The following is a 115,343-nucleotide window of genomic DNA, read 5'->3' as shown; positions in this document are numbered from 1 at the left end:
CATGTCGGTGGGGAACACCCGGCCCGAGGTGCCGACGAAGGTTTCGATGCCCAAACCATGAATCCACTGGCGCAACGCGTCCGCATCGAAGTCGCGTAGCAGGGCCTCGATTTCGCCTTGGCGTTCGGCATAGCGTGCCACGAACGCCGGGTAGGGCTCGGAATGGGTGATGTTCATGCCGCCGACACCCGCCAGCAGGAACTTGCGGCCCACTGAAGGCATGGCATCGAACACCTCGACCGCCAGGCCTGCCTTGGCCAGTGCTTCGGCAGCCATCAGGCCGGCGGGGCCGCCACCGATGACGACAGCGGGGGGAGGGGATGCGGGGGTCAGATCGGGCATGGTGGGCAGCAGGCTGTGGAAAAGAGGCGCATTCTACCGCAGCGCTGCCCATGGAAGCACTGGTCAAAAAATAGCCAGTGTCATGCAGGCCTTGCCAGTAAAGGGCTACAGCGCCTTTCGCGCAGGTTATCCACAAGCGGTTCCACAGTCATTGTGAACAACCTATGACACGTGCCGCGCTGTGGTGAAGGATGCCGTGGCGTCTGGCCAAGGCTGTGCGGTCCTTGCTGTAGCCTCCGCCGATCACGCCCATCACCGGGATATCGCGGCCCAGGCAGTGGCGCAGCACGGCTTCGTCACGGGCGGCAACGCCTGCGTCGGTCAGCTGCAGGTAGCCCAGGGCGTCGTCCTTGTGCACATCGACACCGGCGTCATACAGCACCAGGTCGGGTTGATAAAGCGGCAGCAGGTAGTTGAGGGCGTCGTCCACCACCTTCAGGTAGGCAGTGTCGCCCATGCCTCGGGGCAGGGGAATGTCCCAGTCGCTTTGTGCCTTGCGGGCGGGGAAGTTCTGCTCGCAGTGCAGCGACACGGTGATGGCCTCGGGCGTGTCGTGCAGGATGCGCGCGGTGCCGTCACCCTGGTGCACATCGCAGTCGAAGATCAGCACCCGGTGTACCCGGCCTGCTTCCAGCAGGTAGCGGCTGATGACCGCCAGGTCGTTGAAAATGCAGAAGCCGGCGGGGTGGTCGTAATGGGCGTGGTGGGTGCCACCGGCGAGGTGGCAGGCGATGCCGTGCTGCAGCGCCATCTCGGCAGTCAGCAGTGAGCCACCGACAGCGCGCACGGTACGCCGGGCCAGGGCCTCGCTCCAGGGCAGGCCGAGGCGGCGCTGGTCCTCGCGCGACAGCTCGCCGTTCATGTAGCGCTCGATGTAGCTGCGGTCATGGGCCAGGGCGAGGATGTCGTTGGGGCAGATGTCCGGGCGCAGCAGGGCCTGGTCGGTGGTCAGCCCGCTGCCGACCAGGTGGTCGTGCAGCAGGCGGAACTTGTCCATCGGGAAGCGGTGTTCAGCGGGGAACTCCGGGCTGTAATCTTCGTGGTAGATCAGCGGCAACGGCATGGATGGGGTCGCAATCAGGGCCAGTGCTGATCTTGCCATGACGGGTGACTGCAATGGGAGTACCTGTTTCTTGCGCCGGTACCGCTCCCACAGAGGCTATTTTCCTGTGCTGGCCAATACGCGTTGCCAGTCAGGTTCGTTCAGTCGCCCGAGGATGCGTGCCTTGCCATTGCCATCCACCGACACGAACAGGGCGCTGGCATAGTTGCTTTGACGTTCGCCGCCGGCAACGTGCTGCTGGCGGGCAAAGTGGTCGATGCAGCCGTTGTGAGTCACCAGCACCAGGTTGTGGCCCGCGCGTTTGTGTGCAAGCGCTTCGTTGGCGAACTGGCTGTCGCAGCTTTCGAGCCAGTCCTCGCTGGCCACCGCCTGACCCAGTATGAAGTGTGCGGTTTGCCGGGTGCGTAGTTTCGGGCTGCTGAGCAGGTCGGCTTTGTTCAGGCCCAGCTGGTGCAGCCCTTGGCCAACGCGGGCAGCGGCCTGGCTGCCGCTCAGGGTGATCCCCGTGGGGTCGTCCAGGCAGGGGCCGGGGGCGCTGTCGCAGCGTTCGGCGTGGCGGATCATCACGATCACCGCACCGTCGGCCCAGTCCTGCAGCAGGCCGCTGTCACTCAGTTGTTGCTCGTTGCCAAGGTCCACGATATGCGTCCTCGTCGCCAGCCAGGTGGTCAACGCCGCCACGACCATGCACAGGCCCAGGGCGGCTCCGACGGCTTTGCGAGTCAGGCGTCGCTTGCGCCGGGCATGAATGGCGGGGTGCCCCAGGGTGTTGCTCGATAGCATGCGTTGCTCCGTTGGCAGTACCGCGGCTGGTGCGGCGGTGGATGGCAGGCATCCTGCCAAGCGGCCTGTCGGGGGCCGGTGAAGGGCGTGTGAAAATTGCATTTGGCGGCTCCCGGCTGGGTGAAACCCGCGCCCGCGCCTACGCTGTAAACTGCAAGGCGGTAAACCGGAGCAGGCCCGATGACCCCCATCCTCGAACTGGAAAGCGCACGGTTGGTGCTGCGCCAATGGCATGACGATGACTTGCGCGAGTTTGCCGCACTGTGCGCCGACCCGCAGGTGATGCGCTACTTTCCGGCGCCGCTGACGCGCGTTGAGGCGGCTGCGTTGATCGGCCGCGTGCGTGGGCATTTCAATGAGTACGGTTTTGGTTTGTGGGCCCTGGAGCGCAAGGACAGTGGCGCGTTCATCGGCATGACCGGGTTGCTCAATGTCAACTTCGACGCGCCTTTTGCCCCGGCGGTGGAGATCGGCTGGCGTCTGGCACGCCGTCACTGGGGCCTGGGCTTTGCCAGCGAAGCGGCGTGGACCTGCCTGCGTTGTGCTTTCGCCCAATTGCGCCTGGAGGAGGTCGTGTCGTTCACCAGCGAATGCAACCTGCCTTCGCAAAAGGTGATGCAAGCCATCGGCATGCAGCAGGACCTGCACGGCAGCTTCGAGCACCCCCGCCTGCCCATCGGCCACCCGCTGCGCCCGCATGTGCTGTACCGCATTGACCGCGCGCACTGGGAGCGCACCCTGCGCGCCTGAATGCACAGCCATGCCCGGTGCGAATGACAAACGCTGTATCATTTGCCTACTTGGAAGGCGCTTGCCCGTAACACGTTCAGCGCCTGTGAAATCGAGCGCCGCTCGGGCGGCGCATCGCGAGCTAGGCTCGCTCCTACGGAGAACCGCCGATGAGTCATGTGTTGGACGACCTGGTCGACCTGTTGAGCCTCGAATCCATCGAGGAGAACCTGTTCCGTGGACGTAGCCAGGACCTGGGCTTCCGCCAGCTTTACGGTGGCCAAGTGCTGGGCCAGTCGTTGTCGGCCGCCAGTCAGACAGTCGAGGACGCGCGCCATGTGCATTCGTTGCACGGCTACTTCCTGCGCCCGGGCGATGCCAGCCTTCCAGTGGTGTACTCGGTAGACCGCGTGCGCGATGGCGGCAGCTTCAGTACACGGCGGGTGACGGCGATCCAGAAGGGCCAGACCATCTTCACCTGCAGCGCGTCGTTCCAGTACGACGAGGAAGGCTTCGAGCACCAGGCGCAGATGCCTGACGTGGTCGGCCCGGAAAACCTGCCTACCGAAGTCGAACTGGCCCATGCCATGGCCGACCAGTTGCCCGAGCGCATCCGCGACAAGGTGCTGTGCGCCAAGCCGATCGAGATCCGCCCGGTCACCGAGCGCGACCCGTTCAACCCCAAGCCGGGCGACCCGGTGAAGTACGCCTGGTTCCGCGCCGACGGCAACCTGCCTGACGTGCCTGCCCTGCACAAGTACATGCTGGCCTACGCCTCGGACTTCGGCCTGCTGACCACGGCGTTGCTGCCCCATGGCAAATCGGTGTGGCAGCGCGACATGCAGATCGCCAGCCTCGACCATTCGCTGTGGTTTCACGGCAACCTGCGCGCCGACCAGTGGCTACTGTACGCCACCGATAGCCCCTGGGCCGGCAATTCCCGTGGCTTCTGCCGCGGCAGCATTTTCAACCAGGCCGGGCAACTGGTGGCATCGTCGAGCCAGGAAGGCCTGATTCGCCATCGCAAGGACTGGGCATGAGCCTGGGCGAGGTGCGCAACTGGGTGTTCGACATGGACGGCACCCTGACCGTGGCCGTGCACGACTTCGCCGCCATTCGGGTGGCGCTGGACATCCCGGCCGAACACGACATCCTCACCCACCTGGCGGCCTTGCCGGCAGAGGAAGCGGCGGCCAAGCATGCCTGGTTGCTGGAGCACGAAAGGGACCTGGCAACGGCCTCCACGGCGGCCACCGGGGCGGTGGAACTGGTGCGAGAGTTGGCCGGGCGCGGGTGCCGGCTGGGTATTCTGACCCGCAATGCGCGTGAGCTGGCGCATGTAACGCTGGAGGCCATCGGCCTGGCGGACTGCTTCCCGGTGGAACACATTCTCGGGCGTGACGAGGCTGCACCCAAGCCGAGCCCGGATGGGCTGCTGAAGATTGCCAGCGCCTGGGGCGTGACGCCGAGCGAACTGGTGATGGTGGGGGATTACCGCTTTGACCTGGACTGCGGGCGGGCGGCGGGGGCGCGCACGGTGCTGGTGAACCTGCCGGACAACCCCTGGCCAGAGCTGGTGGATTGGCATGCGGCGGATTGCCGGGCGTTGAAGGTGATGCTGGGCTGACGCGTGTGTTGGCAATGCGGGCCTCTTCGCGGGCATGCCCGCTTCCACAGGTATTGCGCACGTCTCGGGGCCTGTGGTGCCCCTGTGGGGGCGGGCGTGCCCGCGAAAGGGCCGGATCTGTCTATGCTCAACCCCATTCTTTGCTCTGATACGGAGACCCACCCATGAGCAGCAAGGCCATCTACGTACAACCCGGCGGCGGCTACGACAAGGTCGAGGTCGGCACCTGCGAGGCCCAGGCCCCCCAGGCCGGCGAGATTACCGTGCGCCTGCACGCCAGTTCCCTCAACTACCACGATTTCGCCGTGGTCAGCGGCATGTGGGGCCCGAGCGAGCGACGCATCCCAATGGCCGATGGCGCCGGCGAGGTGGTTGCGGTGGGGGCTGGCGTCACTGAGTTCCAGGTCGGCGACAATGTGGTCAGCACCTTCTTCCCCGACTGGCTCGATGGCCAGGCCAATGTCGAGGGCTTCGCCAGGGTGCCCGGCGACGGCATCGATGGCTACGCCCGTGAGCAAGTGACTGCCCGCGCCACCGCCTTCACCCTGGCACCCCAGGGTTTCAGCCATGCCGAGGCTGCCACCCTGACCACCGCCGGCCTTACCGCCTGGCGCGCGCTGATGAGCGACGATCACCTCAAGCCCGGCGACACGGTGCTGGTGCAGGGTACCGGCGGTGTGTCGATTTTCGCCCTGCAGTTCGCCAAGCTGGCGGGCGCGACCGTGATCGCCACCTCGTCCAGCGATGCCAAGCTGGAGCGCCTGAAGGCCCTGGGTGCCGACCACCTGATCAACTACAAGAGCACCCCGGCCTGGGGTGAGAAGGTGCGCGAGCTGACTGGCAACCGTGGTGTCGATCATGTGATTGAAGTGGGCGGCCCGGCGACGCTGGAGCAGTCGATGATTGCTGCGCGCATTGGCGGGCATGTTTCGCTGATCGGCATCCTTACCGGGGTGGCCGGGCAGTTGCCGCTGGTGCAGGCGCTGGTGCGGCAGATTCGGCTGCAAGGGGTGCTGGTTGGCAGCCGAGCGCAGCAGCAGGCGATGGTACGGGCGATCGATGCCAACGGCCTGCGGCCGGTGGTGGACAAGCATTTCGAACTGGAACAGATCGTCGAGGCGTTCCGTTACCAGGAGAGCAACCGGCATTTCGGCAAGATCTGCCTGACCTGGTGAAGTGAGGGCAGGGTAGCTGGATGTAACGGCCACCCTGCACGCCAATATACTCGTCTTACACTGCCTGACAGTCAGTCCGGCAGTAGCCGGTCTCGGCTGTTGGACAGGTGCAGGCACACTGCCGCCCGCGCGGCATCCGGGTCTTGTCGGCGGATGGCATTGAGGATCGCCTCATGCTCCAGGTTGGCCAGGTACGCTTGCCGCGCCAGCTTGGCCCCCGCGCGCTCGGCCTGGGCCATGCGGTTGCGCGGGATCAGGCCGTTACCCAGTTGCAGCAGCATCTCGGTGAAATACAGATTGCCGGTGGCCTCGGCAATCAGCAGGTGAAAGCGCCGGTCGGCTTCGATGCAGCTGTCGCCGGCAGCGGCCAGGTCCTGATAGTCATCCAGCGCCTGGCGCATGCGCGCCAGATGCCCCTCGTCACGACGCAGTGCGGCCAGCGCGGCAGCCTGGCCCTCAAGGCCAATACGCAGCTCCAGCAGATCGCGCACATTCGCCGCGCTCTCCGCCGCAACGCGCAGGCCGGCCTGGGCCTGGCGTTCCATCACGAACGTACCGATCCCGTGGCGCGGCTCCACCAGCCCAGAGGCCTGCAGCTTCGACAAGGCTTCGCGAACCACCGTGCGGCTGACCCCGTGCTCGCGCACCAAGGTGTTTTCCGAAGGCAGTTTGTCGCCTGGTTTGAAGGTGCCCAGTAAAATCTGCTGGGTCAGGCTGGAAACCAGGTCGTGGGCACGGCTGTGGCCGCGTTTGCGCGCGTGTTCGGGTTCCATGTGTGATCCGCTTCTTGATTTACTTGTACGACAAGTTAATCGATAGAAAAATTTTTTGCCGATTTTTCGCGCATCCAATTCAGCATGTAATTGATCTGTTTTTGCGCGTTCGGATCAAATTAGCTTTTTGACAGCTTGTATTTTGCTATTTTGCCGACGTTAATGATCTTGTCGTACAACTTCACTGCGAATAAGCTCCTCCCCACTGCCATGTCAGACAACCCGACCCGCACAAAAACAATTAGTGGGAGATCCGCAAGTGAACGACACCCTCGCTCCGTCTGCCCGGCATGAAGGCGACGCGTTGGCCAGTGCCGTGGCCAAGGTCAAGCGCCACGTCCTGCCGCTGTTCGTCATCATGTTCATCGTCAACTACCTCGACCGCGTCAACATTGGCTTCGTCCGCCCGCACCTGGAAAGCGACCTGGGCATCAGCGCTGCGGCCTATGGCTTCGGTGCCGGGCTGTTCTTCATCGGTTACGCGCTGTTCGAAGTACCTTCGAACATGCTGCTGCAAAAGGTCGGTGCCCGGCTGTGGCTGACCCGTATCATGTTCACCTGGGGGCTGGTGGCCACGGCCATGGCCTTTGTGCAGAACGAAACCCAGTTCTACGTGCTGCGTTTTCTGCTCGGGGTGGCCGAAGCAGGCTTCTTTCCTGGCGTGATCTACTATTTCACCCGTTGGCTACCGGCGGCAGAGCGCGGCAAGGCGATTGCCATCTTCCTCAGTGGCTCGGCGCTGGCTTCGTTGATTTCCGGGCCGCTGGCCGGGGCGTTGATGCAGATCCAGGGCCTGGGCCTGCATGGCTGGCAGTGGATGCTGTTCATTGAAGGCATGGCCTCGGTGGCGCTGTGCTTCTTTGTGTTCTTCTGGCTCGACTCGAAGCCGCAGGACGCCAAGTGGCTGAGTAAGGCCGAGCAGGACGCGCTGGTCGCCACCATCGACCGCGAGCAGCAAGCGCGTGAGGCCATCGGCGCGGTCAGGCCGTCGGCCTGGAACCTGCTCAAGGACCGCCAGATCGTGCTGTTCTGCCTGATCTACTTCTGCATCCAGCTGACCATCTATGCCGCCACCTTCTGGCTGCCCAGCATCATCAAGCGTATGGGCGACCTCAGTGACATGCAGGTCGGTTTCTTCAACTCGATCCCTTGGCTGATCTCGATCCTGGCCATGTACGCCTTCGCCGCCGGTTCCGCTCGCTGGAAGTTCCAGCAGGCCTGGGTGGCCGGCGCCCTGCTGGTCGCTGCCACGGGCATGTTCATGTCCACCACGGGTGGGCCGGTGTTTGCCTTCGTCGCCGTGTGCTTCGCCGCGATCGGCTTCAAGTCAGCGTCGTCACTGTTCTGGCCAATCCCCCAGGGCTATCTGGACGCCCGCATCGCTGCGGCGGTGATTGCCCTGATCAACTCGGTCGGCAACCTCGGCGGTTTCGTTGCCCCCACCACCTTCGGCTTGCTGGAGCAGCAGACTGGCTCGATCCAGGGCGGGCTGTACGGCCTGGCGGTGACCTCGGTGCTGGCGGCGATTGCCATCTTCTTCGTACGCACTCGCCCCAAGGGCGCCCCTTCCGATGACCTCAAGGCCCCTTCGGCCCTGGGCCAGACCCACTGATGACTGCGAGACAACCCTTATGAATATGCAGACCCTTCACACCAGCACCCCGGTGGTCACCGACCTGCGCGTGGTCCCCGTGGCCGGCCATGACAGCATGCTGCTCAACCTCAGTGGCGCCCATGGTCCGTTCTTCACCCGCAACGTGGTGGTGCTGCGCGACAGCGCCGGCAATACCGGCCTGGGCGAAGTGCCCGGCGGCGAGAAGATTCGCCAGACCCTGGAGGACGCCCGCAGCCTGGTGGTCGGCCAGCCGATCGGCCATTACCAGCGCGTGCTCAATGCCATGCGCCAGACCTTCGCCAACCGCGACTCGGCGGGTCGCGGCCTGCAGACCTTCGACCTGCGCATTACCGTACATGCGGTAACGGCCATCGAGTCGGCGTTGCTCGACCTGCTCGGCCAGCACCTGAATGTGCCGATGGCAGCATTGCTGGGCGAGGGCCAGCAACGCGATGCGGTGAAGATGCTCGGCTATCTGTTCTACATCGGCGACCGCCAGCAGACCGACCTGGCCTACCGCAACGAAGCCGACAGCGATGACGACTGGTTTCGCCTGCGCCACGAAAAGGCCCTGACCCCGGAAGCAGTGGTGCGGCTGGCCGAGGCCGCCAAGGCGCGCTATGGCTTCAGCGACTTCAAGCTCAAGGGCGGCGTGCTGCGTGGTGAAGAAGAGATGGAGGCCGTGACAGCGCTGGCCGAACGCTTCCCCGAAGCGCGCATCACGCTCGACCCCAATGGCGCGTGGTCGCTGAAGGAGGCCATCGCCCTGTGCCGTGACAAGCACAATGTGCTGGCCTACGCCGAAGACCCCTGCGGCGCCGAGAACGGTTACTCGGGCCGCGAGGTGATGGCCGAGTTCCGCCGCGCCACCGGGCTGCCCACCGCGACCAACATGATCGCTACCGACTGGCGACAGATGGGCCATGCCATTCAGTTACAGTCGGTGGACATTCCGCTGGCCGACCCTCACTTCTGGACCTTGCAGGGTTCGGTTCGGGTGGCGCAGATGTGCAACGACTGGGGGCTGACCTGGGGTTCTCATTCCAATAACCACTTCGACATTTCGCTGGCGATGTTCACCCAGGTGGCGGCTGCGGCGCCGGGTGAAATCACTGCGATCGATACCCACTGGATCTGGCAGGATGGCCAGCGCCTGACCCGTGAGCCGCTGCGCATTGTCGACGGGCATGTGCGAGTGCCGGCGCGGCCGGGTTTGGGCGTGGAACTGGATGAAGATCAGCTGGCCAAGGCCCATGAGTGCTACCGCAACATGGGGCTGGGTGCGCGGGATGACAGCGTGGCGATGCAGTTCCTGATTCCGGGTTGGAGCTTCGATAACAAACGGCCTTGCCTGGTGCGTTGAGGCTGCGGGCCTCTTCGCGGGCAAGCCCGCTCCTACATCAACCGGTGGTGTCGCCCCGCACCGTCGTAGGAGCGGGTTCACCCGCGAATAGGCCGACCCTGCCGCCCAATCCCCCCAGTCATTCACCGCCGCACCCGCCACCGCATCCACCAATCGGCACCGTCGCAGCCGTTACCGCATTCATCAATCGGTACCGTCGCCCCGCACCCTTGTAGGAGCGGGTTCACCCGCGAAAGGGCCGGCACAGGCAACACACATTCAAATGAAAAACAAAAGCTCCATTTGGGCCTGTGGCGCGATCGGATATGCCATTCGCGACATCTGGCGTTGATGGAAATGCCCTGTCGTGATCGAACAGTTCCGTGGCGTTCTCGTGTAATTCCCCACAGCCATGCGGGGATTAAATGAACCCCGAACCGCACTGACACCTTGCTCTGTGACGCGTGCCAAATATCAACAACAGCGCGCGAACAACGTGTCGACTTATTGATTTCAAAGGAGATATTTTTCGCCTACGCCTGCCCGTCCTTCCTTGTGTCAGCAAAAAGAGAACAACATCAATGAACACCGTGGGATCTGATGGCAACCTTGCACAAGGTTTCAAGCCACGTCACGTAACGATGCTGTCCATCGCCGGCATCATCGGCGCCGGACTTTTCGTCGGCTCTGGCCATGCCATCGCGGCAGCCGGCCCAGCAACCATAATTTCCTATTTCGTGGCCGGTACCCTGGTGGTACTGGTCATGCGCATGCTCGGCGAAATGGCCGTGGCGCACCCCGACACCGGATCGTTTTCCACCTATGCCGACCAGGCCATTGGCCGCTGGGCCGGCTATACCATCGGCTGGTTGTACTGGTGGTTCTGGGTACTGGTCATTCCTATCGAAGCATTGGCCGCCGGGCATGTGCTGAACGCCTGGTTCCCGCAGGTGGACAGCTGGATCTTCGCCCTGGCTTCGGTGTTGCTGCTGGCCGGTACCAACCTGTTCAGCGTGGCCAAGTACGGCGAGTTCGAGTTCTGGTTTGCCATCCTCAAGGTCACCGCCATCCTGGGCTTCATCGGCCTGGGCTTCGCCGCGCTGATGGACTGGCTGCCCAACCGCGAGGTCAGTGGGCTGAGCGGGCTGATGGCCGAATACGGCGGTTTTGCGCCGAAAGGCTGGTCGGCAGTGGTGGGTGCGTTCATCACTGTGATGTTCAGCTTCATCGGCACCGAGGCAGTGACCATCGCCGCGTCCGAGTCCAGCGACCCGTCGCGCAACATCGCCAAGGCCACCCGCTCGGTGATCTGGCGTATCAGCACCTTCTACATCCTGTCGATCTTCGTGATCATTTCGGTGGTGCCGTGGAACGACCCGCAGCTGGCGGTGGTGGGTTCGTACCAGCGTGCGCTGGAAATCATGAACATCCCCAACGCCGCGTTCATGGTCGACCTGGTGGTGCTGGTAGCCGTTACCAGCTGCATGAACTCGTCCATCTACATCGCTTCGCGGATGATGTTTTCGCTGGCCAAGCGCGGTGACGCCCCGGCCTTCCTCAACAAGACCTCCAAGGTCGGTGTACCGCGTGCTGCAGTGTTCGGTAGCACCCTGATCGGTGCGGCCATCGCAGTCCTCAACTACTTTGCACCGAAGGGCGTGTTCGAGTTCCTGCTGGCCAGCTCTGGCGCCATAGCCCTGTTGGTGTACATGGTTATCGCCATCTCCCAGCTGCGCATGCGCCGCCGACTGGAGCGCGAGAACACCGAACTGAAGTTCCGCATGTGGCTGTTCCCGTACCTGACCTGGGCGGTGATCATCTTCATTGCCGGGGCGCTGGCGGTGATGATGTACACGCCTGAGCATCGGGCGGAAGTGAGCTCGACATTGGGCCTGGCGATCGTGATTTCCTTCCTGGGGATCGTGACGTCGAGGGGTCATGCGCAACCGGTGGCAGCGCGATCGATGGGGTGATTCAGTTCACCTGGCTGTAAGGCAAAGGGCGCCCGAGGATGGGTGCCCTTTGTTTTTTGGTTTGAGAGAGCGTTTGGATTAACAGGTGCTCGCAGGTACCCGCCCCGCTAGCGCAATTCATTGAAAATAAATGAGGTGTTTTCTCATTCTCGTTCGGCATGTAGAGAAGGCCGGATTACAGGCCAGCCCGCCGACCCCCGACACGGAGCGAGAGAATGAGTTTTACCCCGGTTCCACAGCGCCACCCCTTGAGTCGTGCCCTGCATGCTGCACTGTTGGGCCTGGCAGTCAGCACCTACGCACTGCCGTCGCTTGCACAGCCTTTGAACGCTGATCACAACAACCCGCTCAAGCAGTGGAGCATTCCCGCGGGCCCGCTGGCGCCGGCACTGGACCGCTTTGCGCGCGAGGCGGGTATCAGCCTTTCGTTCGATGCGCAGAACGTGGCCAACCGCAATACCAACGGGGTGCAAGGCGCGCTGGATACACGGTCGGCACTGTCGTCGCTGCTGCGCGGAACCGAGTTGCAGATTGAGCCGCAGGGCCCCAATGCGTACCTGGTGATTCCACAACCAAAGCCTGCCGGCCCGCTGGAGCTGGGCGTGACCGAGGACTACCGCCTGGCACCTGTCATCATCAATGCCAAGGTCAAGGCCAGCGCCGACGATGACGCCAACTCGGTGGTTGCCAAGGAGCTGTGGGTAGGGGGCAAGGTGGCGACCAGCATCCTCAACACGCCCGCGTCCGTGTCGGTGGTGACCAACAAGGAAATGCAGCAGCGCAGCGTCAGCACCACCGAAGAGGCGCTGCAGTACACCCCCGGCGTGGTCAGCGACTACTACGGTTCGGACGACCGCAACGACTACTTCCTGATCCGCGGCTTCCAGGCCACCACCTACCGAGACGGCCTGACCCTCAGCTCGATGCGCGGTGTGCGCGAAGACCCTTACGCCTACGAGCGTATCGAAATTCTGCGGGGTGCCAACTCCACCCTGTTCGGCCCGGCAGACCCGGGTGGGTCGGTCAACTTCGTGACCAAGCAACCGCGCTTCGAGAAGTTTGGCCAAGGCTACGTGACCTACGGCTCCTATGACCATGCCGAAACCGGGATTGATGTAGGCGATGCGCTGAACGACGAACAAACCCTGGCCGGCCGCTTCACGGCCAAGATGCAGAACAGCGACCGCGAGTACGACCATTCGCAGGACGATAACCGCTTCGTGATGGGCGGCCTGACCTGGGCGCCGACCGACTTCACCTCGGCCACGGTGGTGCTGGATTACCTGAAGACCAACAGCTCGCCGAACAGCGGTGGCTACCCGCTGGACAAGGGGTACGACCGCAGCGACTTCTACGGCGAGCCCGGCTACAACTTCCACGATGTCGAGCGCACCAGCCTGAGCGGCAACATTACCCACGACTTCGACAACGGCTTCACCCTGCGCAGCAACCTGCGCTACAGCGAGCTGACCGATGACTTCGGCTATGTCTACCTGAGCGACAACGCCTCGCGTGTTGGCACCACCATTCCACGCTACGTCTTCGGCACCGACAGCGATGCCGACCAGCTCAATGGCAACTTGATGCTGCAGTACGATGCGCAGTTCGAGCACATCGACAGCAGCACGTTGGTGGGCGTCGAGTACCTCGACTCGACGACCAAACAGAGCTCGGTCTACAGCCTGGCGCCCTCCATCGACATCGCCAACCCGGTATTCACTGGCGTGCCCGGCGGCATCACGCCCTATACCCGCAAAAAGAATGACGCCACCACCAAGGCGGTTTTCCTGCAGCAGAACCTGTCGTTCTTTGACCGCGTCATCGCGACCGCAGGCGTGCGTAACGACTCGATGGACCTGTCGAGCAAGGAATACATCGGTGGCGAGCAGACGGAAAAGGACAACTTCTCCGAAACCTCCTACCGCGCGGCACTGACCTATATCGTCAACGATGAAGTGTCGACCTACGTGAGCATGGTGGAGTCCGTCTCGCCGCCGCAAGTGGGCGTTACCCCGCAGACCGGCAAGCAATACGAAGTGGGCATCAAGTATTCGCCCATGGGCATGGACGCACTCTTCTCCGCCGCTGTTTACGACCTGACCCAAGAGAACGTCACCATTGCCGTGGTGTTGCCAAGCGGCATCATCGAGCAGCAGACGGTGGGCGAGTCACGCGTGCGTGGCCTTGACCTGGAAGCCAAGGCACAAGTCACGCAAGACATCAGCGTGATTGGTGCTTACTCCTACATGGAGTCCGAGGTGCTGCGCGGGTCGCTGTATGACGGCTCTTCCTTGAAGGGTAATGAGTTCACCACTGCGCCCAAACACACCGCATCGCTGTGGAGCTACTACGACATACCTGGCACTGACGTGAGCGTCGGCCTGGGCGCGCGGTATGTGGGGGCGTACTACATGGATGCTGCCAATACCAAGAAGAGCGATGGGACCACGTTGTTTGATGCGGCGCTGAACTACAAGATCGCCAAAGGGACCGACCTGGCGCTGAATGTGAGCAACCTGTTTGACGAGCAGCATGTGGTGGGGTCGGGGACGGCGAATTACTACAACCCGGGGCGGGAGGTGACGGCGAAGGTGAGTTATAGCTGGTAAGGCAGCCAGGGGATGGCACGGGTTGCGCCCCTGTTCGCGGGTAAACCCGTGCCCACAGGTGCGCAAGATCCTGAAACTTGCAATGAACCCCCCGTATCTTCAAAGAGACTGACTTTTGAGCCGGTGTTTTTAGACCTTCAAATCGGCGCCGCTAAAACCGTTGCGCTGATAAAAGCGCTCCAGCTCACGGGCTTCCGGTTCCCTGCCGGTGAATATCTTCAGGTACTCGGGGATGTAGCGCATGCGCTGGGCCAGGGGCTCCCGGGTTTTCATGCTGATGTAGCCGATTTGCGTCAGGTAGATGGAGCGGGCGCGGGTAATCGCAGCATCGTGTTCAAAGCCGAAACGGTCGAACATCTGCCGCAATGCCTCGACGCGTTGCGCGTCTGCCTGGCCGATTTCCTGCGCCACCTCCGGCGACTGCAGCGCCCAACTGCGCATGGCGAACTCGAATTGCGAGTCGAACAATTCGCTGTTCAGCCAGCAGTCGAAGACGTTGAGAATCGCCTCGGTGATGGACTCGGCATAGGCCTGGGATTTGGTCACCAGGTTGAAGGTGTTCTTGTTTTTCCATTGCTCGATCAAGGCCACGAGCAAGGCATCGCGGTCTTCGAAAAACCAGTAGAAGCTGGTGCGCGACAAATTCAGTTTTTTGGCCAGCGGCATCACTCGCACGGCATCCACACCTGACTCGGTCAGGCTTTCATAGGCCGCATTAAGCCAGCCTTCCAGTGAGCCTCGGCCTGCTGCTTCCGCCTTTGAGGTGGTTTCTTTCATGGGCATTTCTTCCCTTTTCAATGTGCGCTTCGTGGCAACTGTACACCATCGTCAAGAGTATTGACACCTGTGTACACAGGGGCATATTGTCGGCGTGCCTGATGACCTGTTTGCGAGACCGATATGAAAAACGATCCGCTACTTCAGCCTTATCGCCTCAAGCATTTGACCCTGCGCAACCGCATCATCACCACGTCCCACGAACCGGCCTACCCGGAAGACGGGATGCCGAAAAAGCTCTACCGTGCCTACCACGTTGAACGTGCCAAAGCCGGCGTAGCCATGACCATGACCGCAGGCTCCGCCGCGATCTCCCGTGACAGCCCACCTGTGTTCAACAACATTCTGGCCTACAAGGACGAAGTGGTCGGCTGGATGAAAGACCTGACCGACGAGTGCCACGAACATGGTGCAGCGGTGATGATCCAGCTCACTCACCTGGGCCGGCGTACCCGCTGGGACAAAGGCGACTGGCTACCGGTGGTGTCGCCCTCCCACAATCAGGAACCCGCACACCGCGCCTTCCCCAAGCAGCTTGAACAGTGGGACATCGACCGCATCATTCGCGATTATGCCGATGCCGCCGAACGCATGAAGGCCGCCGGCCTGGATGGCATCGAGCTGCAAGCCTACGGCCACTTGATGGACCAGTTCTGGTCGCCACTGACCAACGAACTGGAAGGGCCGTACGGCGGCTCGCTGCAAAACCGCCTGCGCTTCACCTTCGATGTGCTCACGGCCATTCGCAAGCGCGTGGGCCCGGAATTTATTGTCGGCATTCGCTACACCGGGGACGAAGTGCTCGCCGGTGGCCTGCAAAAAGAGGAGGGCTTGCAGATCTCTCAACTGTTGAAAGACAGTGGCATGATCGACTTCCTCAATGTGATTCGCGGCAACATCGCCACCGACGCCGGGCTGACCGACATCATCCCGATCCAGGGTATGCGCAATGCCCCGCACCTGGACTTTGCCGGCGAAATAAAGACGCTGACCGGCTTCCCGACCTTCCATGCAGCAAAAATTCCCGACGTGGCCACGGCGCGTCATGCCATTGCCTCGGGGTTGGTGGACATGGTCGGCATGACCCGCGCGCACATGACCGACCCGCACATCGTGCGCAAGATCATCGAAGGCCGTGAAGACGATATCCGCCCTTGCGTAGGCGCCAACTATTGCCTGGACCGCATTTACAACGCAGGCGCGGCCTACTGCATCCACAACGCCGCGACCGGGCGTGAAACCACCATGCCTCATGAAATACCCAAGGCTGTGCAAAAGCGCAAAGTGGTGATTATCGGCGCCGGCCCTGGTGGCCTGGAGGCGGCACGTGTGGCAGGCGAGCGCGGCCACGAGGTGGTGGTGTACGAGCTGGCGGACAAACCCGGCGGGCAGATTCGCCTGACCGCACAGTCCGAGCGGCGCAAGGAAATGATCAGCATCATCGACTGGCGCATGGCGCAATGCGAGCGCCTTGGCGTGAGGTTCCACTTCAACACCTGGGCAGACACCGCGATTGTGCTCGATGAAAATGCCGACGTGGTGATCGTGGCGACTGGGGGCATGCCGCACACCGAAGTGCTGGAGCACGGCAATCAGTTTCTGGTTTCAAGCTGGGACATCATTTCTGGCGACGTGAAGCCTGGGCGCAATGTGCTGGTGTACGACGATGCGGGCGACCACGCCGGCCTGCAAGCCGCAGAATTCATAGCCCGCAGTGGCGCCAAGACGGAAATCATGACCCCCGACCGCTCGTTCGCGCCAGAAGTCATGGGCATGAACCTGGTGCCCTACATGCGCGCGTTACAGCACCTGGACACCACCTTTACCGTCACCTACCGGCTCAAGGCCGTGGAGAAACAAGGCGACCAATTGCTGGCCACGATCGGCACCGATTACAGCGACCTGACCAAAACGCGCCTGGTGGATCAGGTGGTGGTCAACCACGGCACCCGGCCGCTGGACGAACTGTATTTCGACCTCAAACCCCTGGCCAGCAACGAAGGTGCCTTGGAGTACATGGACCTGATTGTCGGCAAGCCGCAAACCGTTGTCAGCAACCCCGAAGGGCGCTTCCAGCTGTTCCGCATTGGTGATGCAGTGGCGTCGCGCAATACCCATGCGGCCATCTACGATGCCCTGCGGCTGGTCAAGGACCTCTAGCCGCCCTGCGTCGCCCACAACAATAAAGACAGCCGTCACCAGATTTAGAAACCTTTTAGTTACTGCCCCGAAAGTTGGTCTGACTCAGCGGAGGTTGTTGCATGCAAACGGGTTCTGATTCCATTGAGCTGCTCACGGCGTTAACCGAACGCGACCTGCGCTTTCGCAGCGATGCCAAGGTCACTGAACATGCCATCGCGCCGGTCGACACGGCGTTACTCGAGGCGTATGCCGCCATCGATCGCAAAGCCTTGCGCCATTACCGCCTGGAGCGCATTCGCGAGCAACTGCGCGCCCAGGATTACGCCGGCATTCTGTTGGCCGATCCGATCAATATTCGCTATGCCACCGACACCAATAACCTTGGTTTGTGGGTGATGCACTCGCCCAGCCGCTATGTGTTCGTCGCCACCGACGGCCCGGTGGTGCTGTTCGAGTTCACCAGCAGCCAGCACAACAGCGAGCACGTTGAAACCATCGATGAAATTCGCCCGGCGATTCCCTGGCTGTATTTCCTCGCCGGCCCCCGCGTGCAGGAAAAAGCCGAGCGCTGGGCACAGGAGGTGGCGGACCTGATGGCCCGTCACGGTGGCGGCAATCGCCGCTTGGCGGTCGACCGCTGCGACCCTTGGGGCGCGCAGCGCCTGACACACCAAGGCATTGAGCTGTTCGATGCGCAGCCATTGATGGAGCAGGCACGCTTGATCAAATCGGCTGAAGAAGTGGCCAGCCACCGGGTGTCCATGGGCGTGTGCGACCTGGCCATTGCCCGGATGCGCACAAGCCTGGTGCCGGGGGTTACTGAAAACCAGCTGTGGAGCATCATGCACGGCACCAACGTCGCGCACGGCGGAGAGTGGGCCGAAAGCCGCCTGCTCAGCTCCGGGCCGCGCACCAATCCGTGGTTTCAGGACGCCACCGACAAGGTCATCAAGGCCGGTGAAATGGTCTGTTTCGACACCGACATGGTCGGGCCCGGCGGTTACCTTTCAGACATCTCGCGCAGCTTCATCTGCCCCGGCAAGGCACCGACCATGGCCCAACGCGACTTGCTGGACATCGCCTCGCAGCAGATCAACCACAACGTCGAACTGCTGCGCCCGGGCCTGTCCTTTCGTGAGTTCGCCGAGCGCTGTTGGCCGGTGCCCCAGCGCTTCGAGCACAACCGCTACATGATGATGCTGCACGGCGTCGGGCTGGTGGACGAGTACCCCAGCGTCGCCTACGCGGTGGATTTTGCCGAGTGGGGGTACGACGGCCTGTTCCAGGAAAACATGGTGGTGTCGGTGGAAAGTTACATCGGTGAGCAAGGCGGTGGGGAAGGGGTGAAGCTCGAAGAACAGGTGCTGATCAGCGCCAACGGGCCGATCAAACTCTCGCGCACACCCTTGGTCGACGGCGATCGATAGCTGGAGCAAAACCATGAGCAGCATGACTGTGATCGAAACCGCACCCACCTTGGCGCCGCGCCCGGTGGCCAGCGCCGAACCGTTCTTGCGCCTGGAAGGCATTCATAAACAGTTTGGCCCTTACCCCGTCTTGCACGACGTGTGTTTTGAAATGAACAAGGGCGAGGTGGTGGCCATTATCGGCCCCAGTGGGTCGGGCAAAAGTACCTTGCTGCGCTGCATCAACCAACTGGAGCCGCCGACCAAGGGGCGGGTCAGCATGGATGGCGTGCACATCGAAGCTGGCAAGGCGTTGCCCCGTACAGAACTGCTGAAGTTGCGCCGGCGCATTGGTATGGTGTTCCAGTCGTTCAACCTGTTCCCGCACCTGACGGTGCTGCGCAACGTCAGCCTGGCGCAAATCCGCACCTTGGGCCGCAGCGCCAAAGAAGCCGACGCCCGCTCCTTGCAACTGCTCGAACGCGTTGGGCTGGCTGACAAGGCCCAGCATTATCCGGCGCGCTGCTCTGGTGGCCAGCAGCAACGTATCGCCATCGCCCGCGCCCTGGCACTGGACCCTGAGCTGATGCTGTTCGATGAGCCGATCTCGGCGCTGGACCCCGAGCTGGGCCTGGAGGTGCTGGCGGTGATGAAAGAGCTGGCCGGCGAAGGTATGTCGATGATTGTCGTGACTCACGAGATGCACTTCGCCGAAACCGTGTCCGACCGGGTGGTGGTCATGGCTGACGGGCGCATCATCGAACACGGGCCGAGCCAGCGAGTGATGCGCGAGCCCGAGCATGAACGGGTGATCCAGTTCCTTCAGGCAGTGAGGAATCGCTGATGAAAGACATCCTGATGATGCTGTTGAACGGCATACCCTGGACCATTGCCGTTACCGTGCTCGCATTCTGTGTCGGCGTAGTGCTGGGGTTTCCCATCTGTGCCCTGCGCATGTCCAGGGTCAAGGTGCTGAGCATTCTGGCTGCCATGCTGGTGCTGACCCTGCGCTCAATCCCCCCGATTGTCTGGCTGTTTTTCATCTTCTTCGGCATCGGTGGCGGCTATATCAGCCTGTCGCCGTTTACCGCAGCGGTGGTTGGCCTGGGGCTGATCACGGCGGCGCATATGTCCGAGGTGTACCGCGGTGCGTTCGCGGCCATTCCCGCCGGCCAGTTCGAAGCCGCCTATGTGCTTAACCTGTCGGCGCCGCAACGGTTTTTCGATGTGGTGTTGCCGCAATTGGTGCGTATCGCCATTCCCACCTCAGCCACCTACGCCATTGGCCTGCTCAAGGACTCGGCCGTGGCCTCGACGATTGGCGTTGGTGAAATCAGCTTTCAGGCTTACCAGGTTTCACAGCAAACCTTTCAGGGCCTGAGCGTCTACACCGCGGCGGCGGTGGTGTACCTGGTGCTCAGCGTGCCAGTGGCCTTGTTCTCTCGTTGGCTGTCGGCCACGTTGAAACAGAGGATTGCCCGATGAGCGAACTGCTGACGATGTGGATGCAATGGTTGCCGGAGTTGTGGAAGGGCTTTGTGCTGTCGATGCAGGTCACGGCGGTCAGCCTGGGCCTGGGCGTTGTGCTGGGGCTGTTGCTGGCACTGGGCGTTTCGTCGCCGAGCCGCTGGTTGCGTTACCCCTCCCTGGTGGTGGTGGAACTGGGGCGTGGCGCACCGGCGTTGATCCTGCTGCAGTATTTCTACTTTGGCCTGCCCAGCGTCAACCTCACCCTGACCTCGTTCTGGGCTGCTGCGCTGGCCATGGCGTACTGCACGGCCGCCTACACCAGTGAAATCATTCGCGGTGGCATCGAGTCGGTGGCCGCGGGGCAAACCGAGGCCGCCGAAGTGATCGGCCTCAACCGGTTCGACGCGCTGCGCTTTGTGATCCTGCCTCAGGCCTTGCGGGTGGCGCTGCCATCGCTGCTGGGGTTCTCGATCATGATGTTCCAGGCCTCGTCGCTGTGTTTCACCATCGCCCTGCCAGAAATTGTCAGCCGGGCGTCCTCCATTGGCTCTTCCACGTTCGAGTACATGCCGGTGCTGATACTGGCCGGTTTGATGTATGCCGCTGTCTGCGCCCCGGCGACCCTGGGTGTGGCAGCGCTGGAAAAAAGACTGGCCCCCAGCCAGCCATAACAACAAATCCACTCGCGCCGATTTCGGCTGCTGCTCTCTTATTGCAAAGGTGACGTCATGACTCGCTCATTCAAGCGTTTTACCCGTTGGATGTTCTTGTGCTCGACCTTGGCCGGCGCCCCGTACGCCTTGGCCGAATGCACCCCCGCGAACCAGTTTGAAACCATCACCCCGGGTGTGCTGACCGTGGCGGCGTATGTGTTCCCGCCTTACTCGATACCGGGGCCGAACAACCAGTTGAGCGGTGTGGATGGCGAGATCATCAAGCGCATCGCCGAGCGCGAATGCCTGAAAGTCAAAACCATGGTGGTGGACACGGCAGCCGTCGTCCAGGCAGTGGTGGCAAAGCGCGCCGATGTCGGCATCGGTGATTGGTATCGCACGGCAGAGCGCAGCAAGGCGTTGGGCTTGTCGGCACCCTTGTACCTGGACGTGATGGGCATCATTTCGGATGAGGGTTACACGAAGATTTCCGAACTGGATGGCAAGCGTATCGGCACCGTGCAGGGCTACCTGTGGGTGGACGATTTGAAGAAAGCCTTTGGTGATAACCTGGTGCTCTACCCGAACCCCGTGGCCATGGCCCAGGACCTGACGTCCAGGCGCATCCAGGTTGGCGCGGACAGCTTCGCGGTGGCCGTTTCTTCGCAGCAGAAGGGCGGCTACCCCGGCAAGAGCATCAAGGTGTCCGAGCCCGATCAACGGGTCAAGGCCACGCTTGAGCCCGGGCAGAGCGCCTTCCCGTACACCAAGGCCAACGCCGCCCTGGGCGAGGCACTGGGCAAGAATATCCAGGCCTTGCACGCCTCGGGCGAAATCGCAGAAATCCTCGCCTCGTTTGGCCTGGACCGCGAGGCTGCAAAAGTGGGGGAGCCGAGGATGATTCAGTAAAGACAATCAAATCCCGTAGGCGCGGCTTTAGCCGCGAATGAACGCACCGCGAGCTTTCAGGAATGAGGCGTTATCGTTCATTCGCGGCTACCGCCTCCCTTGCAGGTTCGCTGGCTGCGGCACACCTTCAACCCGAGAGCACCGAAGCCCCCATGGACGACGACAAACCCGAAAAGCGCCTGTCGCTGGCCGATGCCACCACCTTCGCGCGCCAGCTCTGCCTGGCCCACGGCACCAGCTACGCCGTGGCCACGGCGCTTGCAACCGCCACCGTATCAGCCCAGGCCCATGGCCAACACGAAGTTGGTTTCGGCCATTTGCCTGACTACCTCAGCGGCTTTGCCACTGGCCGAATCGCCACGGCTGCCGAGCCCATCGTGACCCAGGTCGCGCCGGCCATGATCCGCTGCGACGCGGCCCGAGGCATCGCGCAACTGGGGTTCGATCGCGCCTTCCCAGCGCTGTGCAGCAATGCGCATCAACTGGGTATCGCCCTGTTTGCGCAGTTCAACGCGTTCACCTGCGGCGAGTTGGGCTATTACACCCGTCGCCTGGCGCGCGAGGGGCTGGTCGCGTTGGCGTTCACCAATGGCTCACCGCTGCTCACCGTGGCTGGCCAGAGCCGACCGCTGTAAGGGATCCATCATCCCCACATTCCAACCGTCCACCTGATTCCCGATGCTGTGCTCCCGATTTCTTTCTGGAGCCAGCCCGCCATGATGCGCCCCGACAGCAAAGTCGAAAAAGTCTACCTCTACCCCAAGCCCGTGGACTTTCGAAAGTCCATCGACGGCCTCACTGCCCTGGTCGAACTGGACATCAAGGTCGCCGTGTTCGACCCGGTACTTTTCGTCTTCCTCAATAAAGCCCGTAACCGCATCAAGGTGTTGTATTGGGAGCGCAACGGCTTCTGCCTTTGGCTCAAGCGCCTCGAAGCCGAGCGTTTCAAAACTTCACCCGACGCGACCGACGAAGCTATCGTACTGACCGTCCAGGAACTGAATTGGCTACTCGACGGTTTCGATCTCTGGCGCAACCGTCCGCATCAGGTTTTGACTCCTCGTTTCGTCGCCTGACCGGGTATAATCCGGGCCATGATTTCAGTGCCCGATAACCTTCCTGACGACCCTGCCGCGCTCAAACTACTGCTTGCGCAGTTGTTGGCCGAGCGCACGGTCGACAAAGGTCAGATCGTCGACCTTAAAGAACAGGTCAAGCTGCTGCGTGACCGATTATTCAATCGCAAGTCCGAGCAAACCGTCGAGTCCAACACGCCCCAACTGGCGTTGTTCAATGAACCCGAAAGTCAGTGGGTACCTACCGCTGATGATGCCGACGAAGAAGTTGTTGCGCCAAGCAAGCAGCGCGGCAAACGCAAGCCACTGTCGGCTGACCTGCCACGCATTGAAGTCATTCATGACTTGCCCGAGCACGAACTGACTTGCGCCTGTGGTTGCCGCAAACACGTGGTTGGCGAGCAAACCAGCGAACAACTCGACATCGTGCCGATGCAGATCCGTGTGCTTAAACACGTACGCAAAATCTATGGCTGCCGTGGCTGCGAAACCGCGCCGGTCACCGCTGACAAGCCGGCCCAATTGATTGAAAAGAGCATGGCCAGTCCCAGCGTGCTGGCGATGTTGCTAACCACCAAGTACGTCGATGGCCTGCCGCTGCACCGCTTCGAAACGGTGCTGAACCGACATGGTATCGAGATCCCCCGGCAAACCCTGGCCCGCTGGGTCATCCAGTGCAGCGAACACTTTCAGCCACTGCTGAACCTGATGCGTGACCGCCTGCTGGAAAGCCCGGTGATCCATTGCGATGAAACTCGCGTGCAGGTGCTCAAAGAGCCGGATCGTGATCCGACCAGTCAATCCTGGATGTGGGTGCAGGCCAGTGGCCCGCCTGATCGACAAGTCGTGCTGTTCGATTACACCACCAGCCGCGCGCAGGAGGTGCCGCTGCGCCTGCTGGAGGGCTATCGCGGTTACGTGATGACCGATGATTACGCCGGTTACAACGCGTTGGCGCTACAGCCGGGCGTTGAACGACTGGCGTGCATGGCGCATGTCCGGCGTAAATTCGTCGAAGCGCAGAAGGTGCAGCCTAAGGGCAAGAGCGGTCGCGCCGATGTTGCGCTGACGATGATCAACAAACTGTATGGCATCGAACGCGACCTCAAGGATGCCAGCGATGAACAGCGATTCATCGGTCGTCAGGAACGAAGCCTGCCGATCCTTGAGCAGTTGAAAAGTTGGCTCGACAAGACGCACTCACAGGTGACACCGCAAAGCGTACTGGGCAAGGCGGTGCTTTACCTGGCAAACAACTGGAACCGCCTGGAGCGGTATGTCGAGGCGGGCCACCTGCCGATCGACAACAACCTGGCAGAGCGGGCCATAAAGCCGTTTGTGATCGGGCGCAAAGCTTGGCTGTTCAGTGACACGCCCAAGGGAGCCACGGCTAGCGCGCAGATCTACAGCTTGGTCGAAACCGCCAAGGTCAACGGCTAAGAGCCCTATACGTGGCTGCGCCACGTCCTGGAGCGACTGCCGCACGCCTCATCGGTAGCAGACTACGAAGCGCTGCTGCCATGGAACTGTTCGCCAGAGATGCCACGGTAACTTTGGCTTCCACCTTGTGGTAGGTGGGGTTCATGGATCGGTTACCGACCGCTGTACTCCACCAACCCCATTGCATTTGCCGCCGCCAGTGACACGGGGCGGTTACTGGCGATTGACCAAGCTAGCAGCGCCACGGCTTACGTGAACCTGCTGCGGGCCGCTGAAGCGGGAGAGGCGATACCGGCAGGCTGGGCGGTTGATGCACAAGGGAATGAAACGCGCAGCGCGCGAGAGGCATTGCATGGGACGTTGCTGGCGTTTGGGGGCGGTCGGGGGGCTAATATTGCGTTGATGGTTGAGGTGCTTGCGGCGGGGGTGACGGGGGCCAATTGGTCGCTGGATGCAGCGGATTTCCGTGCTGGTAGTGAATCGCCTGGGGCTGGGATGCTAGTGGTTGGTATTGCTCCCAGGTTGCTGGATGAGTGCTTTGCTTTAAGGTTGGGCGAGCAGATGGCTCGGCTTGAAGCCTTGGGGGTTTACTTGCCGGGGAAGGGTAGGGAAGTGTCAGATTTTTTGTGTGCGGGCCGGTAACGGCCTGCCGTCAGGCAGGCCCTGACTTTCACCAGGTCGGCCTGATGAACCGATCTCCGTACAAAATCGCGAATTGATTCATCGCACTTTTCCAATCATGCGCCGCTGAGCCCCAGTTTGCCGTGATGTTTCGCAGCCCCAGCCAGATCAGCTTGGTAGCTGCGTCATCGTTCGGGAAATGGCCTCGGGTCTTGATGATCTTGCGCAGCTGGGCATTGATACTCTCGATGGCGTTGGTGGTGTAGATCACTTTCCGGATGGCTGGTGGGAAGACAAAGAAGGGAATCACTCGATCCCAGGCGCGTCTCCAGGCCGCAACGACCGTTGGATACTGCTTGCCCCAGGGCCCGTTTTCAAACTCATCGAGTGCCTGCTCAGCCGCTTCGGCGTTGATGGCCTGGTAGATCGGCTTGAGCGCCTTGGCCAGTGCCCGCCGCTTGTCCCAGGCTGCAAAGTCCAGGCTGTTGCGGATCAGGTGCACGATGCACGTCTGCAGAGTCGTCTCTGGAAACACGGCGCTGAGAGCCTCTGGCATGCCTTTGAGGCCATCGGTCACGGCAATCAGCACATCCTCGACACCACGTGTCTTGAGATCGTTAAAGACCTTCATCCAGAACTTCGCACCCTCGGTGTTCTCGATCCAGATGCCCAAGATATCGCGCGTCCCGTCGGGTAGAACGCCCAGCGCCAAGTAAATGGCCTTGTTGCGCACCAAGCCTTCTTCGCGGATCTTCACCCGCAGTGCATCGAAGAAAATGACCGGGTACATGGGCTCTAGTGGCCGCTGCTGCCACGCGCCAATTTCTTCCATGACCTCGTCTGTCACAGAGCTGATGAAGTCGGGTGAGACCTCTGTTCCATACTGCTCGGACAGAAAGGCTCGGATCTCTCTGACCGTCATGCCACGGGCGTACATGGCGATGATCTTGTCATCGAAACCGGTGTACCGCCGCTCATGCTTGGGGATGAGAATGGGCGCAAAACTGCCGTCTCGGTCACGAGGAATTTCCAGCCGCAGCGGGCCATCGCCGGTCAAAACCGTCTTGCCACTCTTGCCGTTACGCTGGTTGGTTTCATCCTCTGGGCGCTGCGCGCCCGGCGGATAACCCAGGTGGTGGCCAAGTTCGGCGTGCAGAGCGCGTTCGATCAAGGCCTTCTTGAACGCCGCAGAGGCATCCTCGATAGCCTCTGCGGTCATCAGGCCCTCACCGAACTGCTCCAGCAGCTCTTTGGGGATTTTGGGCAGGTCACGCAAGGGTTTCTTTTTGGTTGGCATACATGCACCTCTTACTCATGTTATGCCCGAACACAAAATTTCTGACACCCTCAAGGGTAGTAAGGGATCCATCATCCCCACATTCCAACCGTCCACCTGATTCCCGATGCTGTGCTCCCGATTTCTTTCTGGAGCCAGCCCGCCATGATGCGCCCCGACAGCAAAGTCGAAAAAGTCTACCTCTACCCCAAGCCCGTGGACTTTCGAAAGTCCATCGACGGCCTCACTGCCCTGGTCGAACTGGACATCAAGGTCGCCGTGTTCGACCCGGTACTTTTCGTCTTCCTCAATAAAGCCCGTAACCGCATCAAGGTGTTGTATTGGGAGCGCAACGGCTTCTGCCTTTGGCTCAAGCGCCTCGAAGCCGAGCGTTTCAAAACTTCACCCGACGCGACCGACGAAGCTATCGTACTGACCGTCCAGGAACTGAATTGGCTACTCGACGGTTTCGATCTCTGGCGCAACCGTCCGCATCAGGTTTTGACTCCTCGTTTCGTCGCCTGACCGGGTATAATCCGGGCCATGATTTCAGTGCCCGATAACCTTCCTGACGACCCTGCCGCGCTCAAACTACTGCTTGCGCAGTTGTTGGCCGAGCGCACGGTCGACAAAGGTCAGATCGTCGACCTTAAAGAACAGGTCAAGCTGCTGCGTGACCGATTATTCAATCGCAAGTCCGAGCAAACCGTCGAGTCCAACACGCCCCAACTGGCGTTGTTCAATGAACCCGAAAGTCAGTGGGTACCTACCGCTGATGATGCCGACGAAGAAGTTGTTGCGCCAAGCAAGCAGCGCGGCAAACGCAAGCCACTGTCGGCTGACCTGCCACGCATTGAAGTCATTCATGACTTGCCCGAGCACGAACTGACTTGCGCCTGTGGTTGCCGCAAACACGTGGTTGGCGAGCAAACCAGCGAACAACTCGACATCGTGCCGATGCAGATCCGTGTGCTTAAACACGTACGCAAAATCTATGGCTGCCGTGGCTGCGAAACCGCGCCGGTCACCGCTGACAAGCCGGCCCAATTGATTGAAAAGAGCATGGCCAGTCCCAGCGTGCTGGCGATGTTGCTAACCACCAAGTACGTCGATGGCCTGCCGCTGCACCGCTTCGAAACGGTGCTGAACCGACATGGTATCGAGATCCCCCGGCAAACCCTGGCCCGCTGGGTCATCCAGTGCAGCGAACACTTTCAGCCACTGCTGAACCTGATGCGTGACCGCCTGCTGGAAAGCCCGGTGATCCATTGCGATGAAACTCGCGTGCAGGTGCTCAAAGAGCCGGATCGTGATCCGACCAGTCAATCCTGGATGTGGGTGCAGGCCAGTGGCCCGCCTGATCGACAAGTCGTGCTGTTCGATTACACCACCAGCCGCGCGCAGGAGGTGCCGCTGCGCCTGCTGGAGGGCTATCGCGGTTACGTGATGACCGATGATTACGCCGGTTACAACGCGTTGGCGCTACAGCCGGGCGTTGAACGACTGGCGTGCATGGCGCATGTCCGGCGTAAATTCGTCGAAGCGCAGAAGGTGCAGCCTAAGGGCAAGAGCGGTCGCGCCGATGTTGCGCTGACGATGATCAACAAACTGTATGGCATCGAACGCGACCTCAAGGATGCCAGCGATGAACAGCGATTCATCGGTCGTCAGGAACGAAGCCTGCCGATCCTTGAGCAGTTGAAAAGTTGGCTCGACAAGACGCACTCACAGGTGACACCGCAAAGCGTACTGGGCAAGGCGGTGCTTTACCTGGCAAACAACTGGAACCGCCTGGAGCGGTATGTCGAGGCGGGCCACCTGCCGATCGACAACAACCTGGCAGAGCGGGCCATAAAGCCGTTTGTGATCGGGCGCAAAGCTTGGCTGTTCAGTGACACGCCCAAGGGAGCCACGGCTAGCGCGCAGATCTACAGCTTGGTCGAAACCGCCAAGGTCAACGGCCAAGAGCCCTATACGTGGCTGCGCCACGTCCTGGAGCGACTGCCGCACGCCTCATCGGTAGCAGACTACGAAGCGCTGCTGCCATGGAACTGTTCGCCAGAGATGCCACGGTAACTTTGGCTTCCACCTTGTGGTAGGTGGGGTTCATGGATCGGTTACGAAGGGTAAAGAGCAATCTTATGCTCGTGCGGTTCGTGAGGGGATCAGCTTGCCGGTAGCGGCGTACGATGCGTTTAGGGGGGCGGGTGGGGTAGTTACACACTTTGCTCATGGCGGCCGTGCCAGAAAACGCTAAGCGCAGCGGTTACGTTGGAAGAGTCTTTGATGCCTAGCAGGTCGGCATGTTCGGACTGGCCGGGGTAATCTGAATAGATTAGATATTATATTGATGTGATTGGGTTTTTTAAGTTTGATTAAATTTTGGAGTACTAATTGGAATACCATTCAGTAAGAAGCGGAACATGATTGATTCTCTATGGCCCTCGGTAGCACCGATCGTAGGCTGTCCATCTTGGCAGGGCGGGGCCTGGAGCAATCTATCCGCGCTCAATGCTAAGCTAGGATACTCGCAGAACCCCGGTGTGGTCTGTGTATAGCGTATCTCGGTCTTGTAGGGTTTTGGCTGAGCTTAATTCCATCTTCAGGCTGATGTATGTCTGTCCCTTCAGTAATTAGTGTTTAGGCGGATTTTTTCCGAAACCAAGTCAGTGTGGTTTCAATGCCTCAGGTTTCTGTTCTGGTCTGCGCTCAAGAATGCATCGTACGAGATGAGCAGGGTTAATTACTACTGCGTCAGCGTCGTGGCTTTTATTGTAAAGTATTAAAATGCTGTCTGCGTCTAGCATTTTGACTGGATGAACTCAAACACTAGCTTTAATGGCTCAAAGCATGTGGCTTCTAGTGTGGGTACAAAGTTTTTGGCAAAAGATACCTTGTCGCCGATAAACTCGATTATCTCACCACCACCGGGCGTGGCTTTCTTCTGGAACCACTGGCCAAGAAATTCGTCCTTGTAAAAAAGCAACTCAATAGGCAGGTGAGATTGCGCGCCTTTACCCCACGGTTTCCCTTCGGGGTTTAGCACTTGGTGCTTCAATGCCTGTATGTCGGGGACTGGTAGCAGCATTGCATAATGATGTTTACACTTGAGTTGTTTTGATAAACCCTTGTAGGGGTCTGTTTCTGAGTCACTTTCTTTTTTGAGACCATTCCAATCATCATATGCCTCATCAAAATCGAAAAGAGCGAACATGATTCGATCGGGGAAGTTTTTTTCAAGCTCTTCACGTGAGAAAAGGTTTCTCAGAAAAATCCTGTCGAAAGCATTCTGGATTGCAAAGCTGCGTTTCTGAGCTGGGAATATTTTCGTCCATGCAGTTTCCAGAATCATTTCATCAGTTATGCCTTCAGTAAACAATACGGCGCCTGTCGTGTTTTTCAGAGCATGATGGATATTCAGGTGGGCCTCACTTTCAGAAAAAGAAATAAGACCGGCGGAGAGTGATTTTATGATGTCTGCTTTATTGACTTTATTGACTACAATCTTGTCGTCTTGGAGCTCGAATAAGTTGATGAGGTTTTCGTTTGCAGTCGTGATGGTCGAAGCACTATGGCTACTCATTAGTATGTGGTTGCTTTTAGCCGCTGCATCAGTGATCTCTAGTACTTGCTTCGGGAATTCAAACTGCCATTCGGGATGTAGGAATGAATCCGGCTCGTCTAGCAAAGTTAGACAATTTCGGTCTTTGAATAACTCGACGATGGAATAGATGTAGACCGACTGGAACTGACCATCACTAAAATTAGTAATGCTAGCGTCTAATCCATTGCAGAGTTGGAGTGGTATTGCGATGTCCGCCAACATTCCAAGTGTTTTTAGATTGTCGAATTGGCGGAAAAATTCCTGAGCGTTAAGGTCGACAAATTCCTGTTGAATTTTGGAAATGTCGAAATACAAGGTGTAGCGATCCTCCAAGGAAAAATAGCCCTCTGCTAACGCCATGTTACCAGCTTCTTGGCTGACGCAATTTGTTAGGCGGTCAAGGAATATTTTAGTAATGCCCGCTGGTTTCCAGTAGCGGTCAGTCTCATCATTGTTAATGATGTTGTAGTTGTTTCCCTTTGCGTACAATGGGCGCTTAAGTTCAAGTTTTACAACGGGTTGAGTTAGTCCTCTTCCTCCTGGCTTAGTTATTCCGAGATTATTTATGCCTAGCTTTTTGCAGATGAATTGTTTGGCTTTATTGTCTGGCTTTTGCATCAGCAGAATAGCCATTAAGAGGGCCTTGTATTCGGGGCCGATACCTATGAAGTGGCGGCTTTCATCAAGGTCAGCATTTTTTATGCGTTTTCTGAAAGTTTCTTCGTAATCGCTTACCAAGTTTTTAATGATTTCATTATGCCCAGAATAGTATATTAATACGTTATCGGGAAGCAGTGTTTCACCAATGGTTGAGCGCTCCCGGCCGTTGATGGTCAGCTGGCCTGCCTCCCAAATAATCTCTGTGGCTACATCGTTGATATCATAAATAATAGTGTAGTCGAATTTAGGCTCTATATTTTCCCTGTCGTACTCGTAGAGATGGCGAAATATTTCTACCAGCGCCTCAAAAAGATTTGATTTGCCACTTCCGTTTTTACCGACAAATAGATCGACGAAGCTTTCACCATCAAACTCTAAGTTGAAATTCTTAAGGTTTTTGTAGTGGCTGATTGAGAGCAACTTCAGGCGCATAACGAATTTCCTACACCTGAGCCATAAGGGTATCTAATAGCTCTGTTTGCTTGCTGCGAGCTACATTTATCTGTTGCTTTAGCGTATCGCATAGTTTCATAAGCTGATCGACCTTTGTGACAATGCGGTGTTGCTCGCGGAGCGGTGCTAACGGGATCGGAGCCAATCTCAGCTTTTCTTGCGAGATATTGACCTGACTTGCAGCCATGCCGGACTTGGCCTGTTCGAGATATTTGGCAGTTTCTCCAGCGTTCAAGCAAAGAGCGACAAACCTTCCATAAACACCCAGCTCAACAGGATGAAACCTGATGATCTTGTCGGAAATCATTAATTTCGGGCGCGTACTTTCAACGAGGCAAGAAATTCCCACGCGGTTCATAGGGCCAGCCCGAGTGAATAGTATATCACCGACCTTAGTCTCTGCCTCAGGGCGAGGTTCAAGGTGGCTAGGTAGCTCTTTATTTTCGTGTTGTAGATAGCTCATTACCTGAACTGCTGTTGTTTTGAGGACCCCCCACACATCATCAGAAGGCGAACTATTACCAAGACATGCAGGGCTCCATCCAGAATCCATACCCGTTGTTATGTCTAAAAGAGGTACCCATTTCCACGAAGAAGGCAGTGCGGGTTTGATTTGCCCGCTTGTACTTTCCACCAATGGCTTTTGTTTTTTCATCAATCCTTCGTTCACCAACCGCTGTTTTTCTCCCTCGATGCGTTTTAACAGTTCGCTGGCGGATTCGTCAGTAACGTCTTGCGGGACAAGCTTTCCCATCACGGCAAGTTGCAAGAGGGTTTTCTTGAGGGCGTCGATGGCAAACTCGTTTGTGAACAGGGTGTGAAAGTGCTCGGCTAGGCGCTGCCAACTGGTCGCGAAGTCGGCGGCGTCGATGGCTTGGGTCAGGCTGTCGAGCATCGCCTGCACCAGTTGGACGTGGGCGGACTCGGCGTCGGCCTGCTGGGCTTCCAAGCGGTCGCATAGGGCCATTAGTTCTTCGACTTTGGCAACGATGCGGTGTTGTTCGGCGAGGGGAGGCAGAGGTGCCGCGGCACTACGAATCAGGCCAACATTTAATGTTGGCTGGGCGAGGGTTCGAGTATCTCCCAAGAACTGCTTTCGCATAAGGTCACTTTGTAGCAACCAAATTATGTAGTCCTTCGAGACATGCACACTGGGGACTACACGGCAAATAGCTCTGGCAATGTTGGCGCCGGCCCAGCTTTCAGGAGCAATACCCAGTTTCCCGATGCTGCCAACTACCCCCATAAGAATTTCGCCGCCGCGAATGCGAGTCCGTTCATATTGGCGGTCAACTTCTGGGCTTATTGACTTTTCGGGCTTATGTGGCGGTGCCACCAAATCAAGATCAGCAATTCGAACAAAAGGAACTCCATCTGCTACATCAGGCCCCGGTACAAGGACCCCATAAGCGATTGGGTATTCTGGATTTATTAGATCATCGAACGATGTCCATATCCAAGTTGTGGGTAGTTCAGCGCTGTCTAGACCTTGCGCTACTACGCCAGCTTTAACATTTCCTTTCTTTGCCTTACCCCCCGCCACTAGCTGTGCACTCTCTAAGGCAATTCGCGCTAGCAACTCACTGGCCGGCTCATCATTAGGCTCTTGCGGTACCAACTTACCGCGCACCGCCAGTTCCAGAATCAGCTCGCGCAACTTTCTGATGCCATTGGGTGCACCGGCCAGCAGCGGCAGGTTGTCGATGAGTAGCGCCGTCATACCTTGCGCCTCAGGGCTTCGGCCAATACCGCTTTAAGCTGATCGCGTAGATCGCTGATTTCGTCTTGCACGCTGGCGTAGTTGCGCAGTAGTTCGTCCGGGTCGTGGCTGACCTGCTCGCCGGTATGCGGGTTTTTGCAGTCCAGGTTCCAGTTGCGCGCTTGCAGCTCTTCGACGCTGACTTGCCAGGCAAATGCGTTCTCCGCGCGAGCAGCAAAGCCATCGGCCTCGCTGCCCCACCAGGCTTCTTCCACGGCAAACTCTTCGATGCGCATGGGGCGGGTTTTCGAGTAGTTTTTAACGCCTGCCGGGTATTGGTGCTCGTAGAACCACACCTGTTTGGTCGGTGTGCCTTTGGTGAAGAACAGCAGGTTGGTCTTGATGCCGGTGTAGGGGTTGAACACGCCATTGGGCAAGCGAACGATGGTGTGCAGGTTACACTCGGTGAGCAGCTTTTCCTTGATGCGGCTTTTGATGCCTTCGCCAAAAAGGAAGCCATCGGGCAGTACCACTGCGGCGCGGCCACCATCTTTGAGCAGCTGCATAATCAATACCAAGAACAAATCGGCGGTTTCCCGGGTGCGGAAAGCGGCAGGAAAATTTGTTTCGATACCGTCTTCTTCCATGCCGCCGAACGGCGGGTTGGCGACGATACAATGCACGCGCTCGCTTGGGCCCCAGCTGATCAGCGGTTTGCTCAGGGTGTTGTCGTGACGGATCTGGCTGGGCACTTCGATGCCATGCAGGATCATGTTGGTGGTGGCCAGCAGGTGCGGCAGCGGTTTTTTCTCCACGCCAAAAATGCTGGCCTGCAAGGTGCGTTCGTCTTCGGCGGTTTTTACATAGCGTCTGCGCTTGTGCTCGATGGCGCAGGTGAGAAAGCCGCCGGTGCCGCAGGCCGGGTCCATGACCTTTTCAGCCAGCTTGGGATCAACCATGCGCACCATAAATTCGGTGACTGGTCGAGGTGTGTAGAACTCACCGGCGTTGCCGGCGTTCTGCAGGTCGCGCAGCAATTGTTCATAGAGGTTGCCGAACTCGTGGCGTTCCTGGGCCCTGTTGAAGTCCACGCCTTCCTGAATCTTGTTGATCACCTGGCGCAGCAGCTGGCCGGATTTCATGTAGTTGTAGGCGTCTTCAAACACGCTGCGCACCACAAAGGCCGAGGGTGTGTTGCTGTATTCGTGCAGGTTCTGCAGCTGCGGGAACAGGTTGTTGTCGATAAAGTCCTTCAGCGCATCGCCGGTCATGCCTTCCGGGTCGGCCGCCCAGGTGCGCCAGCGGCAGCTGTCGGGGATGGGCGACTTGTAGTTGTCGTCCATCAGTTCCCATTCCAGCTCGCGGTCATCGAAGATCTTGAGGAACAGCAGCCAGACCAGCTGGCCAATGCGCTGGGCGTCGCCATCGACGCCGACGTCTTTGCGCATGATGTCCTGGATGGACTTGATGGTGGAGCTGATGGACATAACGAATTCTCAATCGGTGTGGCAAAGCGGGGGATTGTAATGGAGTTGGCTGCTTAGGTGGACAAGGCTCCGCCGTTGCCCAACCAACGGGTAGAGCGGATTAACTGGCGTACAGCGCGTCTTCCAGTTCATGGATAGCTTTGTTGTAGCCAGCTTTGCCGCCAAAGGCTTTAACCAGTTCGATGGGTGCACCGAGCTGGTTAAAGGGATCGAGCTGGAGGATTTTGATGTCCTCGATGTGCTCAATGCCGGTGTCGGCGTATTTATCCAGCAGCGCTTCCAGCACCTGGCGCGCTGCACCGGAGTATTTGGCGAAGTAGTTACGCTTTTTCACTTGTTCGGCGCGTTCTTTACGCGACAGCGGCGGTTGGTCGAACGCGACGTGGCAGATCAAGTCAAACGGATCGAGTGGCTTGCCCTGTTTCTTTTCCACTTCTTCGGCCAGGGCTTCCCACATCACGCCTTGGGCTGCCATTTCGTCGATGATGACCTTTTTCTGCTCGGCATCACTCCAATGGCGCAGAAAGTCGTCCAGCGAGGCGAACTGTTTTTGCACGCAGGTACGGGTGTAGTCGTGCAGCGATTCGGTGATCAGTCGGCCATCCGGCCCGTAGTACTGGACACGCTCGGCGATGACATAGATCGGGATGCTGTCGATGACGTATTTGATGAGCTTCTTGCCGTCTTCCTCGCCGGTAAAATCCAAATCATCGCTTTCTCCATCACTCCCTGCGCTGATGCCATCGCCTTCAAGTAAATCGTCGGGCGGGACTGGTAGCTCGTTGCCTTCGGGGGCGTAGACCACCACTGGGTCTCCGTCGAAAGCTGGGTCGGCAAAAAGCTCGGTGGCCTTCTTGAAGTCCATAATGGTGAACCAGTATTTGCCGAAATCTTCATTGATGCGGGTGCCACGGCCGATGATCTGCTTGAACTCGGTCATCGACTTGATGTGCTGGTCGAGCACGATCAGCTTGCAAGTCTGCGCATCGACACCGGTGGTCATCAGCTTGCTGGTGGTGGCGATGACCGGGTAGCGCTCTTCCGGGTTGATGAAGTTATCCAGCTCGGCCTTGCCTTCCTGATCATCGCCGGTGATGCGCATGACGTACTTGCGGTTCTCAGCCACGCGCTCGGGGTTCAGGTTGACCAAGGCCTGGCGCATACGCTCGGCGTGATTGATATCGTCGCAGAAGACGATGGTTTTCTGGAACGGGTCGGAGGCCTTGAGGAACTCGGTGACCTTCTGCGCCACCAGTTGGGTGCGCGTTTCGATGACCAGAGTGCGATCCATGTCCTTGAGGTTGTAGATGCGGTCTTCGATCAGCTCGCCATTCTTGTCGAGCATACCCTTGGGGGGGCGCCAGCCTTGTAGGTCTTTGTCGAAGTCGATCCGCACCACTTTATAGGGCGCGAGAAAACCGTCCTCGATGCCCTGTTTGAGGGTGTAGCTGTACACCGGCTCACCGAAGTAGGTGATGCTGGACACCTCTTTGGTTTCCTTCGGTGTTGCGGTGAGGCCGACATGGGTGGCGTTGGAGAAGTAGCCAAGAATCTCGCGCCAGGCGGAGTCCTCGGCGGCGCTGCCACGGTGGCATTCGTCGATCACGATCAAGTCGAAGAAGTCGCGGGAGAACTGCTTGTAGACGTTCATCTCTTCTTCAGCACCAGTCACCGCCTGATAGAGCGACAGGTAGATTTCGTAGGAGGTGTCTATCTGGCGTCTGGCGATTTTGGTCATCGCCTGGCCGAAGGGCTTAAAGTCGTTGTTCTTTGTCTGGTCGACCAGGATGTTGCGGTCGGCAAGGAACAGGATTCTTTTTTTCTGTTTCGATTTCCACAGTCGCCAGATGATTTGAAAGGCGGTGTAGGTTTTTCCGGTGCCAGTTGCCATTACCAGCAGAACGCGGTCTTGCCCGCGCGCTACCGCCTCAACGGTGCGGTTGATGGCGTTCATTTGGTAATAGCGCGGCATACGTCCGGAGCCGTCGTCGTAGTAGGGCGCTTCTATCTTGTGTTGAACAGCATTGTCCAACCCCTTCCATTGGCAGTAGCGGTGCCAAAGTTCGGCAGGACTAGGGAACTGATCCAAGGAGAGTTCAGTTTCGACCTTGCTGTCTGTCCCACTGCGATCATGAAAGAGAAAACCATCGCCATTGCTGGAGAACACGAACGGCACATCCAACGCCTCTGCATAGCCAAGCGCTTGCTGCATGCCGGAGCCAACGGAGTGCTTGTTATCCTTCGCCTCGATCACAGCGATAGGCAGGTTGGCTTGGTGGTAGAGGATGAAGTCTGCACGGCGTGCTTCGCCCCGGCTGTGAAGCTTGCCACGGACCATAATCCGGCCTTTGGTGAAGCTGACCTCTTCACGCACCTGTTTGTGCATGTCCCACCCAGCGTGCTGGATGGCTGGAGCGATGTATTTGCTGCAGATGTCCCGCTCGGAAAGTGATTTCTTGTCCATTGCTGGCTATGTCCCTATGGCGTGTTGCCGAATTTAACAAAATAGCTAGAGGCATGCTGCCACTATCGTCGGGGGGCTCTCAGGCCCGGTCGTCGGGCCTTCCTATGCGCTGATGGCAGTGGAAACCTCACGGCTTTTCTAAATGATGATTCAGCAGCCGCATGGCCAGTACGTTGCAATACCAAGCTCATCGGTGTTCATGAAGCCAAGCCGCATGCCCAAGGTGTTCCCAGCTGTCAGCGCTCAGTTAGCTCAGCCCTACTATTAATGACATTTTCGCGTTGGGTGGATGCTCGCAAGTGGCGCCTGCCACTCTGGCCAAACCTATACGTCGAATAAGTGGTATAGTGGCTTAGTGCCATTATTTGGGGGTGGAGAAATTGTTAATGCGTAGTCATATCTGGTTGCTTTCCGCTGTGTTCTTGTCAGCTTGTTCAGGCCTTTCTCCCTATCGATCTGTTGCACCAGTTGATCAGGCGATTAAGGCATGTGGCCTTGGGTATTCGGCAGATGTAACCGCCGCATTCAAAGGCGCTTTTCAGTATGCGGATGCGACCAAGTCTAAAGGGGTAGATTTCAGTGCATCGATGAAGGACTCGTTGAGTACCCAACTTGCAACGATGATGGATTCCAAAGAGCTGGGCTCAAAGGAGCGTGCTGAAATTATTTTGAAGACCCAGGACTGCGTCATACGGCTTAGCGACGCTTACAGACCCAAGGCAAGAAATGAGCTCGTAAATGCATGCATACAAGATTTGCAGAGACGAGTTTCCGGTGCAGGCTCCATCCAGTCGACGAACACGGTCAGAGAATGGATCGTAGATAGCGAGGAGCGCGATGGCGCTGTCGAACGGTTAAAAGTAAATGCGGCGTTTCATAGTTTTGGAGGGGGAACTGAACCTATAGTATTTTATTGTGTGATTAAAGATGGCTCCTACTATGACGTCGAAGCTATAAAGACGAAATGAGCTCTATGGCCGAGAAGCAAGGGTGACTAGCAATTGGTTCTCAATCTGGCGTGAAGCTGCCAATCTCAGCTCGAGCAAACCATTGGCGGGGCTTTGGGCTCGCAAACAGGGCTGGCAGTTCAATGATACTGCTTGCATGGCAAGGTTATTGAAGTGAAAACAAGATTCTGATGTAGCCGGTCATAGGGCAAGGCTATGCGAGCATCGCGAGATTTGATTGACCTGAAGACCGAGGCGAAAATCCAAAAGGCATCTGAAGGGCTGCTCGCAGCCGTCTCCCAGTTGCAGTCGACCTACCCTGGCAAACCGTTCACTCTGGATGGCCGTTTAGTCGGTGATAGTGAGGAAGTGGTTGCCAGCCTAGCTTACAAGTTGACGCAGAACGAAGGGCTGACGAAGCTCCCTGATGCGGTCTGCTACGAGGGCGAAATGTTCAGATCAAGACCACCTTTGGCACGAGCCTGACTTTCCCGGTACACCATGTGCCTGATTATTACCTGGGCATTCGCATGAACCGTGACGGTACATTCGAAGAGATCTACAACGGACCGGGAGCGCTCATCCAGCAGCAACTGGCGGGACGTAAGCCGAGGCGCACCGGATTGCATGGTGGGTTGATGGCGATGCTGCGGCGCATAAATGCGACGGTTGCTGAGAAAGACCGCATCCCTCGGCGTTGATCGTGTGGCGTAAAAGGGGCCAAGCGGCTGACGATGACCCCTTTAAGCATCGCGGTGCGTGATTCAACGCATCATGCCGAGTTCGGCATCATCCAGTAGCGCTTTGCCCAAAGCACAGAGGTAGTGCGCCGCCCAGATCAGTTTGGGCTTGTCTTCCATCAGTCCGTCGATGGTCAGGTCCCGCGCATAGCCCATCAGTTCCGAGGCCTGTTCGCGGGCGTTTTGGCAAGGAATGCCTGCTTCGATGCGGAACAGTGGGTGGGTCTGGTTTTCACCTTGAAAGAAGATGGTTTTACCGACTGTGCATTGGGTGTCTTCGGTTGTCATTGTTCAGTTTCCCTGGTTGTGCTGATGCGCCGGTAAGCCGGGCTTCCACAGTTTTTCCGCTCGGTATGCGAATCAATGCATCGGTTGCGGGTTGGTTGTTTGCTGTATTTGCGTCAGCGCGGATTCGAGTAGCCGCCGCAGGGTTTCAAGCTCGTGCATCGAGGCCATGATCAAAACCGATGCGGGTGACTTGGGCTGCATCAGTATTGCCTGCTGGGCTACGGCTTCTGCACAGAGCGCGTAGTCCGAGGCCATCATGATCGTGTCTTCCAGGGAGTGGAGGTGGTGAGGCGGGTCAGGAACGATCTTTAGCATTTTACTGTGTTCTCGATAGGGGCCACCGCCAACCCGCTGTCAAACGGAATGGTGGCAGCTGTGCATGGGTTGACAGACCGGCGAACACAGAAACCGGCGCACGCAAGCGTGCCCCATGCACAACCGCCATGAACGGTTATGCGCGCTGTGTATCGTTGCGGCCTGTCAAAGCCGGTCGTTGATGAGCAACGACCCACCGAGACTAAAACCCTGAAAAAATGACCGCAACGGAAAACAGGCGCAGGCAGTATCTTTGGGAAACGCCCTACAAGAAAGGGGTTAAATCCGATTTTTCGACCCGCAGCGCCCAAATTCCAGGCACAAAAAAAGACGCCCGAGGGCGTCTTCTTCTTTGGATTTGGTGGAGCCGGGGGGATTTGAACCCCCGTCCGCCAGTACTCCGCTGTCGGTACTACATGCTTAGCCGTGTCTACTGATTTAATCCGCAGCCGCCCGACGGGCAGGGTGCTTTGGATGAGTTGTGTAAGTTTTAGTCACTTCGCCCACAACGTGCTACGCGACGATCCTGTTCTGTATGACAATCAGTTCGGGTTTACAGGCATCCCCTAGTGATTGCTGGAGCCGAAGCTACCAGAAGCAACGGGTCAAGAGGACTGCTTACGCAGCCAGCTTGTACTCCGCGCCGTAGTTTTCGTCATTGGCAACTATAAAAGTTGCAACAGTGGATTTACGAGTTCTGTTACCAACTCGGCATGCACCTAGAGTTTCGCTACCGGCGTCGAATCCTAATCGGCCCCACGCTAGCGTTACGCTACCGCACCTTACGGTACGTGAGACGGAGTATACGCCATTGCGCGGGCGACGTCGACAGCCGGTCCAGTCGCCCGCTTTTGGGCTCACGCGCCGCCGCTGCTGCTACCGCTGCCTTTCTCGGTTTTTTCCAGGCGCTCCAGGACTTTGCTGGTAATGGCAATGCATTCCTTGGTGTCGCCCGAGGCCTGGGCGGCCTTGGCTTTGTCGACGTGCTCGGTGATGGCTTTGTCCAGGCCTTCGGCGGTGGCGCCGGCGGTAGCCATGGTGTCGTCGATCTTTTGCAGGTTGGCGGCGCAGAGGTCATCGGCGGCGAACACCGGCGAAGCCAGCAGGGTGGCGGCCGCGAACAGGGCCGAAAGTGCGGTACCTTTCATGGGTGTCTCCTCTGGGGCCTCTGGAAGGTGGGCCTGTAAGGTGGACTGCGGGGGATTGGCGGGGGTTCCATCGGGATGGTGGCGGGGCGATATTGAAGTAGGGATGGCACCGGCGTTGCCGGTGTTCGCGGGTTTACCGCGCATACGGCGGGCTGTGTACACCCACCGATGTGTGGGCACCACCAATCTGCGTAGGAGCGGGTTTACCCGCGAATGCGGTGGTGGCTGCGGTGGACAGTGGGTGGGGATTGGCCAGCAGGACCGGCCTCTTCGCGGGTAAACCCGCTCCTACGCAGCGCTCCCCACCTATATCAACGCGTTAGAGGCTGCGTGGCCGGGTGACGCGGTCTACCAGGTAGACCAGGCCGTGGTAGTCGATGCCGCTGTGGCTCGACAGGCCTATCTCGCAGGTGCGGCTGGTGGAAATACCTTCGCTGCAATACTGCACGGCGTCCTTCAGGCTGCGCAACGAGTGGGCGTTCAGCTCGGGGGTGGTAAAGCCTTTGTCACCGGCAAACCCGCAGCAATGAATACCTTCCGGGATCACCACCTGTTTGCTGCAACGCCGCGCCAGGTCGATCAAGGCCTGGCTTTCGCCCAGGTGCTGGGTGCTGCAGGTCACGTGCACAGCTACCGGTTCGTCCTGGGGGGTGAACTCCAGTCGGTCGAGCAGGTGGGTGCGGATGAAGCGCACGGGGTCGTACAGGTCCAGCCGGGTGTCGCTCAGGTCCTGCACCAGGCGCAGGGTGCAGGGGCTTGTGTCGCAATAGATCGGGTCGAGGCCGCCGCGGCTGGCGTGCAGCAGGGCGGTGATCAGCTCCTGGCGTTTGTGTTCGGCCTGCTCGGGGTAGCCCTTGGAGGCGAACGGTTGGCCGCAGCACAGGCTGTCGGCGTTGTCGGGGAACACCACCTGGTAACCGGCCTTTTCCAGCAGGGCGCGGGTTTTGTCCAGCAGCGAGCTTTGCTCGCGGTCGGCATAGGCCGGGCCCATTACCCGGGAAACGCAGGCGGCCAGGTACACCACGCGGGGGCGGGCGTCGTTGCTGGTGGCGCCGAAGGCCAGCGGGCGAAGCGGTTGCGGCATGGCCGGGGTCCATTGGGGCAGGCGGCCTTTGCTGGCTTTGCTCAGCGAGGCGCTCAGGCGGCCCAGGCGCGGGGCGCCTAGCAGCTTGCGTGCGGTGTTGGCGGCGGTCAGGGTCAGGCGCGCACCGCTTAGGGCAGTGTGGAAATGCTCGGCCAGCCAATCGGCGGTTTTAGCGTGGTCGGCGGCCTGGCTGCGCAGTTTCTTCACCAGCTCGCCGGTGTTGATGCCGACCGGGCAGCGCTGGGCGCACAGGCCGGTAGCGGCGCAGGTGTCGATGCCCTGGTACTGGTAGCTTTGCATCAGTTCACGGGTATCGATGCCAGCGCGTTGCTTGGCCTGGATGTCACGCCACATGACGATGCGCTGGCGCGGGCTGAGGGTCAGGTCCTTGGACGGGCACACCGGTTCGCAGAAGCCGCACTCGATGCACTTGTCGACGATTTTGTCGGCGGCAGGCAGCGGCTTGAGGTTTTTCAGGTGGATATCCGGGTCTTCGCTCAACACCACGTCGGGGTTGAGGATGCCGTTGGGGTCGAGCAGGCGCTTGAGCTTCCACATCAGCTGGTAGGCGTCGTGCCCCCACTCCAGCTCCACGAAGGGCGCCATGTTGCGCCCGGTGCCGTGCTCGGCCTTGAGCGAGCCGCCAAACTCCACCGCCACCAGCTGCGCCACGTCGTCCATGAACGCCTGGTAACGGGCGACTTCTTCGGCGCTGTTGAACCCCTGGGTAAAGACGAAGTGCAGGTTGCCTTCCAGCGCATGGCCGAAAATGATCGCTTCGTCATAGTGATGCTTGTCGAACAGCTGGATCAGGCGGTTGACGCCTTCGGCCAGTTGCTCGACGGGGAAGGTCACGTCTTCGATGATGACCGTGGTGCCGGTCTGGCGCACAGCGCCGACGGCGGGGAAGGTGTCCTTGCGGATTTTCCACAGCTGGTTGTACACGGCCGGGTCTTCGCTGAAGTCCACCTGCTGTTCCAGGGGGAAGTCGGCGATCGAGGCCATGATCTGCTGCAGTTGCTCGTGCAGCAGGCTCTGGCTGGCGGCGCGGGATTCGATCAGCAGGGCGCAGGCATTGTCCGACAGGCCTTTTACCCACAGCGGCATGCCGGGCATGTTCTGCACCGAGCGCAGGCTGCGGCGGTCGAGCAGTTCTACGGCCGAGACCGGCTGCTGCTTGAGCACGGGTACCGCGCGGCAGCAGCTTTCAACGCTGGGGAACACCAGCAGGGCGCTGGCCTTGTGCGGGTGGTCGGGCACGGTGTCGTACGTGACGGCGCTGATGAAGCCCAGCGTGCCTTCGGAGCCGACCAGCAGGTGCTGCAGGATGTCCAGCGGCTGGTCGTAGTCCACCAGTGCGTTCAGTGACAGGCCCGTGGTGTTCTTCAGCCGGTATTTGTGCCGGATGCGCTCGGCCAGCGCGGTGTTGGCGCGGGTTTCGCGGCCCAGGCGGGCCAGTGCTTCCAGCAGCTCGGCGTGGCTGCTTTCGAAGGCGGCGACGCTGGCCGGGTCTTCGCTGTCCAGGCGGGTGCCGTCGGCCAGCACCAGGCGCAGGCCCGCCAGGGTGTGGTAGGTGTTCTGCGCGGTGCCGCAGCACATGCCACTGGCGTTGTTGGCGACGATGCCGCCGATCTTGCAGGCGTTGATCGAGGCCGGGTCGGGGCCGATCTTGCGCCCGAAGGGGGCCAGCCAGGCGTTGGCCTGGGCGCCGATCACGCCGGGTTGCAGGCGAATCTGCTCGCCCTGGCGACGAATTTCGCGGCCGTTCCAGTTATCGCCGAGCACGATCAGCACCGAGTCGCTGATGGCCTGGCCAGACAGGCTGGTGCCGGCAGCGCGGAAGGTGACCGGCACCCGCTCGCGCTGGGCCAGTTTGATCAGGCCGACCACTTCGTCCTCGGACTCGACGCGCACCACCAGCTTGGGGATCAAGCGGTAGAAGCTGGCGTCGGTGCCGAAGGCCAGGGTGGAGGTGGGGTCGTCGAAGCGGCGTTCGGCGGGGATCAGGCGCTCGGCATCACGCAGGAACGCGGCGGGCAGGCTCATGCAGTCTCCTCGCGGGGCTGTGGCGTCTGTGCGCTACATGCCCCGGGTCATTCAGGCGGTGGTTCTTGCAGGCGTTCAGGCGCCCAGTTCGCGTACCAGCGAGTCGCGGGTGATCTCGCTGATCGACTTGGCACCGGTCAGCACCATGGCCACGCGCATTTCCTTTTCGAACAGCTCAAGCAGGTTTTTCACGCCGGCCTGGCCATGCACGGCAAGGGCGTAAAGGAAGGCGCGGCCGATCAGTACGGTGTCGGCACCCAGGGCGATCATGCGCACCACGTCCAGGCCGCTGCGAATGCCCGAGTCGGCCAGAATCTTCAGGTCGCCTTTGACCGCGTCGGCAATGGCCGGCAGGGCACGGGCGCTGGACAGCACGCCGTCGAGCTGGCGGCCGCCGTGGTTGGACACCACGATACCGTCGGCACCGAACTTGACCGCATCGCGGGCGTCATCGGCATCGAGAATGCCCTTGATGATCATCGGGCCGTCCCAGAACTCGCGGATCCACTCCAGGTCTTTCCAGGAAATGGACGGGTCGAAGTTGTTGCCCAGCCAGCCGATGTAGTCGGCAAGGCCGGTGGGGTTGCCACGGTATTTGGAGATGTTGCCCAAGTCATGCGGGCGGCCCATCACGCCCACATCCCATGCCCACTCGGGGTGGGTCATGGCTTGCAGCACGCGGCGCAGCGGGCCGTTCTTGCCGCTCATGCCAGAGTGGGCGTCGCGGTAGCGGGCACCGGGTACGGGCATGTCCACGGTGAACACCAGGGTCTTGACGCCGGCGGCCTTGGCGCGCTCCAGGGCATTGCGCATGAAGCCGCGGTCCTTGAGTACATACAGCTGGAACCACATCGGCCGGTTGATGGCGGGTGCCACTTCTTCGATCGGGCACACCGACACAGTCGACATGGTGAACGGGATGCCATGGGCCGCCGCTGCGCGTGCGGCCTGCACTTCGCCACGGCGGGCGTACATGCCGGTGAGGCCGACCGGGGCCAAGGCCACCGGCATGCTCAGGGTTTCGTCGAACAGCTTGGTTTCCAGGCTGAGCTCGGACATGTTGTTCAGCACGCGCTGGCGCAGGGCGATGCCGGCCAGGTCCGAGACGTTGTGGCGCAGGGTGTGCTCGGCGTAGGCGCCGCCGTCAGCGTAGTGGAACAGGAAGGGGGGCAGCTTGCGTTGGGCCGCGGCGCGATAGTCGGTAGAGGCAGAAATGATCATGGATTCTCGCAGCGTTGCTTGTGGGAGTGCCGGGCGCGCGACGGCGCCCGGCCCCTTTCACTTTAGTGATGAACCAGCATGCCGGTCAGCCAGTAAGCCTGGACCAGGGTGATCAGGCCGACGATGGTGGCGAAGAACAGGCTGTGCTTGACGGTGAAGCGGAACAGGTCGGATTCCTTGCCGACCAGGCCGGTAGCGGCGCAGGCCACGGCGATCGATTGCGGCGAGATCATCTTGCCGGTTACGCCGCCGCTGGTGTTGGCCGCCACCAGCAGGGTGTCGTTGACCCCGATCTGGTGCGCGGTGGTGGCCTGCAGCGAGCTGAACAGGGCGTTGGACGAGGTGTCCGAGCCGGTCAGGAACACGCCCAGCCAGCCGAGGAACGGCGAGAAGAACGGGAACGCGGCGCCGGTACCGGCCAGCACCAGGGCCATGGTCGAGGACATGCCCGAGTAGTTGGTGACGAAGGCGAAGGCCAACACCATGCCGATCGACAGAATCGGCCAGCGCAGTTCCCAGAAGGTTTCTTTGAAAGTGGTAAGACCAGTTTTGAAGTTGATCTTCAGCACCGCCATCGAGATCAGCGCCGAAAGGAAGATCGCGGTGCCGGTGGCGGAGATCGGGTCGAGCTTGAACACCGCCGGCATGGCGGTCGGCGCGGCAACGATCGGTGCGGTCTTGATCACCAGCTGGTCGAGGTGCGGGATGGCGAAGTTGAACACGAAGTTGTACATCGCGCCGCCCGGCGCGAAAGCCGCCTTGAACGGCTTCAGGGTCCAGATGGTGACCAGCACGGTGAGGATCAGGAACGGCGACCAGGCCTTGAAGATCTCGCCAAAGCTGTACGGGCTAGGCTGGCTGCCGCTTGGCTGCACAACGGCTGCGCCGACACTGCCTTTGGCCTCGCTGAACGCACGCTTGGGCTGCCAGACTTTCAGGAACAGGGTAAGGCAGATCAGGCTGGCCAGTGCCGAGGTGATGTCTGGCAGTTCCGGGCCGATGAAGTTCGAGGTGAAGTACTGGGTGACGGCAAAGCTCAGGCCGGCGACCAGGGCGGCAGGCCAGGTTTCCTTCACGCCACGCAGGCCGTCCATCATGAACACCAGCCAGAACGGCACGAACAGCGACAGCAGCGGCAGCTGGCGGCCGGTCATGGCGCCGATGTGGAAGGCGTCGATACCGGTGACCTGGCCGGCCACGATGATCGGGATGCCCAGGGCGCCGAAGGCCACTGGCGCGGTGTTGGCGATCAGGCACAGGCCGGCAGCGTACAGCGGGTTGAAGCCCAGGCCCACCAGCAGTGCGGCAGTGATGGCCACCGGTGCGCCAAAGCCTGCCGCACCTTCGAGGAAGGCGCCGAAGCAGAAGCCGATCAACAGCACTTGCAGGCGCTGGTCGTCGGTAATCGACAGCACCGAGCTGCGGATCACTTCGAACTGGCCGCTCTTGACCGTGAGTTTGTACAGGAACACCGCGGCAACGATGATCCAGGCAATTGGCCAGAGGCCATAGAGGAAGCCGTAACCCGCGGCGGCGAGGGCCATGTCGACAGGCATCTGGAAGGCGAAGATCGCCACCAGGATCGACAGCGCGAGGGTGATGCTGCCCGCTACGTGGCCCTTGAGGCGGAACACGGCGAGGGCCAGGAAGAAGAACACGATAGGGATGACCGCCGCCAGTGCGGACAGGCCAAGACTACCAAGCGGGCTATAGAGTTGTTGCCAGGTTTGCATATGGGGTGGCCCCTAATTGTTGTTGGTCAGGCACTGGCATTGGATAATTGGTAAGACCAATTTACAATGGCTGGACGCTAGGTTAAAAGCGCTGCCGTGGGTGTGTCAATTTGTCCTGTGCAAAACTTTGGTCGCGTACCGATGAGCGGGCATCTGATGTGCTGGGAAAATCGCGGCTTGATGGGTGTTTGCGTGGCCTGGATCGGCGAGAATAGGCACCCCCTGAAATTTGCCGGGGGTTTGTGGAGAGCATGTGATGGTTTTTGATCAGGTACGCCAACGGCGCCTGTCCGACGACATTGTCGATCGGCTGGAAGGGATGATTCTGGAAGGCACGCTGACCTCGGGGCAGCGGCTGCCGGCCGAGCGCGTCCTGGCCGAGCAGTTTGGTGTGTCCCGCCCGTCACTGCGTGAGGCGATCCAGAAGCTGGTGGCCAAGGGGCTGCTGGTCAGCCGTCAGGGCGGGGGCAATTTTGTGGCGGAGTCGTTGGGGTCCACCTTCAGCGACCCGTTGCTGCAGCTGCTCGAGCACAGTGCCGAAGCGCAGCGTGACCTGCTCGAGTTCCGCCATACCCTGGAGGCGTCCTGCGCCTATTACGCTGCCCAGCGTGCCACCGAGCCGGACCGGGCACGGTTGAAGGCGGCCTTCGATGCGCTGCAGGACTGCTATGCCAGGGTCGATGAGGTGACCCGTGCGGAAGAGGGCGCGGCTGATGCGCGCTTCCACCTGGCGATCGCCGAGGCCAGTCATAACGCGGTGTTGCTGCACACCATCCGGGGGCTGTTCGACCTGCTCAAGCGCAACGTGGTGACCAACATCGGCGGCATGTACCAGCAGCGCACCGAAACCCGGGACATGCTGATCAGCCAGCACCGGGAACTGTACCTGGCGATTGTCGAGGGCAGGGCGGAGGATGCGCGGGAGGTGTCCAGCCGGCACATTTTGTATGTGCAGGAGGTGCTGCATGAGGCGCACGAAGAAGCCCAGCGGGTGGCGCGGGCAGAGCGGCGCAGCGGGCGCTGAGGCTTTTATGGGCAGTACCGGCCTCTTCGCGGGCAAGCCCGCTCCCACAGGATAGGCGCCGGGCTTGAATCTGGTGCCATTCCTGTGGGAGCGGGCTTGCCCGCGAAGAGGCCGGAACAGGTTGAAGAGTAGTTACTCTTCCTTGCCCTTGTTCCGCACAGCCCGCTGCAGCTCGCGGTTGGAATCGCGTTCGCGCATGGTGTCGCGCTTGTCGAATTCCTTCTTGCCCTTGCCCAGTGCGATTTCGCACTTGATCAGGTGCTTGCTCCAGTACAGCGCCAAAGCCACACAGGTGTAGCCTTTTTGCGCCACGGCCGCTTCCACGCGCTCGAGCTCGCGCTTGTTCAGCAGCAGCTTGCGGGTGCGTGTAGGGTCGGCGATGACGTGGGTGCTGGCCGTGGTCAGCGGGGTGATGTGGCTGCCGAACAGCCAGGCCTCACCGTCCTTGAGCAGCACGTAGCTGTCAGTCAGGTGCGCCTTGCCGGCTCGCAGGCTTTTTACTTCCCAGCCGGACAGGACCAGCCCGGCCTCGAACTTGTGTTCGATGAAGTAATCGTGTCGCGCTTTCTTGTTTTGCGCGATGGTCCCGGTCGGATGTTTTTTTTGCTTAGCCATAGGGGCGGCATTATAGGCAAGTCCGCGCGTCGTCCGCTATGGGATTTCGGTGTGCTTGAGCCACTGGAATGAATACCGGACAATACAAACCCTGTCATACGCACAGAACCTGTTTTCGGCACGCTGCGAAGCGCCGCCACCCAGCCTTGGAAGTGACGCCTGGATGACTACCCATATTCAACGCTCCGCCCTGCTGCCATACCCCGCCCAGGCGCTTTACGATCTGGTCAATGATGTGGCCAGCTACCCTGAGTTTTTGCCGTGGTGCTCGGCCTCGACGGTGATCGAAACCAGCGATACACACATGCGTGCCAAGCTCGAAGTGGCCAAGGGTGGCATGAGCCAGCACTTCGTGACGCGTAACGTGCTGGTGCCGGGGCAGTCCATCGAAATGAACCTCGAAGAAGGGCCGTTCACCCAGCTGCATGGTGTTTGGGTGTTCAAGCCGCTGGGTGAAAAAGCCTGCAAGATCAGCCTGGACCTGTCCTTCGATTACGCCGGGCCGATTGTGCGCGCCACGTTGGGCCCGCTATTCAATCAGGCGGCGAATACGCTGGTCGATGCGTTCTGCCAGCGTGCCAAGCAATTGAATGCCTGACGTATAAGGCGCAAACAAAAAAGCCCGGACCAAGTCCGGGCTTTTTTGCATCTGATGTTCCCGCTTAGCGGGTTTCCAGCGGTGCCGGGGTCGGGACCGGGGTAGTCTCGATGGTGTCGATCTCGCGCTGGATGGACTCTTCGGTCGAACCAGGCTTGGCCGGTTTTTCTTCAGGTTGCGCTGCCGGCTGTTCGGTCTGGCCTGGCTCGGTGGCCGGGCTGACGGTGGTATCGCTGCTGCCGCCGAGGATTTCCTGATCGCGGCTTACGCCTGGCATGAAGTCGCCAGACAGGCTGACCAGTTGATCGCTTTCGTTGAAAAATACACTCATGCGTTCTTGCTGACGTTTACCGCCACCAGGCTGCAGGCTGTACAGGTAATCCCAACGATTGGTGTTGAAAGTGTCCTGAATCAGCGGGTTGCCCATGATAAACCTTACTTGCCGGCGGGTCATTCCCGGGCGTAATTGGTCTATCATGTCTTGCGTGACGACATTGCCCTGCTGGATGTCGATTTTGTAAACCCCGGGAAACGAGCAACCGGCGAGTGCGAGCAGTCCCACTAGGGTGAGGCTGGTTAGCAAGAGCTTGGTGTTTTGCATCGGTGGGCGACTTCCACTATCTTGGCTGGACAACGTAAACCCCGATCATACCCGTATTAAGAGAAGCTGCGAAGCAGCATCGGCGAGAAAGCTGACCATGGTTGAAAATAGCGAATTGCGCAAAGCCGGTCTCAAGGTGACCCTGCCTCGAGTCAAGATCCTTCAGATGCTCGACTCTACCGAGCAGCGTCACATGAGTGCAGAGGATGTCTACAAGGCGCTGATGGAGGCTGGCGAGGATGTAGGCCTGGCCACCGTCTATCGCGTGCTGACCCAGTTCGAGGCGGCGGGTCTGGTGGTTCGCCACAACTTCGACGGCGGTCATGCAGTGTTCGAGCTGGCCGATGGCGGTCACCACGACCACATGGTGAACGTGGATACCAGTGAAGTCATCGAATTCATGGATGCCGAAATCGAGAAGCGCCAGCGCGAAATCGTAGCCGAGCATGGCTTCGAGCTGGTGGACCACAATCTGGTCCTGTACGTGCGTAAGAAGAAGTAACGGTTTTTCGTTATGGATAGCAAAGGCGACCTTCGGGTCGCCTTTGTGCTTTCTGGGGCTAAAAGATGTGTTGTCTGTGCCCGCGAATCGTCCTGGAAAAGCAAGGCTCAGGCCTTGCCGCTCACCACCATCTTGCGTGCATGGGCCAGGGATTCCTTGGTCAGGTCGATCCCGCCGAGCATCCGCGCCACTTCTTCCACGCGCTCACGCTTGCCAAGGCTAGCCACGGCGGTGTGGGTGGTGTCGCTGTTGCGCACCTTGTGCACGAACAGATGGTGATGCCCCTGCGCCGCCACCTGCGGCAGGTGGGTCACGGTCAGTACCTGGCCGCGTTCGCCCAGGCGCCGCAGCAGTTGGCCGACGATTTCTGCCGTTGGCCCGCCAATACCCACGTCGACTTCGTCGAACACCAGGGTGGGAATGCGCGAGGTCTGCGCGGTAATGACCTGGATCGCCAGGCTGATACGCGACAGTTCGCCACCCGACGCCACCTTCGCCAGGGCCTTGAGCGGCTGGCCAGGGTTGGCACTGACCAGCAGTTCGATCTGCTCCAGGCCATGGGGTGACAGCTCGGTGCCTTCGTTCGCTGTCAGTTCGATGCAGAAGCGCCCGCCAGGCATGCCCAGGCGCTGGATTTCCTGCTCCACCGCGCCTGCCAGCTGCTGCGCTGCTTGCTGGCGCAGGCCGCTGAGTTCGCCCGCCTTCTCTTTATAGTGCTGGGCGTAGGCGGCAAGCTCTTCGCCCAGCCGCTCGATCGACTCGTCACTGGCGTTAAGGCCTTCCAGCTCCTCCATCAGTTGCTGTTGCAGGTGGGGCAGTTCGGTGGGGTGCACCCGGTGTTTGCGCGCCAGGGTGTAGATGGTGTCCAGGCGCTCTTCCAGGGCTTGCAGGCGTATCGGGTCGGCGTCGAAGTTGTCGAGGAAGCGGTTGAGTTCGCCCACGGCTTCCTCGACCTGAATCTGCGCGCTGGCGATCAGGTTGGCCGCTTCGCTCAGCGCTTTGGGCGAATTGGTGGCGGCACCCAGGCGGTTGAGGCTGGAGGTGAGGGCGCTGAGCACATTGCCCGAATCGCTTTCGCTGCACTGGTCGATGACCTGGCGGCAGATGCCGAACAGGGCTTCGGCGCTGGTCAGGTTCTTGTGTTCCTGTTCCAGCTGCTCCAGTTCGTGCTCGCCCAGGCCGAGGTTGTCCAGTTCTTCCAGCTGGTAACTGAGCAGCTGGTGGCGGGCGCGCTGCTCGTCGCCCGAGTTGGAGAGGCGCTCCAGCTCCAGGCGGGTCTGATTCCAGCGCTTGGCTGCAAGCTGTACCTGGCGGGCCAGGTCGACGGCGCCGGCATACTCGTCAAGCAGGCGACGGTGGGTGTCGGTCTTGAGCAGGGACTGGTGCTCGTGCTGGCTGTGGATATCGATCAGCAGTTCGCCCAGCGCCTTGAGGTCGCCGAGCGGGCAGGGCGTGCCGTTGATGTAGCCGCGGCTGCGGCCTTCGGCGGTGATCACCCGGCGCAAGATGCACAGGCCTTCGTTGTCCAGGTCGCGCTCGGCCAGCCAGGTGTGCGCTTCGGGAATGTCCACCAGGTCGAAGGTGGCCAGGATGTCTGCCTTGTCGGTGCCGGGGCGCACCACGCCGCTGTCGGCACGGTCGCCCAGGGCAAGGCCGAGAGCGTCGAGCATGATCGATTTGCCGGCGCCGGTCTCGCCAGTGATGACGGACATGCCACGGGCGATTTCGAGGTCGAGGTGCTCGACGATGGCGTAGTTGTGAATGGACAGGTGCACCAGCATGGGGTCGGCTCCCGGAAATCAGGTCTGGTTATTTATACAGTACTTTTTTCAGGCCTGCCAATGCCCCTTCGCAGATTATGTTGCAGTCTTGAAAACTACCTTGCCCCTTGAACCTGGTTTTTCCGGCCCCATATAGCCGACATCCAAGGCGAGCCTGGCTCGCAGTCCACAAAATTGCGCAGGAGAGACCCCATGGCTGATGAGCAGCTGAACGAGAAAGACCTTAACGTGGAAGAAACCGGTGCAGGCAATGCAGCTGATACCCGTGTTCTGGAGCTCGAGGAACAGCTGGCCGCAGCCAAGGACCAGGCGCTGCGCGCCGTAGCCGACCTGCAGAACGTACGTCGTCGTGCCGAGCAGGATGTGGAGAAAGCCCACAAGTTCGCCCTGGAGAAGTTCTCCAGCGACTTGCTGCCGGTGATCGACAGCCTGGAACTGGCCCTGGCTCACTCCAGTGCCGACGATGAGCACGTCAAGCAGATCCGCGAAGGTGTCGAGCTGACCCTGAAGATGTTCCAGGACACCCTCAAGCGCTACAACCTTGAAGCCGTCGACCCGCACGGCCAGCCGTTCAACCCTGAGCACCACCAGGCCATGGCCATGCAGGAAAACGCCGAGGTCGAGCCAAACAGCGTGTTGAACGTGTTCCAGAAGGGTTACCTGCTGAACGGCCGCCTGCTGCGCCCCGCCATGGTGGTGGTCAGCAAGGCGCCGAGCGCGGCGCAACCCTCGATCAATGAAAAGGCTTGAAATCCTTCGGGGCATCCCCATCTAGGTGTCAAGCCTTCAAGTATTACCGCAGTTGGCCAAAGTAGTCGCTGCTACCAAATTCAAGTTTCGGGAGAGTTAACATGGGTAAAATCATCGGTATCGACCTGGGGACCACCAACTCGTGCGTCTCCATTCTGGAAAACGGTAACGTCAAAGTCATCGAAAACGCCGAAGGTGCGCGTACTACCCCTTCGATCGTGGCCTACGCCAACGATGGCGAAATCCTGGTCGGCCAGTCGGCCAAGCGCCAGGCAGTCACCAACCCGCACAACACCCTGTTCGCAGTGAAGCGCCTGATTGGCCGCCGCTTCGAAGAAGATGTCGTGCAGAAAGACATCAAGCTGGTGCCGTACAAGATCGTCAAGGCGAACAACGGTGACGCCTGGGTCGAGGCTGCTGGCAAGGAAATGGCTCCGCCGCAGATCAGTGCCGAAGTCCTGAAGAAAATGAAGAAGACCGCCGAAGACTACCTCGGCGAGCCAGTCACCGAAGCGGTCATCACCGTTCCGGCCTACTTCAACGACAGCCAGCGTCAGGCGACCAAAGACGCCGGCCGCATCGCTGGCCTGGACGTAAAACGCATCATCAACGAGCCGACTGCCGCTGCACTGGCTTACGGCATGGACAAGGCCAAGGGCGACCACACCGTCATCGTTTATGACCTGGGTGGTGGTACCTTCGACGTTTCGGTCATCGAAATCGCCGAAGTCGACGGTGAGCACCAGTTCGAAGTACTGGCTACCAACGGCGACACCTTCCTGGGTGGCGAAGACTTCGACATGCGCCTGATCGACTACCTTGTCGACGAGTTCAAGAAAGAGTCGGGCATGGACCTGAAGAACGATCCTCTGGCCCTGCAGCGTCTGAAAGAAGCCGCAGAAAAAGCCAAGATCGAGCTGTCGTCCGCTCAGTCGACCGACGTCAACCTGCCGTACATCACTGCAGATGCCACCGGTCCTAAGCACCTGAACGTGAAGATCTCCCGCGCCAAGCTGGAGTCGCTGGTCGAAGACCTGGTCAAGCGTACCATCGAGCCTTGCCGCATCGCCCTGAAAGACGCCGGCATCGACGCCAGCAAGATCGACGACGTGATCCTGGTCGGTGGTCAGACCCGCATGCCGCTGGTGCAGAAAGAAGTGGCCGACTTCTTCGGTAAAGAAGCGCGCAAGGACGTCAACCCGGACGAAGCCGTTGCCATGGGTGCTGCCATCCAGGGTGCGGTACTGGCCGGTGACGTGAAAGACGTCCTGCTGCTGGACGTCAGCCCGCTGACCCTGGGTATCGAAACCATGGGCGGCGTGATGACCGCGCTGATCGAGAAGAACACCACCATCCCGACCAAGAAGTCGCAGGTGTTCTCGACTGCCGACGACAACCAGAGCGCCGTGACCATTCACGTGCTGCAAGGTGAGCGTAAGCAGGCTGCGCAGAACAAGTCGCTGGGCAAGTTCGACCTGGCTGACATTCCGCCAGCACCGCGCGGCGTGCCGCAAATCGAAGTGACCTTCGACATCGACGCCAACGGCATCCTGCACGTAGGTGCGAAAGACAAGGCCACCGGCAAGACTCAGTCGATCGTGATCAAGGCCAACTCCGGCCTGTCGGACGAAGAGATCGAGCGTATGGTGCGTGACGCCGAGGCCAACGCCGAGGAAGACCGCAAGTTCGAAGAGCTGGCTGCTGCCCGTAACCAGGGTGACGCGCTGGTACACTCGACCCGCAAGATGGTCGCTGACGCAGGTGACAAGGTTACCGCTGAAGAGAAAACCGCCATCGAGGCCGCCGTTGTTGCCCTGGAAGCCGCTGTCAAAGGCGACGACAAGGCTGCCATCGACGCCAAGGTTGAAGAGCTGTCCAAGGTCTCTGCCCCGGTTGCCCAGAAGATGTACGCCGAGCAGTCGGCTGAACAGCCTCAGGGTGGCGCGCAGCAGGCCGAGCCGGAAGCCAAGCACGATGACGTGGTTGACGCCGAGTTCGAAGAAGTGAAAGACAACAACAAGCAGTAATCCCTGCATGTTGTCGGCCGGTTCACCGTCGTTTGCCGGTGAGCTGGTAGGATGTCGCCGCGCGGGGGCTTGCTCCCGCGTTGGCGTATCTGGAATTCGAGAATTTTTACAGCATCTGTCAGTGGCTCTTAATGGGTAGCGGGCGGGTGCTGATGGCGTGGCGCAGATGCCACACGCCCAACAAGGTGCAAATGACCTATGTCCAAGCGTGATTATTATGAGGTCCTGGGTGTCGAGCGCGGCGCCACTGAAGCGGACCTCAAGAAGGCTTACCGCCGTTTGGCGATGAAGTACCACCCGGACCGCAACCCGGGCGATAAAGAATCGGAAGACAAGTTCAAGGAGGCCAACGAGGCCTACGAAGTGCTGTCAGACGCGAGCAAGCGTGCGGCCTTCGACCAGTATGGCCATGCAGGTGTCGACCCAAGCATGGGTGGCGGTGGTGCCGGCTTTGGTGGTGCCAATTTCTCCGACATCTTCGGCGATGTGTTCAGCGACTTCTTCGGTGGCGGTGGTCGCGGTGGTGGTCGAGGCGGTGCCCAGCGCGGCAGCGACCTGCGCTACACCCTGGAGCTGAACCTGGAAGAAGCGGTGCGTGGCACCACGGTCAGTATCCGCGTGCCCACCCTGGTCAACTGCCAGCCTTGCGACGGTTCCGGTGCCAAGAAGGGTTCGACCCCGTCGACCTGCCCGACATGTGGCGGCATCGGCCAGGTGCGCATGCAGCAAGGCTTCTTCTCGGTGCAGCAGACCTGCCCGCGCTGCCATGGCCAAGGCAAGATCATTACCGACCCGTGCACTTCGTGCCATGGTGAAGGGCGTGTCGAGGAATACAAGACGCTGTCGGTCAAGGTGCCGGCAGGTGTCGATACCGGCGACCGCATCCGTCTGTCGGGTGAGGGCGAGGCCGGTACTCATGGTGGCCCGACTGGCGACCTGTACGTGGTGATCAGCGTGCGTGAGCACGAAATCTTCCAGCGCGATGGCAAGCATTTGTACTGTGAAGTGCCGATCAGCTACACCGATGCTGCCCTGGGTGGCGAGCTGGAAGTGCCGACCCTGGATGGTCGCGTGAAGCTGAAGATTCCGGAAGGCACCCAGACCGGCAAGCAGTTCCGTCTGCGTGGCAAGGGTGTTGCCCCGGTGCGTGGTGGTGGTGCGGGTGACCTGCTGTGCCGTGTGGCCGTAGAAACCCCGGTCAATCTCAGTCGCCGTCAGCGCGAGCTGCTCGAAGAGCTGCGTGATTCGCTGGAAGGTGACAGTTCCCACTCGCCCAAGGCCAGCGGCTGGTTCGATGGTGTGAAGCGCTTCTTCGGCGATCTCTGACAAGGAACAGGTTATGCGACGTATTGCAGTGATGGGCGCGGCGGGGCGGATGGGCAAAACCCTCATCGAAGCCGTGCAACAAACCCCGGGCGCGGGGCTGACTGCGGCGATCGATCGCCCTGACAGCTCGTTGGTCGGGGCTGATGCCGGAGAGCTGGCGGCACTTGGCCGAATTGGCGTGCTGTTGTCCGACGACCTGGCCAAGGTTGCCGACGAGTTCGATGTACTGATCGACTTCACTCATCCCTCGGTGACCCTGAAAAACCTCGCGTTCTGCCGCAAGCACGGCAAGGCGATGATCATCGGCACGACCGGTTTTACAGTCGAAGAGAAGCAGTTGTTGGCTGAGGCTGGCAAGGACATTCCAATCGTGTTCGCCGCCAACTTCAGCGTGGGGGTCAACCTTAGCCTCAAGCTGCTGGATATGGCTGCGCGGGTGCTGGGCGATGATGTCGATATCGAAATCATCGAGGCGCACCACCGGCACAAGGTCGATGCGCCGTCGGGTACTGCACTGCGCATGGGTGAAGTGGTTGCCAATGCGCTGGGCCGTGATCTGCAGGAAGTGGCCGTGTATGGCCGTGAAGGGCAAACCGGCGCGCGTGATCGCAAAACCATCGGTTTCGCTACCGTGCGTGCCGGCGATGTGGTGGGCGATCACACCGTGTTGTTCGCTGCCGAAGGCGAGCGCCTGGAAATCACCCACAAGGCCTCCAGCCGCATGACTTTCGCCAAGGGTGCCGTGCGTGCGGCGCTGTGGCTGGACGGGCGCGAGCCGGGGCTGTACGACATGCAGGATGTGCTTGAGCTGCGTTAAGCCGTAAGTGTGGTGTTGGCTTCTTCGCGGGCTTGCCCGCTCCCACAGGTGCGGCGTTGCTCTTGGGCTGGTGCGATCCCTGTGGGGGCGCACCAGCCCGCGCAGAAGCCAACACAGATGTCAGTCTGTCGCATTGATGTGTTTTAGAGACACATCCGCGGTAGACCGAAAACACACTTTTCTGTAAGCTACAGCTTTAGTGTGTCCACTAAAAGCGCGCAGCGAATTGAATTCAGCACATGAAAGCGGGGTGACGTGTCCATACGTCACTCCGCTTTTTTGCAACCTGCGATCGCCCTTTCATGCTTGATTTACGGGAGGTCTTCTTGACAAAGCCAGCCATACTCGCCCTTGCCGACGGCAGTATTTTCCGCGGTGAAGCCATCGGTGCCGACGGTCAGACCGTTGGTGAGGTGGTATTCAACACCGCTATGACCGGCTACCAGGAAATCCTTACAGACCCTTCCTACGCGCAGCAAATCGTTACCCTGACCTACCCGCACATCGGCAACACCGGTACTACCCCGGAAGACGCCGAGTCGAGCCGCGTCTGGTCCGCTGGCCTGGTCATCCGTGACCTGCCGCTGCTGGCCAGCAACTGGCGTAACACCCAGTCGCTGCCTGAGTACCTCAAGGCCAACAACGTCGTCGCCATCGCCGGCATCGACACCCGTCGCCTGACCCGTATCCTGCGTGAAAAGGGCGCCCAGAACGGCTGCATTCTGGCGGGTGACAACATCAGCGAAGAAGCTGCCATCGCTGCTGCCCGCGGCTTCCCGGGCCTGAAGGGCATGGACCTGGCCAAGGTCGTCTCCACCAAGGAACGTTACGAGTGGCGCTCCAGCGTGTGGGAGCTGAAAACCGACAGCCACCCGACCATCGACGCTGCCGACCTGCCGTACCACGTGGTTGCCTTCGACTATGGCGTCAAGCTGAACATCCTGCGCATGCTGGTGGCCCGCGGCTGCCGCGTGACCGTGGTACCAGCCCAGACCCCGGCCAGCGAAGTACTGGCACTCAACCCGGACGGCGTGTTCCTGTCCAACGGCCCTGGTGACCCTGAGCCGTGCGACTACGCGATCCAGGCGATCAAGGAAATCCTCGAAACCGAGATCCCGGTATTCGGCATCTGCCTCGGCCACCAGCTGCTGGCCCTGGCGTCCGGCGCCAAGACCGTGAAAATGGGCCACGGCCACCACGGTGCCAACCACCCGGTCCAGGACCTGGATACTGGTGTGGTCATGATCACCAGCCAGAACCACGGTTTCGCCGTTGACGAGGCGACCCTGCCGGGCAACGTTCGCGCCATTCACAAGTCGCTGTTCGACGGCACCCTGCAGGGTATCGAGCGTACCGACAAGAGCGCGTTCAGCTTCCAGGGCCACCCTGAAGCGAGCCCGGGCCCGACCGACGTCGCGCCTCTGTTCGATCGTTTCACCGATGCCATGGCCAAGCGCCGCTGAGCATCCTGCTTCAAGGCCCCGGGCCGGCACCTGCCGCGCCCGGCAGCGCCTGACCCAGATTGTTCAAAGCGGCTTGCCGACTGACCCCGGATTTGAGTGACCACCATGCCAAAACGTACAGACATCAAAAGCATCCTGATTCTCGGCGCTGGCCCGATCGTGATCGGCCAGGCCTGCGAATTCGACTACTCCGGCGCCCAGGCCTGTAAAGCCCTGCGCGAGGAAGGTTTCCGCGTCATCCTGGTGAACTCCAACCCAGCCACCATCATGACCGACCCGGCCATGGCTGACGCCACCTACATCGAGCCGATCAAGTGGCAATCGGTGGCCAAGATCATCGAGAAAGAGCGCCCGGACGCCGTCCTGCCGACCATGGGTGGCCAGACCGCCCTGAACTGCGCCCTGGACCTGGAGCGCCACGGCGTTCTGGAGAAGTTCGGCGTGGAGATGATCGGTGCCAACGCTGACACCATCGACAAGGCCGAAGACCGTTCGCGCTTCGACAAGGCCATGAAGGACATCGGCCTGGAGTGCCCGCGCTCCGGTATCGCCCACAGCATGGAAGAGGCCAATGCGGTCCTCGAGAAGCTCGGCTTCCCGTGCATCATTCGCCCGTCGTTCACCATGGGCGGCACCGGCGGCGGTATCGCTTACAACCGTGAAGAGTTCGAAGAAATCTGCACCCGTGGTCTGGACCTGTCGCCGACCAAAGAGCTGCTGATCGACGAATCGCTGATCGGCTGGAAGGAATACGAGATGGAGGTGGTCCGCGACAAGAAGGACAACTGCATCATCGTCTGCTCGATCGAGAACTTCGACCCGATGGGTGTGCACACCGGTGACTCGATCACTGTTGCCCCGGCACAGACCCTGACCGACAAGGAATACCAGATCATGCGCAACGCCTCGCTGGCGGTGCTGCGTGAAATCGGTGTGGAAACCGGCGGTTCCAACGTCCAGTTCGGCATTTGCCCGAACACCGGCCGCATGGTTGTCATCGAGATGAACCCGCGCGTGTCGCGTTCGTCCGCCCTGGCCTCCAAGGCCACCGGCTTCCCGATCGCCAAGATCGCCGCCAAGCTGGCCATTGGTTACACCCTCGACGAGCTGCAGAACGACATCACTGGCGGTCGCACCCCAGCGTCCTTCGAACCTTCGATCGACTACGTCGTCACCAAGCTGCCACGCTTCGCCTTCGAGAAATTCCCGAAAGCCGACGCCCGCCTGACCACCCAGATGAAATCCGTGGGTGAAGTCATGGCCATCGGCCGTACTTTCCAGGAATCCCTGCAGAAAGCCCTGCGCGGCCTGGAAGTCGGCGCCTGCGGCCTCGACCCGAAAGTCGACCTGGCCAGCCCGGAAGCCGCCAGCATCCTCAAGCGCGAACTGACCGTGCCGGGTGCCGAGCGTATCTGGTACGTGGCTGACGCCATGCGTTCGGGCATGACCTGCGAAGAAATCTTCAATCTGACCGGCATCGACATGTGGTTCCTGGTGCAGATGGAAGACCTGATCAAGGAAGAAGAGAAGGTCAAGACCCTGGCCCTGTCGGCAATCGACAAGGACTACATGCTGCGCCTCAAGCGCAAGGGCTTCTCGGACCAGCGCCTGGCAGTACTGCTGGGTATCACCGACAAGAACCTGCGTCGCCACCGCCACAAGCTGGAAGTGTTCCCGGTGTACAAGCGCGTCGACACCTGCGCCGCCGAGTTCGCCACCGACACCGCCTACCTGTACTCCACCTACGAGGAAGAGTGCGAGGCCAACCCGTCGACCCGCGACAAGATCATGATCCTGGGTGGCGGCCCGAACCGTATCGGCCAAGGTATCGAGTTCGACTACTGCTGCGTACACGCCGCCCTGGCGCTGCGTGAAGACGGTTACGAGACCATCATGGTCAACTGCAACCCGGAAACCGTCTCCACCGACTACGACACTTCCGACCGCCTGTACTTCGAGCCGCTGACCCTGGAAGACGTGCTGGAAGTCTGCCGCGTCGAGAAGCCGAAGGGCGTGATCGTTCACTACGGCGGCCAGACCCCGCTGAAGCTGGCCCGCGCTCTGGAAGAGGCTGGCGTGCCGATCATCGGTACCAGCCCTGACGCCATCGACCGCGCCGAAGACCGCGAGCGCTTCCAGCAGATGGTTCAGCGCCTGAGCCTGCTGCAGCCGCCAAACGCCACCGTGCGCAGCGAAGAAGAAGCCATCCGTGCTGCGGGCAGCATCGGCTACCCGCTGGTCGTGCGTCCGTCCTACGTACTGGGCGGCCGTGCCATGGAGATCGTCTACGAGCTGGACGAGCTCAAGCGCTACCTGCGTGAAGCGGTACAAGTGTCGAACGACAGCCCGGTACTGCTCGACCACTTCCTCAACTGCGCCATCGAGATGGACGTGGATGCGGTGTGCGACGGCACCGACGTGGTCATCGGCGCGATCATGCAGCACATCGAGCAGGCCGGCGTACACTCCGGCGACTCGGCGTGCTCGCTGCCACCTTACTCGCTGAGCAAGGAAGTGCAGGACGAAGTCCGCGTTCAGGTCAAGAAAATGGCGCTGGAGCTGGGTGTAGTCGGCCTGATGAACGTGCAGCTGGCCCTGCAGGGCGACAAGATCTACGTGATCGAAGTCAACCCGCGTGCCTCGCGTACCGTACCGTTCGTGTCCAAGTGCATCGGCACGTCCCTGGCGATGATCGCAGCCCGTGTCATGGCGGGTAAAACCCTGAAAGAGCTGGGCTTCACCCAGGAAATCATCCCGAACTTCTACAGCGTGAAGGAAGCCGTCTTCCCGTTCGCCAAGTTCCCAGGGGTTGACCCGATCCTCGGCCCTGAGATGAAATCGACCGGTGAAGTGATGGGTGTCGGTGACAGCTTCGGTGAAGCCTTCGCCAAAGCCCAGATGGGTGCCAGCGAAGTGCTGCCGACTGGCGGTACCGCGTTCATCAGCGTGCGCGACGACGACAAGCCACAAGTGGCCGGCGTTGCCCGCGACCTGATCGCCCTGGGCTTCGAAGTGGTTGCCACTGCCGGCACCGCCAAGGTTATCGAGGCGGCTGGCCTGAAAGTGCGCCGTGTGAACAAGGTGACCGAAGGTCGCCCTCACGTGGTCGACATGATCAAGAACGACGAAGTGTCGCTGATCATCAACACCACCGAAGGTCGCCAGTCGATCGCCGACTCCTACTCGATTCGTCGCAATGCGCTGCAGCACAAGATTTACTGCACCACTACCATTGCGGCTGGTGAAGCCATCTGCGAAGCGCTGAAATTCGGTCCGGAAAAGACCGTTCGTCGCTTGCAGGATCTGCATGCAGGACTGAAAGCATGAGCATTACCAAATACCCGATGACCGTCCAGGGCGCTCGCGCCCTGGAAGAAGAGCACCTGTTCCTGAGCAAGACCGAGCGCCCGCGCCTGAGTCAGGCCATTGGTGAAGCGCGTGAGCTGGGTGACCTCAAGGAAAACGCCGAATACCATGCCGCCCGTGAGGAGCAGGGCATGGTCGAAGCGCGTATCCGTGATATCGAAGGCCGTCTGCAGAATTCGGTGGTCATCGATGTGACCACCATCCCTCACACCGGCAAGGTGATTTTCGGTACCACCGTGGTACTGGCCAACACCGAAACCGATGAAGAGGTGACCTACCAGATCGTTGGCGAGGATGAAGCTGACGTGAAGCAGGGCAAGCTGTCGAGCGGCGCACCCATTGCCCGTGCCATCATCGGCAAGGAAGAAGGTGATACTGTCGTCGTCAAGACGCCTAGTGGCACGGTCGAGTACGAGATTGTCGAAGTCAAGCACATCTGACCGACGCCTGCGGGCGCCATCCCTCGAGGGGATCCTCTGGCAACTGGCCCAGGTTTTCTGGGTCGGTGGCCTGTGGGTATTCCATGTCGGGCTGGTGCCTGCGCTCAAGGTCAGTGGCCTGGCCCCGCTGCTGGTGCAGGATATCGCCGGGCAGATCGACCGCTGGTTGATCGGCGTGGCGTTGCTTGGCTTGTTGACCCAGCTGGCAGTGCTGGCGAGGGTGGACGCCCTGGCGGCCTGGTGGCGGCAGTTCCGCGGCCAGATGCTGTTGCTCGGCTTCGGGGCCTGCGTGGGGTATTACACCTTGCGCTACGGTATTTCCGTGGGCGAGCGCTGGCAGATGTTCTGCTTCCTGGTGCTGGGCTTTTCCGGCATCGTGCTGGTGGCCCAGCCGGTACCGGTCAGGGCGCGTTCACCGCGCCACTGATCGGAGCTACCGTTACTTGTAACGGTGGATGTTGGACAGCTGCTTGTTCGGCTGTGGGTTCTTGCGGTAGATCAGGGCTTTCTTGCCGATGGTCTGCACCAGCTCGGCACGGCCGGCCTTGCACAGCTCGGCGATGGTCTCGGCGCGTTCTTCGCGGTCTTCCGAGCGAATCTCGACCTTGATCAGCTCATGGTCGACCAGAGCGCGCTCCAGTTCGGCGATCACGCCTTCATTCAAACCGTTGCCAGCAACGATCAGGACCGGCTTCAGGTCATGACCAATGGACTTGTATTGCTTCTTCTGCTCGTTATTGAGCGGCATAATCTGACCCTTTCCGTCTGATTCTGTAAAATTGACCGGCATTTTACCCGAGGGCCACCGGCTCCGCCCAGTCAATCACGACGCATATCATCGAGGTGCCCCGTGGTACAACGTTCCAAAAGCAGCGCAAACTGGCTGCGAGAGCATTTCAACGACCCTTTTGTGAAGCAGGCGCAGAAGGATGGGTATCGCTCGCGTGCGAGCTACAAACTGCTGGAGATCCAGGAGAAGGACCGCCTTATCCGCCCAGGCATGAGCGTGATCGACCTCGGCGCGGCCCCTGGTGGCTGGTCCCAGGTGACCAGTCGTCTGATTGGTGGCCAGGGTCGCCTGATCGCTTCCGACATTCTGGAAATGGACTCGATCGCCGACGTGACCTTCATTCAGGGTGACTTCACCCACGACGAAGTGCTGCAGCGCATTCTCGAAGCGGTGGGCGATTCGCATGTAGACCTTGTGATTTCCGACATGGCCCCCAATATGAGTGGTACGCCCGCGGTGGACATTCCGCGTGCCATGTTCCTCTGCGAGCTGGCCCTTGATCTGGCGACCCGCGTACTCAAGCCCGGGGGCGACTTCCTGATCAAGATTTTCCAGGGCGAAGGTTTTGACGTGTACCTGAAGGACGTGCGCAGCAAGTTCGACAAGGTGCAAATGCGCAAGCCGTCGTCGTCACGGGACCGTTCCCGGGAGCAATACCTGTTGGGCAGGGGCTTCAAAGGGTAATGAAAGGTGTGAAGCGGGGTGGTCGATAGTTAATTCCAATCGGCCACTGCGTCAGGATCGTCCGAACTTCGTGTAGTCTAGCTTTCACAAAGGGTTACAGACGGTGCCTGCGGCTGCGTAGGTAATGTAGTAAGTTAGGGCGATGAATATCATGCGAGGCACGGCTGCGTCGTGCGCCGGCCTCAGAGGGTAGCTAATTGAACGACATGGCAAAGAATCTGATCCTGTGGTTGATCATCGCAGCTGTCCTGGTGACAGTGATGAACAACTTCTCCAGCCCTAACGAGCCGCAGACCCTCAACTACTCCGACTTCATCCAGCAGGTCAAGGATGGCAAGGTCGAGCGTGTGACCGTCGATGGCTACATCATTACTGGCAAGCGCACCGATGGCGACAACTTCAAGACTGTGCGCCCGGCCATCACCGACAATGGCCTGATCGGCGATCTGGTCGACAACCACGTGGTCGTCGAAGGCAAGCAGCCTGAGCAACAGAGCATCTGGACGCAGTTGCTGGTGGCGAGCTTCCCGATCCTGGTGATCATTGCCGTGTTCATGTTCTTCATGCGCCAGATGCAAGGTGGCGCGGGCGGCAAGGGCGGGCCGATGAGCTTCGGCAAGAGCAAGGCGCGCCTGCTGTCCGAAGACCAGGTCAAGACCACGCTGGCTGACGTTGCGGGCTGCGACGAGGCCAAGGAAGAGGTTGGCGAGCTGGTCGAGTTCCTGCGCGATCCGGGCAAGTTCCAGCGCCTGGGTGGCCGTATCCCGCGCGGTGTGCTGATGGTCGGCCCACCCGGTACCGGTAAGACCCTGCTGGCCAAGGCCATCGCGGGCGAAGCGAAAGTACCGTTCTTCACCATTTCCGGTTCGGACTTCGTGGAAATGTTCGTGGGTGTCGGTGCCAGCCGTGTGCGCGACATGTTCGAGCAGGCCAAGAAGCACGCCCCGTGCATCATCTTCATCGACGAAATCGACGCCGTTGGTCGCCATCGTGGCGCCGGCATGGGCGGCGGTCACGACGAGCGTGAGCAAACCCTCAACCAGTTGCTGGTGGAGATGGACGGCTTCGAGATGAATGATGGCATCATCGTCATCGCCGCCACCAACCGTCCGGATGTGCTCGACCCTGCGCTGCTGCGCCCCGGCCGCTTCGACCGCCAGGTGGTGGTTGGCCTGCCGGACATCCGTGGTCGCGAGCAGATCCTCAAGGTGCACATGCGCAAGGTGCCGATTGGCGAGAACGTCAACCCGGCGGTCATCGCGCGTGGTACCCCAGGCTTCTCCGGCGCCGACCTGGCCAACCTGGTCAACGAGGCTTCGCTGTTTGCCGCGCGTTCCAACAAGCGCCTGGTCGAAATGAAAGAGTTCGAGCTGGCCAAGGACAAGATCATGATGGGCGCCGAGCGCAAGACCATGGTCATGTCCGAAAAGGAAAAGAGAAACACTGCCTATCACGAGGCTGGCCACGCCATTGTCGGTCGCCTGGTGCCTGAGCACGACCCGGTCTACAAGGTTTCGATCATCCCGCGTGGTCGTGCCTTGGGTGTGACCATGTTCCTGCCGGAAGAAGACCGCTACAGCCTCTCCAAGCGTGCGCTGATCAGCCAGATCTGCTCGCTGTATGGCGGCCGTATCGCCGAGGAGATGACCTTGGGCTTCGATGGCGTGACCACTGGCGCGTCCAACGACATCATGCGCGCCAGCCAGCTCGCTCGTAACATGGTGACCAAATGGGGCCTGTCCGAGAAGCTCGGCCCGCTGATGTATGCAGAGGAAGAGGGCGAGGTGTTCCTCGGCCGCAGTGCCGGTAGCCAGCATGCCAGCGTGTCCGGCGAGACTGCCAAATTGATCGACTCCGAGGTGCGCAGCATCATCGATCAGTGCTACGCCACTGCCAAGCAGTTGCTGATCGACAACCGCGACAAGCTCGAGGCGATGACCGAAGCGCTGATGAAGTACGAGACCATCGATGCCGATCAGATTGACGACATCATGGCTGGGCGCACACCACGTGAGCCACGTGATTGGGACGATGACAAGCACTCGGGCACGCCTGCGGCCCAGGATGAGCGTCCGGAATCGCCAATCGGCGGCCCAGCGGCTGAACACTAAGGGCATCTATGAGCTCAGTGCAGTACCCTACCCGGTTGCCTTGCGGCAGCCGGGTTCTTGATTTGTCGCATACCCATGTCATGGGTATTCTCAATATCACCCCCGATTCCTTCTCCGATGGCGGTCGCTTCAGTCAGCGCGACGAGGCCCTGCGCCACGCCGAAGCGATGGTTGCCGCCGGCGCAACGTTGATCGATATCGGTGGCGAGTCCACGCGCCCGGGTGCGCGTGCAGTCTCGGTGACCGAGGAGCTGGAGCGTGTGGCGCCAATGGTCGAGGCCATCAACAGTCGCCTCGACGTGGTCATTTCGGTCGATACCTCCACGCCTGCTGTCATGCGTGAAGCCGCGCGCCTGGGGGCCGGGCTGATCAACGACGTGCGGGCCCTGGAGCGCGATGGCGCCCTGGACGCTGCGGCGGATACCGGTCTGCCGGTGTGCCTCATGCACATGCGTGGCGAGCCAGGCAACATGCAGGACGATCCGCAGTACCAGGACGTGACCGCCGACGTCACCCGTTATCTTGAACAGCGGATGGCCGCCTGCGCCGCAGCGGGCATTGATGCTGACAGAATCATCCTTGACCCGGGCTTCGGTTTCGCCAAGACACTGGCGCACAATCTGAGCCTGTTCAAGCACATGGAAGCGCTCTATCGCCTTGGGCGCCCACTGCTGGTGGGCGTTTCACGAAAGAGCATGATCGGCCTGACGCTGGAACGTCCGGTCGGCGAGCGCTTGTACGGCAGCCTTGCGCTGGCGGCGTTGGCCATGACCAAAGGGGCGAGCATCCTTCGGGTACATGACGTGGCCGAAACCGTTGATGTGGTACGCATGATCGCTGCGGTGCAAAACGCCGAATAAGAGCATTGGAGTCCCTATGAGCAGAAAATACTTTGGTACCGACGGCATTCGTGGCCGCGTCGGCGAATACCCGATCACGCCTGACTTCATGCTGAAGCTTGGCTGGGCGGCCGGCATGGCCTTCCGCAAGCAAGGCCATTGCCGCGTGCTGGTGGGCAAGGACACGCGTATCTCCGGCTACATGTTCGAGTCCGCACTCGAAGCCGGCCTGTCCGCGGCAGGTGCCGATGTGATGCTGCTCGGGCCGATGCCGACACCGGCCATCGCTTACCTCACGCGTACCTTCCACGCCGAAGCCGGCATCGTCATCAGTGCCTCGCACAACCCGCACGATGACAACGGCATCAAGTTCTTCTCGGGCCAGGGCACCAAGCTGCCGGACGAGGTCGAGCTGATGATCGAAGAGCTGCTCGACCAACCGATGACCGTTGTCGAGTCGGGCAAGCTGGGCAAGGTTTCGCGTATCAACGATGCCGCCGGCCGCTACATCGAATTCTGCAAGAGCAGTGTGCCGAGCAGCACCAGCTTCGAAGGCCTCAAGCTGGTGGTCGACTGCGCCCATGGTGCTACCTACAAGGTTGCGCCCAGCGTATTCCGTGAGCTGGGTGCCGACGTGACCGTGCTGCATGCGCAACCGGACGGCCTGAACATCAACGAAGGTTGCGGCTCGACACACATCGAATCGCTGCAGGCCGCTGTACTGGTCGGACATGCCGATCTCGGCATTGCCTTTGACGGTGACGGCGATCGCGTGCTGATGGTCGACCACACGGGCGCCATCGTCGACGGTGACGAGCTGCTGTTCATCATTGCTCGCGACCTGCAGGAACATGGCAAGCTGCAAGGCGGGGTGGTCGGTACGCTGATGAGTAACCTGGGCCTGGAGCTGGCGCTCAAGGACCTGGACATCCCGTTTGTGCGAGCCAAGGTCGGCGACCGTTACGTCATGGCCGAGCTGTTGGAGCGTGAATGGCTGGTCGGCGGTGAAAACTCCGGTCACGTCGTGTGCTGCAACCACACCACAACCGGCGACGCGATCATTGCCGCGCTGCAGGTGCTGATGGCGCTCAAGCGCCGGGGCGAAACCCTGGCCCAGGCCCGTCAGGCCCTGCGCAAGTGCCCGCAGGTGCTGATCAATGTGCGCTTTGGCGCCAGCAAGGTCGACCCGCTGGAGCACCCCGCCGTCAAGGAAGCCAGTGCCAAGGTTACCGAAGCGCTGGCGGGGCGGGGTCGTGTGCTGTTGCGCAAGTCCGGTACCGAGCCGTTGGTGCGGGTCATGGTTGAGGGCGAGGACGAAAGCCAGGTGCGGGCCCATGCTGAAGCGCTGGCCAAACTGGTCGGCGAAGTTTGTGTCTGAAGGCGCTTGCCAGCGCAGATCTGGTTGGGTAAGATCTGCGCCCACTTTGACCGACGAGGTAAAGCATGCGTCGCCCTATGGTAGCTGGTAACTGGAAAATGCACGGTACCCGCGCTAGCGTCGCTGAGCTGACCAAAGGCTTGAGTAATCTCGCCTTGCCGAGCGGAGTGGAAGTCGCCGTATTTCCACCGGCCTTGTTCATCAATCAGGTGATTGATGGCCTGGCAGGTAAAGAAATTACTGTCGGCGCACAGAATTCTGCTGTACAACCCGAACAGGGTGCGCTGACCGGGGAAGTTGCTCCCGAGCAGCTGGTTGAAGCAGGTTGCAAGTTGGTGTTGATTGGCCATTCGGAGCGTCGCCAGATTATTGGTGAAACCGACGAAGTGCTCAATCGCAAGTTTGCAGCGGCCCAGGCCAAAGGCTTGAAGCCAGTGCTTTGCATAGGGGAAACCCTTGAGGAGCGCGAGGCTGGCAAGACGCTCGAAGTTGTCGGGCGTCAACTAAGCAGTATCATCGAAGCATTCGGTGTTAAGGCTTTTGCCGATGCAGTAATTGCCTATGAGCCTGTATGGGCCATCGGTACGGGCCTTACGGCCACGCCACAGCAGGCCCAGGATGTGCACGCCGCCATCCGCGGCCAGTTGGCGGCAGAAGATGCTGAAGTGGCTGCGAAGGTGCAGTTGCTATACGGCGGCAGCGTGAAGGCGGCCAATGCGGCCGAACTGTTCGGCATGCCGGATATCGATGGGGGTCTCATTGGTGGGGCTTCCCTGAACGCAGACGAATTCGGTGCAATTTGTCGCGCCGCAGGAAACTGAACAAATGCTGGAAACAGTCATCGTTGTTTTTCATCTGTTGGCAGCGCTGTCGCTTGTAGTGCTGGTTCTGTTGCAACAGGGTAAAGGTGCTGAAGCAGGTGCATCTTTCGGCGCGGGGGCCTCAAACACCGTGTTCGGGAGCCAAGGCTCTGCAACGTTCCTAAGTAAATTAACTGCTATACTCGCTGCCACTTTCTTTTTGACAGCACTTGGGTTAGGATACTTCGCGAAGCAACAAGCTCACCAGCTTAGCCAAGCAGGTCTTCCAGATCCAGCAGTGCTAGAAGTGAAAGAGCCGCAAAAACCGGCAGTTAATGATGATGTACCGGTGCTCCAACAGCAGAAGAGCGAAACCACCAATAATACGGGTGATGTACCTCCTCCGGCTCAAGAGCAGAAGTAACGGGTTTCAAGTAGTAGTATTGCCGAGGTGGTGGAATTGGTAGACACGCAACCTTGAGGTGGTTGTGCCCATAGGGTGTAGGGGTTCGAGTCCCCTTCTCGGTACCAATTAAAGCTTGAGAGCCCGCTTTAGCGGGCTTTCTTGTAGGTGAATGTTTGGATTTGACCCTCAACAGGGTTCGGTCTTATACTTTTGCCCCAGCTTTGTCGCGGGGTGGAGCAGCTTGGTAGCTCGTCGGGCTCATAACCCGAAGGTCGTTGGTTCAAATCCAGCCCCCGCAACCAGCTTCAGCGGAGCCCCTTTTCAGGGGCTTTTTGCTAACCGAACAGTTTCGGCGTCGTTGTCCTACGGCGCTTTCAGGGATGGGCGCTTCGCCCATTTTTTATTTGCACAGCATGCACGAGGGGGTTCAGGTGTCGAGCAAGCTAGAACAGTTGCAGGCCTTGTTGGCCCCGGTTGTCGAGGGTCTGGGCTATCAGTGCTGGGGGATCGAATACGTTTCCCAGGGTAAGCATTCGGTACTGCGCATCTACATCGACAAGGAAGGCGGTATTCTGGTGGACGACTGCGAAGCAGTCAGCCGTCAGGCCAGCGCAATCCTCGATGTGGAAGATCCAATCAGCAGTGAGTACACCCTCGAGGTGTCTTCTCCAGGCATGGATCGCCCACTGTTCACGCTGGAACAGTTTGCCTCGCATGCCGGCGAACAAGTGAAGATCAAGCTGCGCTCACCCTTCGAGGGTCGTCGTAACTTCCAGGGCCTTCTCCGCGGTGTGGAGGAGCAGGATGTGGTGGTCCAGGTGGACAACCAGGAGTTCCTGTTACCGATCGACTCGATCGACAAGGCCAATATTATTCCCAGTTTTGACTGAGACGTGCCGGGCCCGGCGGACTATCCGGGCCCAATGGCTTGCGCAAGGCGAGGCGTACGATGAGCAAAGAAGTACTGCTGGTTGTTGAATCGGTATCCAACGAAAAAGGTGTACCGCCCGGCGTCATTTTCGAAGCGCTGGAAGTGGCCCTGGCCACTGCAACCAAAAAACGTTTTGAAGACGAAGTCGACCTACGTGTGGAAATCAACCGCCACACCGGTAGCTACGAGACTTTCCGTCGCTGGACCGTGGTCGACGAAGCCGATCTTGATGATCCGGCGATCGAGACCTGGCTGGACAAGATCAAGGACACCCACCCTGAAGCCAAGGTCGGTGACGTGATCGAAGAGAAGATCGAGTCCATCGAGTTCGGTCGTATTGCCGCCCAGACCGCCAAGCAGGTCATCGTGCAGAAGGTCCGTGAGGCCGAGCGTGCCCAGGTGGTCGATGCCTACCGTGAGCGCGTTGGCGAGATTATCTCCGGTACCGTAAAAAAGGTTACCCGCGACAACGTCATCGTTGACCTGGGCAACAACGCCGAGGCCTTGCTGGCTCGCGAAGACATCATTCCGCGCGAAACCTTCCGTGTTGGTGTGCGCCTGCGTGCGCTGCTCAAGGAAATTCGCACCGAAAACCGTGGCCCACAGCTGATCCTGTCGCGCACCGCGCCGCAGATGCTGATCGAGCTTTTCCGCATTGAAGTGCCGGAAATTGCCGAGGGCCTCATCGAAGTCATGGCTGCTTCCCGTGATCCGGGTTCGCGAGCCAAGATTGCCGTCCGCTCCAAGGACAAGCGTATCGACCCGCAAGGTGCCTGCATCGGCATGCGTGGTTCGCGCGTCCAGGCCGTATCCGGGGAGCTGGGTGGTGAGCGTGTGGATATCGTCCTTTGGGACGATAACCCGGCGCAGTTCGTCATCAACGCCATGTCGCCGGCTGAAGTCGCGGCGATCATCGTTGATGAAGATGCCCATGCCATGGACATCGCCGTCGCCGAGGACAACCTGGCCCAGGCCATTGGCCGTGGCGGTCAGAACGTTCGCCTGGCCAGTCAGTTGACCGGCTGGACCCTGAACGTGATGACCGAGAAGGACATCCAGGCCAAGCAACAGGCCGAAACCGGTGACATCCTGCGCAATTTCATCGAGGAACTGGAAGTCGACGAGGAGCTGGCCCAAGTGCTGGTCGACGAAGGCTTCACCAGCCTTGAAGAAATTGCCTACGTACCGTTGGAAGAAATGCTCAACATCGATGGCTTTGACGAAGACATCGTCAATGAGCTCCGCGCTCGAGCCAAGGACCGTTTGTTGACCAAGGCCATCGCTACCGAAGAAAAACTGGCAGACGCCCACCCGGCCGAAGACCTGCTCTCCCTTGAGGGCATGGACAAAGACCTGGCGGCTGAACTGGCGGTGCGCGGCGTGGTTAACCGCGAAGACCTGGCCGAGCAGTCGATCGACGATCTGCTCGACATCGACGGCATCGACGAAGAGCGTGCCGGCAAGTTGATCATGGCCGCCCGAGCCCACTGGTTCGAGTAATTAGGCGCGGCCTGAGGAGAGAAGTGCATGACGCAAGTCACGGTGAAAGAACTGGCCCAAGAGGTCGAGGCACCGGTAGAGCGCCTGCTGCAGCAGATGCGTGAGGCAGGTCTGCCGCACACCGACGCCGGTCAGGTAGTGACCGACAATGAGAAGCAGACCTTGCTGACTCATTTGAAAAGCAGCCACAAGAGCAAGGCGGAAGAGCCGCGCAAGATTACCTTGCAGCGCAAAACCACCAGCACCCTGCGTGTCGCCGGTAGCAAGAGCATCAGCGTAGAAGTACGCAAGAAGAAAGTTTTCGTTCAGCGCAGCCCTGAAGAAATCCAGGCTGAGCAGAAGCGTGAGCTGGATGAGCGCCGCGCGGCTGAAAATGCCGCTCGCGACAAGGTCGAGGCCGAAGTTCGCCAGCGCAACGAAGAGCAGGCTCGCCGTCAGGCCGCCGGCTCCGCAGCCGCCGCCCCTGCGCCTGCTGCCAAGCCAGAGCCGGCTCCTGCCGCTGCTCCGGTCGCTGCTCCGGCCCCGGTAGTCGCAGACGCCCCGGCCTCTGAAGACGCCGCAGCCCGTGCTGCCGAGCGCAAGAAAGACGAGACCCGTCGCAACGAAAGCCGTACCCGTGATGACGACCGTCGTCGTGGCGAAGCGCCTCGTGTGTCGATCAAGGTCAAGGTCAAGGAGAAGGAAAAGGCGCCGACTCCGCGTGCTGCTCCGCGCACTACCGACGAAGAGAGCGATGGCGCTCGTCGTGGTCGTGGTGGCAAGAGCAAGCTGAAAAAGCGTAATCAGCACGGCTTCCAGAACCCGACTGGCCCCGTCATCCGTGACGTGACCATCGGCGAGACCATCACGGTCTCCGAGCTGGCCAACCAGATGTCCGTCAAGGGCGCTGAAGTGGTCAAGTTCATGTTCAAGATGGGGACCCCGGTTACCATCAACCAGGTGCTCGACCAGGAAACCGCTCAGCTGATCGCCGAAGAGCTGGGCCACAAGGTCACGCTGGTCAGCGATACCGCCCTGGAAGACTCCCTGGCCGAATCGCTGAAGTTCGAAGGCCAGACCGAGTCGCGTGCGCCGGTGGTTACCGTCATGGGTCACGTTGACCATGGTAAGACCTCGCTGCTCGACTACATCCGTCGTGCCAAGGTTGCCGCTGGCGAAGCCGGTGGTATCACCCAGCACATCGGTGCCTACCACGTGGAAACCGACCGCGGCATGGTCACCTTCCTCGATACCCCAGGTCACGCTGCGTTTACCCAGATGCGTGCCCGTGGTGCCAAGGCGACCGACATTGTCATCCTGGTGGTGGCGGCGGACGACGGTGTGATGCCACAAACCCGCGAAGCCGTTCAGCATGCCAAGGCAGCCGGTGTTCCGCTGGTCGTTGCGGTGAACAAGATCGACAAGCCAGGTGCTGACCTCGATCGCATCCGTAACGAGCTGTCCGTAGAAGGCGTTACCTCTGAGGACTGGGGTGGTGACACGCCGTTCGTCAAGGTTTCGGCGAAGATGGGTACCGGTGTCGACGAGCTGCTCGAAGCCGTTCTGCTGCAGGCCGAGATCCTCGAACTGACCGCTACCCCAACCGCGCCAGGTCGTGGTGTGGTCGTCGAATCGCGCCTGGACAAGGGCCGTGGCCCGGTCGCGACCATCCTGGTTCAGGACGGTACCCTGCGTCAGGGCGACATGGTCCTGTGCGGTTCCAACTATGGCCGCGTTCGCGCCATGCTCGACGAGAACGGCAAGCCTGTGAAGGAAGCTGGCCCGTCGATCCCGGTCGAAATCCTCGGCCTGGACGGTACTCCGGAAGCCGGTGACGAGCTGTCCGTGGTTGCCGACGAGAAGAAAGCCCGTGAAGTTGCCCTGTTCCGTCAAGGCAAGTATCGCGAGGTCAAGCTGGCCCGTGCTCACGCCGGCAAGCTGGAAAACATCTTCGAGACCATGGGTCAGGAAGAGAAGAAAACCCTCAACATCGTTCTCAAGACCGATGTGCGTGGTTCTCTGGAAGCGCTGCAGGGTTCGCTCGGCGGCCTGGGCAACGACGAAGTGCAAGTGCGCGTGATTGGTGGTGGCGTCGGTGGTATCACCGAGAGCGATGCCAACCTGGCGCTGGCTTCGAATGCAGTACTGTTCGGCTTCAACGTGCGTGCCGATGCCGGTGCGCGCAAGATCGTCGAGCAGGAAGGTCTGGATATGCGTTATTACAACGTGATCTACGACATCATCGAAGACGTCAAGAAGGCCCTGACCGGCATGCTCGGCAGCGATGTTCGCGAGAACATCCTGGGTGTCGCCGAAGTACGTGACGTGTTCCGTTCGCCGAAGTTCGGCGCCATCGCTGGCTGTATGGTCATCGAGGGTACCGTGTACCGCAACCGTCCGATTCGCGTACTGCGTGATGACGTTGTGATCTTCGAAGGCGAGCTGGAATCGCTGCGTCGCTTCAAGGACGATGCTTCCGAAGTCCGTTCGGGCATGGAGTGCGGTATTGGCGTCAAGAGCTACAACGACGTCAAGGTCGGCGACAAGATCGAAGTCTTCGAGAAAGTCCAGGTGGCTCGTACCCTTTAAGGGCGAGCGAGCCGCAAGCGCCTGCTACAGGGCGGCTTGCGGTACCTCTTCAGGTAGCGCCCGGTCAGGCATTCGTCTGTCCGGGCGTTTGCCGCTTTAAGTTACAGGTAGCAAGAATGGCCAAAGAATATAGCCGTACCCAACGTATTGGCGATCAGATGCAGCGCGAGCTGGCCGAGCTGATCCGTCGCGAAGTCAAGGATCCGCGTGTCGGTCTGGTGACTATCACCGCCGTGGACGTGAGCCGTGACCTGGGCCATGCCAAGGTGTTCATCACCGTCATGGGCGAGGAAACCCCGGATGCCGTGCAGCAGTCGCTCAAGGCATTGAATAGCGCCGCCAGCTTCCTGCGTCTGCACCTGGGGCGTTCGATGCAACTGCGCAGCGTGCCGCAGCTGCACTTCCATTTCGATGAAAGTGTCAGCCGTGGTGTGCACCTGTCGGCGCTGATCGAGCGTGCAGTGGCCGAAGACCGCCTGCACAAGGATGCCGACGAGTCGGACACCAAGGAGTAAGCGGTGGCCCAGGTCAAACGTATCCGCCGCAATGTCAGCGGCATCATCCTGCTCGACAAGCCGCTGGGCTTCACGTCCAATGCCGCCTTGCAGAAAGTGCGTTGGCTGCTGAATGCGGAAAAGGCCGGCCATACCGGTAGCCTCGACCCGCTGGCGACCGGCGTGTTGCCGCTGTGCTTCGGTGAAGCGACCAAGTTTTCGCAGTACTTGCTGGATTCCGACAAGGGCTACGAAACCGTCATGCAGATGGGGCAGACTACCAACACCGGCGATGCCGAGGGTGAGGTGCTGCAGACCCGCGACGTGACCGTTGGTCGCGCCGACATCGAAGCAGTGCTGCCACGTTTTCGCGGCCCGATCAGCCAGATACCGCCTATGTACTCGGCGCTCAAGCGTGACGGCCAGCCGTTGTACAAGCTGGCACGTGCAGGAGAGGTAGTGGAGCGCGAGGCGCGTTCTGTTACTATTAACCGCTTGGAGTTGCTCGAGTGCGAAGGCACCCGTGCACGGCTGAGCGTAGGATGCAGCAAAGGCACCTATATCCGCACGCTGGTGGAGGATATCGGTGAAGCCCTTGGTTGCGGGGCCTATGTCGCCGAGCTGCGCAGGACCCAGGCAGGGCCCTTTGCGCTGGCACAGACGGTCACCCTCGAGGAACTCGAACAGGCCCATGCCGAAGGTGGTAACGAAGCGCTCGACCGCTTCCTGATGCCGTCGGACAGCGGGCTGCAGGACTGGCCGTTGGTCAGCCTGTCGGAACACAGTGCGTTCTACTGGCTGCATGGCCAGGCGGTACGCGCGCCGGACGCGCCACAATTTGGCATGGTTCGGGTGCAGGATCACAATGCACGCTTCATCGGTATCGGTGAAGTGAGCGAAGACGGGCGCATTGCGCCGCGTCGGCTGATTCGGTCGGAATGACCGAAACCGCGGGGTCAGGCAGTTGCCGAGCCCCACGGCATCAAGGGTGGCTGTCAGTAGGCACGGTCACACCTTTTTTATTAATACAGGGATTTGTCCCTGGCCTATTGGACCCCGCATGCGGGATCCGTTATCAGGAGAAGCCACATGGCCCTCAGCGTTGAAGAAAAAGCTCAGATCGTTGCCGAATATCAGCAAGCCGCCGGCGATACCGGTAGCCCGGAAGTGCAGGTTGCTCTGCTGACCGCCAACATCAACAAGCTGCAAGGCCACTTCAAGGCCAACGACAAAGACCACCACTCCCGTCGTGGTCTGATCCGTATGGTCAACCAGCGTCGTAAGCTGCTGGATTACCTGAAGGGCAAAGACACCACTCGTTACAGCGCCCTGATCGGTCGCCTGGGCCTGCGTCGCTAATAGCGGCCTGGTCAGTGGTGTGCGTGGGGTGTCGCAGGCTTCGGCAGGGCTGTTTTGCAGCGCTGCCGTTGGGCACTTCACGCGTATCTCCGAGGTTGGCAGCCTGGCAATGCTGAGCGGTTTTTCCGCTTGGTGCCAGGCTCCCAGCCTCGTGTTGTATCTGGACGGTCAATGGGGCCGATTCCCCGTTCTGCCCAAGAATTCGCAAGAAACCAGTTCCCCCAAGAGCCACTGAAAAAGGTAGGAAACCGTGAACCCGGTAATCAAGACTTTCCAGTTCGGTCAATCGACCGTCACTCTCGAAACGGGCCGTATTGCCCGTCAGGCAACCGGCGCCGTGCTGGTTACCGTCGACAACGACGTCACCGTGCTGGTGACTGTGGTAGGCGCCAAACAGGCTGATCCAGGCAAGGGTTTCTTCCCGCTGTCGGTTCACTACCAGGAAAAGACCTACGCCGCTGGCAAGATCCCAGGTGGCTTCTTCAAGCGTGAAGGCCGTCCTTCCGAGAAAGAGACGCTGACCTCGCGCCTGATCGACCGTCCGATCCGTCCGCTGTTCCCGGAAGGCTTCATGAACGAAGTGCAGGTCGTCTGCACCGTGGTTTCCACCAGCAAGAAGACCGACCCGGACATCGCTGCGATGATCGGTACCTCGGCTGCCCTGGCCATTTCCGGCATTCCGTTCGAAGGCCCGATCGGCGCTGCCCGCGTTGCCTTCCACGAAAGCACTGGCTACCTGCTGAACCCGACCTATGAGCAACTGGCTGCCTCGAGCCTGGACATGGTCGTTGCCGGTACCTCCGACGCTGTACTGATGGTTGAATCGGAAGCTCAAGAGCTGACCGAAGACCAGATGCTGGGTGCCGTACTGTTCGCCCACGACGAATTCCAGGCTGTTATCCAGGCTGTCAAAGAGCTGGCTGCCGAAGCTGGCAAGCCGACTTGGGACTGGAAACCTGCCGTTGCCAACACCGAGCTGTTCAATGCTATCCGCGCCGAGTTCGGCGAAGCGGTTTCGCAGGGTTACACCATCACCGTCAAAGCCGACCGCTACGCGCGTCTGGGTGAGCTGCGTGACCAGGCGGTTGCCAAGTTCTCCGGTGAAGAAGGCCAGCCTTCGGCTTCCGAAGTAAAAGAGATCTTCGGCGAAATCGAATACCGCACCGTTCGCGAAAACATCGTCAACGGCAAGCCACGTATCGACGGCCGCGACAACAAGACCGTACGCCCGCTGAACATCGAAGTGGGTGTGCTGCCAAAAACTCACGGTTCGGCACTGTTCACCCGTGGCGAAACCCAGGCCCTGGTCGTTGCGACCCTGGGTACTGCCCGTGATGCCCAGCTGCTGGACACCCTCGAAGGCGAGAAGAAAGACCCCTTCATGCTGCACTACAACTTCCCACCGTTCTCGGTAGGTGAGTGTGGCCGCATGGGCGGTGCTGGCCGTCGCGAAATCGGCCACGGCCGTCTGGCCCGCCGTTCGGTTCAGGCCATGCTGCCTGCTGCTGACGTGTTCCCGTACACCATCCGCGTGGTTTCGGAAATCACCGAATCCAACGGTTCCAGCTCCATGGCTTCGGTCTGCGGTGCTTCCCTGGCCCTGATGGACGCCGGTGTGCCGATGAAGGCGCCGGTTGCCGGTATCGCCATGGGCCTGGTCAAGGAAGGCGACAAGTTCGCAGTCCTGACTGACATCCTGGGTGACGAAGACCACCTGGGCGACATGGACTTCAAGGTAGCCGGTACCGCCAAAGGCGTCACCGCGCTGCAGATGGACATCAAGATCAACGGCATCACCGAAGAGATCATGGAAATCGCCCTGGGCCAAGCCCTGGAAGCGCGCCTGAACATCCTCGGCCAGATGAACCAGGTTATTGGCCAGTCGCGTACCGAACTGTCGGCCAACGCCCCGACCATGATCGCGATGAAGATCGACACCGACAAGATCCGTGACGTCATCGGTAAAGGCGGCGCCACCATTCGCGCCATCTGCGAAGAGACCAAGGCTTCGATCGACATCGAAGACGACGGCTCGATCAAGATCTTCGGCGAAACCAAGGAAGCGGCAGATGCTGCCAAGCAGCGCATCCTGGGCATCACCGCTGAGGCCGAGATCGGCAAGATCTACGTCGGCAAGGTTGAGCGCATTGTCGACTTCGGCGCCTTCGTCAACATCCTGCCTGGCAAGGACGGTTTGGTGCACATCTCCATGCTGAGCGATGCTCGCGTCGAGAAAGTCACCGACATCCTCAAGGAAGGCCAGGAAGTTGAAGTGCTTGTACTGGACGTGGACAACCGCGGCCGTATCAAGCTGTCGATCAAAGACGTCCCTGCGGCCAAGGCCTCGGGCGTCTAAGCGAACGTCACGCAATAGAGAAAGGGCCCTTCGCAGGGCCCTTTTTTCATGGGGACGGGAACCTTTTGCGGACTTGCATCTTGCATGCAGGTTTACCGCGCTGATTGCAAAATGCACGACCACCGAAGTGATAGATATTTGCTAACTTATTGATTTAAAAGGAAATAACAGAAGCAGCAAAGCTGGCACAGCCCGTGCAACTACCTTCATACCTGACGCCAGGACATACGGCGCAGACCTTTCGAAAAACAGGAGTGACCCACATGAAGAAGTTCGCCATTGCTGCCGCTACTGCTACCGCTCTGACCCTGACCATGGCTAACGGTGCATTCGCCGCTGAGCCAACCCAGGCTCCAGTCATGTTGGCGGCCAACACCGTCGACAACGCCAAGCAAGAAGGCTCCGACACTTGGATCACTACCAAGGTCAAAGCTGATCTGCTGACTGAAAAAGGCATCCCAGGCAGCGACATCAAAGTCGAGACCAGCCAAGGCGTTGTTTCGCTGTCTTCTGATGTGAAGGTTACCGAATCGCAGAAAGCAGAAGCGGTGCGCATTACCAAGAACATCAAAGGCGTCAAGAGCGTAATGTCTGACGGCCTGAAAGCCGAATAAGGAATGTCCCGTCGGCCAAATGGATTTGGCCACTTTCATCGAAGCCCTGGCCCGTGCCAGGGCTTTTTCTTGCGCTCAATACACCGGGTTGCGCGCGATCACATCGCTTTCGAAGCATTCCTGCTCAAGGATCAGAGGCTCCACCAATGGACGGCTGTCGCGAAAATGCGCAGTCTGGGTATGCGCGTCATACGCCGCATCATCGCGGTAGATTTCGTACAGGTAGATCACCTCCGGGTCGACCCGGTCCTGCGACACATCGAACACCAGGCAGCCTGGCTCACTCGCCACGGAAGCTGCAGCATTGACCTTGATTGCACTGAGGAAAGCTTCGGCGCATCCAGGCTTCACTCGGGTCTTTATGAACAGGCTATACACAAATCTCTCCTTTTGTTTTAAATTCAATAATGAATTGTATACAAAAATGGAGCTTCGCCAATGTCCGAATTGCCTGCACGCCCTGGCCGCCTGAATGGCTTGCGCCACATCGCCCTGCTGGTGCCTAACCTGGAAGAGTGTGAACGCTTCTACGTCGATGTGCTGGGCATGGAAGTGCTGAATCGCGCCAATGAGGACCTGGTGTACCTCACTTGCGGTAACGACAACCTGTCATTGGGGCGTGGGGCAGGGGCGGCCAACGGGTTGCAGACCCTGGATCACTACGGGTTCATTGTCGACAGCGTGGAGGAGTTGGAAGCCTGGTACCAGTACTTCAAGGCTCATGGCGTGACCTTGCTCGACCGGCCGTTCAACCATGGTGACGGCGCACGCAGCTTCCACCTGCTGGACCCGGCCGGGAACAAGGTTCAACCGCTGTATCACCCGGCGGTGTCGGGGCAGCGGTTGGTTTGAAGCCCGTGCTGGCCTCTTCGCGGGCACGCCCGCTCCCACAGGTAGTGCGCAGGCCTGTGGGGGCGGGCCTGCCAGAGGGGATTACTCGGCATCCAGGTGCATCGGTGTCACCACCCGGCCATCGCTTTGAGGCTGCCCCAGGCTGGTATCGATGAAGTACACCCGGTCGTCTTCCAGCTTGCCCTTGTCGACCAGATAGTCCTTGATGCTGCTGGCCCGCTCCTGCCCCAAGGTACGCAGCAAGGCGGTACTCTCGGCCCACGACTTGATCACGGCCTCGCGCAGCTTGGCGGCGCGCTCGTCACGGCCCAACTGCTCCCATTCGGCAGGCGGCTGCTGTTTCAGGCGGGTACGGTAAATGCCTTCGAGCATCGCGGGCTTGTCGCTGTCGTCCACCACCAGCATCGAGGCATTGGCCGGCACCTTGTCACCCCGTCGCTGCAGGATCTTGTACCAGGTGGCCTGGTACTCACGCTCAAGGCGCTGTTGGGCAATCAGCGGGCCGTCGCTGGCCTGGGCGCTGGTGCCTTCGATTTCCAGGCGCAGTTCCGGGCGCTCTTTCAGCGCGGATGCCAGCTTGTCCAAGGACGACTGGGCCTCGCCGCTGAGTTCGCTGGAGCCGGGGGCGAAGGCCACGTTGCCAAGGTCTTCCGAGCTACCGCCGCTGATCAGCCCGCCAATGAATTTGAATGGCGCCTGCGCCGCGCGCAGCACCAGGTTGCGCAGGGTTTGCCAAACAATCGGCATCACGCTGAATTGCGGGTTGTTGAGGTCGCCAGACACCGGCAGCTCGATCGAGATCTTGCCCTCGGTATCCTTCAGCAATGCCACCGCCAGGCGGATCGGCAGGTCGACCGCATCCGGGCTGTCGACTTTCTCGCCCAGCTGCAGTTGCTCCACTACTACCTTGTTCTCGGCCTTGAGTTGGCCGTTGGTGATCAGATAGTGCAGGTCCAGGTTCAGCCGGCCCTTGCGGATGCGGAAGCCGGCGAACTTGCCGGAGTAGGGCGTCAGCGTGGTCAATTCGACGCGCTTGAAGCTGGTGGCAATGTCCAGGCTGGCCAGTGGGTTGAACGGGTTGAGTGCGCCCTTGATGGTAACCGGTGCGTAGCGGTCTACCTTGCCCTTGACGTCGACCTTGGCCGGCTGTGGCTTGCGGTTGTCGATGGTGCCGATCTGGCCGTTGAGTTGCTGGATGGCCGTGGCGAAGTTGGGGGTAAGCGACAGGTCGGCAAAGTTGGCCGAGCCGTCGTTGATGTCAATCTGCCCGATATGGATGCCAAGCGGCTTGTTGTTGCTGGCCGTGGTCGGCTTGGGCTGGCTGCTCGCCGGGGCGTCGGCCGGTTGCGGGATCAGCAGGTCATTGACATTGGTGGTGCGGTCTTCGTTGATGATGAAGCGTGCATAGGGCTGCAGCAGGGTCACTTTGTCGATCGACAGAGCATCGCCGTGCACGTAGGACAAGCCGTCGACGTTCACCTGCTGCCATTTGACGAAGTCGCGGCTCTTGATGGTGTCGAGGGTATGCAACTGGCTGACCTGCGCCTTGCCGGTCACATTGAAGGCCAGCGGCGAGGTGTTCTTCAGGTCGACCTTGAGGTCGCTCGAGAGCATGCCGCTGCGCAGCTCCAGCAGGATGAACGGGCTGATGTAGGCCTGGGCTACACGCAGGTCGATGTCGCGGGTGCTCACATCCAGCTTTGCCCATATCGGTGCCAGGTTGACCTGGCCTGCGGCCTGCAGCTTGCCTTGCTTGCCCACACCGGTATCGAGTTTGAGGGTGAAGGGCGACTGGTTGAGGCTGTCGAAACCTTGCAGGTCGGCGTTGAGGGGGCCAATGTCCAAGGCTACCGGTTCCTTCTGGCTGCGATCTGCCAGATGCACCAGGTAGTTGCGCAACTGCACGTCCTTGAGCAGCACTTGCCAGGGTTTGCTTGGCTCCTTGGCAGCTTTCTCTTCAGGCGTAGGTTCTGCGGCAGCCGGCTCGGCCTTTTCCTTCGGCGTGGCCTTGGTGGGTTGGCTGGCAAACAGCTTCTGCCAGTCGAGCTGGCCATCTTTTTCCAGCGCCGCCCAGGTTTCGAGCTTTTCGCTGCGAACCTTGCCCACGGTGACCTGCTGCTTGACCAGATCGATGGAGGTTTCGCTAACCTCCAGGCTGGCCAGACGTGCCAACGGTCGGCCATCCGGCGCCTTGATGGCGAATGGCGCGATGCGCACGGAGACGTTATCCAGCAGCAGCTCGGTCTGTTTGGCGAGGTTGAGCTTGTAATGCGTATCGAGGCTTACCACGCCGTCTTCCAGCACCAGTGGCACGGCATCGCGCACGTAGGGCCAGAACAGCTTCATCTTGCCGTCAGTGACCTTCAGTGTGCCTTCGGAGGCGATCGGCGACAGGCTCAGGGTTCCCTTCCAGTCGATGCGTCCGCCATTGGGACCGCTGGCCACCAAGGTCATGTCGGCATTGTCGTTGGGCAGGGTGCTGAGGTTTTTCAGCTCCAGATTCATGTTGTCGTAGAGGAACTCGATCGGCTCGCTGGGCCGCAGGTCCTCGAAGTGCAGGTAACCGTCGATGAGCTTGATGCTGCCAATACGCAGCGGGAACGGGTCGCTGGGCGGCTCTTCGGGTTTGGCTTCGCTGGCCGGTAGTTTGAACAACCCGGTCAGGTTGAGGGTACCGTCCTTGGCGAACAGCACTTCGTTGCGCGGTTTGTCGAGCTCCACCGCTTCCAGATGCAGGGCTTTTGTCCACAGGCTGTCGAGCGAGGCGTTAGCGTAAAGACGCTCGAAACCGACCTGTTCCTTGCCCGGCTCGCCGATCTGCAGGCCCCACAGCGTCAGCTCGAGGCTGAAGGGGTTGAGTTCGATCCGTTCGAGGTGGGCCGGCACGGTGGCGTATTGGGCCAACTGCTGGTTGGCGATGCGCAGTGCGACACCGGGAAGAATGAGAAAGCCGAGCAGGCTATACAGGGCTACCAAGGCCACGATTGCGCCAGCGGCGCGAGTCAATCCTTTGTACATGTGTCGCTTCGTCTGTCTAAGCAGGAGTGCTTGGAGTATGGCACGTTAAATCAGTTCCGCAGGGGCCAACCTTTTCGCTCAATCAATGCCCATGCGCCGTTTGGCCCGGTGTGCCGAGCCGTCGCGCATTGCCCAGCGCAATACCGGCGCGGTGCGGCGCAGGCCCAGGCGGATCAGGCGCTGTTGCAGGGGCCCGTGCTGCAGGCCGAGCAGTGCCTGGGCCCAGCCGGGCAGCAAGTCGATACCCGCGTGCAGCATCAGTTTGCCAACCGGCTGTGCCAGGCGGCTGGGGGCAGGGGCGTCGAGCAGGATTCGTATCACCTCATGGCTGCGCGCATCACAATGCAGCTGCGGGCGTATGTGTTGCAGATAGTCTTCAACTTGCTGGCACGAGCGCGGCACGTCACGGGCGCCAAGGCGCTCGGCGATCAGGGCGATTTCGTTGTAATAGGCATCCTGCTCGGCGCGTGGCAGGCGTGGGTTGCGGTAACGCAGGTGGGCAGCGAGGAAACGGCTGACCTCCGCTACATGCACCCAGGTCAACAGATCCGGGTCGCTGGCCGCATAAGGGCGGCCATCGGGTGCAGTGCCGGTGACCTGCAGGTGAATAGTGCGCACTTTGTCGATCAGCCACTCGGCATCGCCCGTGGCGCCGAAGGTGGTGCCGGAAATGAACTGGCTGGTGCGGCGCAAGCGGCCGAGCAGGTCTTCACGAAAGTTGGAGTGGTCCCACACACCGGCCAGGGCCAGGGGATGCAACAACTGCAGCATCAGCGCGCTGATGCCACCGACCAGCATGCTCGGGAAGTCGCCATGGACGCGCCAGCTAATACTGTGCGGGCCGAACAGGCCGGGGTCGCCCTTGGGCGATTCCAGGTCGAGCTGGCCGAGGGCCAGCCCGGTGAGGCTCATGACCTGGGTTTCGATACGGCGACGAAGGGCTTCCATGGCGACCTGCTGTACAGGGCGGCCAGATTTGCGGCCGCCGGTTACTGGTTGAGGCGTTTGTCGATCAGGCCCTGTACCACGCTCGGGTCGGCCAGGGTCGAGGTATCGCCCAGGTTTTCCAGCTCATTGCAGGCGATTTTGCGCAGTATACGCCGCATGATCTTGCCTGAGCGCGTCTTGGGTAGCGCTGGCGCCCACTGAATCAGCTCAGGCTTGGCGAAGCTGCCGATTTCCTTGCTGACCAGGGCCAGCAGCTCGGCCTTGAGCGTGTCATCTGGTGTCACGCCATTCATGGTCGTGACGAAGGCGTAGACGCCTTGGCCCTTGAGGTCGTGGGGGTAGCCGACCACCGCGGCTTCGGCCACGCTGTCATGCAGCACCAGTGCACTTTCCACTTCAGCGGTGCCGATGCGGTGCCCGGACACGTTGATCACATCGTCGATGCGCCCGGTGATCCAGTAGTCGCCGTCGGCATCGCGACGGGCACCGTCGCCAGTGAAGTAGTAGCCGGGCAGGGGCTTGAAGTAGGTGTCGACCATCCGCTGGTGGTCGCCGTAGACGCTGCGGATCTGCCCGGGCCAGCTGGCTTTGATCGCCAGCACGCCGGCGCCGGGGCCTTCGATCAGTTTGCCTTTTTCGTCCAGCAGCACCGGTTGCACGCCGAACATCGGCTGGGTGGCGCAGCCGGGTTTGAGTGACTGTGTGCCGGGCAGTGGGGTGAGCATGATGCCGCCGGTTTCGGTCTGCCACCAGGTATCCACAATCGGGCAGCGCTTTTGCCCGACCTCCTCGAAGTACCATTCCCAGGCTTCCGGGTTGATCGGCTCGCCGACGCTGCCCAGCAGACGCAGGCTTTTGCGTGAGGTGCTCTGCAGTGGCGCGGAGCCCTCACGCATCAGTGCGCGCAGGGCGGTCGGGGCGGTGTAGAAGATGTTCACCTGGTGCTTGTCCACCACCTGCCAGAAGCGCGAGGTATCGGGGTAGTTGGGCACGCCTTCGAACATCAGCGAGATTGCGCCATTGGCCAGCGGGCCATAGACGATGTAGCTGTGGCCGGTCACCCAGCCGACATCGGCGGTGCACCAGAACACCTCGCCGTCACGATAATCGAACACCACCTTGAAGGTCATCGTTGCCTGCAGCAGGTAGCCGCCGGTGGTATGCAGCACCCCTTTGGGTTTGCCGGTGCTGCCGGAGGTGTAGAGGATGAACAGCGGGTCTTCGGCCTCCATCGGTTCTGGGGGGCAGTCGTCGCCGGCATCCTTCGTCGCTTCGTGATACCAGAGGTCGCGGCCCTCGGTCCAGGCAACATCGCCGCCAGTGCGGCGCACCACCAACACGCTACTGACCGCTGGGCAGCTGGCCAGGGCCTTGTCGACGTTCTGTTTCAGCGGGATGCGTTTGCCGCCACGCACGCCTTCATCGGCGGTGATCACGGTGCGGCAGTCGGCATCGAGAATGCGGTCTCGCAAGGCATCGGGGGAGAAACCGCCGAACACCACCGAGTGGATGGCGCCGATGCGGGTGCAGGCGAGCATGGCGAAGGCGGCCTCGGGAATCATTGGCATGTAGATGCTTACCCGGTCGCCTTTCTTCACACCGCGCGCTTTCATTGCATTGGCCAGGCGGCAGACCTGACGGTGCAGTTCGCGGTAGGTGATGGCCTTGGAGTCCTTGGGATCGTCGCCTTCCCACAGCAGGGCCGTTTGCTCGCCGCGCTGGGCCAGGTGACGGTCGATGCAGTTGTAGCTGACGTTGAGTTGCGCACCGTCGAACCAGCGGGCCTTGCCGGTATGCAGGTCGCATTGCTGCACGCTTGACCACGGTTTGATCCAGTCCAGGCGTTTGGCCTGTTCGGCCCAGAAGGTGTCTGGGTCTTCGACCGACTGGCGGTAGAGGCGGCGGTAGTCTTCGGGGGTGAGGGCGGCGGACTGGCTGACGGCCAGGGCCTGGGGGTATTTGCGGATATCGAACATGGCGGGTGGTCCTGCTCTTGTAAGGGGCGATGGACTGCAACGGCTATTCGATAAGACAGTGTAGCTGGGAGCGGTGTTCAACCTGGGCCGGCCTCTTCGCGGGTAAACCCGCTCCTACGAGGTAACGCGTTGCCTGGTAGGCGGGTTTACCCGCGAAGAGGCCGGCACAAGCTCGGATCAACCGCGGTGACGGCCGCGGAAGTAGTTGATCAGGCCTTGGGTGGAACCGTCTTCGGCGCTGTCTTCCAGGCTACCGACCAAGCGCTGGTAAACGCCCTTGCCCAGCTCCTTGCCCAGCTCGACGCCCCACTGATCGAAGGCGTTGATACCCCAGATAACGCTCTGTACGAACACCTTGTGCTCGTACATGGCCACCAGCGCACCCAGCCGGCGCGGGCTGATGCGCTCGACCACCAACGTGTTGCTCGGGCGGTTACCCGGGATCACCTTGTGCGGGGCCAGCTTTTCGATGTCTGCTTCGTTGAGGCCTTTAGCGCGCAATTCGGCTTCGGCTTCCTCGCGGGTTTTGCCCAGCATCAGCGCCTGGCTCTGCGACAGGCAGTTGGCGTACAGCCACTGGTGGTGGTCGGCCACCGGGTTGAAGCTCACCACCGGCACGATGAAATCGGCCGGAATCAACTGGGTGCCCTGGTGCAGCAACTGGTGGTAGGCATGCTGGCCGTTGCAGCCCACGCCGCCCCAGATCACCGGCCCGGTGTCGGTCTTCACCGGGGTACCGTCTTGCAGCACGCTCTTGCCGTTGGATTCCATGTCCAGCTGCTGCAGGTGCTTGGTGATGTTGCGCAGGTAGTGGTCGTACGGCAGGATCGCGTGGCTGTTTGCGTCCCAGAAGTTGCCATACCACACGCCCAGCAGGGCCAGTAGCACCGGCATGTTCTTGTCGAACGGTGCGGTCTGGAAGTGCTGGTCCATGGTGTAGGCGCCGGACAGCAGTTCCTTGAAGTTGGCAGTGCCGATGGCCAGGGCGATCGGCAGGCCGATGGCCGACCACAGCGAGTAGCGCCCGCCCACCCAGTCCCACATTGGGAAGATGTTTTCTTCGCGGATACCGAACGCTACAGCAGCGGCCTTGTTGCTGGATACGGCAATGAAGTGGCGGTACAGCTCGGCTTCCGAGCCGCCTTGGGCCAGGTACCAGGTACGCGCGGCCATGGCGTTTTTCAGCGTCTCGAGGGTGTTGAACGACTTCGATGAGACGATGAACAGGGTGGTTTCGGCGCGCAGGTTGGCCGACAGCTCGTGGAACTCGCTGCCGTCGATATTGGCCAGGTAGTGGCAGCGCACGCCGCGCTGGGCGTAGGGTAGCAGCGCTTCGGAAACCAGCTCGGGGCCGAGGAACGAACCGCCAATGCCAATGTTGACCACGTCGGTGATCGGCTTTTCGCTGTAGCCGCGCCACAGGCCATCGTGAATGCGACCAACCAGTTCGGTAATCTGGTTGAGCACCTTGTGCACTTCCGGCATGACGTTCACGCCGTTGACGCTGAGTTTGTCACCTACAGGCCGGCGCAAGGCGGTGTGCAGCACCGGACGGCCTTCGGAGGCGTTGATGATCTCACCGCTGAACATCGACTTGATGGCGTCCTGCAGGCCCACTTCATTGGCCAGATTGACCAGCAGATCGCGGCTTTGCTCGGTGATCAGGTTTTTCGAGTAGTCGAGGAACAGGCCGCAAGCGCTGAGGGAAAACTGGTCGAAGCGCTTGGCATCGGCGGCGAAGGCTTCGCGCATGCTGAAGCTTTGCATGGCGTCGCGGTGTTTCTGAAGCGCCTGCCAGGCGGGCAGGGCCGTCACATCGTGGGGTGTACGGTAATACGCCATTGCGCGGGGTTCCCTTGGTGCGTGGTGAGGGCTTGGACACGGCAGTCGTTGCCGGGTTCAGGCTGGCACCATTATAGGCAAAGGCCACGTGCTGGGAATGGGTATGGCAGGGGGATTTTGGGGGCATTGCAAGCAAGCCCGCCCCTACAGGTAAACGTGCAGGAGCGGGCTTGCCCGCGAATGGGCTGCAAGGCAGCCCAAGACCGTTATGCGGTCTTCTCTTCCAAATGCAGGTAGAGGTTGTCGATCAACCGCGTGTTACCCAGGTAAGCCGCCGCAATCACCACCAGGTCTCGATCATTGATCACTGCCGGGCGCAAGCTTACGGCATGGCGTACTTCCAGGTAATCCGGGCGGAAACCCGCTGCGCTCAGTTGCGCCTGGCCTTCAGCGACCAGCGCGGCAAAATCCCGCTGGCCACGGCCGATGCCCGCTGCAATGTGCTGCAGTGTGCGGTACAGCGCTGGCGCAGCTGTACGCTGCTCTGGCGTGAGGTAGCCATTGCGCGACGACAGCGCCAAGCCATCTTCTGCACGCACGGTGGGTTCGCCGATGATCTGGATCGGCATATTCAGGTCGCGCACCATGGCGCGGATCACCGCCAACTGCTGATAGTCCTTCTCGCCGAACACGGCAAGGTCTGGCTGGACCATGTTGAACAGCTTGTTCACCACGGTGGCCACACCCTCGAAATGCCCAGGCCGGCTGGCGCCGCACAGGCCTTCGGAAAGCTGGGGCACGCTGACGCGGGTTTGCACGCTCATGCCGTCGGGGTACATCTCTTCCACCGTGGGTGCGAACAGCAGGTTGCAGCCGGCCTGCACCAGGCGCTCCTGGTCGGCTGCCAGGGTGCGTGGGTATTTGTCGAGGTCTTCGTTGGCGCCGAACTGCAGCGGGTTGACGAAGATACTGGCGACCACGAAGTCGGCGCGCTGGGCAGCCTTGGTCACCAAGGCCGCATGGCCGCTGTGCAGGTTGCCCATAGTCGGTACGAAACCGATGCGTTTGCCCTCACCGCGGGCGCGGGCCACTGCCGCGCGCAGTTCGCGGACGGTCTTGACTGTATTCATGCACTGAACCCGTGTTCGCTGCCTGGGAAACTGACTTGCTTGACCGCCTCGACGTAAGCGACGAGGGCGCTATGGATATCCGGTTGGCCCTGCATGAAGTTCTTCACGAACTTCGGTACCCGGCCGCTCAGCGACAGGCCGAGCATGTCGTGCAGTACCAGTACCTGGCCATCGGTGGCGCTGCCGGCGCCAATGCCGATTACCGGGATGCCAACGGCATTGGTGATTTCCGCCGCCAGTTCGCTGGGTACGCACTCGAGCAGCAGCATGGCCGCACCGGCCTGTTCCAGGGCAATGGCGTCGGCGCGCATCTGCCGGGCCTGGGCCTCCTGGCGGCCCTGCACTTTGTAGCCGCCCAGCACGTTGACGGTTTGCGGGGTCAGGCCCATGTGCGCGCACACCGGTACACCACGTTCGGCCAGCAAGCGGATGGTTTCGGCCAGCCAGGCTGCGCCTTCGATCTTGACCATGTGGGCGCCGGCCTGCATCAGTGTGGCGCTGTTGGCAAAGGCCTGCTCGGGGGTGGCATGGGCCATGAACGGCAGGTCGGTAAGGATCAGCGCGCCGTCGTTGCCGCGTTTGACGCTGGCGGTGTGGTAGGCCATCTCCGCCGTGGTGACCGGCAAGGTGCTGTCGTGGCCCTGCAGGACCATCCCCAGCGAGTCGCCCACCAGCAACACTTCAACGCCGGCCTGGCTGGCGGCCTTGGCGAAGGTCGCGTCGTAGCAGGTCAGCATGGTGATTTTTTCACCCTTGGCCTTGAGGCCGTTAAGGGTGGTAAGGGTTACTTCAGGCATGTAGGAAATTCCTCGTTCAGGCGCTGTAAAAAACGACTGCATTCAACGCGTGTAGTCATCTTCCGGAGCGGCACATCATCGCGCGTGATGTTCGGGCACAGGTCCGTCCGGGCCTAAATACGGGTATGCGGCACTTTGGTGCCACACGGGACGCCTATAGTCGTGAGCGAGGTGTGGGAAGTCAATCACCCTGTTACCGCATTGTTACGATCAGGGTGTTACTGGCGTTACCGAGGTGGCGATGCAGGCTGGAACGCCCGGTCTACAGGCGTTCCAGGCCGACGAACGGGCATTCGTCGAGCAGTTGTGCGAGGGCGCGGCCATCGGCCAGGCGGAAATCCCCCGGTACCAGTTCGGCCAACGGATACAGCACGAACGGGCGGGCATGCATGTGGTAATGCGGCACTTTCAGGCGTGGCTGGTCGAGCACCTGGTCACCGAACAGCAGGATGTCCAGGTCCAGCGTGCGTGGGCCCCAGCGCTCTTTGCGCACGCGGCCCTGGTCGTTTTCGATGGCCTGCAGCGCATCGAGCAATGCCAGTGGTGCCAGGGCGGTGTCCAGGGCGGCGACAGCATTGGTGTAGCGCGGTTGGCCGGGCAGCAGCGAATCGCTGGTGTACAGGGCCGAGGCGGCTACCAGGCGCGTGGCTTCGACCTGGTCCAGCGCCTGCAAGGCGCTACGCAGCTGCTCGGCAGGTGCGTCCAGGTTGCTGCCCAGACCTACGTAGGCGCGAATGGTCACTCGAACGCCTCGTCGCCACTGCGCTTGCGTTTGCTGCCGCTGCGCTTGCGCTTGCGCGGGCCGGCACTTTCGTCACGGCTACCAAGCTCGCGGATCATCTCGCGGCGCTCGCTGTCGTTTGCGTCCTGGTAATCGGTCCACCACTGGCCCAGTTCGTCGGTTTCTTCCCCGGCGCTTTCACGCAGCAGCAGGAAGTCGTAACCGGCGCGGAAACGCGGGTTGTCCAGCAGCATGTCGGCGCGCTTGCCGCTGCGGCGCGGCAGGCGCTCCTGCATGTCCCAGATCTCGCGGATCGGCAGGGTAAAACGCTTGGGGATGGCAATGCGCGCGCACTGCTCGGCGATCAGGTCGTGGGCCGCACCGTTCATGGCCGGGATCGGCGGCACGCCCTGGTTCTGCAGGTGCAGCACACGGGCCGGCAGGGCTGGCCAGAGCAGAGCAGCAAACAGGAAGGCTGGCGTCACCGGCTTGCCCTGCTTCACGCGCAGGTCGGTGTTGTTCAGTGCCTGGCTGATCAGCGTGTGGGTGTAGGTCGGCCGCTCGTCCAGCGCGTGGGCACTGGCCGGGAACAGTGGTTCGAACAACTCCAGGTCAACCAGCATTTCGAAGGCGATGGCACCTTGGCCGCTGAGGAACAGCTTGAGGCATTCCTCGAACAGGCGCGCGGGTGGAATCTCGCGCAGCATCGGGGCCAGGCCGCGAATCGGCAGGTAAGTGTGCTTTTCGATGCCAAAGTCGAGCTTGGCAGCAAAGCGCACCGCGCGCAGCATGCGCACCGGGTCTTCCTGGTAGCGGTGGGTCGGGTCTCCGATCAGCCGCAGCAGGCGATTGCGCACGTCGTGCACACCGTTGGCGTAATCGAGAATGCGCTCGCTGACCGGATCGTAGTACAGGGCGTTGATGGTGAAGTCGCGGCGTTGCGCGTCCTCTTCCAGGGTGCCGTACACGTTGTCTCGCAGAATGCGGCCACTGGCGTTATGCGACGAACGGTGGGCATCGCCCTGGTCGTCCTCGGAGTGGTGGGCGCGGAAGGTGGCGACTTCAATGATCTCACGGCCGAAATGCACATGGACCAATTTGAAGCGACGACCAATGATGCGGGCGTTGCGGAACTCGGCACGGACCTGTTCGGGGGTGGCGCTGGTGGCGACGTCGAAGTCCTTCGGCGTGATGCCCAGCATCAGGTCGCGGACACAGCCACCGACCAGGTAAGCCTGGTAGCCGGCGCTTTGCAGGCGCTCCACGATGTTCACCGCATGACGGCTGAACTGGTGGCGCTGCAGCGAGTGCTGGCTCTTGTTGATCACCTCGGGCGTGGTGCGCCTGTGGTGCGGGCCCGGTACGGGCGGGCGGAAAGACTGGAACAGCTTCTTCAGCATGGGATGCACTGTGTGAAGGAATGTTCGGCCAAGAATAGGAGAATGGCCGCATGATGGGCGGGGATTCTAGCATTTACTCGGGGAATGGTGTAGGCGGGTAGCAGGATGCCTGCCAGAAGGGTAGAAACGACAAGGGGAGCCTAAGCTCCCCAAGAAGTCGTTGCGTGCTCTTATTGTTTTTTTGCTGGGCTTCTTGTTTTTGTTGAGTGCCCTGTCCACAAATCTCGAAGCTTGTGGACGACCCCCAAACCGGGGGTAAAGAGCAAACGGATTGCTTTGGCCGCTGATGTCACGTTGATCTGTCGATCCAACCAGTTCAGGCGCTGCTTTTAGTGCAGTTTTTGTTGTTCTCTGCCTGGTTGTGGGGCAAGCCCCAAACACGCATCCTCTCCAAAAGAATCAGTTAGCTGCGCCTCCGCCATCTTGTTTTTATTGTGCGTGAGCCGTTTCGTCTTGTTCTTATTCTGAGTTGCAGTGCTTGTTATTGTTCTTGTACCAAACATATAGCAGGTGCCGTGCCAACTTTTCAAAACCCATTAAAATCAAGGGGTTGAACGGGTTCTGCAGTTTTTGGCAGGTTCAAAATGTCGCAATTTCGTTACCGTACGCCTCGGGGACTGTTACGGCGGAAAGCTTGGGTAACAGATTTTTACGGGAGGTGAGGTGTTACCTGGGGTGTTCGTCGTGACACGTTCAGCGCCTGTGAGGCCGAGCGCCGCGCGGGCGGCGCTCGGTCTCACCGACGCCGCATAGGCTGCGGCGTGCGGTGCGTAGGTGGGTTATTCGCTGGTAGCGTTGCTCTTGCGCCGTGGGATGCCCAGGCGCTGGCGGCGTTCCCACAGGCACTTGCGGCTTACGCCGAGCTTGCGTGCCAGTTCGGTCTCGGTCATGTGGTCCTGGTGTTCAAGCACGAAGTGCTGGAAGTAGTCTTCCAGCGACAGGTCTTCGGTCGGCTCGTGGCTGGCATTGCCCGCGTTGGCCACCACCAGGGCATTGTCGAGGATGTCATCCTCATCCAGGTCGCTCAGCTCGATGTCGATGCCCAGCAGCTCGGCGGAAATTTCTGCGCTCTCGCTGAGGATCACCGCGCGCTCCACGGCGTTTTCCAGTTCACGCACGTTACCGGGCCAGCTGTAGTGACGAATGGCTTGCTCGGCCTCGGCCGAGAAGTGCAGGTCGTCGCGGCCGATGCGAGCGCTCTGGCGGGCGAGGAAGACGTTGGCGATCTCGTTGACGTCGCTGCCACGCTCGCGCAGGGCCGGCAGCTTCAGGGCGATGACGTGCAGTCGGTAATACAAGTCTTCACGGAACTGGCCGGCCTTGGCCAGGTTTTTCAGGTCGCGGTGGGTCGCGGCGATCAGGCGCACATCGACCTTTTGCGACTGCACCGAACCTACCCGGCGTATCTCGCCTTCCTGCAGCACACGCAGCAGGCGAGCCTGGGCTTCGAGCGGCAGTTCGCCAATTTCATCGAGGAACAGCGTACCGCCATCGGCGGCCTCCACCAAGCCGGCGCGCCCGGCGCTGGCGCCGGTGAACGCGCCTTTTTCGTGGCCGAACAGTTCGGATTCGATCAGCGTTTCGGGGATGGCCGCGCAGTTCACCGAGATCATCGGTGCCTTGGCCCGGCGAGACAGGTTGTGCAGGGCGCGGGCCACCAGCTCTTTACCGGTGCCCGACTCGCCCTGGATCAGCACATTGGAGTCGGTAGGCGCGACCTTGCGGATCTTGCTGTACATGTCCTGCATGGGCTGGCACGAGCCGATGATGCCGATCTCGCCATTGGCCGTTGCCGCGCTGCCTTTGTCGGACGCTGTAGCCTTGCCATTGCTGGCGCGTGGCTCGGCTGGCGGTGCAGCAGCGGGGGCGTTCTGCCGGTCACGCAGAATACGCGCTACTGCCTGCAGCATCTCGTCGTGGTCGAAGGGCTTGGCGATGTAGTCCACCGCGCCCATTTTCATCGAGTCCACCGCTGAGCGCAGGCTGGCGTAACTGGTCATGATCAGCACCGGGGTGCCCTGGCCGAGCTTGATCAGCTCGGTGCCGGGCGCGCCGGGCAGGCGCAGGTCGCTGACGATGAGGTCGAAAGTGGCAATGCTGAAGCGTTCCTGGGCTTCCTGCACCGAGCCGGCCTCGCTGACCTGGTACTGGTTCCGCTCAAGCAGGCGACGCAGGGCCGAGCGGATGATGGTTTCGTCTTCGACGATCAGAATGTGCGGCATTGATTCAATTCTCTCGACGGTCTCGAATTTCAGGGGACGTCGCTACGACATGCCGGGGCAGGGTCACGCGGATCCGGGTGCCACGTTGCCGTTCGATATCGGCCGGGCTGTCGATGGTGATTTGCCCATAATGCTCTTCCACGATGGAATAGACCAGAGCGAGCCCCAGTCCGGTTCCTTCGCCCGGGTCCTTGGTGGTGAAGAAGGGTTCGAACAGGCGGTCCATGATGTTCTTCGGAATCCCGCTGCCTTCGTCTTCGACGATCAGGTCGACGGTGTGCTCGTTAACCTCGCTGCGCACGCGCACGGCGCTGCCGGGCGGCGAGGCATCGCGGGCGTTGGAGAGCAGGTTGATCAGCACCTGGGCCAGGCGCTGCGGGTCACCTTCGGCCCAATGGTCCGGGTCGCAAAGGTTGAAGAACTGTACTTCGAAATTGCGCCGGTTCAACGCCAGCAGACCGATGGCATCTTGTGCCACTTCAGCCAGGCACACGGGCTCCTCGCTGTTCTGGTGGCTGCCGCCGGCATGGGCGAAGCTCATCAGCGACTGGACGATGCGCGATACGCGCTTGGTCTGGTCAAGGATCTGGCTGGACAACTCGATGATTTCGCCATCGTCTTCGCGTTCCTCGCGCAGGTTTTGCGCCAGGCAGGCGATGCCGGTGATCGGGTTGCCGATCTCGTGGGCCACGCCGGCGGCCAGGCGGCCGATGCTGGCCAGGCGCTCGGAGTGCACCAGCTTGTCTTCCAGTGCCTGGGTTTCGGTAAGGTCTTCCACCAGCAGTACCAGCCCGCTGTTACCGGGGGCCAATGGCTCGTCGATGGCTGCCTTGTGCAGGTTCAGCCAGCGCGGCTGGCCGTCCAGCGCCAGGCGCTGCTTGTGCAGGTGCTCGTCGGGCACGTTGATGAAGCCTTGCAGCAGGCCGCGCCAAGGCTCGTCGATGGTGACCAGGCGCGAGCCGACCACATGCTTGGCGGCGATGCCGGTGAGCTCTTCCATGGCCTTGTTCCACATCAGGATTTCCTGGTCCTTGGCCAGCGAGCAGACGCCCATGGGCAACTCCTGCAGGGTCTGGCGATGGTAGCGGCGCAAGGCATCGAGCTCGGCGGCCAGCCCGGTCAGGCGCGAGTGGTAGTCTTCCAGGCGGCTTTCGATGAAGTGGATGTCTTCGGTCACGTAGTTTTCGTTGCCGGACTTGTACGGCAGGAAAGTCTCGACCATGTCCTGGGCCACGCTCGGCCCCATCAGGCCGGACAAGTTGGCTTCGATGCGGTCGCGCAGGCGGCGCAGGGCATAGGGGCGGCGTTCGTCGAACGGCAGGTAGAGGTCGCGCAGTGCTTGCTCGACTTCCTTTTGCGCGGCCTTGGCGCCCAGCGGCTTGGCCAGCTGGGTGGCGAATTCCTGCGGCGAGGCGGCGTGCAGCTCGCGGCGCTGTGGGCGGCGCACGTTATCCACGGCACAGGCTTCGGCCGCACTGACCTCTTCGGTGCTGGCGTTGGTGAACAGTGAGATCAGGGTGAACAGCAGCACGTTGGCCGCCAACGAGGCGATGGCGGCCATGTGCCAGCTGGTGTCGTCCAGCACATAGATCATGTCCAGCAGCGGGATGTAGAAACCCTGCAAGTTGCCGAGAAGCGGCAGCAGCATGGTCACCATCCACACCAGGGTGCCGGCCAGCAGCCCGGCGATGAAACCGCGGCGGTTGGCGGTTGGCCAGTAGAGTACCGACAGCACTCCGGGCAGGAACTGCAAGGTGGCGACGAAGGCGACGATGCCCAGGTTGGCCAGGCTCTGGTGGTAGTTCTGGCTCAGGTAGAACATGAAGCCGGCGGTGATGATGGCGACGATCAGTGCACGGCGGGTCCACTTCAGCCAACGGTAGATGTTGCCCTCGGCCGGCGGCTGGTAAAGCGGCAGCACCAGGTGGTTCAGGGCCATGCCCGACAGCGCCAGGGTGGTGACGATGATCAGGCCGCTGGCTGCCGACAGGCCGCCAATGTAGGCCAGCAGTGCCAATGCCTGGTTGTTGGCGGCGATGCCCAGGCCCAGGGTGAAGTACTCGGGGTTGGTGCTGGCGCCCAGGCGCAGGCCGGCCCACAGCACCAGCGGCACGGCAAGGCTCATCAGCAGCAGGAACAGCGGCAGGCCCCAGCTGGCGCTGACCAGCGAGCGCGGGTTGAGGTTCTCGGTAAAGGCCATGTGGTACATGTGCGGCATGACGATGGCCGAGGCGAAGAACACCAGCAGCAGGGTGCGCCATGGGCCTTCCTGCAGTGGGGTGTGCAGGGCGGCGAGGGCGGTCTGGTTCTGCAGCAGCCAGACTTCCAGCTCGTGCGGGCCACCGAATACGCCATACAAGGCATACAGGCCGATACCGCCCAGGGCCAGCAGCTTGATCACCGACTCGAAGGCGATGGCGAAAACCAACCCCTCATGCTTCTCGCGCGTGGCGATGTGCCGCGAGCCGAAGAAGATGGTGAACAGAATGATCAGCGTGCAAAAGGCAAAGGCCACCCGGGCTTTGACCGGTTCACCGGTAAGGATACTGATCGAATCGGCCACCGCCTGGATCTGCAAGGCCAGCAATGGCAGCACGCCAATCAGCATGATGATGGTGGTCAAGGCCCCGGCCCAGGTACTGCGGAAGCGGAAGGCCAGCAGGTCGGCCAGCGATGACAGCTGATAGGTGCGGGTGATCTTGAGGATCGGGTAGAGCAGCACCGGCGCCAGCAGGAATGCGCCAGACACCCCCAGGTAACAGGCAAGGAAGCCGTAGCCGTACTGGTAGGCCAGGCCAACCGAGCCATAGAAGGCCCAGGCACTGGCGTAGACGCCCAGCGACAGGGTGTAGGTAAGTGGGTGGCGAATGATCGAACGCGGGATCAGCCCGCGCTCGCTGATCCAGGCCACGCCGAACAGCACCATGAGGTACCCGGCGCTGATCAGGATCATCTGGGTCAGGCTAAAGCTCATCGGCATCTCGTTGGCTCTGCAGGATGAAGGTGACGACGATCAGGATCAGCCAGAGCAGGTAGGGGCGGTACCAGGCTCCGGTCGGTTCGATCCACCAGTCCATGATGGCCGGGGAGAACAGGTAGATCCCCACGACCAGAAGCAGGACCAAACGATAGATGTACATGCTGGCCTCGATGGTTGGGCGCTACGGGCTTGAACTTATTATTGGCGCAAATGGCAGGGGGGATGCTAGCGGGAATCCACAGCGTTCGCCAAGGGTTTGAATTTACTGGGCTTTTGTTTTTAGGGGGGGTACCTGTGCCGGCCCTTTCGCGGGCATGCCCGCTCCCACAGGTAGCCCACAGGCCTTGAAGGCGGCGTGGTTCCTGTGGGAGCGGGCGCGCCCGCGAAGAGGCCGGTAAAGGTTCAGCGCAAATCAGCCTCTGGCACCGTGGTCCGCTGCGCGATCGCTTCCGGCCGCCATTGCGCGCGCGCGACTGCCAGCACCTCTGCCGGCGTCGCCAACAGCAGTTCCGGGTCTGTCTCCTGCCCCAGCGCCCGCAGTGCCCGCAGCAGCAGGGGGGTAGCATGCTCCGCCTGCAGTGGCGGCGAACGGTACGACTTGCCCAGCTTGTGCCCATCCGGCTGCACGATCAGCGGAATATGCAGGTAACGCGGCTGTGAGAAGCCCAGCAGTTCCTGCAGGTACAGCTGGCGCGGGGTGTTGTCGAGCAGGTCGGCCCCCCGCACGATGTCGGTAACACCCTGCCAGGCATCGTCCAGCACCACGGCCAGCTGGTAGGCGTACAACCCGTCACGACGCTGGATGACGAAGTCGCCCACCTCACGCCCCAGGTGTTGCTGGTACTCACCCTGCACCCGGTCGGTAAAGCGGTAGATCAGCTCCGGCACCCGCAAGCGGATGGCTGCCCCTTCACGGGCATGCCCGGCGTTGCGGCAAAAGCCTGGGTAGATGCCGTTGTAGCTTTCCAGCTGCTTGCGAGAGCAGGTGCATGCGTACGCCAGGCCCATGTTGAACAGGCGGTCTACCACGGCAGCATAGGCATCGTGGCGCTGGCTCTGGAATACCACCTCGCCATCCCAGTGCAGACCGTAACGTTCCAGCGTCTGGAGGATGGCATCGCGGGCGCCGGGCATCTCCCGGGGCGGGTCGGTGTCTTCCATGCGCAGCAGCCAGCGGCCGTTGACGGCGCGGGCATCGAGCCAGGAGGCGAGGGCGGCGACCAGCGAGCCGAAGTGCAGGAAGCCGCTGGGGGTGGGGGCGAAGCGCCCGATGTAGCTGGAGTCGGTCATGGTCAGGCTGGGCATATAAATGAAACGGGGCGCATGATGCGCCCCGTTCAGGTGGAAGAAAGATCAGCCTTTGCCGACCGTTTTTTCCTTTTTCTCGGCAATTTCCTTGCAGTCGAAGCACAGGTCGGCGGTAGGGCGGGCTTCCAGGCGGCGCAGGCCGATCTCGATGCCGCACGACTCGCACCAGCCGTACTCTTCGTCCTGAATCTTCTGCAGGGTTTTATCGATTTTCTTGATCAACTTGCGCTCGCGGTCGCGGTTGCGCAGTTCGAGGGCGAATTCCTCTTCCTGGGATGCGCGGTCTGCGGGATCTGCAAAGTTGGCTGCTTCTTCTTTCATATGGTCAACGGTCTTGTCGACGCCGACCATCAGCTCTTGCTTCCAGCCAGTGAGGATCTTGGTGAAGTGCTTGCGCATGGGCTCACCCATGTACTCCTCACCCTTGGTCTCCTGATAGGGTGCAACCCCATAAAGATTCTGGTTGGCTTTTTGCTTTTCTAGGGTGGACATGAATAGACCGCCTCTCACTCATCTGATCCAATGCGCAGGATGCTCCATCTCCGGCGACCGCCGGCCCTGCGACTGCGAGCCGCCGAACTTACCAGATAGATCGGGGGTGCGCTACCCCGCCCGATCCTGCTAATTGACACCGGCCTGAGCGGTACGTTCGGTGGTGTGCAGAGGTAGAATCTCCAGTTTAGACCCATTTGAGAGAAGGTCATGGCCCAACCCTACAGTGCGCGCAGCCGCGCCATCGAACCTTTCCACGTCATGGCGCTGCTGGCCCGGGCCAACGAGCTGCAGGCGGCCGGGCACGACGTGATCCACCTGGAAATCGGCGAGCCGGACTTCACCACGGCCGCACCCATCGTCGCGGCCGGCCAGGCCGCGCTGGCCGCAGGGCACACTCGCTACACCGCCGCACGCGGTCTGCCGGCACTGCGTGAGGCAATTGCCGGTTTTTATGGGCAGCGCTATGGCCTGAACATCGACCCGGAACGCATCCTTATTACCCCCGGTGGCTCCGGCGCGCTGCTGCTGGCCAGCAGCCTGCTGGTGGACCCGGGCAAGCACTGGCTGCTGGCCGATCCGGGTTACCCGTGCAATCGCCACTTCCTGCGCCTGGTCGAGGGCGGGGCCCAATTGGTACCGGTGGGCCCGGATGTGAACTATCAGCTGACTGCCGACCTGGTTGAGCGCTACTGGGACAAGGACACCGTCGGTGCCCTGGTCGCTTCGCCGGCCAACCCGACCGGTACCGTGCTGGGGCGCGAGGCGTTGGCCTGCCTGGCCAGAACCACCCACGAGCGGCATGGCCATCTGGTGGTGGACGAGATCTACCACGGCCTCACCTATGGCATGGACGCGCCGAGCGTGCTGGAAGTCGACGACTCGGCATTCGTCCTGAATAGTTTTTCCAAGTATTTCGGCATGACCGGTTGGCGCCTTGGCTGGCTGGTGGCCCCGCCCGGTGCGGTCGCGGACCTGGAGAAACTGGCGCAGAACCTGTACATCAGTGCGCCGAGCATGGCCCAGCATGCCGCGCTGGCCTGTTTCCAGCCCGAGGCGCTGGCCATTTTCGAGGAGCGCCGCGCCGAATTCGCCCGCCGTCGCGACTACCTGCTGCCCGCCCTTCGTGAACTGGGCTTCCGCATTGCCGTCGAGCCGCAAGGTGCGTTCTACCTGTATGCCGATATCAGCGCTTTTGGGGGGGACGCGTTTGCATTCTGCCGGCACTTCCTGGAAACCCAGCACGTGGCGTTCACGCCGGGCCTGGACTTCGGTCGCCACCTGGCCGGGCACCATGTGCGCTTCGCTTACACCCAGAGCCTGCCGCGCCTGGAAGAAGCGGTGCAGCGTATTGCCCGTGGCCTGCAGAGCTGGCAAGGCTGATGCGTTTCTCTCCTTCACTCGAGCAGGGCCGCCTGTTGCGTCGCTACAAGCGCTTTCTGGCCGATATCGAACTGGCCAGCGGCGAGCAGATGACTATCCACTGCCCGAATACCGGCTCCATGCTCAACTGCATGCGTGAAGGTGGGCAGGTGTGGTTCAGCCGCTCCAACGACCCCAAGCGCAAGCTGCCAGGGACCTGGGAAATCAGCGAAACCCCCCAGGGGCGGTTGGCCTGCGTGAATACCGGGCGGGCCAATGCGTTGGTCGAAGAGGCCCTGCGCGCCGGTACAATCACTGAACTGGCCGGTTTCACTGCACTCAAGCGCGAAGTGGCCTATGGCGAGGAAGGCAGCCGTATCGACTTTCGCCTGGAATTCGAGGGTGCCCCGGCCTATGTCGAGGTCAAGAGTGTGACGCTGGGCTACCCCGACACTGCAGTTGCGGCCTTCCCTGATGCGGTGACTCAACGCGGTGCGAAACACCTGCGTGAGCTGGCAAAGCTGGCCCGGCAGGGCGTGCGGGCCGTGCAGCTGTATTGCGTGAACCTGACCGGTATCGACGCTGTGCGCCCGGCTGAAGAAATCGATACGGCCTACGCCCAGGCGCTGCGCGCTGCCGTAGCGGACGGGGTGGAGGTGCTGGCCTATGGCACTCGGCTGGACGCCGAGGGTATCGTCATCGATCGCCGCTTGCCGGTGCTGCTGACCCCTTGAACCAGATGCCCTGGCTGTCTTCGTGGCAGCCCAGGGGCTGCAACTGCTCACCCTCACAGGGGCCTGCCACGCATTCGCCGCTTTCTATCAGGAACAGCGCACCGTGATGGGCGCAGTGGATGAGGCTGGCGCTGTCATCCAGAAACGCGTCCTCTGCCCAGTTCAGCGGGATGTCCCGGTGCGGGCAGCGGTTGCGGTACAGGTACACCTGGCCTTGGCGACGCACGCCGAACAGTTCGAGGCCGTCTACGCTGAAGGCGCGGCTTTGGCCCTCGGCCAGGCCGAGGGATGTACAAAGGAAGTGCATGGCAAGGATGACCCGTGAAACACGTGATGGCTTGACGCTCCAATGCGAATAATTATCAAATTGATCGCATTCTCTGCGCCCGGCTGCCTATGGTGCGCAGTTCCGCCGCTCGCCACAAGGCGTGTAGCCCGCCTTCAGAAGGAACCCGATGATGCGCCGTCCAGCTGCTTTTCTCGCTCTGTGTGCAAGCCTTGTGCTCTCTACCCAAGCCTTGGCAGCCGAGCTGCCGCAACGCTGGGTCAGCGCGGGTGGCGCCTTGAGCGAGTGGATAACCGCATTGGGAGGTGAAGCGCACCTGGTCGGTGTGGACACTACCAGTCAGCACCCGGCCTCGTTGAAAGCCTTGCCCAGTGTGGGTTATCAGCGGCAACTGTCGGCCGAAGGCATCCTCAGCCTGCGCCCGGATGTGCTGGTGGGCACCGAGGAAATGGGGCCGCCACCGGTACTGGCGCAAATCCGCAAGGCCGGCGTGCGGGTCGAGTTGTTCTCCAGCAAGGCCGAGCTGCCGGCAGTGGATGAAAACCTCAGGCACCTGGGGCAGTTGCTCGGTGCAGAGCAGCAAGCGTCCGCGCTTGCTGCGGACTACCGCCAGCGGCTCGATGCGTTGCAGGCCAACGTCAAGCTGGCCCAGGCCGGGCAGCAGGCTCCCGGGGTGTTGCTGCTGGTCGGCCATGCCGGGGCCAAGCCGCTGATCGCCGGGCAAGGCACTGCCGGTGACTGGCTGCTGAGCCAGGCGGGTGGGCGTAACCTGGCCGCGCACCCAGGCTACAAGAACTTCTCCAACGAAGCCTTGGCGGCGCTTGACCCGGATGTGATCGTGTTTTCCGACCGGGCGCTGGCCGATGAACAGGCCTTGCAGGCGCTGTTGAAAGAAAACCCCGCGCTGGCTGCCTCGCGGGCCGTGCGTGAGAAACGCCTGGTCTCACTGGACCCGACGCTGCTGGTCGGCGGGCTCGGGCCTCGGCTACCGGCGACCTTGCAGTCGCTGGCAGCCACCTTCTACCCGGCTGCTCAGGCCAGCTTCACGCAATGAAACGGCGGGTCTCGCCACGTACGTTGTTCATTAGCCTGAGCCTGCTGTGCCTGTTGGCGATCTGGCTGTCACTGGCGCTGGGGCCAGTCAGCCTGCCAATGTTCGATACCCTGCGCGCTGGCCTGCGCCTGTTGGGGCTGCCCGTTTCCGAAGATGGCCTGCAGCAGGCCGAGATGATCCTTGGTCAGATCCGCCTGCCGCGCACCCTGTTGGGGTTGGCGGTGGGCGCGGTGCTGGCGCTGTCCGGGGTGGCCATGCAGGGGCTGTTCCGCAACCCGCTGGCCGACCCCGGGCTGGTAGGGGTTGCCGCCGGCGCCGCAGTGGGGGCAGCGGTTGCCATTGTCGGCGGCGCCTGGTTTGGCGGCATGCCGGATGCTTTCGCGCCTTATCTGCTGTCGTTCTGCGCGTTTGTCGGCGGGCTTGGGGTAACTGCGCTGGTCTACCGCCTGGGGCGCCGCGATGGCCAGACCAACGTCGCCACGATGCTATTGGCTGGCGTGGCCATGACCGCGCTGGGGGGCGCGGCCGTGGGGCTGTTCTCTTACCTGGCTGATGACGCCACCTTGCGCACGCTGACGTTCTGGAACCTTGGCAGCCTCAATGGCGCCAGCTATGAGCGGCTGTGGCCATTATTGCTGGTGGCGACAGGCGTAGCGGTGTGGCTGCCGCGCCGGGCCAAGGCGCTGAATGCCCTGTTGCTGGGTGAGTCGGAGGCGCGCCACCTGGGCGTTGACGTGGAGCGGCTCAAGCGTGAATTGGTGTTCTGCACGGCGCTGGGGGTGGGGGCGGCAGTGGCAGCAGCCGGGTTGATCGGCTTCATTGGCCTGGTAGTGCCGCACTTGGTTCGCCTGCTGGCCGGGCCCGATCACCGTGTGGTGCTGCCAGCCTCGCTGCTGGCCGGCGGTGTGCTGATGTTGTTCGCCGACCTGGCGGCGCGGCTGCTGCTGGCGCCTGCCGAGCTGCCGATTGGTATTGTCACGGCCTTCATCGGTGCGCCGTTCTTCCTGTTCCTGCTGATGCGAGGGCGCGGCTGATGTTGCAAGTTGAGGGCCTGTATCTGTGCAGGGGCAGCAATGAGGTGCTGCACGACATTCACCTGCAGTTGCCTCCGGGGCAGGTCGTGGGTGTGCTTGGCCCAAACGGTGCCGGCAAGAGCAGCCTGCTGAGTGTGCTGTGCGGTGAACTGGCGCCCGACCGCGGGCGGGTAACGCTGCAGGGCCGCCCCCTGGCCGATTGGGCCGGGCAGGAACGGGCAAGGCGCCTGGCAGTGTTGCCACAGGTGTCCAGTTTGGGTTTCTCGTTTCGGGTGGAGGAAGTGGTGGGCATGGGGCGCATGCCTCATGGCACCGGTCAGCGGCGCGATGCGGAAATTGTCGAAGCAGCGTTGCGGGCGGCAGATGCCTGGCACCTGGTGGCGCGCAGTTACCTGGCGCTTTCCGGTGGCGAGCGGCAACGGGTGCACCTGGCCCGCGTGCTGGCGCAGCTATGGCCGGGCGAGGAGGGCAGCACGTTGCTGCTCGACGAACCGACTTCGATGCTCGACCCGCTGCATCAGCACACCACCCTGGAAGCCGTACGCCGTTTCGCCGACTGCGGTGCTGCAGTGTTGGTGATCCTGCATGACCTGAACCTGGCGGCGCGTTACTGTGACCGTATCCTGTTGCTGGAGCAGGGGCGCTGCCATGCGTTTGCCACGCCCGAAGCGGCACTGACCCCAGCGGCCCTGAAGGCGGTGTACGGTATCGACGTACTGGTGCAGGCGCACCCCGAGCGCGGGCATCCGCTGATCATCACCCGTTGATTCTCGAACCGTGCACGGCCTTTGTGGAAGCGACCTTGTCTTGCGACCGGCCCGCCCCCGGTGCAGGCCATTTAAAGTGTGGATGACATGGAGTAACTGCCGATGCGACACCCGCTGCTGTCCGGTTTCTCGCTGTGCCTGGTACTGGCAATAGGCGGCTGTCAGGCCAGCCTGCCGCCGTTGCCCGCCTGGCAGAGCAGTGAAGGTCGCACGCACGCCGAGCTGGGAAAGATTGTCGACCTGTCCAATGAGCAGGTCATAAGCCCTGAAACGCTGGTGCAGCGCCTGGCTGATGCGCCCCGAGTGCTTGTCGGCGAGAAGCATGACAACCCTGACCATCACGCGCTGCAACTGTGGCTGCTGCGCGCTCTTCAAGGCCAGCGCACTCAGGGCAGCCTGTTGCTGGAGATGCTGCAGCCCAGCCAGCAATCGCGGGTGGACAAGCTGGTGGGGCAGCCTTTGCCGGAAGACTTGCCCAAGGCACTGGCCTGGCAGGAGGGCTGGGATTGGCAGTTGTACGGGCCGATTGTCACCGAAGCCTTGCAGCATCGGGTGACGTTGCTGGCCGCCAACCTTTCGCCCGACGAGATGCGTCAGGCCTATCGACAGCCGGCTCCGGTGCCGGGCGAAAAGTCCAATGCACCCGCGGTAAAGGCTGCCTTGCTGGAACAGGTGCGCGCCGGGCATTGCGGGATGCTGCCGGAAAACCAGTTACCGGCGATGCTGGCCGTTCAGCAGCAGCGCGACCGGCGCATGGCCGAGCGCTTGCAGGCGGCACCGCAACCGGCACTGCTGTTTGCCGGGGCTTACCATGTGCGCAAGGACCTGGGCATACCCTTGCATCTGGCTGACCTGGGGGCGACGGGGGAGAGCAAGGTATTGCTGCTGGCTGAGGTGGGCGAGCGAACCGAGCCTGGCGAGGCTGATTATGTGTGGTACACGGCGGCGATGCCGGAGCAGGATTATTGTGCGCAGCTGCGGCGCTGATCCTGAAAAGGCACAGGCAAAAAAAGACCCGGCAAATTGCCGGGTCAATAACCGTGATTAGCCTGATGAGGAGATAATCTGAGAGTCCGAACCAGGGGCTCTTAGCTTATCCAACCAGTCTCGCGACCAGTTGCGATAATCATAACAATTCTCATTTAGCCGTCAATCCCTTTGCCCCGATTATTTGGGTTTTTTTTGCGTAGGGTTTTTCGCGTCCAATTGTTGGTTGAGTGCTTCCTTGCGTTCGAGCGGTAAATCGTTCCAGTGCATGTCCAGCAGGGCGCCTTCAATGGCATACAACAGCACCTTCGATGCACGGAACCCTCGTGTCTTCACGGCCTGGTACGCACCCACCGCGCCCAGGCGGCGCAAATCCGATGCACTGTGGATGCCGGCTGCATGCAGCCACTGCGCAGACGTCTTGCCAAGGTTCTTCAGATGCTGCAATTCATCGTTCATCGAGCCTCCTTGCGATGGCTGAACGGGAATGGGGGGATAAATCGCGAGCAGGTCTGAGAGGAGTGTAGCGGGCGTTGGGAAATATGCGGCTTTTTGCCATCGGAGGGTGAGCGGCCTGTGCCTGCCCATTGGCGGGCAGGCACAGGAAGGTGACGAACTTACAGGCCAGGCAACCGCTGGCGAATCTGCTCGATCACCTGATCCATGCTGCCGGCAGCCTGGGTATCGACGCGGGTGCTGTGCACCAGCTCCTGCGCATCCAGCGCCTCACGGCTGGCCTGCTGAGCCTTGATCACCTCCAGCGTGGCATCCGACGGGTCGCTGTTTTCGGCCTGGCGCTGCTCCAGCCAACTGGCGATGACCGCCTCTGGCGCGTGACAGTCGAGGATGAGGAACGGCACGCCGGTCTGGCTGGCAACGTCTGCTGCAGCCTGGCGTTGTTCACGCTTGAGGTAGGTGGCGTCCAGCACCACCGGGAAGCCGGCGCGCAGCACGGTCGCTGCTACCTCGTGCAGGCGCTGATAGGTCGCTGCGCTGGCGTCCTGGTCGTATATGCCGGTACTCAGCTGGCCGGCGTCGGCCTGCGGTTGTTCGCCGAACAGGCGCTTACGCTCTACGTCCGAACGCACGCGCACTGCACCCAGGGCCTCGACCAGGCGCATGGCCACGTGACTTTTGCCCACCGCCGAAACGCCATGGGTGATGGCCAGCAGGCGCGACGGGATGGCGCTGTAGCTTTCGGCCAGGTTGGCGTAGTTGCGGTAGGTGCGCAGGGTGGTGGCACGCTGAACGCCATCAGCGTCGGCCGGCATGCTGAACAATGCGACCTTGGCCCGTACGAGCGCGCGGTAGGCTTTGTAGAAGTTGAGCAGTTCCAGGCCTTCGTAATCCCCCGTCAGTTCCAGGTACTGGCTGATGAAGCGCCGGGCCAGGCACTTCAGGCCGCGGTCTTCCAGGTCCATGGCCAGGAAGGCGGTGTCGGCGTAGACGTCGGTCAGTCGGAAAGGCTCGTTGAACTCGATGCAATCGAAGATCACCACCTTGCCATCGATCAAGGTGGCGTTGCCCAGGTGGATGTCACCGTGGCACTCACGGATGAAGCCATTGGCCTTGCGCTTTTCCAGCAGCCCTTGCAGGCGCTCGAAGCTGCTGCGGGCCCAGGCCTGCAGGGCGTCGAGTTGCTGCAGATCGGCTTTGTCGCTGAGGAATGGGCGAATCTGCTCGAAGTTCTGCTCCACCGGGGCCATCACGCTCTCTGGCGTGCCCAGCGGGTGCTCCATCGGCACACGTGGGGCCTGCAGGTGAAACTCGGCAATCTGCCGGGCCATCTGGTCGATGTGCGTGGCGTTCAGTTCGCCATTGGCCTGCAGGGTGTTGAGCATCTGGCCCTGGGGGAACTGGCGCATCTTCAGCACATACTCGATGGCTTCACCTTCGCCACCGATCTGCGGTGCGTCGACGCTACCGGTGATCGGCAACACTTCCAGGTACAGGCCTTCGGTCAGGCGTTGGTTCAGGCGCAATTCTTCATTACAGAAATGCTGGCGCTGGTCCAGTCCGGTGAAGTCCAGGAAGCCGAAATTCATCGGTTTCTTGATCTTGTAGGCGTATTCGCCAGTGAGCAGGACCCAGGAGATATGCGTCTCGATGAGCTGAAACCCCTCCACGGGGTGAGGGTACAGGGCAGGGTTCTGCAACGCAGTAATAAGAGCTTGGCTCACGGCAAATCCTTCCGGGGCAAGGGAATTCGAATGCGCCATTATGGTCAATGGTGCCGTCCCTGCCTACCGCCGGGCCGTCTGCCCAGCCTTTATAAAGTGCGTATAATCCGCCGCCATGACCCGAACCCGAAATCCCCGCACCCCTCAGAAACGCCCGACCGGCCGCTCCCGCGCCTGGCTGGGCTGGGCTTTGAAGCTCAGCCTGGTTGGCCTGGTGATCGTTGCCGGCTTCGCGGTTTACCTCGATGCCGTCGTCCAGGAAAAGTTCTCCGGCAAGCGCTGGACCATCCCGGCCAAAGTGTATGCCCGACCGCTGGAGCTGTTCACCGGCCAGAAGTTGAGCAAGAACGACTTCCTCACCGAGCTCGATGCGCTCGGCTACCGTCGCGAAAGCGCGGCCAACGGCCCGGGCGCTGCGTCCGTCAACGGCAATACCGTCGACCTCAATACCCGTGGCTTCCAGTTCTACGAGGGCATGGAACCGGCGCAGTTCGTCCGCGTGCGCTTCTCTGGCGATTACGTTGCGGGCCTTTCCGGTGCCAACGGCAAGGCGCTTGACGTGGTGCGGCTGGAGCCGCTGATGATCGGCGGCATCTACCCGAAAAATCTCGAAGACCGCATCCTGATCAAGATCGATCAGGTACCCAAATATCTGCTCGAAACCTTGGTGGCAACGGAGGACCGCGAGTTCTACAGCCACTTCGGCGTGTCGCCAAAGTCCATCGTCCGGGCCATGTGGGTCAACACGTCGTCCGGCTCGATGCGCCAGGGTGGCAGTACCCTGACCCAGCAGTTGGTGAAGAACTTCTACCTCAGCAGCGAGCGCAGCCTCAGCCGCAAGCTGACCGAGGCGATGATGGCGGTCCTGCTCGAACTGCACTACGACAAACGCGAAATCCTTGAGGCCTACCTCAACGAGGTGTTCGTCGGCCAGGACGGTCAGCGCGCGGTGCACGGCTTTGGTCTGGCTAGCCAGTTCTTCTTCAGCCAGCCGCTGTCCGAGCTGAAACTGCATCAGATCGCCCTGCTGGTAGGCATGGTCAAAGGCCCGTCCTACTACAACCCGCGGCGTCACCCCGAGCGGGCCCTGGCTCGCCGCAACCTGGTGCTCGACCTGGTGGCCGAGCAGGGCGTGGCCAGCCAGGCAGAAGTCGATGCGGCGAAGAAAATGCCGCTGGGCGTGACCAAGCGTGGCAGCCTGGCCGACAGCTCGTTCCCAGCCTTCCTCGACCTGGTCAAGCGACAGTTGCGCCAGGATTACCGCGACGAGGACTTGACCGAAGAAGGCCTGCGCATCTTTACCAGCTTCGACCCTATCCTGCAGATGAAGGCCGAAACCTCGATGAGCGAGACCTTCAAGCGCCTGGCGGGCCGCAAGGGGGCAGACGATGTGGAAGCGGCGATGGTCGTGACCAACCCTGAGACCGGTGAAGTACAGGCGCTGATCGGTAGCCGCCAGGCAGGCTTCGCCGGCTTCAACCGGGCCATCGATGCTGTGCGGCCGATCGGCTCGTTGGTCAAGCCGTCGGTATACCTGACTGCGCTGGAGCAGCCGAGCAAGTACACCCTGACCAGTTGGGTGCAGGACGAGCCATTTTCGGTCAAGGGCGCTGACGGCCAAGTCTGGCGCCCGCAAAACTATGACCGCCGCCCGCATGGCACGATCTACCTGTACCAGGGGCTGGCCAACTCCTACAACCTGTCGACCGCCAAGCTCGGCCTGGAAGTGGGTGTGCCGAACGTGATCAAGACCATCGGTCGCTTGGGCGTGAATGTCGACTGGCCTGCATTCCCGGCCATGTTGCTGGGGGCAGGTGGCATGTCGCCGATGCAGGTGGCAACCATGTACCAGACCATCGCCAACGGTGGCTTCAACACGCCGATGCGCGGCATCCGCAGCGTGCTCACCGCCGAGGGCGAGCCGCTCAAGCGCTACCCGTTCCAGATCCAGCAAACCTTCGACCCAGGTGCCATTTACCTGGTGCAGAACGCCATGCAACGCGTAATGCGCGAAGGTACAGGGCGCTCGGTGTACAACACCTTGCCACGCTCGCTGACCCTGGCGGGCAAGACCGGTACCAGTAACGACTCGCGTGACAGCTGGTTCTCCGGCTTCAGTCAGGATCTGCTGGCCGTGGTGTGGATGGGGCGTGACGATAACGGCAAGACACCGTTTACCGGCGCCACCGGCGCCTTGCAGGTGTGGACCAGCTTCATGAAGAAGGCCGACCCGCTGCCGCTGGACATGCCGCAACCGGATAACGTGGTGCAGGCCTGGATCGACCCCTACAGTGGCCATGGGTCTGATGCCAGCTGTCCGGGAGCGGTGCAGATGCCGTATATTCGCGGGAGCGAACCGCCGGCCGGCGCAGCCTGTGGCGGCGAGCAGGACCCAGTAGAATCGGTAATGGACTGGGTCAAAGGCTGGATGAATTAAGCACAGGCTGCATTGATGAGGTGTGATGTGAACAAGTGGCTGTTTCCTGCCGTGACGGCGTTGGCTGTGCTCCAGGGGTGCTCCAGCGTCCCGCGTGGCAATATTCCGGTGGTCGATTCGAGCACCCGCGTGTCCAACAGCGAACGCGTGACGGCCAACCGCTCGGCGGGTGGCTATAACGCCGGCACCGCCCAGGCGCAGACGCTGCCGGAGGATTCCGGTGTCACCGTGATGATCCCGCAGGGCGCAGGCGCTTCGGGCATCCAGACGTTCCCGGCGTCCAATGGCGCCGCGCCGATCAGTACCTCGCCGATCACGCCAGGGCCGATCAGTACAGGGCCTGTCAGTTCGGCGCCGATGACCACCAATCCCAACCCGATTGCCGACGAACCCTTCGACATCGCTGCGATGAACAGCACCCCGCAAAGCGCCAGTGCGCCAACCGGTATTCCGCGCAGCGCCGCCGCCGGCGGCCTGTCGGCCGACGAGCAGCTGGACGGTCCTGTGCTGGCACTGTTGACCACCGCGCAGACGCAGCAGGGCAGCGGCGACTTCAACGGTGCCGCTTCGAGCCTTGAACGTGCCCAGCGCATTGCTCCGCGTGAGCCGCAGGTGCTGTATCGCCTGGCCCAGGTGCGCCTTTCGCAAGGTGATGCAGCGCAGGCCGAGCAGTTGGCGCGCCGCGCCCTGACTTACGCCAACGGCCGCCCAAGCCTGCAGGCAGAGCTTTGGAACACGATCGCCCAGGCCCGTGAAAAGCAGGGTGACAGCGCTGGGGCTGCGCTGGCCCGGCAAAAGGCGCGGGTCAATTCGTGATGATCGAGCAACGCGTGCTGGATATTGCCGACCACCTGCTCTTGATCGAGCGCGAGCTGCAGGTGCAAGGTTGGTGGGATGACGAGCCGCCAAGCGACGAGGCACTGGCCAGTACGGTGCCGTTCGCCGTGGATACCCTCAGTTTTGAGCAGTGGCTGCAATGGATCTTCCTGCCCCGCATGAAGATCATCATCGAGCTGGGGCACCCGCTGCCCAATGCATCGAGCATCCTTGTCATGGCCGAAACCGTGTTTACCGACCGGCCGGAGCAAAGTCGTGAGCTACGCCGCCTGTTGGCAGCTTTTGATCAATTGATCGCTCCTTCCGCCTGATTTCTTCAGTTTTTCCGTCAAGGGCCGCAGATTGTGGCCCTTTTTTTTGGAAATCTTCTTAATTCTGCTGCTGAAGCGATTTTTAGTGGTGGCAGGAATTCATCTTGAGGAAAAATTGGCAATAATTTTTCTTGACTTGTTGGCGCCGAATCACAAGAATCCAACTTCCGCTGTAGAGGGACTGCCAGAAGCAGACCCGCTAAGCAGATCATGAGGTGCACACCCGCGCCGACCTGTTACACCCCGCAACGCGTTACCTCGCGCTGGGTGGGAAACCCCCGCAACACTCTGGGGATCTCCCAATACTTGCTCAGTCAGTGCTGACGTTCGCTCATGCTCTGCTTGGCAGTAAACCTATTAAGACCCGTCCAGTGAGGGCGGTATTCTGGCGTTTTAGAGGTGAACAACGTGGAGCTTTTATCTGGCGCTGAGATGGTCGTCCGCTTCTTGCGTGACGAAGGCGTTAAGCACATCTACGGGTACCCTGGTGGTGCTCTCCTGCATGTTTACGACGCACTGTTCAAAGAACCGGAAGTGGAACACATCCTGGTTCGTCACGAGCAGGCGGCCACCCATATGGCGGACGGCTACGCTCGCGCCACCGGCAAGGCCGGTGTGGTGCTGGTAACCTCCGGTCCTGGCGCGACCAATGCCATTACCGGTATTGCCACCGCCTACATGGACTCGATTCCGATGGTCATCCTGTCCGGCCAGGTGCCTAGCACCATGGTGGGCACCGATGCCTTCCAGGAAACCGACATGATTGGTATCTCGCGGCCGATCGTGAAGCACAGCTTCATGATCAAGAATCCGACCGAGATCCCTGAAGTTCTGAAAAAAGCTTTCTACCTGGCGCAATCCGGTCGTCCAGGTCCAGTCGTGGTCGACATTCCAAAAGATATGACCAACCCGGCTGAGAAGTTCGAATACGTCTACCCGAAAAAGGTCAAGCTGCGCTCCTACAGCCCGGCGGTCCGCGGTCACTCCGGCCAGATCCGCAAGGCTGCCGAGATGCTTCTGGCGGCCAAGCGCCCGGTCGTCTACTCCGGTGGCGGTGTGATCCTCGGCGGTGGCTCCGAAGCCCTGACTGAAATCGCCAAGTCGCTGAACCTGCCGGTCACCAATACCCTGATGGGGTTGGGTGGCTTCCCGGGTACCGACCGCCAGTTCCTCGGCATGCTCGGCATGCATGGCAGCTACACCGCCAACATGGCCATGCATCATGCCGATGTCATCTTTGCCGTCGGTGCGCGTTTCGACGACCGCGTTGTAAACGGCCCGGCCAAGTTCTGCCCGAACGCCAAGATCATTCACATCGACATCGACCCGGCGTCGATCTCGAAGATGATCAAGGCCGACGTGCCAATCGTCGGCCCGGTCGACAGCGTGCTCAGCGAAATGCTCGGCATCCTCAAGGAAATCGGCGAGCAGCCTGACAAGGCGGCGCTGGATGCCTGGTGGAAGCAGATTGACGAATGGCGTGGCAATGGCGAGTTGTTCCCTTACGACAAGGGCGATGGCAACGTCATCAAACCGCAGAAAGTCATCGAGACACTGTGCGAAGTGACCAATGGCGATGCCTTCGTCACTTCCGACGTGGGCCAGCACCAGATGTTTGCCGCGCAGTACTACCGCTTCAACAAGCCAAACCGCTGGATCAACTCCGGTGGCCTGGGCACCATGGGCTTCGGCTTCCCGGCGGCGATGGGCGTCAAGCTCAACTTCCCGGATCAGGACGTGGCCTGTGTGACCGGCGAAGGCAGCATCCAGATGAACATCCAGGAGCTGTCCACCTGCATGCAATACGGCCTGCCGGTGAAGATCGTCAACCTGAACAACGGCGTGTTGGGCATGGTCCGCCAGTGGCAGGACATGGCCTACAACGGTCGTCACTCGCACTCGTACGTCGAGTCGCTGCCTGACTTTATCAAGCTGGCTGAGGCCTATGGCCATGTGGGTATCCGCATCACCAGCCTGAAGGACCTCAAGCCGAAGCTGGAAGAAGCGTTTGCGATGAAGGACCGTCTGGTGTTCATCGACATCGCGGTTGACCGCAGTGAGCACGTCTATCCGATGCAGATCAAGGATGGCTCGATGCGTGACATGTGGCTGAGCAAGACGGAGCGTACCTGATATGCGGCACATCATTTCCCTGCTGCTGGAAAACGAACCAGGTGCGTTGTCCCGCGTGGTCGGCCTGTTCTCCCAGCGCAACTACAACATTGAAAGCCTGACTGTAGCGCCAACCGAAGACCCGACCCTGTCGCGTCTGACGCTGACCACCGTTGGCCATGACGAAGTGATCGAACAGATCACCAAGAACCTGAACAAGCTGGTCGAAGTGGTCAAGCTTGTCGACCTGTCGGAAAGCGCTCACATCGAGCGTGAACTGATGTTGGTCAAGGTCAAGGCCACCGGTGCCCAGCGTGCCGAGATCAAGCGCACCACGGATATCTTCCGTGGCCAGATCGTCGACGTGACCGCCAGCGTGTACACCGTGCAGCTGAGCGGTACCAGCGACAAACTGGACAGCTTCATCCAGGCGATCGGCACTGCATCGATTCTGGAAACCGTGCGCAGCGGCGTTACCGGCATTGCCCGTGGCGACAAAGTGCTCAGCATCTAAATCCAAAAAATTAGCGATGGCTCCGCAGGGGCCGAGATATAACCAGGGGTATTTTCATGAAAGTTTTCTACGATAAAGACTGCGACCTTTCCATCATCCAGGGTAAGAAAGTCGCCATCATCGGTTACGGCTCCCAGGGCCACGCTCAGGCGTGCAACCTGAAAGACTCCGGTGTAGACGTTACCGTCGGTCTGCGTAAAGGTTCGGCTACCGTTGCCAAGGCTGAAGCCCACGGCCTGAAAGTTGCCGACGTTGCTACCGCTGTCGCTGCGGCTGACCTGGTCATGATCCTGACCCCGGACGAGTTCCAGGGCGCTCTGTACAAGAACGAAATCGAGCCGAACATCAAGAAGGGCGCTACCCTGGCCTTCTCTCACGGCTTCTCGATCCACTACAACCAGGTTGTTCCGCGTGCCGACCTCGACGTGATCATGATCGCGCCGAAAGCCCCGGGCCACACCGTTCGCTCCGAGTTCGTCAAAGGCGGCGGCATCCCTGACCTGATCGCTATCTACCAGGACGCTTCCGGCAACGCCAAGAACGTCGCACTGTCCTATGCTTCGGGCGTAGGTGGTGGCCGTACCGGTATCATCGAAACCACCTTCAAGGACGAAACCGAAACCGACCTGTTCGGTGAGCAGGCTGTTCTGTGTGGCGGTACCGTCGAGCTGGTCAAAGCCGGTTTCGAAACCCTGGTCGAAGCTGGCTACGCGCCGGAAATGGCCTACTTCGAGTGCCTGCACGAGCTGAAGCTGATCGTAGACCTCATGTACGAAGGCGGCATCGCCAACATGAACTACTCGATCTCCAACAACGCCGAATACGGTGAGTACGTCACTGGCCCGGAAGTCATCAACGAAGAATCCCGCAAGGCCATGCGCAATGCTCTGAAGCGCATCCAGGACGGCGAGTACGCGAAGATGTTCATCTCCGAAGGTGCTACCAACTACCCATCGATGACCGCCAAGCGCCGCAACAACGCCGCTCACGGCATCGAGATCATCGGCGAGCAGCTGCGCTCGATGATGCCGTGGATCTCGGCTAACAAAATCGTCGACAAGACCAAGAACTAAGTCTTATCGAAAGATGAAAAACGCGGCTTCGGCCGCGTTTTTTCGTTCTGGCATCCAGCTTCTGGTATAAAGCAGACCAGTGGCTCGCTGTCAGAACCTGTTTCGCGGGCCCGTGTCGAACATTTTCCATCCTGTTGCAAGGTACCCTCCATGAGCGAACGTCCCGAAGAGCCGAACAAGCCCTCCGACGCCGAAAGCCTGCTACCTGTCGATGAGCACGTTGAAGAAGGGCATGACGCCGAAGGCCGCAAGGTGCGCCACCGCGGCATCTACCTGTTGCCCAACCTGTTTACCACCGCCAACCTGTTTGCCGGTTTCTATTCCATCATCAGCTCGATGAGCGCACAGAGCGCCCTGAGTGCCGGCGACCCGCGCGAGGCGAGCAAGTACTTCGCTTTTGCCGCTATCGCCATCTTCGTGGCCATGGTGCTCGACGGCCTGGACGGCCGCGTTGCGCGCATGACCAATACCCAGAGTGCCTTCGGTGCCGAGTATGACTCGCTGTCGGATATGGTCGCCTTCGGCGTGGCCCCGGCTTTGCTGGCCTTCGGCTGGGCGCTGGGTGACATGGGCAAGGTCGGCTGGATGGTTGCCTTCATCTATGTGGCCGGTGCCGCGTTGCGCCTGGCGCGCTTCAATACCCAGGTCGGTACCGCCGACAAGCGCTACTTCATCGGCCTGGCCAGCCCGGCTGCCGCCGGTGTGGTGGCAGGCACCGTATGGGCGTTCAGCGACTACGGCATCCAGGGCTCCAAGCTGTCGTTCCTGGTCGCGCTGCTGGTGGCTGCTGCTGGCATGCTGATGGTCAGCAACATCAAGTACAACAGTTTCAAGGAGCTGGACCTCAAGGGGCGCGTCCCGTTCGTGGCGATCCTGGCGGTGGTGCTGGTGTTTGCCGTCGTGTTCAGCGACCCGCCGCGTATCCTGCTGTTGATCTTCCTTGCCTATGCAGCATCGGGGCCGATCCAGTTCCTGCTGAAGGCGCGCCGTCGCAAAGCGTGAAAATCACTTAACGCTGGAATAACCTCACGGCTCCATAGTCTTACTGGTACATCCGTTACTCAGTGCTATGGAGCCGTTCATGCTTATCAAGCTTCCCAGGTCTTCCGAGTGCAAGGCGTCGGAGATCACCCCCGAAGGCATTTACCTTTCCCGTCGTACCCTGCTGGGTGGCTCATTGGCTGGCTTGGCGCTAGGCGCATTGCCGGGCGGGGTGGGCGCGGCGCAAATGTCGCGTTATGCCGATGTGCAGGCTGGGGCCGCGCCGGCCTGGTTCACTGACAAGCTCGCGGCCACGCGCTGGCAGGCGGTGACGGTGAAGGACGAGGCGATCACGCCGTTCAAGGATGCCACTCACTACAACAACTTCTACGAGTTCGGGCCCGACAAGGGCGACCCGGCGGCCAATGGCGACAGCCTGAAGACCGAACCGTGGTCCATTGTGGTGGATGGTGAGGTGCGCAAGCCCGGACGCTATGCACTGGAGGACTTCGTCAAACCCTATCAGCTTGAGGAGCGGATCTATCGGCTGCGCTGCGTAGAGGCGTGGTCGATGGTCATTCCGTGGCTGGGGTTCCCTTTGGCTCAGGTGCTCAAGCAGGTTGAGCCGACTTCCAGTGCGCGTTATGTGCGTTTCGAAACGCTGAAGGATCCGCAGCATATGCCGGGGCAACGTTCTGGCTTCGCCTTGATCGACTGGCCTTATAGAGAAGGGTTGCGCCTGGATGAGGCGATGCACCCGTTGGCAATTCTCGCGGTGGGTATGTACGGCCGGGAACTGCCCAACCAGAACGGTGCGCCGTTGCGTTTGGTGGTGCCTTGGAAGTATGGCTTCAAGAGCATCAAGTCGATTGTGCGCATCAGCCTGGTAGCGGAGCAGCCCGGTACTACCTGGGAAGGGCTGGCGCCGGATGAATATGGTTTCTATGCCAATGTGAACCCGACAGTCGACCACCCGCGCTGGAGCCAGGCGCGCGAACGTCGTTTGCCCAGCGGGTTGTTCAGCCCCAACGTGCGGGAGACACAGATGTTCAATGGCTATGCCGATGAAGTGGCGTCGCTGTATACCGGGCTCGATCTGCGGAAGAACTACTGATGCGTTACCCCTGGTTTCGCTTGGCCATCTTCATCGTAGGCTGCCTGTTCCCGGTGTGGTGGCTATATGAAGCGGCGATGAACCTGCTGGGGCCTGATCCCGGG

96 protein-coding genes, 2 tRNA genes, 1 other RNA gene and 4 pseudogenes (2 of these 103 running past the window's edge) are annotated in these 115,343 nt (G+C 60.9%); 65 read left to right on the top strand and 38 right to left on the bottom strand.

The features are described from left to right. From LU682_RS26010 to pmrG, 3 genes are all read right to left on the bottom strand, one after another. Window positions 1-342, bottom strand: partial view of a TIGR03862 family flavoprotein gene (locus LU682_RS26010; protein WP_010955391.1) — the start only. It extends 897 nt beyond the left edge of the window; the window shows 342 of its 1,239 coding nt (coding positions 1-342); it begins with the start codon at window positions 340-342; the stop codon falls past the left edge of the window. A gap of 148 nt (window positions 343-490) precedes the next feature. Beyond that, complete coding sequence (locus LU682_RS26005; protein ID WP_004576004.1) at window positions 491-1,405, bottom strand: histone deacetylase family protein; 915 nt, start codon at window positions 1,403-1,405, stop codon at window positions 491-493. 96 nt (window positions 1,406-1,501) lie between these two features. Further along, entirely contained in the window at window positions 1,502-2,188 is a 687-nt protein-coding gene (gene pmrG / locus LU682_RS26000) for a lipopolysaccharide core heptose(II)-phosphate phosphatase PmrG (protein WP_049586607.1), read from the bottom strand. 180 nt (window positions 2,189-2,368) lie between these two features. Between pmrG and LU682_RS25995 the strand changes: the two genes are divergently transcribed. The 4 genes from LU682_RS25995 (at window position 2,369) to LU682_RS25980 (ending at window position 5,719) form a co-directional block, all read left to right on the top strand. Further along, on the top strand, window positions 2,369-2,938 hold the full coding sequence (locus LU682_RS25995) for a GNAT family N-acetyltransferase (RefSeq protein WP_003249850.1): 570 nt from the start codon (window positions 2,369-2,371) through the stop codon (window positions 2,936-2,938). A gap of 149 nt (window positions 2,939-3,087) precedes the next feature. Beyond that, complete coding sequence (tesB, locus tag LU682_RS25990; protein WP_010955389.1) at window positions 3,088-3,957, top strand: acyl-CoA thioesterase II; 870 nt, start codon at window positions 3,088-3,090, stop codon at window positions 3,955-3,957. Then, window positions 3,954-4,544 (top strand): HAD family hydrolase, encoded by a 591-nt coding sequence (locus tag LU682_RS25985; RefSeq protein ID WP_003249853.1) that lies wholly within the window; start codon window positions 3,954-3,956, stop codon window positions 4,542-4,544. The genes tesB and LU682_RS25985 overlap by 4 nt, the downstream gene beginning before the upstream one ends. Before the next feature lie 164 nt (window positions 4,545-4,708). Next, entirely contained in the window at window positions 4,709-5,719 is a 1,011-nt protein-coding gene (locus LU682_RS25980) for a zinc-dependent alcohol dehydrogenase family protein (protein WP_010955388.1), read from the top strand. A gap of 71 nt (window positions 5,720-5,790) precedes the next feature. On the opposite strand, the gene LU682_RS25975 is transcribed toward LU682_RS25980, so the two are convergent. Beyond that, on the bottom strand, window positions 5,791-6,492 hold the full coding sequence (locus tag LU682_RS25975) for a FadR/GntR family transcriptional regulator (RefSeq protein ID WP_049586610.1): 702 nt from the start codon (window positions 6,490-6,492) through the stop codon (window positions 5,791-5,793). A 259-nt stretch (window positions 6,493-6,751) separates the two neighbouring features. On the opposite strand from LU682_RS25975, the gene LU682_RS25970 reads away from it, so the two are divergent. The 4 genes from LU682_RS25970 (at window position 6,752) to LU682_RS25955 (ending at window position 14,031) form a co-directional block, all read left to right on the top strand. Next, a complete protein-coding gene (locus LU682_RS25970) occupies window positions 6,752-8,104 on the top strand; it encodes an MFS transporter (protein ID WP_049586612.1) in 1,353 nt (450 codons plus the stop codon). A 19-nt stretch (window positions 8,105-8,123) separates the two neighbouring features. Continuing rightward, window positions 8,124-9,470, top strand: a complete 1,347-nt coding sequence (gudD, locus tag LU682_RS25965) for a glucarate dehydratase (RefSeq protein WP_010955385.1) — start codon at window positions 8,124-8,126, stop codon at window positions 9,468-9,470. A gap of 560 nt (window positions 9,471-10,030) precedes the next feature. Further along, window positions 10,031-11,422, top strand: coding sequence for an amino acid permease (locus tag LU682_RS25960; RefSeq protein WP_010955384.1), 1,392 nt, complete (start codon window positions 10,031-10,033; stop codon window positions 11,420-11,422). Between the two features lie 215 nt (window positions 11,423-11,637). Next, a complete protein-coding gene (locus LU682_RS25955) occupies window positions 11,638-14,031 on the top strand; it encodes a TonB-dependent siderophore receptor (protein ID WP_010955383.1) in 2,394 nt (797 codons plus the stop codon). A 129-nt stretch (window positions 14,032-14,160) separates the two neighbouring features. Here LU682_RS25955 and LU682_RS25950 read toward each other — a convergent pair whose 3' ends face one another. Then, window positions 14,161-14,808 (bottom strand): TetR/AcrR family transcriptional regulator, encoded by a 648-nt coding sequence (locus LU682_RS25950; RefSeq protein WP_004576152.1) that lies wholly within the window; start codon window positions 14,806-14,808, stop codon window positions 14,161-14,163. A 123-nt stretch (window positions 14,809-14,931) separates the two neighbouring features. Between LU682_RS25950 and LU682_RS25945 the strand changes: the two genes are divergently transcribed. From LU682_RS25945 to LU682_RS25900, 10 genes and pseudogenes are all read left to right on the top strand, one after another. Beyond that, window positions 14,932-16,968: an NADH:flavin oxidoreductase gene (locus LU682_RS25945; protein ID WP_004576153.1), complete on the top strand. Its 2,037-nt coding sequence runs from the start codon at window positions 14,932-14,934 to the stop codon at window positions 16,966-16,968. 101 nt (window positions 16,969-17,069) lie between these two features. Then, a complete protein-coding gene (locus LU682_RS25940; protein WP_010955382.1) occupies window positions 17,070-18,377 on the top strand; it encodes a M24 family metallopeptidase in 1,308 nt (435 codons plus the stop codon). A gap of 13 nt (window positions 18,378-18,390) precedes the next feature. Then, entirely contained in the window at window positions 18,391-19,200 is an 810-nt protein-coding gene (locus LU682_RS25935; protein ID WP_060489422.1) for an amino acid ABC transporter ATP-binding protein, read from the top strand. After that, complete coding sequence (locus tag LU682_RS25930; RefSeq protein ID WP_010955381.1) at window positions 19,200-19,841, top strand: amino acid ABC transporter permease; 642 nt, start codon at window positions 19,200-19,202, stop codon at window positions 19,839-19,841. Before LU682_RS25935 ends, LU682_RS25930 begins: the two co-directional genes overlap by 1 nt. Beyond that, the gene (locus LU682_RS25925; RefSeq protein ID WP_004576157.1) at window positions 19,838-20,497 is read left to right on the top strand and encodes an amino acid ABC transporter permease; all 660 of its coding nucleotides are present in this window, start codon (window positions 19,838-19,840) and stop codon (window positions 20,495-20,497) included. The genes LU682_RS25930 and LU682_RS25925 overlap by 4 nt, the downstream gene beginning before the upstream one ends. A gap of 57 nt (window positions 20,498-20,554) precedes the next feature. Beyond that, window positions 20,555-21,388, top strand: a complete 834-nt coding sequence (locus LU682_RS25920) for a substrate-binding periplasmic protein (protein ID WP_049586616.1) — start codon at window positions 20,555-20,557, stop codon at window positions 21,386-21,388. A gap of 152 nt (window positions 21,389-21,540) precedes the next feature. Continuing rightward, window positions 21,541-22,020, top strand: a pseudogene (locus LU682_RS25915) (Ldh family oxidoreductase); the annotation flags it as partial. 84 nt (window positions 22,021-22,104) lie between these two features. Further along, entirely contained in the window at window positions 22,105-22,464 is a 360-nt protein-coding gene (gene tnpB, locus LU682_RS25910) for an IS66 family insertion sequence element accessory protein TnpB (RefSeq protein ID WP_009687920.1), read from the top strand. Window positions 22,465-22,482: 18 nt separating this feature from the next. Then, window positions 22,483-24,015 (top strand): annotated as a pseudogene (locus LU682_RS25905) (IS66-like element ISPpu15 family transposase). Window positions 24,016-24,060: 45 nt separating this feature from the next. Beyond that, a pseudogene (locus LU682_RS25900) lies at window positions 24,061-24,546 on the top strand (Ldh family oxidoreductase); the annotation flags it as partial. A gap of 28 nt (window positions 24,547-24,574) precedes the next feature. On the opposite strand, the gene LU682_RS25895 reads toward LU682_RS25900, so the two are convergent. Next, complete coding sequence (locus LU682_RS25895; protein ID WP_060489951.1) at window positions 24,575-25,822, bottom strand: IS256 family transposase; 1,248 nt, start codon at window positions 25,820-25,822, stop codon at window positions 24,575-24,577. Window positions 25,823-25,966: 144 nt separating this feature from the next. On the opposite strand from LU682_RS25895, the gene tnpB (LU682_RS25890) reads away from it, so the two are divergent. Both tnpB (LU682_RS25890) and LU682_RS25885 read left to right on the top strand, forming a co-directional pair. Next, window positions 25,967-26,326 (top strand): IS66 family insertion sequence element accessory protein TnpB, encoded by a 360-nt coding sequence (gene tnpB / locus LU682_RS25890; RefSeq protein WP_009687920.1) that lies wholly within the window; start codon window positions 25,967-25,969, stop codon window positions 26,324-26,326. 18 nt (window positions 26,327-26,344) lie between these two features. Continuing rightward, window positions 26,345-27,877 carry an IS66-like element ISPpu15 family transposase gene (locus LU682_RS25885; RefSeq protein WP_010951895.1) on the top strand — a complete coding sequence of 511 codons (1,533 nt, stop codon included), beginning with the start codon at window positions 26,345-26,347 and terminating at the stop codon, window positions 27,875-27,877. A 724-nt stretch (window positions 27,878-28,601) separates the two neighbouring features. Here LU682_RS25885 and LU682_RS25880 read toward each other — a convergent pair. From LU682_RS25880 to hsdR, 4 genes are all read right to left on the bottom strand, one after another. Continuing rightward, complete coding sequence (locus tag LU682_RS25880) at window positions 28,602-30,497, bottom strand: AAA family ATPase (RefSeq protein WP_232885747.1); 1,896 nt, start codon at window positions 30,495-30,497, stop codon at window positions 28,602-28,604. Between the two features lie 10 nt (window positions 30,498-30,507). After that, window positions 30,508-32,238 carry a restriction endonuclease subunit S gene (locus LU682_RS25875; protein WP_010955378.1) on the bottom strand — a complete coding sequence of 577 codons (1,731 nt, stop codon included), beginning with the start codon at window positions 32,236-32,238 and terminating at the stop codon, window positions 30,508-30,510. Then, window positions 32,235-33,704 (bottom strand): type I restriction-modification system subunit M, encoded by a 1,470-nt coding sequence (locus LU682_RS25870; protein ID WP_010955377.1) that lies wholly within the window; start codon window positions 33,702-33,704, stop codon window positions 32,235-32,237. The genes LU682_RS25875 and LU682_RS25870 overlap by 4 nt, the downstream gene beginning before the upstream one ends. A gap of 100 nt (window positions 33,705-33,804) precedes the next feature. Continuing rightward, window positions 33,805-36,168: an EcoAI/FtnUII family type I restriction enzme subunit R gene (hsdR, locus tag LU682_RS25865; RefSeq protein WP_010955376.1), complete on the bottom strand. Its 2,364-nt coding sequence runs from the start codon at window positions 36,166-36,168 to the stop codon at window positions 33,805-33,807. A 386-nt stretch (window positions 36,169-36,554) separates the two neighbouring features. Here hsdR and LU682_RS25860 point away from each other — a divergent pair, with 386 nt between their 5' ends. Continuing rightward, window positions 36,555-37,136: a hypothetical protein gene (locus LU682_RS25860; RefSeq protein ID WP_061405709.1), complete on the top strand. Its 582-nt coding sequence runs from the start codon at window positions 36,555-36,557 to the stop codon at window positions 37,134-37,136. A gap of 195 nt (window positions 37,137-37,331) precedes the next feature. Beyond that, window positions 37,332-37,816 (top strand): annotated as a pseudogene (locus LU682_RS30105) (DUF6998 domain-containing protein). A 63-nt stretch (window positions 37,817-37,879) separates the two neighbouring features. Here LU682_RS30105 and LU682_RS25845 read toward each other — a convergent pair. The 7 genes from LU682_RS25845 to LU682_RS25815 all read right to left on the bottom strand — a co-directional run bounded on the left by LU682_RS25845 (window position 37,880) and on the right by LU682_RS25815 (window position 45,690). Further along, window positions 37,880-38,143, bottom strand: a complete 264-nt coding sequence (locus tag LU682_RS25845) for a DUF3077 domain-containing protein (protein WP_003249898.1) — start codon at window positions 38,141-38,143, stop codon at window positions 37,880-37,882. Window positions 38,144-38,215: 72 nt separating this feature from the next. Then, complete coding sequence (locus LU682_RS25840; RefSeq protein WP_010955375.1) at window positions 38,216-38,458, bottom strand: hypothetical protein; 243 nt, start codon at window positions 38,456-38,458, stop codon at window positions 38,216-38,218. A gap of 359 nt (window positions 38,459-38,817) precedes the next feature. Further along, window positions 38,818-39,216: a transfer-messenger RNA gene (ssrA, locus tag LU682_RS25835) on the bottom strand. A gap of 99 nt (window positions 39,217-39,315) precedes the next feature. Continuing rightward, window positions 39,316-39,606, bottom strand: a complete 291-nt coding sequence (locus tag LU682_RS25830; protein WP_010955374.1) for a PA2433 domain-containing protein — start codon at window positions 39,604-39,606, stop codon at window positions 39,316-39,318. 319 nt (window positions 39,607-39,925) lie between these two features. Further along, window positions 39,926-42,736: an FAD-binding and (Fe-S)-binding domain-containing protein gene (locus tag LU682_RS25825; RefSeq protein ID WP_060489769.1), complete on the bottom strand. Its 2,811-nt coding sequence runs from the start codon at window positions 42,734-42,736 to the stop codon at window positions 39,926-39,928. Between the two features lie 75 nt (window positions 42,737-42,811). Then, entirely contained in the window at window positions 42,812-43,957 is a 1,146-nt protein-coding gene (gene lldD, locus LU682_RS25820) for an FMN-dependent L-lactate dehydrogenase LldD (protein WP_003249907.1), read from the bottom strand. A 62-nt stretch (window positions 43,958-44,019) separates the two neighbouring features. Beyond that, window positions 44,020-45,690 carry a lactate permease LctP family transporter gene (locus LU682_RS25815; protein ID WP_010955372.1) on the bottom strand — a complete coding sequence of 557 codons (1,671 nt, stop codon included), beginning with the start codon at window positions 45,688-45,690 and terminating at the stop codon, window positions 44,020-44,022. A 256-nt stretch (window positions 45,691-45,946) separates the two neighbouring features. On the opposite strand from LU682_RS25815, the gene LU682_RS25810 reads away from it, so the two are divergent. Then, complete coding sequence (locus LU682_RS25810; protein WP_010955371.1) at window positions 45,947-46,714, top strand: FCD domain-containing protein; 768 nt, start codon at window positions 45,947-45,949, stop codon at window positions 46,712-46,714. 132 nt (window positions 46,715-46,846) lie between these two features. Here the strand turns inward: LU682_RS25810 and smpB are convergent, their stop codons facing one another. Then, window positions 46,847-47,329, bottom strand: a complete 483-nt coding sequence (gene smpB / locus LU682_RS25805) for an SsrA-binding protein SmpB (RefSeq protein ID WP_003249914.1) — start codon at window positions 47,327-47,329, stop codon at window positions 46,847-46,849. Between the two features lie 163 nt (window positions 47,330-47,492). Here smpB and LU682_RS25800 point away from each other — a divergent pair, with 163 nt between their 5' ends. Beyond that, the gene (locus LU682_RS25800) at window positions 47,493-47,927 is read left to right on the top strand and encodes a type II toxin-antitoxin system RatA family toxin (protein WP_003249916.1); all 435 of its coding nucleotides are present in this window, start codon (window positions 47,493-47,495) and stop codon (window positions 47,925-47,927) included. A gap of 64 nt (window positions 47,928-47,991) precedes the next feature. Here LU682_RS25800 and LU682_RS25795 read toward each other — a convergent pair whose 3' ends face one another. Next, window positions 47,992-48,528: an outer membrane protein assembly factor BamE gene (locus LU682_RS25795; protein ID WP_010955369.1), complete on the bottom strand. Its 537-nt coding sequence runs from the start codon at window positions 48,526-48,528 to the stop codon at window positions 47,992-47,994. Between the two features lie 97 nt (window positions 48,529-48,625). On the opposite strand from LU682_RS25795, the gene fur reads away from it, so the two are divergent. Continuing rightward, complete coding sequence (fur, locus tag LU682_RS25790; RefSeq protein WP_003249922.1) at window positions 48,626-49,030, top strand: ferric iron uptake transcriptional regulator; 405 nt, start codon at window positions 48,626-48,628, stop codon at window positions 49,028-49,030. 107 nt (window positions 49,031-49,137) lie between these two features. Here fur and recN read toward each other — a convergent pair whose 3' ends face one another. Further along, window positions 49,138-50,811 (bottom strand): DNA repair protein RecN, encoded by a 1,674-nt coding sequence (gene recN / locus LU682_RS25785; protein WP_232857528.1) that lies wholly within the window; start codon window positions 50,809-50,811, stop codon window positions 49,138-49,140. A 192-nt stretch (window positions 50,812-51,003) separates the two neighbouring features. Here recN and grpE point away from each other — a divergent pair, with 192 nt between their 5' ends. The 8 genes from grpE to LU682_RS25745 all read left to right on the top strand — a co-directional run bounded on the left by grpE (window position 51,004) and on the right by LU682_RS25745 (window position 61,427). Then, entirely contained in the window at window positions 51,004-51,561 is a 558-nt protein-coding gene (grpE, locus tag LU682_RS25780) for a nucleotide exchange factor GrpE (protein ID WP_010955367.1), read from the top strand. A gap of 101 nt (window positions 51,562-51,662) precedes the next feature. Then, the gene (gene dnaK, locus LU682_RS25775) at window positions 51,663-53,588 is read left to right on the top strand and encodes a molecular chaperone DnaK (protein ID WP_010955366.1); all 1,926 of its coding nucleotides are present in this window, start codon (window positions 51,663-51,665) and stop codon (window positions 53,586-53,588) included. Window positions 53,589-53,786: 198 nt separating this feature from the next. Then, the gene (gene dnaJ, locus LU682_RS25770; protein WP_010955365.1) at window positions 53,787-54,914 is read left to right on the top strand and encodes a molecular chaperone DnaJ; all 1,128 of its coding nucleotides are present in this window, start codon (window positions 53,787-53,789) and stop codon (window positions 54,912-54,914) included. A 13-nt stretch (window positions 54,915-54,927) separates the two neighbouring features. Then, window positions 54,928-55,731 (top strand): 4-hydroxy-tetrahydrodipicolinate reductase, encoded by an 804-nt coding sequence (gene dapB / locus LU682_RS25765; RefSeq protein WP_003249933.1) that lies wholly within the window; start codon window positions 54,928-54,930, stop codon window positions 55,729-55,731. A 326-nt stretch (window positions 55,732-56,057) separates the two neighbouring features. Further along, a complete protein-coding gene (gene carA / locus LU682_RS25760) occupies window positions 56,058-57,194 on the top strand; it encodes a glutamine-hydrolyzing carbamoyl-phosphate synthase small subunit (RefSeq protein ID WP_010955364.1) in 1,137 nt (378 codons plus the stop codon). Between the two features lie 105 nt (window positions 57,195-57,299). Then, window positions 57,300-60,521: a carbamoyl-phosphate synthase large subunit gene (gene carB / locus LU682_RS25755; protein ID WP_010955363.1), complete on the top strand. Its 3,222-nt coding sequence runs from the start codon at window positions 57,300-57,302 to the stop codon at window positions 60,519-60,521. Window positions 60,522-60,523: 2 nt separating this feature from the next. Beyond that, the gene (gene greA / locus LU682_RS25750; protein WP_024717413.1) at window positions 60,524-61,000 is read left to right on the top strand and encodes a transcription elongation factor GreA; all 477 of its coding nucleotides are present in this window, start codon (window positions 60,524-60,526) and stop codon (window positions 60,998-61,000) included. Next, window positions 60,978-61,427: an MFS transporter gene (locus LU682_RS25745; RefSeq protein WP_232857527.1), complete on the top strand. Its 450-nt coding sequence runs from the start codon at window positions 60,978-60,980 to the stop codon at window positions 61,425-61,427. The genes greA and LU682_RS25745 overlap by 23 nt, the downstream gene beginning before the upstream one ends. Before the next feature lie 12 nt (window positions 61,428-61,439). Here LU682_RS25745 and yhbY read toward each other — a convergent pair whose 3' ends face one another. Continuing rightward, complete coding sequence (gene yhbY, locus LU682_RS25740) at window positions 61,440-61,748, bottom strand: ribosome assembly RNA-binding protein YhbY (protein WP_003249945.1); 309 nt, start codon at window positions 61,746-61,748, stop codon at window positions 61,440-61,442. 102 nt (window positions 61,749-61,850) lie between these two features. On the opposite strand from yhbY, the gene rlmE reads away from it, so the two are divergent. From rlmE to LU682_RS25660, 16 genes are all read left to right on the top strand, one after another. Beyond that, window positions 61,851-62,474, top strand: a complete 624-nt coding sequence (gene rlmE, locus LU682_RS25735) for a 23S rRNA (uridine(2552)-2'-O)-methyltransferase RlmE (RefSeq protein ID WP_003249947.1) — start codon at window positions 61,851-61,853, stop codon at window positions 62,472-62,474. 206 nt (window positions 62,475-62,680) lie between these two features. Continuing rightward, entirely contained in the window at window positions 62,681-64,585 is a 1,905-nt protein-coding gene (ftsH, locus tag LU682_RS25730; protein WP_012053749.1) for an ATP-dependent zinc metalloprotease FtsH, read from the top strand. Window positions 64,586-64,593: 8 nt separating this feature from the next. After that, window positions 64,594-65,445: a dihydropteroate synthase gene (gene folP / locus LU682_RS25725; RefSeq protein WP_010955359.1), complete on the top strand. Its 852-nt coding sequence runs from the start codon at window positions 64,594-64,596 to the stop codon at window positions 65,443-65,445. Window positions 65,446-65,461: 16 nt separating this feature from the next. Next, window positions 65,462-66,802: a phosphoglucosamine mutase gene (gene glmM / locus LU682_RS25720; protein WP_010955358.1), complete on the top strand. Its 1,341-nt coding sequence runs from the start codon at window positions 65,462-65,464 to the stop codon at window positions 66,800-66,802. Between the two features lie 65 nt (window positions 66,803-66,867). After that, complete coding sequence (gene tpiA, locus LU682_RS25715) at window positions 66,868-67,623, top strand: triose-phosphate isomerase (RefSeq protein ID WP_003249956.1); 756 nt, start codon at window positions 66,868-66,870, stop codon at window positions 67,621-67,623. Between the two features lie 4 nt (window positions 67,624-67,627). Continuing rightward, window positions 67,628-68,026: a preprotein translocase subunit SecG gene (secG, locus tag LU682_RS25710; RefSeq protein WP_020193781.1), complete on the top strand. Its 399-nt coding sequence runs from the start codon at window positions 67,628-67,630 to the stop codon at window positions 68,024-68,026. 21 nt (window positions 68,027-68,047) lie between these two features. Next, window positions 68,048-68,133: transfer RNA gene (locus LU682_RS25705), tRNA-Leu, on the top strand. Between the two features lie 100 nt (window positions 68,134-68,233). Next, window positions 68,234-68,310: transfer RNA gene (locus LU682_RS25700), tRNA-Met, on the top strand. A gap of 129 nt (window positions 68,311-68,439) precedes the next feature. Further along, window positions 68,440-68,898: a ribosome maturation factor RimP gene (gene rimP / locus LU682_RS25695; protein WP_003249960.1), complete on the top strand. Its 459-nt coding sequence runs from the start codon at window positions 68,440-68,442 to the stop codon at window positions 68,896-68,898. Window positions 68,899-68,957: 59 nt separating this feature from the next. Next, window positions 68,958-70,439 carry a transcription termination factor NusA gene (gene nusA, locus LU682_RS25690; protein ID WP_003249963.1) on the top strand — a complete coding sequence of 494 codons (1,482 nt, stop codon included), beginning with the start codon at window positions 68,958-68,960 and terminating at the stop codon, window positions 70,437-70,439. A 27-nt stretch (window positions 70,440-70,466) separates the two neighbouring features. Then, window positions 70,467-73,007 (top strand): translation initiation factor IF-2, encoded by a 2,541-nt coding sequence (gene infB, locus LU682_RS25685; protein WP_003249965.1) that lies wholly within the window; start codon window positions 70,467-70,469, stop codon window positions 73,005-73,007. A 116-nt stretch (window positions 73,008-73,123) separates the two neighbouring features. After that, on the top strand, window positions 73,124-73,522 hold the full coding sequence (gene rbfA / locus LU682_RS25680; protein ID WP_003249967.1) for a 30S ribosome-binding factor RbfA: 399 nt from the start codon (window positions 73,124-73,126) through the stop codon (window positions 73,520-73,522). A gap of 3 nt (window positions 73,523-73,525) precedes the next feature. After that, window positions 73,526-74,443 (top strand): tRNA pseudouridine(55) synthase TruB, encoded by a 918-nt coding sequence (truB, locus tag LU682_RS25675; RefSeq protein WP_049586945.1) that lies wholly within the window; start codon window positions 73,526-73,528, stop codon window positions 74,441-74,443. A 147-nt stretch (window positions 74,444-74,590) separates the two neighbouring features. Continuing rightward, the gene (gene rpsO / locus LU682_RS25670; protein WP_003249971.1) at window positions 74,591-74,860 is read left to right on the top strand and encodes a 30S ribosomal protein S15; all 270 of its coding nucleotides are present in this window, start codon (window positions 74,591-74,593) and stop codon (window positions 74,858-74,860) included. 250 nt (window positions 74,861-75,110) lie between these two features. Further along, window positions 75,111-77,216, top strand: a complete 2,106-nt coding sequence (pnp, locus tag LU682_RS25665) for a polyribonucleotide nucleotidyltransferase (protein ID WP_010955356.1) — start codon at window positions 75,111-75,113, stop codon at window positions 77,214-77,216. Window positions 77,217-77,479: 263 nt separating this feature from the next. Beyond that, window positions 77,480-77,830: a BON domain-containing protein gene (locus tag LU682_RS25660; protein WP_003249976.1), complete on the top strand. Its 351-nt coding sequence runs from the start codon at window positions 77,480-77,482 to the stop codon at window positions 77,828-77,830. Between the two features lie 75 nt (window positions 77,831-77,905). Here LU682_RS25660 and LU682_RS25655 read toward each other — a convergent pair whose 3' ends face one another. Beyond that, window positions 77,906-78,208 (bottom strand): heme-binding protein, encoded by a 303-nt coding sequence (locus LU682_RS25655; protein ID WP_010955355.1) that lies wholly within the window; start codon window positions 78,206-78,208, stop codon window positions 77,906-77,908. A 60-nt stretch (window positions 78,209-78,268) separates the two neighbouring features. Between LU682_RS25655 and LU682_RS25650 the strand changes: the two genes are divergently transcribed. Continuing rightward, window positions 78,269-78,682, top strand: a complete 414-nt coding sequence (locus tag LU682_RS25650; RefSeq protein WP_010955354.1) for a VOC family protein — start codon at window positions 78,269-78,271, stop codon at window positions 78,680-78,682. Window positions 78,683-78,763: 81 nt separating this feature from the next. Here LU682_RS25650 and LU682_RS25645 read toward each other — a convergent pair whose 3' ends face one another. The 13 genes from LU682_RS25645 to dksA all read right to left on the bottom strand — a co-directional run bounded on the left by LU682_RS25645 (window position 78,764) and on the right by dksA (window position 97,456). Continuing rightward, window positions 78,764-81,700, bottom strand: a complete 2,937-nt coding sequence (locus LU682_RS25645) for a DUF748 domain-containing protein (protein WP_060495143.1) — start codon at window positions 81,698-81,700, stop codon at window positions 78,764-78,766. Between the two features lie 78 nt (window positions 81,701-81,778). Beyond that, window positions 81,779-82,648: an oxygenase MpaB family protein gene (locus LU682_RS25640; RefSeq protein ID WP_010955352.1), complete on the bottom strand. Its 870-nt coding sequence runs from the start codon at window positions 82,646-82,648 to the stop codon at window positions 81,779-81,781. Between the two features lie 41 nt (window positions 82,649-82,689). Further along, a complete protein-coding gene (acs, locus tag LU682_RS25635; RefSeq protein WP_010955351.1) occupies window positions 82,690-84,624 on the bottom strand; it encodes an acetate--CoA ligase in 1,935 nt (644 codons plus the stop codon). A gap of 177 nt (window positions 84,625-84,801) precedes the next feature. After that, the gene (pgi, locus tag LU682_RS25630; protein WP_010955350.1) at window positions 84,802-86,466 is read right to left on the bottom strand and encodes a glucose-6-phosphate isomerase; all 1,665 of its coding nucleotides are present in this window, start codon (window positions 86,464-86,466) and stop codon (window positions 84,802-84,804) included. A 206-nt stretch (window positions 86,467-86,672) separates the two neighbouring features. Continuing rightward, window positions 86,673-87,536, bottom strand: coding sequence for a pantoate--beta-alanine ligase (panC, locus tag LU682_RS25625; RefSeq protein WP_010955349.1), 864 nt, complete (start codon window positions 87,534-87,536; stop codon window positions 86,673-86,675). Next, window positions 87,533-88,333: a 3-methyl-2-oxobutanoate hydroxymethyltransferase gene (gene panB, locus LU682_RS25620; protein WP_003249992.1), complete on the bottom strand. Its 801-nt coding sequence runs from the start codon at window positions 88,331-88,333 to the stop codon at window positions 87,533-87,535. Before panB ends, panC begins: the two co-directional genes overlap by 4 nt. Window positions 88,334-88,595: 262 nt before the next feature. After that, complete coding sequence (gene folK / locus LU682_RS25615) at window positions 88,596-89,075, bottom strand: 2-amino-4-hydroxy-6-hydroxymethyldihydropteridine diphosphokinase (protein WP_010955348.1); 480 nt, start codon at window positions 89,073-89,075, stop codon at window positions 88,596-88,598. After that, window positions 89,072-90,454: a polynucleotide adenylyltransferase PcnB gene (locus LU682_RS25610; protein WP_010955347.1), complete on the bottom strand. Its 1,383-nt coding sequence runs from the start codon at window positions 90,452-90,454 to the stop codon at window positions 89,072-89,074. Before LU682_RS25610 ends, folK begins: the two co-directional genes overlap by 4 nt. A gap of 779 nt (window positions 90,455-91,233) precedes the next feature. Then, window positions 91,234-92,676, bottom strand: a complete 1,443-nt coding sequence (locus LU682_RS25605) for a sigma-54-dependent transcriptional regulator (protein ID WP_010955346.1) — start codon at window positions 92,674-92,676, stop codon at window positions 91,234-91,236. Between the two features lie 4 nt (window positions 92,677-92,680). Beyond that, window positions 92,681-95,656 carry a sensor histidine kinase gene (locus LU682_RS25600; protein ID WP_010955345.1) on the bottom strand — a complete coding sequence of 992 codons (2,976 nt, stop codon included), beginning with the start codon at window positions 95,654-95,656 and terminating at the stop codon, window positions 92,681-92,683. Further along, a complete protein-coding gene (locus LU682_RS25595; protein WP_003250005.1) occupies window positions 95,640-95,816 on the bottom strand; it encodes a hypothetical protein in 177 nt (58 codons plus the stop codon). The genes LU682_RS25600 and LU682_RS25595 overlap by 17 nt, the downstream gene beginning before the upstream one ends. Before the next feature lie 242 nt (window positions 95,817-96,058). Continuing rightward, window positions 96,059-96,946, bottom strand: coding sequence for a tRNA glutamyl-Q(34) synthetase GluQRS (gene gluQRS / locus LU682_RS25590; protein ID WP_049586972.1), 888 nt, complete (start codon window positions 96,944-96,946; stop codon window positions 96,059-96,061). 63 nt (window positions 96,947-97,009) lie between these two features. Next, window positions 97,010-97,456, bottom strand: coding sequence for an RNA polymerase-binding protein DksA (dksA, locus tag LU682_RS25585; protein ID WP_003250009.1), 447 nt, complete (start codon window positions 97,454-97,456; stop codon window positions 97,010-97,012). A gap of 210 nt (window positions 97,457-97,666) precedes the next feature. Here dksA and LU682_RS25580 point away from each other — a divergent pair, with 210 nt between their 5' ends. Together LU682_RS25580 and sfsA are read left to right on the top strand one after the other, a co-directional pair. After that, window positions 97,667-98,839 carry a pyridoxal phosphate-dependent aminotransferase gene (locus LU682_RS25580; protein ID WP_010955343.1) on the top strand — a complete coding sequence of 391 codons (1,173 nt, stop codon included), beginning with the start codon at window positions 97,667-97,669 and terminating at the stop codon, window positions 98,837-98,839. Beyond that, window positions 98,839-99,552, top strand: coding sequence for a DNA/RNA nuclease SfsA (gene sfsA / locus LU682_RS25575; RefSeq protein ID WP_004575787.1), 714 nt, complete (start codon window positions 98,839-98,841; stop codon window positions 99,550-99,552). The genes LU682_RS25580 and sfsA overlap by 1 nt, the downstream gene beginning before the upstream one ends. Here the strand turns inward: sfsA and LU682_RS25570 are convergent. Then, complete coding sequence (locus LU682_RS25570; RefSeq protein WP_010955342.1) at window positions 99,515-99,859, bottom strand: Rieske (2Fe-2S) protein; 345 nt, start codon at window positions 99,857-99,859, stop codon at window positions 99,515-99,517. The two genes, sfsA and LU682_RS25570, sit on opposite strands and share 38 nt — an antisense overlap. A gap of 148 nt (window positions 99,860-100,007) precedes the next feature. Between LU682_RS25570 and LU682_RS25565 the strand changes: the two genes are divergently transcribed. The 4 genes from LU682_RS25565 (at window position 100,008) to LU682_RS25550 (ending at window position 103,680) form a co-directional block, all read left to right on the top strand. Then, on the top strand, window positions 100,008-100,892 hold the full coding sequence (locus LU682_RS25565; protein WP_010955341.1) for a heme/hemin ABC transporter substrate-binding protein: 885 nt from the start codon (window positions 100,008-100,010) through the stop codon (window positions 100,890-100,892). Between the two features lie 50 nt (window positions 100,893-100,942). After that, window positions 100,943-101,926 carry a FecCD family ABC transporter permease gene (locus LU682_RS25560; RefSeq protein WP_162490572.1) on the top strand — a complete coding sequence of 328 codons (984 nt, stop codon included), beginning with the start codon at window positions 100,943-100,945 and terminating at the stop codon, window positions 101,924-101,926. Continuing rightward, entirely contained in the window at window positions 101,926-102,693 is a 768-nt protein-coding gene (locus LU682_RS25555) for a heme ABC transporter ATP-binding protein (RefSeq protein ID WP_010955339.1), read from the top strand. Before LU682_RS25560 ends, LU682_RS25555 begins: the two co-directional genes overlap by 1 nt. Window positions 102,694-102,795: 102 nt before the next feature. Beyond that, the gene (locus LU682_RS25550; RefSeq protein WP_010955338.1) at window positions 102,796-103,680 is read left to right on the top strand and encodes a ChaN family lipoprotein; all 885 of its coding nucleotides are present in this window, start codon (window positions 102,796-102,798) and stop codon (window positions 103,678-103,680) included. Between the two features lie 180 nt (window positions 103,681-103,860). Here the strand turns inward: LU682_RS25550 and LU682_RS25545 are convergent, their stop codons facing one another. Then, window positions 103,861-104,139 carry a TfoX/Sxy family protein gene (locus LU682_RS25545; RefSeq protein ID WP_010955337.1) on the bottom strand — a complete coding sequence of 93 codons (279 nt, stop codon included), beginning with the start codon at window positions 104,137-104,139 and terminating at the stop codon, window positions 103,861-103,863. Window positions 104,140-104,297: 158 nt separating this feature from the next. After that, on the bottom strand, window positions 104,298-105,860 hold the full coding sequence (locus LU682_RS25540; RefSeq protein ID WP_049586956.1) for a bifunctional aminoglycoside phosphotransferase/ATP-binding protein: 1,563 nt from the start codon (window positions 105,858-105,860) through the stop codon (window positions 104,298-104,300). A gap of 115 nt (window positions 105,861-105,975) precedes the next feature. On the opposite strand from LU682_RS25540, the gene mrcB reads away from it, so the two are divergent. From mrcB to msrQ, 9 genes are all read left to right on the top strand, one after another. After that, the gene (gene mrcB / locus LU682_RS25535) at window positions 105,976-108,297 is read left to right on the top strand and encodes a penicillin-binding protein 1B (protein ID WP_010955335.1); all 2,322 of its coding nucleotides are present in this window, start codon (window positions 105,976-105,978) and stop codon (window positions 108,295-108,297) included. Window positions 108,298-108,312: 15 nt separating this feature from the next. Continuing rightward, complete coding sequence (locus LU682_RS25530) at window positions 108,313-109,113, top strand: tetratricopeptide repeat protein (RefSeq protein WP_010955334.1); 801 nt, start codon at window positions 108,313-108,315, stop codon at window positions 109,111-109,113. Continuing rightward, complete coding sequence (locus tag LU682_RS25525; RefSeq protein ID WP_003250034.1) at window positions 109,113-109,445, top strand: YqcC family protein; 333 nt, start codon at window positions 109,113-109,115, stop codon at window positions 109,443-109,445. The genes LU682_RS25530 and LU682_RS25525 overlap by 1 nt, the downstream gene beginning before the upstream one ends. A 408-nt stretch (window positions 109,446-109,853) precedes the next feature. Then, window positions 109,854-111,578 (top strand): acetolactate synthase 3 large subunit, encoded by a 1,725-nt coding sequence (locus LU682_RS25520; RefSeq protein WP_010955332.1) that lies wholly within the window; start codon window positions 109,854-109,856, stop codon window positions 111,576-111,578. A gap of 1 nt (window position 111,579) precedes the next feature. Further along, on the top strand, window positions 111,580-112,071 hold the full coding sequence (gene ilvN / locus LU682_RS25515) for an acetolactate synthase small subunit (protein ID WP_003250040.1): 492 nt from the start codon (window positions 111,580-111,582) through the stop codon (window positions 112,069-112,071). 56 nt (window positions 112,072-112,127) lie between these two features. Continuing rightward, window positions 112,128-113,144: a ketol-acid reductoisomerase gene (gene ilvC / locus LU682_RS25510; RefSeq protein WP_003250043.1), complete on the top strand. Its 1,017-nt coding sequence runs from the start codon at window positions 112,128-112,130 to the stop codon at window positions 113,142-113,144. 150 nt (window positions 113,145-113,294) lie between these two features. After that, window positions 113,295-114,146 (top strand): CDP-diacylglycerol--serine O-phosphatidyltransferase, encoded by an 852-nt coding sequence (gene pssA, locus LU682_RS25505; protein WP_003250045.1) that lies wholly within the window; start codon window positions 113,295-113,297, stop codon window positions 114,144-114,146. A 79-nt stretch (window positions 114,147-114,225) separates the two neighbouring features. Continuing rightward, window positions 114,226-115,239, top strand: coding sequence for a protein-methionine-sulfoxide reductase catalytic subunit MsrP (msrP, locus tag LU682_RS25500; protein ID WP_049586963.1), 1,014 nt, complete (start codon window positions 114,226-114,228; stop codon window positions 115,237-115,239). Then, window positions 115,239-115,343: the 5' end (the start) of a protein-methionine-sulfoxide reductase heme-binding subunit MsrQ gene (msrQ, locus tag LU682_RS25495; protein ID WP_010955330.1), read on the top strand. It continues 489 nt past the right edge of the window; the window shows 105 of its 594 coding nt (coding positions 1-105); it begins with the start codon at window positions 115,239-115,241; its stop codon lies off the right edge, out of view. Before msrP ends, msrQ begins: the two co-directional genes overlap by 1 nt.

This window comes from Pseudomonas alloputida (assembly GCF_021283545.2).
In the GTDB taxonomy this organism is placed as follows: Bacteria; Pseudomonadota; Gammaproteobacteria; order Pseudomonadales; family Pseudomonadaceae; genus Aquipseudomonas; species Aquipseudomonas alloputida.
This window is presented reverse-complemented; position numbering and strand designations above follow the sequence as displayed.

Coding starts and splice junctions, on each gene's coding strand:
- tnpB (WP_009687920.1), top strand. CDS start 22,105: ATGATGCGCCCCGACAGCAAAGTCGAAAAAGTCTACCTCTACCCCAAG.
- LU682_RS25840 (WP_010955375.1), bottom strand. CDS start 38,458: ATGCTAAAGATCGTTCCTGACCCGCCTCACCACCTCCACTCCCTGGAA.
- LU682_RS25870 (WP_010955377.1), bottom strand. CDS start 33,704: ATGTCCATCAGCTCCACCATCAAGTCCATCCAGGACATCATGCGCAAA.
- LU682_RS25580 (WP_010955343.1), top strand. CDS start 97,667: ATGGCCCAACCCTACAGTGCGCGCAGCCGCGCCATCGAACCTTTCCAC.
- grpE (WP_010955367.1), top strand. CDS start 51,004: ATGGCTGATGAGCAGCTGAACGAGAAAGACCTTAACGTGGAAGAAACC.
- LU682_RS25565 (WP_010955341.1), top strand. CDS start 100,008: ATGATGCGCCGTCCAGCTGCTTTTCTCGCTCTGTGTGCAAGCCTTGTG.
- dnaJ (WP_010955365.1), top strand. CDS start 53,787: ATGTCCAAGCGTGATTATTATGAGGTCCTGGGTGTCGAGCGCGGCGCC.
- folP (WP_010955359.1), top strand. CDS start 64,594: ATGAGCTCAGTGCAGTACCCTACCCGGTTGCCTTGCGGCAGCCGGGTT.
- yhbY (WP_003249945.1), bottom strand. CDS start 61,748: ATGCCGCTCAATAACGAGCAGAAGAAGCAATACAAGTCCATTGGTCAT.
- LU682_RS25525 (WP_003250034.1), top strand. CDS start 109,113: ATGATCGAGCAACGCGTGCTGGATATTGCCGACCACCTGCTCTTGATC.
- LU682_RS25955 (WP_010955383.1), top strand. CDS start 11,638: ATGAGTTTTACCCCGGTTCCACAGCGCCACCCCTTGAGTCGTGCCCTG.
- acs (WP_010955351.1), bottom strand. CDS start 84,624: ATGTTCGATATCCGCAAATACCCCCAGGCCCTGGCCGTCAGCCAGTCC.
- LU682_RS26005 (WP_004576004.1), bottom strand. CDS start 1,405: ATGCCGTTGCCGCTGATCTACCACGAAGATTACAGCCCGGAGTTCCCC.
- tnpB (WP_009687920.1), top strand. CDS start 25,967: ATGATGCGCCCCGACAGCAAAGTCGAAAAAGTCTACCTCTACCCCAAG.
- LU682_RS25880 (WP_232885747.1), bottom strand. CDS start 30,497: ATGCGCCTGAAGTTGCTCTCAATCAGCCACTACAAAAACCTTAAGAAT.
- LU682_RS25570 (WP_010955342.1), bottom strand. CDS start 99,859: ATGCACTTCCTTTGTACATCCCTCGGCCTGGCCGAGGGCCAAAGCCGC.
- sfsA (WP_004575787.1), top strand. CDS start 98,839: ATGCGTTTCTCTCCTTCACTCGAGCAGGGCCGCCTGTTGCGTCGCTAC.
- lldD (WP_003249907.1), bottom strand. CDS start 43,957: ATGATCATTTCTGCCTCTACCGACTATCGCGCCGCGGCCCAACGCAAG.
- LU682_RS25885 (WP_010951895.1), top strand. CDS start 26,345: ATGATTTCAGTGCCCGATAACCTTCCTGACGACCCTGCCGCGCTCAAA.
- fur (WP_003249922.1), top strand. CDS start 48,626: ATGGTTGAAAATAGCGAATTGCGCAAAGCCGGTCTCAAGGTGACCCTG.
- LU682_RS25925 (WP_004576157.1), top strand. CDS start 19,838: ATGAGCGAACTGCTGACGATGTGGATGCAATGGTTGCCGGAGTTGTGG.
- LU682_RS25610 (WP_010955347.1), bottom strand. CDS start 90,454: ATGCTGAAGAAGCTGTTCCAGTCTTTCCGCCCGCCCGTACCGGGCCCG.
- LU682_RS25645 (WP_060495143.1), bottom strand. CDS start 81,700: ATGTACAAAGGATTGACTCGCGCCGCTGGCGCAATCGTGGCCTTGGTA.
- LU682_RS25530 (WP_010955334.1), top strand. CDS start 108,313: ATGAGGTGTGATGTGAACAAGTGGCTGTTTCCTGCCGTGACGGCGTTG.
- dnaK (WP_010955366.1), top strand. CDS start 51,663: ATGGGTAAAATCATCGGTATCGACCTGGGGACCACCAACTCGTGCGTC.
- LU682_RS25985 (WP_003249853.1), top strand. CDS start 3,954: ATGAGCCTGGGCGAGGTGCGCAACTGGGTGTTCGACATGGACGGCACC.
- rbfA (WP_003249967.1), top strand. CDS start 73,124: ATGGCCAAAGAATATAGCCGTACCCAACGTATTGGCGATCAGATGCAG.
- LU682_RS25920 (WP_049586616.1), top strand. CDS start 20,555: ATGACTCGCTCATTCAAGCGTTTTACCCGTTGGATGTTCTTGTGCTCG.
- nusA (WP_003249963.1), top strand. CDS start 68,958: ATGAGCAAAGAAGTACTGCTGGTTGTTGAATCGGTATCCAACGAAAAA.
- mrcB (WP_010955335.1), top strand. CDS start 105,976: ATGACCCGAACCCGAAATCCCCGCACCCCTCAGAAACGCCCGACCGGC.
- secG (WP_020193781.1), top strand. CDS start 67,628: ATGCTGGAAACAGTCATCGTTGTTTTTCATCTGTTGGCAGCGCTGTCG.
- LU682_RS25825 (WP_060489769.1), bottom strand. CDS start 42,736: ATGAGCCTGCCCGCCGCGTTCCTGCGTGATGCCGAGCGCCTGATCCCC.
- dapB (WP_003249933.1), top strand. CDS start 54,928: ATGCGACGTATTGCAGTGATGGGCGCGGCGGGGCGGATGGGCAAAACC.
- ftsH (WP_012053749.1), top strand. CDS start 62,681: ATGGCAAAGAATCTGATCCTGTGGTTGATCATCGCAGCTGTCCTGGTG.
- LU682_RS25595 (WP_003250005.1), bottom strand. CDS start 95,816: ATGTACATCTATCGTTTGGTCCTGCTTCTGGTCGTGGGGATCTACCTG.
- glmM (WP_010955358.1), top strand. CDS start 65,462: ATGAGCAGAAAATACTTTGGTACCGACGGCATTCGTGGCCGCGTCGGC.
- LU682_RS25650 (WP_010955354.1), top strand. CDS start 78,269: ATGTCCGAATTGCCTGCACGCCCTGGCCGCCTGAATGGCTTGCGCCAC.
- smpB (WP_003249914.1), bottom strand. CDS start 47,329: ATGGCTAAGCAAAAAAAACATCCGACCGGGACCATCGCGCAAAACAAG.
- rpsO (WP_003249971.1), top strand. CDS start 74,591: ATGGCCCTCAGCGTTGAAGAAAAAGCTCAGATCGTTGCCGAATATCAG.
- LU682_RS25995 (WP_003249850.1), top strand. CDS start 2,369: ATGACCCCCATCCTCGAACTGGAAAGCGCACGGTTGGTGCTGCGCCAA.
- LU682_RS25660 (WP_003249976.1), top strand. CDS start 77,480: ATGAAGAAGTTCGCCATTGCTGCCGCTACTGCTACCGCTCTGACCCTG.
- gudD (WP_010955385.1), top strand. CDS start 8,124: ATGAATATGCAGACCCTTCACACCAGCACCCCGGTGGTCACCGACCTG.
- LU682_RS25810 (WP_010955371.1), top strand. CDS start 45,947: ATGGTTTTTGATCAGGTACGCCAACGGCGCCTGTCCGACGACATTGTC.
- tpiA (WP_003249956.1), top strand. CDS start 66,868: ATGCGTCGCCCTATGGTAGCTGGTAACTGGAAAATGCACGGTACCCGC.
- LU682_RS25605 (WP_010955346.1), bottom strand. CDS start 92,676: ATGCCGCACATTCTGATCGTCGAAGACGAAACCATCATCCGCTCGGCC.
- pssA (WP_003250045.1), top strand. CDS start 113,295: ATGAGCGAACGTCCCGAAGAGCCGAACAAGCCCTCCGACGCCGAAAGC.
- LU682_RS25960 (WP_010955384.1), top strand. CDS start 10,031: ATGAACACCGTGGGATCTGATGGCAACCTTGCACAAGGTTTCAAGCCA.
- LU682_RS25550 (WP_010955338.1), top strand. CDS start 102,796: ATGCGACACCCGCTGCTGTCCGGTTTCTCGCTGTGCCTGGTACTGGCA.
- LU682_RS25930 (WP_010955381.1), top strand. CDS start 19,200: ATGAAAGACATCCTGATGATGCTGTTGAACGGCATACCCTGGACCATT.
- LU682_RS25975 (WP_049586610.1), bottom strand. CDS start 6,492: ATGGAACCCGAACACGCGCGCAAACGCGGCCACAGCCGTGCCCACGAC.
- LU682_RS25830 (WP_010955374.1), bottom strand. CDS start 39,606: ATGAAAGGTACCGCACTTTCGGCCCTGTTCGCGGCCGCCACCCTGCTG.
- LU682_RS25935 (WP_060489422.1), top strand. CDS start 18,391: ATGAGCAGCATGACTGTGATCGAAACCGCACCCACCTTGGCGCCGCGC.
- LU682_RS25815 (WP_010955372.1), bottom strand. CDS start 45,690: ATGCAAACCTGGCAACAACTCTATAGCCCGCTTGGTAGTCTTGGCCTG.
- LU682_RS25945 (WP_004576153.1), top strand. CDS start 14,932: ATGAAAAACGATCCGCTACTTCAGCCTTATCGCCTCAAGCATTTGACC.
- msrP (WP_049586963.1), top strand. CDS start 114,226: ATGCTTATCAAGCTTCCCAGGTCTTCCGAGTGCAAGGCGTCGGAGATC.
- panB (WP_003249992.1), bottom strand. CDS start 88,333: ATGCCTGAAGTAACCCTTACCACCCTTAACGGCCTCAAGGCCAAGGGT.
- LU682_RS25800 (WP_003249916.1), top strand. CDS start 47,493: ATGACTACCCATATTCAACGCTCCGCCCTGCTGCCATACCCCGCCCAG.
- LU682_RS25940 (WP_010955382.1), top strand. CDS start 17,070: ATGCAAACGGGTTCTGATTCCATTGAGCTGCTCACGGCGTTAACCGAA.
- recN (WP_232857528.1), bottom strand. CDS start 50,811: ATGCTGGTGCACCTGTCCATTCACAACTACGCCATCGTCGAGCACCTC.
- ilvN (WP_003250040.1), top strand. CDS start 111,580: ATGCGGCACATCATTTCCCTGCTGCTGGAAAACGAACCAGGTGCGTTG.
- panC (WP_010955349.1), bottom strand. CDS start 87,536: ATGAATACAGTCAAGACCGTCCGCGAACTGCGCGCGGCAGTGGCCCGC.
- LU682_RS25545 (WP_010955337.1), bottom strand. CDS start 104,139: ATGAACGATGAATTGCAGCATCTGAAGAACCTTGGCAAGACGTCTGCG.
- LU682_RS25845 (WP_003249898.1), bottom strand. CDS start 38,143: ATGACAACCGAAGACACCCAATGCACAGTCGGTAAAACCATCTTCTTT.
- dksA (WP_003250009.1), bottom strand. CDS start 97,456: ATGTCCACCCTAGAAAAGCAAAAAGCCAACCAGAATCTTTATGGGGTT.
- LU682_RS25980 (WP_010955388.1), top strand. CDS start 4,709: ATGAGCAGCAAGGCCATCTACGTACAACCCGGCGGCGGCTACGACAAG.
- ilvC (WP_003250043.1), top strand. CDS start 112,128: ATGAAAGTTTTCTACGATAAAGACTGCGACCTTTCCATCATCCAGGGT.
- LU682_RS25860 (WP_061405709.1), top strand. CDS start 36,555: ATGCGTAGTCATATCTGGTTGCTTTCCGCTGTGTTCTTGTCAGCTTGT.
- hsdR (WP_010955376.1), bottom strand. CDS start 36,168: ATGGACAAGAAATCACTTTCCGAGCGGGACATCTGCAGCAAATACATC.
- LU682_RS25875 (WP_010955378.1), bottom strand. CDS start 32,238: ATGACGGCGCTACTCATCGACAACCTGCCGCTGCTGGCCGGTGCACCC.
- infB (WP_003249965.1), top strand. CDS start 70,467: ATGACGCAAGTCACGGTGAAAGAACTGGCCCAAGAGGTCGAGGCACCG.
- LU682_RS25555 (WP_010955339.1), top strand. CDS start 101,926: ATGTTGCAAGTTGAGGGCCTGTATCTGTGCAGGGGCAGCAATGAGGTG.
- LU682_RS25950 (WP_004576152.1), bottom strand. CDS start 14,808: ATGAAAGAAACCACCTCAAAGGCGGAAGCAGCAGGCCGAGGCTCACTG.
- pmrG (WP_049586607.1), bottom strand. CDS start 2,188: ATGCTATCGAGCAACACCCTGGGGCACCCCGCCATTCATGCCCGGCGC.
- gluQRS (WP_049586972.1), bottom strand. CDS start 96,946: ATGACCGACTCCAGCTACATCGGGCGCTTCGCCCCCACCCCCAGCGGC.
- carB (WP_010955363.1), top strand. CDS start 57,300: ATGCCAAAACGTACAGACATCAAAAGCATCCTGATTCTCGGCGCTGGC.
- tesB (WP_010955389.1), top strand. CDS start 3,088: ATGAGTCATGTGTTGGACGACCTGGTCGACCTGTTGAGCCTCGAATCC.
- LU682_RS25895 (WP_060489951.1), bottom strand. CDS start 25,822: ATGCCAACCAAAAAGAAACCCTTGCGTGACCTGCCCAAAATCCCCAAA.
- LU682_RS25795 (WP_010955369.1), bottom strand. CDS start 48,528: ATGCAAAACACCAAGCTCTTGCTAACCAGCCTCACCCTAGTGGGACTG.
- LU682_RS25640 (WP_010955352.1), bottom strand. CDS start 82,648: ATGGAAGCCCTTCGTCGCCGTATCGAAACCCAGGTCATGAGCCTCACC.
- LU682_RS25600 (WP_010955345.1), bottom strand. CDS start 95,656: ATGCCGATGAGCTTTAGCCTGACCCAGATGATCCTGATCAGCGCCGGG.
- pgi (WP_010955350.1), bottom strand. CDS start 86,466: ATGGCGTATTACCGTACACCCCACGATGTGACGGCCCTGCCCGCCTGG.